The 115,343-nt window shown below is 43.4% G+C and carries 90 protein-coding genes (2 of these 90 running past the window's edge); 62 read left to right on the top strand and 28 right to left on the bottom strand.

Annotated features, from left to right (window positions below; translation table 11 throughout):
* The 13 genes from SNE26_RS17660 to SNE26_RS17600 all read left to right on the top strand — a co-directional run.
* Positions 1 to 959 carry the end of a TonB-dependent receptor gene (locus SNE26_RS17660; protein WP_321555241.1) on the top strand. 2,197 nt of this gene lie to the left of the window's left edge, so 959 of the gene's 3,156 nt are visible here — the last part of the coding sequence; the start codon falls outside the window, past its left edge; its stop codon occupies positions 957 to 959.
* Between the two features lie 38 nt (positions 960 to 997).
* A complete protein-coding gene (locus SNE26_RS17655; RefSeq protein WP_321555240.1) occupies positions 998 to 2,584 on the top strand; it encodes a RagB/SusD family nutrient uptake outer membrane protein in 1,587 nt (528 codons plus the stop codon).
* A 21-nt stretch (positions 2,585 to 2,605) separates the two neighbouring features.
* The gene (locus SNE26_RS17650) at positions 2,606 to 4,138 is read left to right on the top strand and encodes a glycan-binding surface protein (RefSeq protein WP_321555239.1); all 1,533 of its coding nucleotides are present in this window, start codon (positions 2,606 to 2,608) and stop codon (positions 4,136 to 4,138) included.
* 79 nt (positions 4,139 to 4,217) lie between these two features.
* Positions 4,218 to 5,747, top strand: a complete 1,530-nt coding sequence (locus SNE26_RS17645) for a cellulase family glycosylhydrolase (protein WP_321555238.1) — start codon at positions 4,218 to 4,220, stop codon at positions 5,745 to 5,747.
* 250 nt (positions 5,748 to 5,997) lie between these two features.
* On the top strand, positions 5,998 to 7,374 hold the full coding sequence (locus SNE26_RS17640) for a cellulase family glycosylhydrolase (RefSeq protein ID WP_321555237.1): 1,377 nt from the start codon (positions 5,998 to 6,000) through the stop codon (positions 7,372 to 7,374).
* Positions 7,375 to 7,565: 191 nt separating this feature from the next.
* Complete coding sequence (locus SNE26_RS17635; protein ID WP_321555236.1) at positions 7,566 to 9,653, top strand: beta-galactosidase; 2,088 nt, start codon at positions 7,566 to 7,568, stop codon at positions 9,651 to 9,653.
* Between the two features lie 21 nt (positions 9,654 to 9,674).
* On the top strand, positions 9,675 to 11,231 hold the full coding sequence (locus SNE26_RS17630) for a glycoside hydrolase (protein ID WP_321555235.1): 1,557 nt from the start codon (positions 9,675 to 9,677) through the stop codon (positions 11,229 to 11,231).
* 183 nt (positions 11,232 to 11,414) lie between these two features.
* The gene (locus tag SNE26_RS17625) at positions 11,415 to 13,457 is read left to right on the top strand and encodes a beta-galactosidase (protein ID WP_321555234.1); all 2,043 of its coding nucleotides are present in this window, start codon (positions 11,415 to 11,417) and stop codon (positions 13,455 to 13,457) included.
* 11 nt (positions 13,458 to 13,468) lie between these two features.
* Complete coding sequence (locus SNE26_RS17620; RefSeq protein ID WP_321555233.1) at positions 13,469 to 15,841, top strand: PDZ domain-containing protein; 2,373 nt, start codon at positions 13,469 to 13,471, stop codon at positions 15,839 to 15,841.
* Between the two features lies 1 nt (position 15,842).
* Positions 15,843 to 17,939: a discoidin domain-containing protein gene (locus SNE26_RS17615; RefSeq protein WP_321555232.1), complete on the top strand. Its 2,097-nt coding sequence runs from the start codon at positions 15,843 to 15,845 to the stop codon at positions 17,937 to 17,939.
* Positions 17,940 to 18,021: 82 nt separating this feature from the next.
* Positions 18,022 to 20,463: a beta-galactosidase GalA gene (gene galA, locus SNE26_RS17610; RefSeq protein ID WP_321555231.1), complete on the top strand. Its 2,442-nt coding sequence runs from the start codon at positions 18,022 to 18,024 to the stop codon at positions 20,461 to 20,463.
* A gap of 35 nt (positions 20,464 to 20,498) precedes the next feature.
* Positions 20,499 to 22,940: a glycoside hydrolase family 2 TIM barrel-domain containing protein gene (locus SNE26_RS17605; protein WP_321555230.1), complete on the top strand. Its 2,442-nt coding sequence runs from the start codon at positions 20,499 to 20,501 to the stop codon at positions 22,938 to 22,940.
* A 285-nt stretch (positions 22,941 to 23,225) separates the two neighbouring features.
* Positions 23,226 to 23,846, top strand: coding sequence for a TetR/AcrR family transcriptional regulator (locus tag SNE26_RS17600; protein ID WP_321555229.1), 621 nt, complete (start codon positions 23,226 to 23,228; stop codon positions 23,844 to 23,846).
* A 125-nt stretch (positions 23,847 to 23,971) separates the two neighbouring features.
* On the opposite strand, the gene SNE26_RS17595 is transcribed toward SNE26_RS17600, so the two are convergent.
* Positions 23,972 to 24,211, bottom strand: coding sequence for a helix-turn-helix transcriptional regulator (locus tag SNE26_RS17595; RefSeq protein ID WP_321555228.1), 240 nt, complete (start codon positions 24,209 to 24,211; stop codon positions 23,972 to 23,974).
* 385 nt (positions 24,212 to 24,596) lie between these two features.
* Between SNE26_RS17595 and SNE26_RS17590 the strand changes: the two genes are divergently transcribed.
* The 4 genes from SNE26_RS17590 (at position 24,597) to SNE26_RS17575 (ending at position 31,021) form a co-directional block, all read left to right on the top strand.
* Positions 24,597 to 24,869 carry a hypothetical protein gene (locus SNE26_RS17590; RefSeq protein WP_321555227.1) on the top strand — a complete coding sequence of 91 codons (273 nt, stop codon included), beginning with the start codon at positions 24,597 to 24,599 and terminating at the stop codon, positions 24,867 to 24,869.
* A 127-nt stretch (positions 24,870 to 24,996) separates the two neighbouring features.
* The gene (locus tag SNE26_RS17585; RefSeq protein ID WP_321555226.1) at positions 24,997 to 26,349 is read left to right on the top strand and encodes a TlpA disulfide reductase family protein; all 1,353 of its coding nucleotides are present in this window, start codon (positions 24,997 to 24,999) and stop codon (positions 26,347 to 26,349) included.
* Entirely contained in the window at positions 26,346 to 29,540 is a 3,195-nt protein-coding gene (locus SNE26_RS17580) for a SusC/RagA family TonB-linked outer membrane protein (RefSeq protein WP_321555225.1), read from the top strand. The genes SNE26_RS17585 and SNE26_RS17580 overlap by 4 nt, the downstream gene beginning before the upstream one ends.
* Positions 29,541 to 29,662: 122 nt before the next feature.
* Positions 29,663 to 31,021 (top strand): RagB/SusD family nutrient uptake outer membrane protein, encoded by a 1,359-nt coding sequence (locus SNE26_RS17575; RefSeq protein ID WP_321555224.1) that lies wholly within the window; start codon positions 29,663 to 29,665, stop codon positions 31,019 to 31,021.
* Positions 31,022 to 31,070: 49 nt separating this feature from the next.
* On the opposite strand, the gene SNE26_RS17570 is transcribed toward SNE26_RS17575, so the two are convergent.
* Together SNE26_RS17570 and SNE26_RS17565 are read right to left on the bottom strand one after the other, a co-directional pair.
* Entirely contained in the window at positions 31,071 to 31,391 is a 321-nt protein-coding gene (locus SNE26_RS17570; protein WP_321555223.1) for a hypothetical protein, read from the bottom strand.
* Between the two features lie 402 nt (positions 31,392 to 31,793).
* Positions 31,794 to 32,360: a Crp/Fnr family transcriptional regulator gene (locus tag SNE26_RS17565; RefSeq protein WP_321555222.1), complete on the bottom strand. Its 567-nt coding sequence runs from the start codon at positions 32,358 to 32,360 to the stop codon at positions 31,794 to 31,796.
* A 189-nt stretch (positions 32,361 to 32,549) separates the two neighbouring features.
* Here SNE26_RS17565 and SNE26_RS17560 point away from each other — a divergent pair, with 189 nt between their 5' ends.
* The 18 genes from SNE26_RS17560 (at position 32,550) to SNE26_RS17475 (ending at position 48,539) form a co-directional block, all read left to right on the top strand.
* Complete coding sequence (locus SNE26_RS17560; RefSeq protein ID WP_321555221.1) at positions 32,550 to 33,818, top strand: aminotransferase class I/II-fold pyridoxal phosphate-dependent enzyme; 1,269 nt, start codon at positions 32,550 to 32,552, stop codon at positions 33,816 to 33,818.
* Between the two features lie 41 nt (positions 33,819 to 33,859).
* Entirely contained in the window at positions 33,860 to 34,438 is a 579-nt protein-coding gene (locus SNE26_RS17555) for a GNAT family N-acetyltransferase (protein ID WP_321555220.1), read from the top strand.
* A 2-nt stretch (positions 34,439 to 34,440) separates the two neighbouring features.
* Positions 34,441 to 35,370 (top strand): helix-turn-helix transcriptional regulator, encoded by a 930-nt coding sequence (locus SNE26_RS17550; protein WP_321555219.1) that lies wholly within the window; start codon positions 34,441 to 34,443, stop codon positions 35,368 to 35,370.
* A gap of 218 nt (positions 35,371 to 35,588) precedes the next feature.
* A complete protein-coding gene (locus SNE26_RS17545; RefSeq protein WP_321555218.1) occupies positions 35,589 to 36,473 on the top strand; it encodes an RteC domain-containing protein in 885 nt (294 codons plus the stop codon).
* A gap of 111 nt (positions 36,474 to 36,584) precedes the next feature.
* On the top strand, positions 36,585 to 37,169 hold the full coding sequence (locus SNE26_RS17540) for a hypothetical protein (RefSeq protein ID WP_321555217.1): 585 nt from the start codon (positions 36,585 to 36,587) through the stop codon (positions 37,167 to 37,169).
* 147 nt (positions 37,170 to 37,316) lie between these two features.
* Positions 37,317 to 37,610 carry a DUF4134 domain-containing protein gene (locus tag SNE26_RS17535; RefSeq protein ID WP_321560040.1) on the top strand — a complete coding sequence of 98 codons (294 nt, stop codon included), beginning with the start codon at positions 37,317 to 37,319 and terminating at the stop codon, positions 37,608 to 37,610.
* Between the two features lie 11 nt (positions 37,611 to 37,621).
* Complete coding sequence (locus SNE26_RS17530; RefSeq protein ID WP_321555216.1) at positions 37,622 to 37,945, top strand: DUF4133 domain-containing protein; 324 nt, start codon at positions 37,622 to 37,624, stop codon at positions 37,943 to 37,945.
* Positions 37,942 to 40,404, top strand: a complete 2,463-nt coding sequence (locus SNE26_RS17525; RefSeq protein WP_321555215.1) for a TraG family conjugative transposon ATPase — start codon at positions 37,942 to 37,944, stop codon at positions 40,402 to 40,404. Before SNE26_RS17530 ends, SNE26_RS17525 begins: the two co-directional genes overlap by 4 nt.
* Before the next feature lie 8 nt (positions 40,405 to 40,412).
* On the top strand, positions 40,413 to 40,784 hold the full coding sequence (locus SNE26_RS17520; RefSeq protein WP_321555214.1) for a hypothetical protein: 372 nt from the start codon (positions 40,413 to 40,415) through the stop codon (positions 40,782 to 40,784).
* An 86-nt stretch (positions 40,785 to 40,870) separates the two neighbouring features.
* The gene (locus SNE26_RS17515; protein WP_321555213.1) at positions 40,871 to 41,551 is read left to right on the top strand and encodes a conjugal transfer protein TraI; all 681 of its coding nucleotides are present in this window, start codon (positions 40,871 to 40,873) and stop codon (positions 41,549 to 41,551) included.
* Positions 41,538 to 42,203, top strand: a complete 666-nt coding sequence (locus SNE26_RS17510; RefSeq protein WP_321555212.1) for a hypothetical protein — start codon at positions 41,538 to 41,540, stop codon at positions 42,201 to 42,203. The genes SNE26_RS17515 and SNE26_RS17510 overlap by 14 nt, the downstream gene beginning before the upstream one ends.
* Positions 42,190 to 42,825, top strand: coding sequence for a TerB family tellurite resistance protein (locus tag SNE26_RS17505; protein WP_321555211.1), 636 nt, complete (start codon positions 42,190 to 42,192; stop codon positions 42,823 to 42,825). Before SNE26_RS17510 ends, SNE26_RS17505 begins: the two co-directional genes overlap by 14 nt.
* Positions 42,822 to 44,003: a conjugative transposon protein TraJ gene (gene traJ / locus SNE26_RS17500; RefSeq protein WP_373695581.1), complete on the top strand. Its 1,182-nt coding sequence runs from the start codon at positions 42,822 to 42,824 to the stop codon at positions 44,001 to 44,003. Before SNE26_RS17505 ends, traJ begins: the two co-directional genes overlap by 4 nt.
* Positions 44,004 to 44,627 (top strand): conjugative transposon protein TraK, encoded by a 624-nt coding sequence (gene traK, locus SNE26_RS17495; RefSeq protein ID WP_321555210.1) that lies wholly within the window; start codon positions 44,004 to 44,006, stop codon positions 44,625 to 44,627.
* Positions 44,628 to 44,868: 241 nt separating this feature from the next.
* Complete coding sequence (locus SNE26_RS17490; protein WP_321555209.1) at positions 44,869 to 45,924, top strand: hypothetical protein; 1,056 nt, start codon at positions 44,869 to 44,871, stop codon at positions 45,922 to 45,924.
* A 43-nt stretch (positions 45,925 to 45,967) separates the two neighbouring features.
* Positions 45,968 to 47,026, top strand: coding sequence for a conjugative transposon protein TraM (locus SNE26_RS17485; protein WP_321555208.1), 1,059 nt, complete (start codon positions 45,968 to 45,970; stop codon positions 47,024 to 47,026).
* Between the two features lie 291 nt (positions 47,027 to 47,317).
* Positions 47,318 to 48,298: a hypothetical protein gene (locus tag SNE26_RS17480; RefSeq protein ID WP_321555207.1), complete on the top strand. Its 981-nt coding sequence runs from the start codon at positions 47,318 to 47,320 to the stop codon at positions 48,296 to 48,298.
* Between the two features lie 64 nt (positions 48,299 to 48,362).
* Positions 48,363 to 48,539 (top strand): histone H1, encoded by a 177-nt coding sequence (locus SNE26_RS17475; protein ID WP_321555206.1) that lies wholly within the window; start codon positions 48,363 to 48,365, stop codon positions 48,537 to 48,539.
* A gap of 245 nt (positions 48,540 to 48,784) precedes the next feature.
* On the opposite strand, the gene SNE26_RS17470 is transcribed toward SNE26_RS17475, so the two are convergent.
* Positions 48,785 to 49,918 carry an alpha/beta hydrolase gene (locus SNE26_RS17470; RefSeq protein WP_321555205.1) on the bottom strand — a complete coding sequence of 378 codons (1,134 nt, stop codon included), beginning with the start codon at positions 49,916 to 49,918 and terminating at the stop codon, positions 48,785 to 48,787.
* Between the two features lie 624 nt (positions 49,919 to 50,542).
* Here SNE26_RS17470 and SNE26_RS17465 point away from each other — a divergent pair.
* The 3 genes from SNE26_RS17465 to SNE26_RS17455 all read left to right on the top strand — a co-directional run bounded on the left by SNE26_RS17465 (position 50,543) and on the right by SNE26_RS17455 (position 53,008).
* Entirely contained in the window at positions 50,543 to 51,193 is a 651-nt protein-coding gene (locus SNE26_RS17465; protein ID WP_321555204.1) for a hypothetical protein, read from the top strand.
* Between the two features lie 214 nt (positions 51,194 to 51,407).
* Complete coding sequence (locus tag SNE26_RS17460; protein WP_321555203.1) at positions 51,408 to 52,415, top strand: DUF932 domain-containing protein; 1,008 nt, start codon at positions 51,408 to 51,410, stop codon at positions 52,413 to 52,415.
* Positions 52,416 to 52,708: 293 nt separating this feature from the next.
* Complete coding sequence (locus tag SNE26_RS17455) at positions 52,709 to 53,008, top strand: hypothetical protein (RefSeq protein ID WP_321555202.1); 300 nt, start codon at positions 52,709 to 52,711, stop codon at positions 53,006 to 53,008.
* Between the two features lie 786 nt (positions 53,009 to 53,794).
* Here the strand turns inward: SNE26_RS17455 and SNE26_RS17450 are convergent.
* The 3 genes from SNE26_RS17450 to SNE26_RS17440 form a co-directional block, all read right to left on the bottom strand.
* Positions 53,795 to 54,406, bottom strand: a complete 612-nt coding sequence (locus tag SNE26_RS17450; RefSeq protein WP_321555201.1) for a YdeI/OmpD-associated family protein — start codon at positions 54,404 to 54,406, stop codon at positions 53,795 to 53,797.
* Between the two features lie 13 nt (positions 54,407 to 54,419).
* Positions 54,420 to 54,827, bottom strand: a complete 408-nt coding sequence (locus SNE26_RS17445; RefSeq protein ID WP_321555200.1) for a VOC family protein — start codon at positions 54,825 to 54,827, stop codon at positions 54,420 to 54,422.
* Between the two features lie 73 nt (positions 54,828 to 54,900).
* On the bottom strand, positions 54,901 to 55,803 hold the full coding sequence (locus SNE26_RS17440) for an AraC family transcriptional regulator (RefSeq protein WP_321555199.1): 903 nt from the start codon (positions 55,801 to 55,803) through the stop codon (positions 54,901 to 54,903).
* Between the two features lie 401 nt (positions 55,804 to 56,204).
* On the opposite strand from SNE26_RS17440, the gene SNE26_RS17435 reads away from it, so the two are divergent.
* The 5 genes from SNE26_RS17435 to SNE26_RS17415 all read left to right on the top strand — a co-directional run bounded on the left by SNE26_RS17435 (position 56,205) and on the right by SNE26_RS17415 (position 59,482).
* A complete protein-coding gene (locus SNE26_RS17435; RefSeq protein ID WP_321555198.1) occupies positions 56,205 to 56,681 on the top strand; it encodes a hypothetical protein in 477 nt (158 codons plus the stop codon).
* Between the two features lie 39 nt (positions 56,682 to 56,720).
* Positions 56,721 to 57,110, top strand: coding sequence for a DoxX family protein (locus tag SNE26_RS17430; RefSeq protein WP_321555197.1), 390 nt, complete (start codon positions 56,721 to 56,723; stop codon positions 57,108 to 57,110).
* 41 nt (positions 57,111 to 57,151) lie between these two features.
* A complete protein-coding gene (locus SNE26_RS17425; protein ID WP_321555196.1) occupies positions 57,152 to 57,520 on the top strand; it encodes a cytochrome c in 369 nt (122 codons plus the stop codon).
* A 144-nt stretch (positions 57,521 to 57,664) separates the two neighbouring features.
* Positions 57,665 to 58,324: an SDR family oxidoreductase gene (locus SNE26_RS17420; protein WP_321555195.1), complete on the top strand. Its 660-nt coding sequence runs from the start codon at positions 57,665 to 57,667 to the stop codon at positions 58,322 to 58,324.
* A gap of 522 nt (positions 58,325 to 58,846) precedes the next feature.
* A complete protein-coding gene (locus tag SNE26_RS17415) occupies positions 58,847 to 59,482 on the top strand; it encodes a winged helix DNA-binding protein (RefSeq protein ID WP_321555194.1) in 636 nt (211 codons plus the stop codon).
* Between the two features lie 428 nt (positions 59,483 to 59,910).
* On the opposite strand, the gene SNE26_RS17410 is transcribed toward SNE26_RS17415, so the two are convergent.
* The 6 genes from SNE26_RS17410 to SNE26_RS17385 all read right to left on the bottom strand — a co-directional run bounded on the left by SNE26_RS17410 (position 59,911) and on the right by SNE26_RS17385 (position 68,286).
* Positions 59,911 to 61,392, bottom strand: a complete 1,482-nt coding sequence (locus SNE26_RS17410; RefSeq protein ID WP_321555193.1) for a haloalkane dehalogenase — start codon at positions 61,390 to 61,392, stop codon at positions 59,911 to 59,913.
* Between the two features lie 159 nt (positions 61,393 to 61,551).
* Positions 61,552 to 62,328 carry a helix-turn-helix domain-containing protein gene (locus SNE26_RS17405; RefSeq protein ID WP_321555192.1) on the bottom strand — a complete coding sequence of 259 codons (777 nt, stop codon included), beginning with the start codon at positions 62,326 to 62,328 and terminating at the stop codon, positions 61,552 to 61,554.
* Between the two features lie 934 nt (positions 62,329 to 63,262).
* Complete coding sequence (locus SNE26_RS17400) at positions 63,263 to 64,642, bottom strand: HAMP domain-containing protein (RefSeq protein ID WP_321555191.1); 1,380 nt, start codon at positions 64,640 to 64,642, stop codon at positions 63,263 to 63,265.
* Positions 64,639 to 65,313, bottom strand: coding sequence for a response regulator transcription factor (locus SNE26_RS17395; protein WP_321555190.1), 675 nt, complete (start codon positions 65,311 to 65,313; stop codon positions 64,639 to 64,641). The genes SNE26_RS17400 and SNE26_RS17395 overlap by 4 nt, the downstream gene beginning before the upstream one ends.
* Positions 65,314 to 65,458: 145 nt before the next feature.
* Positions 65,459 to 66,685: a Na+/H+ antiporter NhaA gene (nhaA, locus tag SNE26_RS17390; RefSeq protein WP_321555189.1), complete on the bottom strand. Its 1,227-nt coding sequence runs from the start codon at positions 66,683 to 66,685 to the stop codon at positions 65,459 to 65,461.
* Positions 66,686 to 66,756: 71 nt separating this feature from the next.
* Complete coding sequence (locus SNE26_RS17385; RefSeq protein ID WP_321555188.1) at positions 66,757 to 68,286, bottom strand: ammonium transporter; 1,530 nt, start codon at positions 68,284 to 68,286, stop codon at positions 66,757 to 66,759.
* A gap of 333 nt (positions 68,287 to 68,619) precedes the next feature.
* Here SNE26_RS17385 and SNE26_RS17380 point away from each other — a divergent pair, with 333 nt between their 5' ends.
* Positions 68,620 to 68,805: a hypothetical protein gene (locus tag SNE26_RS17380; RefSeq protein ID WP_321555187.1), complete on the top strand. Its 186-nt coding sequence runs from the start codon at positions 68,620 to 68,622 to the stop codon at positions 68,803 to 68,805.
* Between the two features lie 582 nt (positions 68,806 to 69,387).
* Here SNE26_RS17380 and SNE26_RS17375 read toward each other — a convergent pair.
* A complete protein-coding gene (locus tag SNE26_RS17375) occupies positions 69,388 to 69,654 on the bottom strand; it encodes a hypothetical protein (RefSeq protein ID WP_321555186.1) in 267 nt (88 codons plus the stop codon).
* Positions 69,655 to 70,005: 351 nt separating this feature from the next.
* Here SNE26_RS17375 and SNE26_RS17370 point away from each other — a divergent pair, with 351 nt between their 5' ends.
* Complete coding sequence (locus tag SNE26_RS17370; protein WP_321555185.1) at positions 70,006 to 70,401, top strand: DoxX family protein; 396 nt, start codon at positions 70,006 to 70,008, stop codon at positions 70,399 to 70,401.
* A gap of 130 nt (positions 70,402 to 70,531) precedes the next feature.
* Here the strand turns inward: SNE26_RS17370 and SNE26_RS17365 are convergent, their stop codons facing one another.
* On the bottom strand, positions 70,532 to 70,948 hold the full coding sequence (locus SNE26_RS17365; protein WP_321555184.1) for a thioesterase family protein: 417 nt from the start codon (positions 70,946 to 70,948) through the stop codon (positions 70,532 to 70,534).
* Between the two features lie 240 nt (positions 70,949 to 71,188).
* Here SNE26_RS17365 and SNE26_RS17360 point away from each other — a divergent pair, with 240 nt between their 5' ends.
* On the top strand, positions 71,189 to 72,487 hold the full coding sequence (locus SNE26_RS17360) for a membrane dipeptidase (RefSeq protein WP_321555183.1): 1,299 nt from the start codon (positions 71,189 to 71,191) through the stop codon (positions 72,485 to 72,487).
* Between the two features lie 151 nt (positions 72,488 to 72,638).
* Here SNE26_RS17360 and SNE26_RS17355 read toward each other — a convergent pair whose 3' ends face one another.
* Both SNE26_RS17355 and SNE26_RS17350 read right to left on the bottom strand, forming a co-directional pair.
* Positions 72,639 to 73,109 (bottom strand): organic hydroperoxide resistance protein, encoded by a 471-nt coding sequence (locus tag SNE26_RS17355; protein WP_321555182.1) that lies wholly within the window; start codon positions 73,107 to 73,109, stop codon positions 72,639 to 72,641.
* Between the two features lie 96 nt (positions 73,110 to 73,205).
* Positions 73,206 to 74,264: an alpha/beta hydrolase gene (locus SNE26_RS17350; protein ID WP_321555181.1), complete on the bottom strand. Its 1,059-nt coding sequence runs from the start codon at positions 74,262 to 74,264 to the stop codon at positions 73,206 to 73,208.
* Positions 74,265 to 74,590: 326 nt separating this feature from the next.
* On the opposite strand from SNE26_RS17350, the gene SNE26_RS17345 reads away from it, so the two are divergent.
* From SNE26_RS17345 to SNE26_RS17335, 3 genes are all read left to right on the top strand, one after another.
* Entirely contained in the window at positions 74,591 to 76,897 is a 2,307-nt protein-coding gene (locus tag SNE26_RS17345; protein WP_321555180.1) for a GH92 family glycosyl hydrolase, read from the top strand.
* A gap of 667 nt (positions 76,898 to 77,564) precedes the next feature.
* Positions 77,565 to 78,683: a Gfo/Idh/MocA family oxidoreductase gene (locus SNE26_RS17340; RefSeq protein ID WP_321555179.1), complete on the top strand. Its 1,119-nt coding sequence runs from the start codon at positions 77,565 to 77,567 to the stop codon at positions 78,681 to 78,683.
* 282 nt (positions 78,684 to 78,965) lie between these two features.
* Positions 78,966 to 79,232 carry a DUF4342 domain-containing protein gene (locus SNE26_RS17335; RefSeq protein WP_090534028.1) on the top strand — a complete coding sequence of 89 codons (267 nt, stop codon included), beginning with the start codon at positions 78,966 to 78,968 and terminating at the stop codon, positions 79,230 to 79,232.
* A gap of 55 nt (positions 79,233 to 79,287) precedes the next feature.
* Here the strand turns inward: SNE26_RS17335 and SNE26_RS17330 are convergent, their stop codons facing one another.
* Positions 79,288 to 80,175 (bottom strand): dienelactone hydrolase family protein, encoded by an 888-nt coding sequence (locus SNE26_RS17330; protein ID WP_321555178.1) that lies wholly within the window; start codon positions 80,173 to 80,175, stop codon positions 79,288 to 79,290.
* Positions 80,176 to 80,414: 239 nt separating this feature from the next.
* Here SNE26_RS17330 and SNE26_RS17325 point away from each other — a divergent pair, with 239 nt between their 5' ends.
* Positions 80,415 to 83,663 carry a VIT domain-containing protein gene (locus SNE26_RS17325; protein WP_321555177.1) on the top strand — a complete coding sequence of 1,083 codons (3,249 nt, stop codon included), beginning with the start codon at positions 80,415 to 80,417 and terminating at the stop codon, positions 83,661 to 83,663.
* Positions 83,664 to 83,872: 209 nt separating this feature from the next.
* Positions 83,873 to 84,910 carry a hypothetical protein gene (locus tag SNE26_RS17320; protein ID WP_321555176.1) on the top strand — a complete coding sequence of 346 codons (1,038 nt, stop codon included), beginning with the start codon at positions 83,873 to 83,875 and terminating at the stop codon, positions 84,908 to 84,910.
* 36 nt (positions 84,911 to 84,946) lie between these two features.
* On the opposite strand, the gene SNE26_RS17315 is transcribed toward SNE26_RS17320, so the two are convergent.
* The 3 genes from SNE26_RS17315 to SNE26_RS17305 all read right to left on the bottom strand — a co-directional run bounded on the left by SNE26_RS17315 (position 84,947) and on the right by SNE26_RS17305 (position 87,591).
* A complete protein-coding gene (locus SNE26_RS17315; protein ID WP_321555175.1) occupies positions 84,947 to 85,573 on the bottom strand; it encodes a DUF1684 domain-containing protein in 627 nt (208 codons plus the stop codon).
* Between the two features lie 336 nt (positions 85,574 to 85,909).
* Positions 85,910 to 87,118, bottom strand: a complete 1,209-nt coding sequence (locus SNE26_RS17310) for an aminotransferase class V-fold PLP-dependent enzyme (RefSeq protein ID WP_321555174.1) — start codon at positions 87,116 to 87,118, stop codon at positions 85,910 to 85,912.
* Between the two features lie 5 nt (positions 87,119 to 87,123).
* The gene (locus SNE26_RS17305) at positions 87,124 to 87,591 is read right to left on the bottom strand and encodes a GNAT family N-acetyltransferase (protein WP_321555173.1); all 468 of its coding nucleotides are present in this window, start codon (positions 87,589 to 87,591) and stop codon (positions 87,124 to 87,126) included.
* Positions 87,592 to 87,682: 91 nt separating this feature from the next.
* Here SNE26_RS17305 and SNE26_RS17300 point away from each other — a divergent pair, with 91 nt between their 5' ends.
* Together SNE26_RS17300 and SNE26_RS17295 are read left to right on the top strand one after the other, a co-directional pair.
* A complete protein-coding gene (locus SNE26_RS17300; RefSeq protein WP_321555172.1) occupies positions 87,683 to 89,128 on the top strand; it encodes a PLP-dependent aminotransferase family protein in 1,446 nt (481 codons plus the stop codon).
* A 102-nt stretch (positions 89,129 to 89,230) separates the two neighbouring features.
* On the top strand, positions 89,231 to 90,904 hold the full coding sequence (locus tag SNE26_RS17295) for a fibrobacter succinogenes major paralogous domain-containing protein (RefSeq protein ID WP_321555171.1): 1,674 nt from the start codon (positions 89,231 to 89,233) through the stop codon (positions 90,902 to 90,904).
* A gap of 30 nt (positions 90,905 to 90,934) precedes the next feature.
* Here the strand turns inward: SNE26_RS17295 and SNE26_RS17290 are convergent, their stop codons facing one another.
* Genes SNE26_RS17290 through SNE26_RS17280 form a run of 3 tightly spaced genes read right to left on the bottom strand, consistent with a single transcriptional unit; the run spans position 90,935 to position 93,269 of the window.
* Entirely contained in the window at positions 90,935 to 91,357 is a 423-nt protein-coding gene (locus SNE26_RS17290) for a DUF1801 domain-containing protein (protein ID WP_321555170.1), read from the bottom strand.
* Between the two features lie 41 nt (positions 91,358 to 91,398).
* Entirely contained in the window at positions 91,399 to 92,139 is a 741-nt protein-coding gene (locus tag SNE26_RS17285; protein WP_321555169.1) for a LytTR family DNA-binding domain-containing protein, read from the bottom strand.
* Positions 92,136 to 93,269, bottom strand: a complete 1,134-nt coding sequence (locus SNE26_RS17280) for a histidine kinase (protein ID WP_321555168.1) — start codon at positions 93,267 to 93,269, stop codon at positions 92,136 to 92,138. Before SNE26_RS17280 ends, SNE26_RS17285 begins: the two co-directional genes overlap by 4 nt.
* A 1,012-nt stretch (positions 93,270 to 94,281) precedes the next feature.
* Here SNE26_RS17280 and SNE26_RS17275 point away from each other — a divergent pair.
* The 5 genes from SNE26_RS17275 to SNE26_RS17255 all read left to right on the top strand — a co-directional run bounded on the left by SNE26_RS17275 (position 94,282) and on the right by SNE26_RS17255 (position 105,034).
* Entirely contained in the window at positions 94,282 to 96,747 is a 2,466-nt protein-coding gene (locus SNE26_RS17275; RefSeq protein ID WP_321555167.1) for a TonB-dependent receptor domain-containing protein, read from the top strand.
* 550 nt (positions 96,748 to 97,297) lie between these two features.
* Positions 97,298 to 100,585, top strand: coding sequence for a TonB-dependent receptor (locus SNE26_RS17270; RefSeq protein ID WP_321555166.1), 3,288 nt, complete (start codon positions 97,298 to 97,300; stop codon positions 100,583 to 100,585).
* Between the two features lie 20 nt (positions 100,586 to 100,605).
* Positions 100,606 to 102,525 carry a RagB/SusD family nutrient uptake outer membrane protein gene (locus SNE26_RS17265; RefSeq protein WP_321555165.1) on the top strand — a complete coding sequence of 640 codons (1,920 nt, stop codon included), beginning with the start codon at positions 100,606 to 100,608 and terminating at the stop codon, positions 102,523 to 102,525.
* 50 nt (positions 102,526 to 102,575) lie between these two features.
* Positions 102,576 to 103,802 (top strand): DUF4959 domain-containing protein, encoded by a 1,227-nt coding sequence (locus SNE26_RS17260; RefSeq protein WP_321555164.1) that lies wholly within the window; start codon positions 102,576 to 102,578, stop codon positions 103,800 to 103,802.
* 20 nt (positions 103,803 to 103,822) lie between these two features.
* Positions 103,823 to 105,034: a DUF5000 domain-containing lipoprotein gene (locus SNE26_RS17255; protein WP_321555163.1), complete on the top strand. Its 1,212-nt coding sequence runs from the start codon at positions 103,823 to 103,825 to the stop codon at positions 105,032 to 105,034.
* Between the two features lie 100 nt (positions 105,035 to 105,134).
* Here SNE26_RS17255 and SNE26_RS17250 read toward each other — a convergent pair whose 3' ends face one another.
* From SNE26_RS17250 to SNE26_RS17235, 4 genes are all read right to left on the bottom strand, one after another.
* Positions 105,135 to 105,734: a hypothetical protein gene (locus SNE26_RS17250; RefSeq protein WP_321555162.1), complete on the bottom strand. Its 600-nt coding sequence runs from the start codon at positions 105,732 to 105,734 to the stop codon at positions 105,135 to 105,137.
* Positions 105,735 to 105,950 carry a hypothetical protein gene (locus tag SNE26_RS17245; RefSeq protein WP_321555161.1) on the bottom strand — a complete coding sequence of 72 codons (216 nt, stop codon included), beginning with the start codon at positions 105,948 to 105,950 and terminating at the stop codon, positions 105,735 to 105,737. It lies immediately after the preceding gene.
* 83 nt (positions 105,951 to 106,033) lie between these two features.
* Positions 106,034 to 106,564: a DUF6886 family protein gene (locus SNE26_RS17240; RefSeq protein ID WP_321555160.1), complete on the bottom strand. Its 531-nt coding sequence runs from the start codon at positions 106,562 to 106,564 to the stop codon at positions 106,034 to 106,036.
* A 238-nt stretch (positions 106,565 to 106,802) separates the two neighbouring features.
* Entirely contained in the window at positions 106,803 to 107,699 is an 897-nt protein-coding gene (locus SNE26_RS17235; RefSeq protein WP_321555159.1) for an AraC family transcriptional regulator, read from the bottom strand.
* A gap of 229 nt (positions 107,700 to 107,928) precedes the next feature.
* Here SNE26_RS17235 and SNE26_RS17230 point away from each other — a divergent pair, with 229 nt between their 5' ends.
* The 4 genes from SNE26_RS17230 to SNE26_RS17215 form a co-directional block, all read left to right on the top strand.
* Positions 107,929 to 108,963 (top strand): aldose epimerase family protein, encoded by a 1,035-nt coding sequence (locus tag SNE26_RS17230; protein WP_321555158.1) that lies wholly within the window; start codon positions 107,929 to 107,931, stop codon positions 108,961 to 108,963.
* Complete coding sequence (locus tag SNE26_RS17225; RefSeq protein WP_321555157.1) at positions 108,960 to 110,921, top strand: glycoside hydrolase family 97 protein; 1,962 nt, start codon at positions 108,960 to 108,962, stop codon at positions 110,919 to 110,921. Before SNE26_RS17230 ends, SNE26_RS17225 begins: the two co-directional genes overlap by 4 nt.
* Positions 110,922 to 111,175: 254 nt before the next feature.
* Positions 111,176 to 112,534, top strand: a complete 1,359-nt coding sequence (locus SNE26_RS17220) for a sugar porter family MFS transporter (protein ID WP_321555156.1) — start codon at positions 111,176 to 111,178, stop codon at positions 112,532 to 112,534.
* A gap of 14 nt (positions 112,535 to 112,548) precedes the next feature.
* Positions 112,549 to 115,343: the 5' portion of a DUF5107 domain-containing protein gene (locus SNE26_RS17215; RefSeq protein WP_321555155.1), read on the top strand. The gene runs 544 nt beyond the window's last position; the window shows 2,795 of its 3,339 coding nt (coding positions 1-2,795); the start codon lies at positions 112,549 to 112,551; the stop codon falls past the right edge of the window.

Genomic DNA, 115,343 nt, shown 5'->3' with positions numbered 1-115,343 from the left:
ACGTAGGTTCTCTCCGTAATCGGGGATTTGATTTTGGCATTAACACCGTTAATATTAATAAAAAAAATTTTACGTGGAAAACTAATGTTACCTTCTCGCGCAATACCAACAAAGTACTCAGTTTAGGTGCGGGTGGTGATGACGCCAGCTTAACTGCGACATTCAATAACGATGTACTTGAAAAGACGGTGGTCGGCAAGCCGATCGGCGAATTTTACGGCTATGTATTTGATGGCATGTTTGCAAAGCCAAGTGATTTTAAGAACCACGCCTTGCCCGCCGATCAAAGCGGAAAAGCTTACCCTATTTCCCCGCAAGGCGGTGGTATCTGGTATGGCGACCGTATGTTTAAAGACCTTAACGGCGATGGTATCATTGATTCCCGGGACGCAACTTTTTTGGGTTCACCGATCCCTAAGTTTCAGTATGGTATAGGCAATACTTTTACCTACAAAAATTTCGACCTGAATTTCTTTTTTAGCGGCAGCTATGGGAACAAAAATTTCAATCAATTAGCTGTATCACAAACCAATTCGCAAAATAATACCGCCTATTTTACCAAAGTATTAGACTATGCGCGCTTGGCTATGGTAAATCCGCAAGGTTCTTCATCCGATATTAACAATGTGTATGTGGCTAACCCCAATACAACTGTTGTAGGTTTGCGAAACGATAATACCAACGGTAATAATCGTGCTTCTAATTTGTTTCTGGAAGATGCTTCGTTCCTGCGTTGTAAAAATATCACTTTAGGGTACCGCCTGTCAGATCACATTTTGTCGAAAATACATGTGCATTCAATTCGGGTATATGGTAATGTTTCCAACGCATTTATCATCACAAAATATACAGGGATGGACCCTGAAATTGGTTCGTGGAACCCGCTTCAAGCGGGTTGGGATGGCGGATATTATCCTCAACCCCGGGTATTTACTATTGGTGCTAACGTAACGCTTTAGCAGATAAAACAATTGCCAATTTTTTTTAAAAAAATATTATGAAACCGATTAATAAAATTGTAATCATTTTGCTATTTGGGGCAGCAATTGCCGGATGCAAAAAGAGTTTTCTGGACCGTCCGTCCACCTCGCAAATTAGTTCGAATAACTTTTATCAATCCACCGGTGATTTAAGGCTGGCTACGGCAAACTTATATGGCGGTGCGCCGTGGTGGCAATGGCATAATTCTGCTTGTTTACCATTGGGCGATATATTAAGCGGAACTGCATATTTTCAATGGTACGGCGATTTTGTTCAGCTTTTTACGCGTACAATTACCGCACAAAATACCGTTGTTGCAAGCGGTTGGACAGGGCTGTACAATGTTATTGCACAATGCAATACCGTTATAAATGCAGTACAGCAACAGGCGTCGCCGTCTATCGCGGCCAAAGACAAAAATGCCGCCATTGCTGAAGCAAGGTTTATTCGCGCGGTAGCGTATTATAATCTTGCTATTTACTGGGGTGCTGTACCTATTGTGGAAGACAACACCAAATTAATAAAAAACCCACTGCTTTATCGCAATACTGTTTCGGATGTATATAAATTTATCAGCCTCGATTTAAAATATGCAGCGCAAAATCTTCCATTAAAAGATGAAAAAGGCAGGCTAACTACCTGGTCGGCGCAGGGGATGCTGGGCAAGGTATATTTAACAATGGCTGGTTGGGGCAAAAACGGCTCACGGGACCAGGCCTTGCTGGACAGTGCTAAAAAATATGCAGGCAATGTGTGTAAAAATAGCGGGTTAGAACTGCTTCCCAGCTACTACGATCTTTTCAAAGCACAAAATAACGATAGCCCTGAATCTTTATTCGCGCTTCAATGGGCTGCCGGTGTGGGCTATGGATTTGGCAATAACTGGCTAACCTATTCGCCAAGCAATGATATTAATCCGCAAAAAACAGGCGCATGGACACCCTTAGCGCCAACCTGGGATTTATATAAGATGTACACTGCCAAAGACACGGTACGGCGCAAGGCCACAATTATGCTCAACGGAGATTTTTACCCCGAATTGAATGCTGCAGGTGGTGGTTACACGGCAACCGGGATATGTATGAAAAAACACATTATTGGCAACGAGAAAGATAACAGCTCGCCAACAATGGATATTTGGTCATCCATTGAACATAACGCGGTTCTCAGGCTGGCTGATGTGTATCTGGTGTATGCCGAAGCCATTTTGGGCAATAATTCCACTACTGCCGATCCCATCGCGCTACAATATTTTAATAAAGTGCGGACCAGGGCAGGTGTTGACCCAGCTACAATGTTAAACAGTGACATCATTCTTCGGGAAAGAAGGGTTGAATTTGCTTTTGAAGGACAATATTGGACGGACCTTGTGAGGCTTTCTTATTATCAGCCAGCAAAGGCTGTTGGTATTCTTAATGAGCAGGATGCCACCCATAGCCGGATTACGTTTACTTATGATCCTAAAACCCGTATCGCCACAAGGGATACTACGGCTTCTCCGTCTTCGCTTCCGGCAACTATCAGTGCATTTACATTGCAAATTCCGGCATCCGAGTTAGGTACAGATCCGAAGTTAGCCAATCCGCCGGTTCCATATTATTAATCAGAATATTAAAATATTGTTATGAAAAAGAAATCATATCTCAGCTTGTTTTTTTTGCCGCTTTTATTCATAATAGTGGCTTTACTACCAGCTTGTAAAAAGAACAACAACGATAGCAGCGCTCCTCCTGTTATTGCGTCCATTAAGAGTTATGTAGCCTCACCTAATGATACAGTTTTGCATAGCGCTGTGGCGAAGGGCCAGTGGGTTGTTATAACTGGGCAGAATTTGCAAAATGCAACTCAAATTTCTTTTGATGGTGTTCCTGCCAGTTTTAACATCGCGTTATTAGCGCCCAACAGCGCGGTAGTGCAGATACCTACCATACAGTTTTCAACAATTGATACTGCCAAATTGTATACGGTAAAATATGCTACAACAGCCGGTTCAACAACGTTCTCTTTTAAATTAGGCCCGGCAGCGCCTACTATTACGTCAATTTCTAATGTATTTGCTGCCCCGGGTGATTCTATTTTCCTTTATGGTGCAGATTTGGTGCTGGTTCAGCGACTGGTGTATGGCGGAACCCCAATTCCGTCATTTAAATCAAGCCTTGATGGAAGTTCCCTGGGGTTTCTGATGCCGGCAGCAACACCTACCAGCCAAATTTTGGTAACTACTAAGTCTGGTACTGTTAGGGATACAATAAATGCCACACCAACCATCACCCGCATTTCCAATGAAAATGCCAACCAGGGCGACTCTGTATTTGTCTACGGTACATATCTAAAAAACCTCCAGTCCCTATCTTTTGCTGGTGTCCCAATTACTTCTTTTAAAGAATCAAGTAATGCGGGTTCTGTTCGTTTTGTTATGCCTGCATCAACGAAAAGCGGGCCGGTATCTCTTACCACAAAGTTTGGTACTGTTACCACTTCTTACAATGTTTATACGCCGACATATCTGCAAGATGGTGTCATAGCAAATATGGATAATGGATGGAGTTTTAATGGTCTTAACGGATGGTGGGCGAAAGGTATGTGTGCTGTTAATAATCCTGCGAATGATTCATTTGGATGGCTGACACATACAACAGCGTTTGACGGTTTCTTCGGTAAAGACAACACCGTATTTGTATATCTTCAAACTGATGCTTTGGGGGCTGGCAAAGGAGGGTACTCAGATTACGGAACAAGTTTATCAAATAATCAATGGGTTCCAACAGCGAATCTTTCGGATCCCGTTGGTAACTGGGCAATAAAATTTGAAATGAGTGTTCCTAACGCCTGGAATGGCGGCACCCTTTGTTTCACAACAGGTTTCGCCGGTAGTAACTATGTGGCTCGCTATGAGCCATGGCAAGTATCTTCTTCAAGTACGGCAAATTACACTACCAAGGGTTGGCAAACGGTGACCATTCCTTTGTCATCATTCCGTGCAAGTGATCCATCTGAAGGTGCCGGAAAAGGCGCTTCAGTTGCCAGTTTAACCGCCTTGCTGGGCAGTACCGGTAATACCAGTTTGACAATTTATGTTTATAATTTCGATACAGCATCAACTAAAACAGGCTTTTACGGTGCTTTTGATAACATCCGTATTGTCAAAATTAAATAAACAGGTTAAAGGTCCGGGGCAGATTATCGTTGCGGACCTTAATGAATTTTAAAATACCTTCTATTAAAAAAAAACGAATATGAACATAATGAAAATTAAAGCGGCGTATACGATTGCCGTAATATTCATGGCAATTTTGGCTATCGTTTCATGCAAAAAAAACGGAAGCCCACCGGCTCAACTAACAATTGATAACATAACGCAAGCAATACCTGATGGTGGCGGTACTGTTGCCCTAAAGTTTAACACTAACGGTGCATGGAGTGTAGATACAAGCGGTGTTGGATGGTTCAAAGTAAGTCAAACTTCGGGTGGTAGTGGCGCAGTAACCATTAATTTAACAGGCGTGGCCAACAAATCAGGCGTGAGTAGGTCTGTGCTTTTAGTTATAAATGCAGCTAATGGCCAAAGCAGAAGAATTACCGTAGTTCAAGCACCGGTAATCTATGGATCTTTTAATACATCAGCTAAAGCTGGCGACGCTACTGGAATGGGCAGTACTTCCGCTCAACTATTGTCACATATTAAATTGGCATGGAATCTTTTCAATACTTTGGAAGCACATAATTCGGAAACTGCCTGGGGGCAGCCCTTAACTACGCAAGCCGAAATTGATATGGTGAAAAATGCTGGTTTTAATGCAATTCGTCTTCCTTGCGCCTGGCATCTTCATATGAACCCTGCTACCGGGGTAATAGATCCGGCCTGGCTTGCCAGGGTAAAGCAGGTTGTTCAATATTGTTTCAATGATAATATGTATGTATTGCTCAATTGTCATGCTGATGATGGATTTCTTGATTGTGGGGCAACTGGTGCCCTTAGGGATACCACAAATGCCATTCAAAAAGCTATATGGGAGCAGGTGGCTACCACCATGCGCGACTTTGATGAACATCTGATGTTTGCCAGCGCCAATGAACCAGGTGACGCTCAGTGGACTACTGGTCCAAAAGACGGTACACCTCATGGTGTTTCAACATTACAGGCAGAAACTACCTTAGCGCAATATCATCAAATTTTCATTGACGCTGTTAGGTCAACAGGTGGTAAAAATGCCTATCGTACCCTGGTTATTCAAGGATTGAGTTCCTCTGGCGATTTAATAAATGCTTACCTGCCGGGTGGTGTACCAGGAATGCCAAAAGACCCGGTTGCCAATAAATTGGCATTGGAGTTTCACTATTATTCGCCATCTAACTTCTGTATATTGAGCAGTGATGCCAGCTGGGGCCATGAATGGTGTTTTTGGGGAGCCAATTTTCATACAAAAAACCCGGCCTTACTGATAAGGAATGCACAACCCGGAACAGAAGAGGATTATATGAGTGCTAACCTGGAAAATATCAATAAGCTTTATGTGTCTAAGAATATACCTGTATTAATTGGAGAATATGATGCTGCAGGACACGATGCCACAATGACTGGGTTCCCGGCAGATTCCACGCTATCCAGAAGGTCGCAGGAACATTTTAGAGCTCAACTCGTGCGGACTGGCCTTAAAAATGGTATCCCCGCATTTTTATGGGCAAGTGGCGTATTTGATAGGGGAAACAATAAAATAGGCGATAAATCATGTTTAGATTCTTTGCGTAAAGCGGCAGGCATATAAAACATATCAGCGTTAAAGTTCAGGCGCAAAGTTTCATTAACCAAGCTGAGTTATAATGTAGCAAGCCACGTTCGATAAATCCACTTATCGGGCGTGGTATCTGCTGTAATATCGGCTGACGACATTTTGAACACCAAATTTGCCCATGAGAAATCACAGGAAGACAATGAAAAAAAAGTATTCTTTTAAGACATTAGCATTTATTATTACGCTTATAACTTGTTTTTTCTGTAAAAAGACAAGTAACGCAATGCCCCAGCTAACGGTTAGCCTGTCTGCAATAACATTTACCACCGAAGGCGGCACCCGGGATTTTTCGTTGAATTGTAATGCTGGTTGGAATATCACCAATCCAGCACCGTCCTGGCTTAAATTGAGCGCGACATCGGGAAGTAAAGGCAGCGCAGTTATTCATCTAACAACATTGTCAGAAAGCGGCACTGGGTCAGGTCGTTCAGCTTTTTTAATAATTAGATCTGCAAATGGCCAGGCCAAAATGGTGAAGATATCTCAGACTGCTGCCATATTTCCCAATTATAACACCTCGCCTCAGCCTCCTGATACAACCGGAATGAACAGCAATGCTCAACAGCTGGCCGCAAAAATCAGGTTAGGCTGGAACATCGGCAATACCTTTGAAGCCCCAGGCGGGGAAACAGGCTGGGGTAGCCCGGTCATCACAGAGGATTACATAAAATTTGTAAAACAGCAGGGCTTTAATGCCATACGCTTGCCATGCGCCTGGAATTTGACCCATTTGGTTGATAAGAGCAAAGCAACCAAAGATACAAATTGGCTTAACAGGGTTAAAGAAGTAATAGGATATTGTGTGAAAAATGATATGTATGTTTTACTTAATATACATTGGGATGAAGGGTGGCTCGAAAACAATTGTACTGCTCTTAAAAAAGAGTCTGTTAATGCGAAACAAAAAGCACTCTGGGAGCAAATTGCAACCACTATGCGCGATTTTGATGAACACCTGATGTTTGCCAGCGCCAACGAACCGAATGCAGACAATGCGGAAAAGATGGCCACGCTTGCCAGTTATCATCAGACCTTTGTTAATGCGGTGCGATCCACGGGCGGAAGAAACAGCTATAGGATATTGGTAGTACAGGGACCATCTACTGATATTGATAAAACCAATAATCTGATGACTGTTCTTCCGAAGGATCAGGTAGCTTCCCGGATGATGGTTGAGGTGCATTATTACACCCCATATCAATTCTGCCTGATGGACGGGGATGCCGACTGGGGCAAAATGTTTTATTACTGGGGGACAGGACACCACTCGGCGACTGAACCTGGACGCAATGCCAGTTGGGGCGAAGAAAAAGATGTGAACGCCGCTTTCAGCAAAATGAAGACAAAGTTCGCCGATAAAGGAATCCCCGTTTTGCTGGGCGAGTATGGCGCTTACAGGCGTAATGGCAGCACACATGTTCCGTTAGATCTGACAACACATGACGAAGCAGTAGATTATTGGTTAACTTATATTACAAAACAGGCAAAAGCAAACGGGATGCTGCCATTTTTTTGGGACACAGGAGGGGCATTGGACAGGCGAAATTATTCGGTGAAAGACCAACGTACTATTGTTGCCCTCAACGCTGGCGCCGAATGAAACGCGCATTTAAACAGCATGTTATTGTTGGCTAATAACCAGGAAAGCTGCCGTTATAATGGGGTAAACCATGTAATGTCAGTACTGCTGATAGCGTGTTGACATTAGCACTTGTATTTGTTATTAATAATGTTGCTTTAAAACTTAAAAAAAAACCAGAAACAGCTTCTATCAAAACGCGGAAACTTTAAATGAGAAAATTTATAAGCATAGTTATTATAACCTTTTTAATGCTCCCAATAGCCTTAAAAGCACAGGGCAATAATCACTTTTTTCCGGAAAAGGATTTGGTGACTACCGGAATCTATTATTATCCCGAACATTGGAATGAAGCTCAATGGGAAAGGGACATCAAAAAAATGTCCGAAATGGGTTTTGAGTTTGTTCACCTGGCTGAATTTGCCTGGTTCAAAATAGAGCCCTTGGAGGGACGCTTCGATTTTAATTGGCTTGACAGGGTGGTAGGCCTTTGCGCAAAATATCATCTCAAAGTGTTGCTGTGTACACCTTCAGCCACTACCCCAACATGGATGCGGATAAACTACCCCGAGATATTTGTGATGGATGGTCATTATATCCGTGCGGAGAATGGGACGCGGGGGTTAGAATCGATGGTTAATCCGAAATTTCGCGGTTATGTGAAGAGAATCGTGACAGAAATGGCCAAACGATACGGGCAAAACAAAAATGTGATGGGGTGGCAAATAGATAACGAACCAGGCGCTGTTCCCGATTATAGTCCCTCATCACAGGAAGCATTCAGGGCCTGGCTGAAAAATAAGTACCAAACCATTGATGCGTTAAATACGGCTTGGGGGGCCGCCTTCTGGAGCCAATGGTTTAATAGCTTTGACCAGGTAATTATCCCGAATACGAGTTTGGTGGGCTGGTGGGGCAATAACCCCCACGCCCTGTTGGATTTTAAAAGATATTCAGCAGATGCCCAGGCAGCATTTCTTGATTTTCAGGCGGGCATTTTGCGCAATTCCATTTCAAAAGGGCAATTTGTCACAACCAACTATACTGCTGTTTGTACAGGGTCAGATCCCAGACGTACAAAGAAACTCGATTTTGCAGCATACACTGCATACCCCAACGGTGGGACTGATAATATTGGTGAATCAGGCTTCCGATTAGGTAACAGCGATGTGATTCTTTTTGCTTCAGAATACTACAAATCTGTGGGCGGTGTGTCAGGGGTTATGGAGATCCAGCCCGGTCCGGTTAACTGGGGAAGCTACAACCCCTTGCTTTTACCTGGTACAGTTCGTCTATGGCTATATCATAGCTTTGCGGCAGGCGGGAAGATCGCCTGTTCCTATCGCTTTCGCCAGATCCTGTATGGTGCGGAACAATATCATGCCGGTGTGATACAAACGGATGGTGTAACACCTTCGCAGGGCGGTAAAGATTATATGCAGTTCATGAAAGAAGTGACTGAACTGAGGAAGCAATATAAACCAGAAACGAAAATGCCTGCGAAACTGGCCGCGCGCTCCACCGCAATTCTGTGGAATGTAGAAAATTACTGGAGCATTGACAGGCAAAAACAGACAGGACAATGGAATACATGGGATTATCCTGTAAAATTCCTTAAAACCGCAAAGTCATTAGGAGCCCCGGTTGATGTGATCCAGGAAACAGCAGATCTATCAAAGTATAAATTTGTAATTGTCCCGGCTTATGAAATGGTTGACTCGGCGTTGGTGAAAAAATGGAATGACTATGTAATAGAAGGCGGGCATTTGATTATCACCTGCCGTACCGGCACCAAAGACCGCCAGGGTCATTTTTGGGAGGGCGAAACTGCCGCGCCGATTTTAAAGTTGATAGGGGCACATATCAATGGAACAGATATGCTCTCATCTTATGGAAAAGGCGATTTGCTCTTGAACGCTAATCATTATCCATGGCATAGTTGGGCGGATTTACTCATGCCGGATAATGCCACTGAGGTGCTGGCTACATATAATAATCAATTTTATAAAGGGAAAGCCGCGGTTGTAAAACACCAAATTGGCAAGGGAACAGTAACCTATATCGGTGTAGATAACGATGATTCCAAATTAGAAAAGGATCTATTGAGACAGATCTATACAGATGCCGGTGCTACAACAGAAGATTATCCTCCCGGTGTGCTTGTTTACTGGCGTGATGGTTTTTATACGGCATTAAATTATTCATCAGAAAATTACACTGTAAGCCTGCCGGATAATGCAAAAGTTTTAATTGGGGAGAGGATACTAAAACCAGCGGGAGTGCTCGTCTGGACAGAATAAATTATGAAGAATACAGAACTAATGAAAAAAATAATTGGGGTAATGGCGTTTTTTCAGGTTGTTTTTTTGGCCAATGTAAATGGCCAAAGGGCAATCCATGTTGATTTTAACAAAAGCTCGGGTAAGCTAAACACCATGTTTACAACATGTGTAGGCGCCGGCCGGGCAAATGAAGGGTTGCGTGCCGACTGGCAGCAACAGTTGGCGTATGTTAAAAAGCAATGCGGGTTTGAATATATCCGGATGCATGGATTACTCACAGATGACATGGCCGTATATACCGAAGATGCTAAGGGAAATCCTCAGTATAACTATATGTATGTAGATGTGTTATTTGACTTTCTGCATAAAATAGGAATGAAGCCTTTCGTAGAACTGGGTTTTATGCCCAACGCGCTGGCAAGCGGCAATCAGACAATTTTTTGGTGGCGCGGCAATGTTACACCACCCAAAGATTATAACAAATGGCAAGCACTTATCCGCAACCTTGTTCAGCATTTTACAGAACGGTACGGAGCCGATGAAGTAAAGACCTGGTATTTTGAAGTATGGAATGAACCTAACTTATCTCCGGGTTTCTGGACGGGTACGCAGGACGATTATTTCAAGCTGTATGATTATTCAGTAAAGGCGGTTAAGGCTGTAAACCCAGGATATAAAGTAGGCGGTCCGGCTACGGCCGGTGCAGCCTGGGTTCCCGAGATGATAAACCATTGTAGCAAAAATAACATCCCGATAGACTTCGTTAGTACCCACTCTTATGGTGTAAAACAAGGCTTCCTGGATGAATACGGTAATTCGGGAACGGTATTAAGCAAAGATTCGCTGGCAGTTAGCGGTGACGTTTTGAATACACATAAACAAATTGCTCAATCAGCAATACCAGGCCTGGAACTGCATTATACAGAATGGAGCGCATCGTACACTCCTGCAGATCCTGTACATGATAGCTATCAGGAAGCAGCCTATATCCTGGAAAAACTGAAGCAGGTTGGTAATGCGGCCAACTCGATGTCGTACTGGGTTTTTACTGATGTGTTTGAAGAGCCGGGGCCACGATATACACCTTTTCACGGAGGTTTTGGTTTGCTCAATATCCAGGGCATAAATAAGCCGGCCTTTTACTCCTATAAATTCTTGAATAAACTGGGGGGAACCGAGTTAGCCAATACCGACAAACGTTCGTGGGTTTGCAAAAATGATAAAGGGGATATCCAGGTATTATTGTGGGATTACACCTACACACTGCCTGATTCTGTGAATAACCAATCTTATTATATTAAAGATTTGCCCGCCAAATCAAAAGGGAAAGTAAAGGTCAATCTATCGCATGTACCTACCGGAAAATATACCATGGAAATATATAAAGTAGGTTACAGGATGAACGATGCATACACAAGCTATGTGGATATGGGCAGGCCAAATCAGCTAAACAGGCAACAGGTTGAAAAGCTAAAAGTACAAAATGGCTCGCCTGTTGTCAAACGGCAAATTGAAATAAAACCAAATTCCATGTATTCCCAGGAGCTTGATATCCGGGAGAATGATGTAATAATGATGAACCTGATTAAACACTGAGCAATGAAAATATTAGGAATCAAAACTGAGTTGAATCTGCCTGATTTCCGTATTAGCCAGGTAACTCATTACGTAATATTTAACAGTTATATAAATTTCGATTAATTAAATAATATAAGGATTCATTGAAAGCCTCGGAGCGATTTCGCCCAGGTACGGAAATCCTTAGAACCGCTGTAAACTATGAAAATAAAAATAAAAAAGCTTTTAATATGCTCCACGCTCTTGCTGTCGGTATTGTCTGCTAAGGCTCAGGTACTGTACGTCGGCACAAACTATCATCCACATGATGATAAAAATCCGGACAAAATAAAAAAAGACATCATGTTAATGAAGGCTGCCGGATTCAAGGTAGTTAGGATGGGACACCTCGCCTGGGACAGTTATGAACCATCTGAAGGCAAGTTCGATTTTCAATGGTTTGATGGCGTAATGGACATGATGAATAAAGCAGGAATCAAGGTGATTCTTGATATCGCTATTCGTCCGGCACCTATTTGGCTGCACCATAAGTACTCCTCAATTGATGTTACCAGTCCGGGTGGCATCGCGCAATATCCAAACCATCGTTACATGGATGATGTAGGTGACCCGATGTATCAAAAATATGCTGTACGTTATGCGGATACACTTACCAAGCATTATGCTAAACACCCGGCGCTCTTAGCTTTTGGGGTTGATAATGAACCCGGCGACGGCCCTATTTCTTATTCAGAAACGGTAAGAAAAAGATTTGTTGTTTGGTTAACGAAGAAATATGGTACCATTGATAATTTTAACAAAGCCTGGGCTACACAACGCTGGTCACGACGGATAAACGAATTTGATGAAGTAGGGCTACCCGTAACCGGCGAAAAAAACGGCGCTCCGGAGAAAATTTTAGATTTCAGGCGTTTTATTTCAGACGAAGTTAACCAGATCTTATTCAAGGTAATCGACAGGGTTAATACCAATGCCCCTGGCGTACTTACCAACACCAATGCCTGGTACTTTAGCTGGATGAGGTATTTTGATTATTCTGAAATAGCTTATTCGGGGAAAATGGCCCGCGAAGGTTGCGGCTACTACCCGGGGAATTCATTAACGACCAATTGGGGAGTGATGAATGCCAATTTTGTAATTTCACGTAACCAGTTTGAAAGTACCAACCCATTCTGGTGTAGCGAGTTTACGACAATGACGGCTGTGCCGAATTCGATAAGAAAATCGGCTTATGCCACGCTGATGTATGGCAATCAAATGGTATGCGGCTGGACCTGGCAAAGTATGTGGTCTGGCGAAGAACAATACCTGGAAGGGATGCTTGATTGGGACGGAGTACCTAACCGTAAATATGAAGAATATAAAAAGATAGCCGCCGAATTTAAAAAGATCGAAAAATACTTTCCATATAAGCCCAGCCCGGAAGTTGGTTTGGCATTCTCCTTTCCAAGTCAGATAGCCAGCAGTTCCTTTCCCGAGGCACAGGACCAACAGCTACAGAGTTGCTGGAATTTATTTCATTACCGTAATATGGATTCCCGTATCCTGGAGATCAGTAAAAGTTTGTTAAAGTATAAATTATTGTTTGTTCCCGGCGTAACAGTGATGGATGAAATAACTGCCAATAAGATCCGGGACTTTGTAAAGAATGGCGGTACCGTTGTTATGACAAGTAATTCTGCCGTGGTTGACGAAACCGGGAAAGTATTTGCATCCACCCGCCCCGGGCGTTTAAACGATGTGTTTGGCATACGCGTAGCAAGTTACGAAGAGACAGAAACGATGAACGAAATATCCCGTAAATCGTTGAAAGGCAAAAAAATTGAATTAGATTATAAAGGGAAAACTATCGGAGCTGAATCGGCCAGATATGACGTTATCGAATCCAAAGGAGCTGAAATTCTCGGAAGCATAACCAGCCTGGATAAAGATTATCCGATTATCACTTCTAACAAATACGGCAAAGGCAGGGCAATTTATGTTGGTTTGCCTGCAAGCGATGGGGTGTTAGGTCCATTGCTCGACAACCTGATAGATGAACTGGGAATCAAAAAAGGACCACAGGTGCCTGCGGGCGTCATGGCAAGGCAAATTGACAAGAATCATTTTTTATACTTGAACGTGACCGGGGTAGCAAAAGAAATACCAATGAGCGTGAAATCGCAGAGTATTCTTTTTGATAAAAGTTATACCGGCAATTTTACCATTGCACCATACGAACCTGAGTTTATAGAAATAAAATAGATTTAGTATAAATGCAGAAAGTTAAAAACTTAATCAAAACAGCACTTTTATTTGCCGGCCTCCTGTGGTCAGCTAATGGTAATGCACAAACAAATTTATATGTTTCCGTCAACGGAAACGATGCTAACCCCGGTACCCAAAACAAACCCTTTGCTTCCATAGCCAACGCGGTGACCAGGGCTCGGAAAATTAGGGGAGCTGTTTTTATCAGGATTTACGGAGGTACATATTACTTAAACAACCCCGTGGCGTTTACTGCCGCCGACTCCAGGGAAGATAATGAACCGCTTACTTTAACCAGTGTCGACCATCAGCAGGTTATTGTAAGCGGCGGCACCCGCTTAGGCAAGTTAAACTGGACGATATATAAAAATGGCATCTGGCAGGCTAAGATTGATCATGACCTTGTTTTTGATGAACTGTTTGTGAATGGAAAATTGCAGCAGATGGCCCGTTACCCAAACTTTGATCCTTCGGCGCAGTTTCTTGGCGGTACGGCAGCAGATGCCATCGGTAAAGAGCGGGCTGCAAGGTGGAAATCCCCAGCGGGTGGATATGTGCATGCCTTGCACAGTGCAAAGTGGGGCGATTTTCACTATATCATCACCGGGAAAGACAGCAGCGGTCAACCCATATTGGAAGGAGGCTGGCAAAATAACCGGCGTTCGGGCATGCACGAAAAATATCGTTACACAGAGAATGTTTTTGAAGAGCTTGACACGGTTAACGAATGGTATTACGATAAAAAAGCTAAAATCCTATATTATTACCCGGCTAAAGGCCTTGATTTAAAGACTGCAAGGTTTGAAACTCCGCAGGTTGCCCATTTATTTGAATTTAGGGGCACGGCAGAAGCGCCGGTTAAAAACATTACCATCTCGGGCATTACATTAACCCAAACGGTACGTACTTTTATGCAAAACAAAGAGCCCTTGTTGCGCAGTGACTGGACCATTTACCGGGGCGGTGCGGTATTGTACGAAGGTGCGGTACATTGCCGCCTCCAAAACTGCGTTCTGCATAATTTGGGCAGCAACGCTGTGTTTTTCAGTAAATTCAACCGCGATTGCCAGGTTTCCGGGTGCTTTATTTCCGAAATTGGCGCAAGCGGCATTTGTTTTGTCGGCGATCCGGATGCGGTACGTTCACCCAGTTTTGAATATAACGAGTTCATACCGCCGGCTAAAATTGATCTTACACCCGGTCCTAAAACAGGCAATTACCCTAAAGACTGTAAAGTTTATGACAACCTGATGTTTAACCTCGGATATGTGGAAAAACAATCTGCAGGGGTGGAGCTATCTATGTGCCAGGATATCACAGTAAGTCATAATACCATTTACGATGTGCCCCGCGCAGGCATAAATGTAAGCGAAGGAACATGGGGAGGGCATATCATTGAATATAATGATGTGTTTAACACTGTAAAGGAAACCGGAGACCATGGTTCTTTTAATTCATGGGGCCGCGACCGTTACTGGCAGGCTGATAAAAAGAAGCTTGATTCAATTGTCGCCGAAAACCCGGGTTTAGCACTCCTTGATGTTACGAAACCCATCATTCTTCGTAATAACAGGTTTCGCTGCGATCACGGTTGGGATATTGATCTGGACGACGGATCAAGCAATTACTTTATTTACAATAACCTGTGTTTAAACGGAGGTATCAAGTTACGGGAAGGCGTAAACCGTATTGTTGAAAACAATATTATGGTTAATAATACTTTTCACCCGCATGTATGGTTTAAAAATAGCGGCGATGTGTTTCGTCATAACATTGTTGGCGCGGGGTACCTGCCTATAGGTATTGCTGCCTGGGGGAAAGAAGTTGATTATAACGCTTTTCCCGATTCGGTTTCACTGGCTGAAGCCCGGTCCCGCGGCACTGATGTACATTCTGTATCTGGCCCTTTGATTTTTGAAAATCCTGAAAAAGGAGATTATCGGGTAAAAAACGGGGCCGTCGCTATGTCAGCCGGCTTCAGAAATTTCGCGATGGATAGTTTCGGTGTGGTTTCTGTGCAGTTAAAAGCCATTGCAAAAAAAGTGCCTTTTCCGCAGGTTTTAGAAGTTAATAGGTCAAAGGAAGATAATACAACAAATTTCATGGGTGCGCGGGTAAAAGACCTGCAAACAGCCGGTGAGCAATCGGCAACCGGTATGGACAAGATAAGAGGCGTGTTGGTTATTTCGGTTGCCCGCAAATCGGCGGCATCGGGATTCCTTCAGGCCAACGATGTAATATTGGCTTTCAACGGCAGGCCGGTGGGCAACCTTAAAGATTTGCAGGAAGCCCTGAATACGGTTACAGGGAAAAATACCGAAATAGTAGTTTTTCGTAACCAACAGCAATTGAAGCAAAAGATTGAAGTAAAAATGCAATAATATGACTTTTATAAACAGAACTTTTTTTTGGGGTGTTGTTTTTTCTTTATGCCCTATAATATTTTGCAGCGCTCAAACCAGCGCGCCTAAGCCATTTGGTCCGGTACCAACCAGTAACCAACTGCGTGTACAACAAATGGAATCGTATGCATTTGTGCATTTTTCATTAAATACTTATACAGATCAATCCTGGGGATTTGGTAATGAAGATGTGAATTTGTTCAATCCAAAGGACCTGGATTGCCGTCAGTGGGCGCGGACTTGTAAAGAGGCGGGTATGAAAGGCATCATTATTACCGCTAAACATCATTGCGGCTTTTGCCTTTGGCCATCAAAATACACTGCGTATTCAGTAAAAAATTCGCCATGGAAAAATGGTAAAGGTGATGTGGTGAGGGAAATGGCCGCTGCCTGTAAAGAATATGGTTTAAAATTGGGCATTTATTTATCGCCCTGGGACAGAAATAATCCGGATTATGGTAAACCCGAATACATTACCTATTTCAGGAATCAGCTCACTGAACTGCTCACTAATTATGGGCCCATTTTTGAGGTATGGTTTGATGGTGCTAACGGAGGATCGGGCTATTACGGCGGCGCTAATGAAACCCGGACCATTGACCGGACTACTTACTATGACTGGAAAAATACTTATGCGCTTATCCATAAGCTGCAACCGCAATGTGTAATCTGGAATGATGGCGGCGACAGGGGCGATCTTCGATGGGTAGGAACCGAAGCGGGTTATGTAGGCGAGACTAATTGGAGTTTACTCAATGCTACCGGCGAAGTGACCTGGAATATGTTACATTATGGTTTAGAAAATGGTAATGCCTGGGTTCCGTCTGAAGTAAATACATCTATCAGGCCAGAGTGGTTTTATCATCCTGGTGAAGATACTAAGGTGAAAACATTACCTCAGCTAATGGATACTTACTATCACTCTGTTGGCCGTAATGCTACTTTCCTGCTTAACTTCCCTATTATGCCCAATGGTTTAATTAACCAACGAGACGAAAAAACAGCCCTGGAATTTGGCAAAGCAGTTAGGGATGCATTTGCTGTCGATCTGGCTAAAATGAAAAAAATAACAGCTTCCAACGTTCGCGGCAGTAGTAAAGAATTTGGCGCCGACAAAGCTGTTGATGGCGACAAAAATACTTATTGGGCGACAGACGACAATTTAAAAGCCGCTTCGCTGACCATCGATTTAGGTAAGCCCGTTACCTTCAACCGTTTTTTGGTACAGGAGTATATCCCGTTGGGCCAACGGGTGAAAGCATTCACGGTTGAAGCCCTTGTTGATAATAACTGGAAAGAAGTAGCTAATGCAACAACCATTGGGTACAAGCGCATTCTTACTTTTCCGAGCGTGAAAGCTACCAGGGTGCGATTAAATATCAAGGATTCAAAAAGTTGTATTGTTATTTCCAATATTGGTATTTATGATACACCGCAAATTCTGACCGCGCCTTCTATCATTAGGGATCAATCCGGCAAAATAATTATAACCCCGGCAGATAAAGAATCGGTAGTTTACTACACATTGGATGGGAGTGCGCCCACCACGGCTTCAAAAAAATATGACGGACCGTTTCAAACAGATGGGAAATTAGATGTGAAGGCGATTGCCGGCGACCCAACCACAGGCAAAAGCAGCCCCGAAGTTGAGGAGAAATTTGACTTGTCCCGCAAGGATTGGAGAATTTTAGGAATCAGCGATGAAAAGGCTAACGCAGTTTTAGATGGAGATCCTGCTACAGTATGGCACCAGGGCAAGGATGTAAAAATGCCGGTTGATTTGGTGATCGACCTGGGAAAAGAAGAAAGCTTGTCTGGTTTCAGGTATTTGCCCGACCCCGGTTTATGGGGCCCCGGCATTATTACCAACTATCAATTTCATGTATCAATCGACAATAAAGAATGGAAACTGGTTGATGAAGGAGAGTTTTCCAATATAAAAAACAATCCCTTGATGCAAATTAAAAACTTTGCGGCTGTAAAGGCACGCTACATTAAATTGAGGGCTTTGAAAAATACAGAAGGCAACGATAATACAGGATACGCCGAAGTTGATGTGATTACAAGCCAGCCCTAATATTATTATCCGGCATTTGAGGAGCCGGTTATCCATTTAAATGATGAATACACATAATCAAATTAATAATCAATTATTTAATATGCTACTGCGGGGAATAGCTCTCTTGTTTGCGGTTTTATTAGCCGTAAATGCAACCGGCCAGGGCAGATCAACGCCCGGCTCTAAAAGGCAAAGAGAAAATTTTGACTTTAACTGGCTGTTTCACAAAGGCGATATAGCCATAAAACGGGCTGTAAAAGCCGCTGGTTATGGAGGTTTAACAGATGTTAATGTTAAAGTTGAAACAAATAAAGAAGCTGTAATTGCTTATACCGATGTTGATAAAGCAGCTACGTTTAAACCTGCAGATTGGCGGGAAGTAAATCTTCCGCATGATTGGTGTGTAGAGGGAACTTTTGTTAACGATAATTCAATCGGGAGTTCGCCAGCTGTCAGCGGATATTTGCCCGGTGGCATTGGTTTTTATAGGAAAGAGTTTGAAATACCCGAAACCGATAAAGGAAAAAAAATAACTATCGAATTTGATGGTGTTTTCAGGAACAGTACCGTTTGGGTCAATGGTCAGCTTTTAGGCAATCACCAAAGCGGTTACACCCCATCAAACTATGATTTAACTGATGTTTTGCGTTACGGTAACGAAGGCAAAAATGTAATCCTGGTAAAGGTTGACGCTACGGAATATGAAGGCTGGTGGTATGAAGGCAGTGGAATTTACCGGCATGTTTGGCTCAATAAAACCGACAGGCTGCATGTCGACCGATTTGGTACTTATATTACTACACCTTCAGTTTCGGCGGATAAAGCAGCGGTAAACGTAAAAACCACTATTAAAAATGAATACGGCGTAGTTAAAAACATTACGCTCGTCTCTAAAATTGTCGATAATAAAGGAGTTGTACTTGACACAAAAACTTCGTCTCAGGTAGTTGAGCCATTGAGTACAGCCGAGGTTTCGCAAAATGGAGCTATTCAAAAGCCCTTGCTTTGGACACCCGAAACGCCCAATCTTTACAAGGTACTAACTGAAGTTTCTGAAAACGGTATTATCATTGACAATTACCAAACCACTTTTGGGGTTAGGACAGTTGAAATAAACCGTAATGGGGTATTTCTGAATGGCAAACTTTATCCTGTGAAGGGTACCTGTAACCATCAGGATTTTGCTGGTATTGGCGTAGCCCTTCCCGATAAAATAAACAAATACAAATTAAAGCTGCTTAAAGAAATGGGCAGTAACGCTTATAGGTGTTCCCATCATCCTCCCACTCCGGAGCTGCTGGATATGTGTGATAGCCTGGGAATGCTTGTGCTGGACGAAAACCGTATGTTGTCGAGTTCTGAAGAGGGGGTAAAGGATTTGACGGCCATGTTATACCGGGATCGCAACCATCCGTCGATATTTATGTGGAGTATGGAAAATGAGGAATGGATACAAGGGACGGTAACCGGGGCGAGAATACTTAAAACACTGGTTGATATTACCCATAAAATCGATCCTACCCGTCCGGTGACAGCCGCCATGAATCACGGGCGGAACGAAGGCGGGTATAGCGATGTTTTGGATGTTGTGGGATATAACTACGGAGATAAGGGAATGGCTTACGTGAAAGACCATGAAAAATACCCAAACCGGGTTGAGTTTTGTACAGAATCTACAAGTTTCATTTCAACCCGCGGAGAGTATCAGAACGATTGGGGAAAAGGTTATGTTTCAAATCTGGGATTATGGCAGCCAGGTTGGGGGCCATTGCCCGGCGAAGACTGGGCGGACATTGTTAAATATCCCTATCTCGGGGGCTTGTTTGTATGGACAGGATTTGACTACCGTGGTGAACCTACTCCATACCGATGGCCATGCGTTACATCTCATTTTGGATTTATGGATATATGCGGCTTTCCCAAAGATGGGTATTACGCTTATAAAGCGGCCTGGACAAAGGAGCCGGTAGTTCATATTTTCCCACATTGGAATTGGCCGGGCAAAGAAGGAGACAGCATACAGGTACATTGTTACACCAACTGCGACGAGGTAGAACTGTTCCTCAACGGGAAAAAAATAGGCAGGCAAACAGCTGTTCCTTATACCAAACTCATATGGAAGCTTTTATACAAGCCGGGCAAACTCGAAGCCAGGGGATATAAGAAGGGAAAGTTAGTAGCTCAAGATATTGTTGAGACAACAACAGAGCCCGCGCAACTGGCCTTGAAGAGCGATTGCAGCATACTTAAAGCCGACGGCACCGATGTGGCTGTTATTCAGGTAGCTATCAAAGATGCTAAAGGAAGGGTTGTTCCTACAGCCGCCAACCTGGTGAAGTTTTCAATCGAGGGCCCAGGAAGAATAATTGGTACAGGTAATGGTGACCCCAGTAGCCATGAACCGGATAAAGCCAGCCAGCGCATGGCTTTTAACGGGTATTGTTTGGTGCTGGTCCAATCAGATAAACGGGTTGGGGAAATCCGGTTAAAAGCTGTTTCTGATGCCACTAAAGAAGATGAGGTTGTTATCAAAGTTCAATAAGATCAAACCCTCTTGCTTCCAAATTAAAGATCATTATGAAAATAAATAATATTTACAGCAGCGGGCATGTTATTACCGTACTAACAGCTTTGCTGCTTTTAGCAGGCAATAGTGTATGTCGGGCTCAAAATCCCAGAAAAACGGAACGAAAACAACTATTCGACTATAAGTGGAAGTTTTTTTTGGGAGATACAGCCTCTGCAAAAGAAACACATTTTAATGATGCGGCCTGGCGGGGCCTTGATTTACCACACGACTGGAGTATTGAAGGGAAAATAAGTCCGAAAAACCCAACAGGGGGAGCCGGCGGATATTTCCCTGCCGGGATTGGCTGGTACCGGAAAACTTTTAAGGCTCCCGTTGAATGGAAGGGAAAAAAAGTTTCCGTTTATTTTGAAGGGGTTTATATGAATTCTGAAGTTTTCATTAATGGAAAATCACTGGGGATTTACCCTTATGGTTACTCATCGTTTAGTTATGACCTTTCACCTTATCTGGATTTAAATAACGAAAATGTGATAGCGGTACGGGTAGATAATTCGCAACAAATAAACAGCAGGTGGTACAGCGGTTCCGGGATCTATCGTCATGTTTGGATGATAGCTACCGATGTTGTACACATAGCCGAATGGGGCGTATCGATCACAACTCCCGAGGTGTCTCCAAAAAAAGCAACCGTTCAAATTAAAACATTAGTAAAAAACGAAAGTGGTTTGCCTCAAACTATTGTTCTCAGTACCTGGTTAAAAGACGCAAATTCTAAAAATGCAGGAAATGATCAAATAAAGGTTAACCTGGCTGCCAACAGTGAGAAAGAAATTGCTCAAACCATAATCGTAGCGGATCCTTTGCAATGGACGACGGAAACACCGCGTTTATATGATGCCCAAATATCTATCTTACGAAATAAAAATGTAGTTGACAAAACTGAAATGAGTTTTGGAATGCGTTCCATCAAATTTACGCCTGAAAATGGGTTTCAGCTTAACGGGAAAACAATAAAACTGAACGGCGGATGTGTACACCATGACAACGGTTGCCTGGGCGCTGCTGCTTTTGACCGGGCCGAGGAACGCAAGGTTGAGCTGTTAAAAGCAGCGGGGTTTAACGCCGTAAGAACTTCTCACAATCCCCCTTCTGAAGCTTTTTTAAATGCTTGCGACAGCTTGGGCCTGTTGGTTGTTGATGAATCGTTTGATTGTTGGAAAGTTGGGAAAAACAAACACGATTATGCTCAATATTTTAACCAATGGTGGAAACGCGATTTAGATGCGATGGTTTTGCGGGATCGCAACCACCCCTCAATTATGATGTGGAGTATTGGCAATGAAATTGTAGAAAGAGGTACACCAGAGGCTGTACAAACAGCCAAAATGCTTACAAATGCGATAAAGAAAATAGATACCGGCCGTCCGGTAACATCCGCGGTGGTGGAAAATGGGAAAGACTGGGCAATTATGGATTCGCTTATCGCAGCCCATGACGTAGCCGGTTATAATTATCATTTATGGAACGCGCCTGCCGATCATCAGCGGGTGCCTTCACGGATGATCGTTCAAACAGAATCGTATCCCAAGGATGCTTTTGCCAATTGGAAGCTGGTAACAAACAACAATTATGTTATTGGAGATTTTGTTTGGACGGCTATGGATTATCTTGGTGAATCAGGAATAGGCCGTTGGTATTATTCAGGCGATGTACCAGGTGAGCACTGGGAACATGATCTTTTTCCGTGGCACGGCGCTTATTGTGGTGATATTGACTTAACAGGCTGGAGGAAACCCATTTCGCACTACCGTAACCTGTTATACAATAATAACGAGAAGCTTTACCTGGCTGTTCGTGAACCCGAGTCGGATTCCCTAAAGATTAAAACAACATGGTGGGCAGTATGGCCCACCTGGGAAAGCTGGACCTGGCCTGATTATATTGGGAAGGACATCAATGTAGAAGTTTATTCAAAATATCCCAAGGTACGTCTTTACCTCAATGACAAACTCATCGGTGAAAAACCAACGACTGTAGAACAGGAACATAAAGCTGAATTTGCTGTGCCCTATTCACCGGGTCAGCTAAAAGCAGTTGGTGTGGATAATGGTAAGGAAATGGAAACTACCGTTTTGCAAACTGCCGGAGATGCTGCAAAAATCAAATTGGCTGCTGATCGAAAAGAAATAACAGCTGACGGACAGGATTTGTGCTACGTTACTATTGAGATAACAGACAAGGCGGGCATATTGCAACCGAATGCAGTGAACCACCTTGTTTTTAAAATTGAAGGCTCCGGTACGATTGCAGGAGTAGTCAACGCGGATATGAAAGATACAGACTCATATGTAGGGGATACCCACAAAACGTGGCACGGGCGTGCGATGGTTGTTATCAGAAGTATGCACAATGCAAGTGATATTAAACTTACTGTGAGTTCTCCCGATTTATCAGAGGCTGTATTAAATATTAAAACACTTAAACATTAGCGCTCGTGAAGATTTCTATGTTAATGTCGAATCTAAAGTTGCACGATAAGAAAGGGTAATGCACAAAAGGGTAAGATAGCGGGGGCTTCGTGGGCAGTTTGGTGTTACAAGAAGTGAAATGCTTCTTTTTTTAAAAAACAGAGTATGTAAAGTATGTAATGGACTGGTAGTTAGAAAATTGGAAATTAATAAGAACTTGTATTTTGCTGAAATCGCAACGATGATTTCTTTTTTCGGAATCGAAAAATTAGGAATCGCACACTATAAATTATTAATAGTAAGAAAATGAAAGATAAAGACGAAACCAAACAAAAAATAATCAATGCTGTAGGCGAAATCTTTAAAACGCAGGGTCGAAAAGGATTAAAGATTGCACATATTGCCAAAAAGGCGGGAGTTGACAGAAGCCTGATTTACCAATACTTCACCAAAAACATTGACAGGTTATTGGAGGATTACATTATCCAGCGGGATTATTGGATGAAGTTTGCCGAAAAGATAAAAGAAGAAGTAAGTAAAAGCAACCATGAAACCAGCAAAGGTCTGATTATCGATATTCTTCAAAAACAATGGCAATACTTTGCAACTGACACCGAAATGCAGCACTTGATCTTATGGGAGCTATCGGGCGATAGTGCGATGATGAGAAGTATACATAATGCACGGGAACTACAGGGCCAACCTATTCTGGAGCTGGCAGAAGAACATTTTAAAGGAACGGATGTGAAGTTTAAACCCATCAGCGCGCTACTTTTAGGCGGGATTTATTATGCCAATCTACATACGATATATAATGGCAATATTATGTGCGGTATGGATGTAAAGAGCACAGAAGGGCAAAAAGAGATTATGGATGCCATTCGGCAGTTGGTAGAATGGGCTTATCGAGCAGCGAGAAATGAGTAAACCAAATCTCAACTTATATACGTGAATTACAATATTACTCAAATTGAGATTGATCGAATAAATATAAATTCAACCTTAAGAATTATTATAGAAATTCTCCAATTTCTATAAGCCATTTACTAACCTTATTTGCTACCAGCTGGCAATTTCACATCCTTGCAAATAGTGGCTAACAATTCACCTGGATCAGCTTCAATGGCCAGGGCAATTAAATAGAGTTCATCGACTCTAAGATGAGACTTTGGATTGATAGAGAGTTGACTAAGTCTATAAGTACTTAATTTCGTTTTCCTTGCCACGTCAGCCTTATTTACAGACTTCTTTGCTAAATACAGCCCTAATTTTGTTAACGTTTCCTTCTCCAACCTCTTTTTTTTCTAAAAATATTAGAGTTTGCAGTTTGTAGATAAAAAATTTGCATATGAGTGTTTTTATTCTATATTTGTAGATAAAATCTCTATAATTATATTATTAAACTTGCCTGTTCTTTAAAAATACCGTTATAGAGAATCTAAAAGTTATTTTTGCGAATATTCAATAAGACATTGGCGTTCGCACTTTGAGTCTTGCTTGTGAAACCTGAGAAATTTCAATGGAACAAGGCGATGAGTGGACAGCGTCCACGCCGTAGGCGTGGCGCCCGCTTACTCGTTCCTTGGCTTCTCAGGGCCTCACAAGCGGTAAGTTGGGTGTTCACGCCTGCGGTGTTTTAGCCTACCTCACGACTCCATACTGTAATGAACTACATTTATGGCGGCACAACACATCATCGATCAACAAGAACTGATATTTTATAAAAATATCGTTGAAGCTTTCTTTGATCAGCATTATCCTGAACTGGAAAAAGAAAAATTCTGGGAATGGATCGTGTTTACTTTAACCGGAAAAGCTAAAACATTGGACGCATTGCAAGCCGAAGAAATTCAAGCTTTTTCAAGTCAATTGGAGAAACTCGGTAAGGTACTATATGATCCCCGGCATTTTATGGAGGGCTTTACAAACGGAAAGGCCAGTCATGGTTAATCTTGCAGTTCATACCTGGTTCCTGTTGATTTCTCCTCCCGAGTAAATATTGACTTCGCCATGAGAACGACTGTGTTTATCTATGCATAGTCGTTATTTCCTGTAATCTCAAAATTTAAAGATCAATATGAAAAAAACTATACTCTATATAGCAATGGCTGCGCTTTGCCTTTTTTTTACGGCACATGCACAGTCCCCAAACATAATCGTTAGGTCGCTGAACATAGGCGACACGATATCCCAAGCCGTATGGCACATGCAGCTGCAAGCTGTAAATCACCCACAAGGCAAGCGGCAAATTACAATTAATAATTACAGGGGCAAGCTGCTCATTCTCGACTTTTGGGCCACCTGGTGCAGTTCGTGTTTAAAGCATTTCCCTTTAGCGGATAGCCTGCAAAATGAATTTAAAGACTTGATACAAATCCTTTTGGTTAATGCCCAAAATACCAGGGATACCAAAGAAAAAATATTGACCACTTTGCAAAGGTTTAATAAACCGGGAAAACCTACATTCTCTTTGCCATGCGCTATTAACGACACTTTATTAGAAAAGCTGTTTCCCCATTTTTCATTACCTCATTATGTATGGATAGATCAAAATGGGATAGTAAGATCGATTACTTCCGCCGATGAATTAACGCGGGATCATATTATCCGGTTTTTAAACGGTGGCAAAGCCCCTGTTTATCAAAAAAGTGACTTTGATGCCAGGCGACCGCTATATACGATTAAAGAATTACCTACAGACCATCTTCAACAGTTCAGTATGCTGTTGAAAGGGAAAATAGATGGCATAAGTGGTGGGGGAATGCGTTTGATCAACGATACCACACGCGGTATTATTTTACATAACCGGAGTTTGTTGTCCATGTACCGAAGCGTTCTCAGTGCCAAAGTCGGGGGACTAAGCGAGAACAGAATACTGGTTGAGGTTAAAGACCCATCAAAACTCTCCTATGGTTCTTCCAATGAAAAGAAATCAGATTGGGAACGAGCGAACTTTTACAGTTACGAGCTTATTGTCCCTTTAAGTAGGATGAACCATTTATATGATGATGTTTTGGCCGATCTGAACAGGTACACGCCTTATAAAGCCGGATTTGAAAAGCGAAAAATCTTGTGCTGGATATTGGAAAGAATTGGAAATGCTGATCTGATCCATACAAAGGGGGGCCAATATAATGATGCATTAGGCGATAAAGATAGTTCCAGACTTAATAATGCCCCTCTGCTCAATCTGTGTATCTATCTCAATAAGATCAGCAGCAATGCGGTGATACTTGACCATACAGGTTATACCCAAAATATCGACCTGAAATTTAAAGAGGCCATTACAGATATGAATACCATGAAAAGGTATTTAAAGGCTTATGGGTTAAAGCTTTATTCGACTTATCAAAAAGTGGAGATGCTGATCGTCAAGGATAAAGAAGTGGCAGGAAATACAAACTCAAATTATTACCAGACTCATTTATGAAACTCAAATTATTCATCATAACAACCCTGTGCGCATTCAGTCTGAATCTTTTCGGGCAACAAAACATTAGCGGCAAAGTACTAAACCTTCAAACAGGAGAAATCATCCAGAATGCAACCATCAGATTAATTAAAAACAAAACAGCAGCTAATAGCGGCAATGATGGCTCCTTTACTATCCCGGCAAGCAGCTACCCGGATACATTGGTTATAAGTCATGTGAGCTACGAATCTGCACATTTATTTTTACTCAACCATGCGCAAACGCTTGATTTAATCATCAAACTTAAGCCTGTGACAACCACACTACAGGAAGTCGTTGTTTCTACAGGTTACCAAACGATACCTAAAGAAAGATCTACTGGTTCATTCACCGTATTAAGTAATCAAAAGCTAAGTGAACAGGTAAGCACCGATATCATATCTCGACTGGAGCCAGTCACCAGCGGGCTGACCTTTAACCGGACGACCAGCGCTACGCCTCAAATTCAAATCCGTGGATTAAGTACTATAAACGGACCGACAGCACCTTTGATCGTTTTAGACAACTTTCCCTATGAGGGCGATATCACCAACATTAATCCTAATGATGTAGAGAACATTACAGTGTTAAAAGATGCCGCCGCCGCGTCGATATGGGGAACAAGGGCAGGAAACGGCGTAATTGTCATCACTACAAAAAAGGCGAAATATAATCAGCCTTTAAGCATTGACTTTAATGCCAACCTAACTATTGGTAGAAAGCCAGATTTGAACTATATCAAACAGATGTCTTCTAACGACTATATCAATGTAGAACAAACGCTGTTCAATAATGGCTTTTATGATAGCAGGATAGCTGATCCCTCACATCCTAATCTGACACCGGTAATTGAATTGCTTTCCGCTGCGCAGAATGGCACCATTGCACAAACCAGTGCTAATGCGCAGATCGACGCTTTCCGGAACATCGATGTACGAAAAGATTTTAACCAATACTTTTATCAGCAAAGTACCAATCAGCAGTACGCGATTAGTCTTAAAGGTGGTTCATCAACACAATCGTGGCTGTTTTCAAGCGGCTATGACAAAAACATAAGCAATCTCGCCGCAGGCTACGACCGTTTAAACCTGCACTTCCAGGATGCATTTAAACCAACAGATAAATTACAGATCAATACGGGGATTTATTATACCCAAAGCAATACTAACGCAGGTAGACCGGGTTATGGAGATATTACTTCCTATAATGGCAGCCTGTATCCCTATGCGAAATTTGTAGATGCAAATGGCAATGCTTTACCAGTAGCGAAGGATTATAGCCTGTCTTATTTGGCAACAGCCGGAACCGGCCTGTTGGATTGGAAATATTACCCGCTTAATGATTATAAGCAGATCAGCAATAAAACAAATCTGCAAGACATCATGGCCAATGTAAACGCGACCTATCAGCTTTTCAGCTTCCTGAATTTCGACGCACAATATCAATATGAACGGCAGGATTCCCATGTAAATAATTTACAGGGTGCCGGGAGTTATGCTGCCCGAAACCTTATCAATGAATTTACCCAGATCGACCCATCCGGTAACGTGACCAATATTGTACCTGTTGGCGGTATATTAAATCAATCCAATCAGTTGATAGAGTCCCAAAATTTGCGGGGACAATTCAATGTCAATAAAAACTGGAATAAAAATGAGATCAGCGCGATTGCAGGAGCAGAAATACGGCAAATAAATACCAGCGGCAATACGAACAGTCTGTACGGCTATGATCCCAATACGCTAACGTTTGGCAATGTTGACCTGACCAATACCTATCCGACTTATGTAACCGGCACATCCATCTTCATACCGGATACTAAAAGCATAACCACTATCCGAAACCGCTTTGTCTCTGTCTTTACAAATGTCGCCTATACTTACGATAACAAATACACTTTTTCTTTAAGCGCGAGACGGGATGCTTCAAATCTTTTTGGCGTTAATACCAATAATAAATGGAATCCTTTAGGTTCTGTGGGTGCAGCCTGGGATATTTCAAAAGAAAACTTTTACAAGGTCGGCTTTTTACCGTATCTCAAATTGCGGGCAACCTATGGATTAAGCGGGAATGTAGACCTTTCAAGGACAGCAGTCACCACCATAAGTTATGCAGGAAGTTCATCCTATACCCAAACGCCGTACGCAGTGTATAATACTTACGCCAATCCTGAACTGAAATGGGAAACCGTGGCTATGCTGAATATGGCGGTTGATTTCCGCATGTTTAACAGTCGTTTGTCTGGGAGCATCGAGTATTATCATAAAAAAGCTAAAGACCTCTTTGGCAATGCACCTTTGGATTACACGACAGGTGTGGATTATACCATCGTGAAAAATGTTGCGGCTATGGAAGGTAATGGGGTAGATATTACATTAAACAGTATCAACACCACGGGCAAACTCAAATGGAGGACTACGGTGAACTTTAGTTATTACAAAGACAAGATCACCGCCTATTATTTGGATAACGTGATGGGTAATACTTATGTAAGCACCTCTCCATCCATATCAGGTATAGTAGGTAAACCTGTATACTCCATTCTTTCCTTTAAGTCTGCCGGGCTTGATCCATTGAACGGTAATCCACGCGGTTACGTTGGTGGTCAGGTTAGCGAAGACTATAATGTACTGTACAACAATACGCTATTATCAGACCTCAAGTACAGCGGGTCTGCGTTACCTACGAAGTTTGGATCGGTGGGCAATACATTTACTTACAAAAACCTGTCACTGACTGTCGTAGCCACTTACAAATTGGGCTATTATTTAAAAAAGACTTCCATTGATTACGGGCTACTTTTTAATAATGGGCAGGGAAATTCCGATTACGCGCTGCGATGGCAAAAGTCGGGGGACGAACTGCATACTTCCGTACCATCCATGATCTATCCGGACAATGTTCAAAAGGATGCCTTTTATAGCGGCTCGGAAAGCTTGGTTGACAAAGGCGACCATATCAGGCTCCAGTATATCACAGCAAGCTATGAATTTAACCGGGATAACTATCACTGGCTGCCATTCAGGACACTTCGGTTATACACGAATATCAGTAACCTGGGTATCATCTGGCGGGCCAATAAAGACCACATTGACCCGGATTATTACTATAGCGGCAGTACCCTGAAACCTCCGCTTACCATCGCATTTGGACTAAAAGCCTCATTTTAAAATTGTTCATTAATCACTGAGAATATTTAATCATGAAATCATCATGATCTACCGTTACCGCGGGAGCAAAAACATACAGATCATGATAGCTTCATCACCATTAAAAAACAAATTAAATACCGATGAAAAAATATATTTCCATTTTAACGATCATATATCTTGGTTTTGCAACTCCCGGATGCAAAAAATATCTGGACGAAAAACCAGACGTAAAACTGGCTGTACCCTCAACACTGGCAGATTTTCAAGCATTATTGGATAACTACCCAGTGATCAATAATGCCGACCCCGGTTCAGGAGAAATCTCTGCGGACAATTATTACCTGTTTGATGCAGATTACCAGGCCCTTTCAACTGATTATTTCAGAAATATGTACACCTGGCAAAAAAGCAATTTATTTATGCCGCAAAGCAATGACTGGTATTATTCCTACAGGCCGGTGTTTACCGCAAATACCATTTTAGAAGGTCTGTCCAAAATAGCACAGACAGGTAACAACCAAAATGATTATAATAATGTAAAGGGTGAAGCATTTTTTGTGAGAGGTAAAGCCTTTCTGCAAGTCGCGAGCTTATGGACATCAGCCTATGATCCCAATGCCGCGTCGGGTCAGCTTGGGATTCCAATACGGTTGAATTCTGATTTTAACCAGCAATCCGTCAGAAGTAATTTACAGGAAACGTATAACCAAGTCATTTCAGACCTCAGATCAGCAGCGGCTTTACTGCCTGTAACCCCATTACATGTAATGCGCTCCTCAAAACCGGCTGCTTTTGCATTGTTGGCTAGGACATACCTATATATGCAGCAATATGAAAAGGCAGGGCTGTATGCGGATTCATGCCTGCAATTAGCTCATACCTTGTTGGATTTCAATACGCTCAACGCAGGAGCAAATTATCCGGTAGCGCAATTCAATGCAGAAGTGATTCACGAAAACAAGATCCCGGTGCCAGCACCCTTAAGTAATACAAGGGCACGGATCGATACCATGCTGTATAATTCTTATGCTACCAATGATCTGCGGAAAACAATTTTCTTCAAGGCTGGCACCAACGGAACACACGTTTTTAAAGGGAGTTACGAGGGCGGCGGTAATTTATTTGGAGGAATAGCGACTGACGATGTTTATTTAATGAGAGCAGAATGTTTTGCAAGAGCCGGGAAAACCAATGAGGCGATGAGCGATTTGAACGTACTACTTATAAAGCGGTTCAAGTCCGGAACTTTTATACCTCTTATAGCTGCTAACTCCAATGATGCTTTGTTATTGATATTGACAGAAAGGCGAAAAGAGTTATTGATGCGGGGATTAAGGTGGATGGATTTAAAAAGGCTGAATAAAGCGGGGCAGAATATTACATTAACCCGAAACATTAATGGGCAGACTTATATTTTACAGCCCAATGGTCCGCGGTATGCATTACCCATCCCCGACGATATTATACAACTGACTGGGATGGAACAGAATCCAAGATAAAAGGAACGGCAGTGTTAACCCAACATTGCCGTTCCTTATTTCAGTTTGATTAATCCTTTGTAGAAATAGCCTGGTCACGTATCTGGGTATCAGTACGTGCATTTAACCAGGTTTGTAAATCACCTGATACACTTACCACACAAGGCAGGGCGGTTCCCTCACAATCAGGCCCCGATCCGCTCACAACGGAATAATTTGCGGCTGTTTTATCCTGTGCTAAAGTGGTACCGTTAAACTGGTATTGAACCGGTGGAAGAACTTTGATTTTTTTAGCCGGTGCTTTAAACGCGAATGCTACGCCTGCACCTAATAACATGACAAATAAGGCTACTATAGCCACATATTTATTTTTTAATGTGATTTTTTTCACAGGTTTGAACTTTTTATAATAGCAAAAAAGGGCTCCAAAAACTTTAATTTATAGAATGATATTGTGATTTGTCTTTTGGCAGACCTCGCCGGTAAATTTGCATTTCCTATGCAAGTTTTACTGTTACCCGAATAGCTATGTACAGCTATCCGGGCAACCCGGGAAAACGGCAAACTTTCGATTGCGTACAGTACGACTGATAATCTTCTTGCCCGCGTAAACACAAGTAAAGAGTGATTTTACTTTTTTCATGATGGTTAGATGTCGGGATAAAATTAGGGCATCTGGTTTGATGCTACCTGTGTCAGATGACAGAGTTTAGGCAGTCATTTCTAACTATTTTCCTGTTCAAATGGCTTGATTTGCTGTTCAAATGACCTGCTTAACTGGCGATCTGTGCAGTTAATGCCTGGCGATGAGCCTGTTTAAAGTTTCCCGGCTCATATGCAGGTAAGAGGCAATGATCCTGGATGGTGTTCTCTGAAAAAGCGCGTTATTGTTTTTGCGTAGTTGGAGGTATCGTTCTTCGTTTGGCAGGGCGATCAGGCTTTGCCTTTGATATTCTTCTTTCTGGAAACGGAGCAACAGGCTCTTGATCAGGACGGACACTTCAGTAAAGATGCTATCCAGTTCATGCAAATCATGATAGGTCAAACTAATCAATCTGGATTCTTCCATGATCTCAGTATAAAAATAAGATGGCACTTTGTAATAACCTTCATAAGAGAATAATATATCCCCTGGTTCACGAAATTTAACAGTATGTTCCTGGCCATCTTTATCATAAAAATAATTTCTGGCAAAGCCTGTTTCGATGAAGTAAAGTCGGTTTTCCATTTGACCGGCAGCATGTAGAATCTGATGGGGTTTGTACTGCTCCTGTTCAAGTCGATCCGATAAGGCCAGTTCAAATGCGGATGAAATAGTGGTAATACCGGTTAATAAGTTGATTAAAGGCCGTGTATTCATAAGTCAAAAGAATTAATTAATCCATGATAAAGCCTGCAAAATAAATTCACATTTATGCTTGAAAGCGTGAGTTGCTCATAAATATTTCTTTTGACTTCATGATTATTTAACTAAAATTTAACAACTCACACTTTCGCGTTTTTTTGTAGCTTATTTTTAATGCATTAATCACCTGTTACAGCTAAACATATGAATGCAATTGATTTTGAAAAGGCCAGTTTCCAGGATTTTGAGAATATGGAAGGCAGGGACATTTACGCAACGGCATCGGAATTTTTAAAATATCTTGACTTTTTGAAAGTAAGGGGCCATTTTAATTATCGGATTGAGTCGCTTTCCCATTGCGGGCCGGAAATGCATCTTGTTTTACCCGGAAATGATCAACCAACCTGGTCCGTTTGCCTGGTTTCCAATGATTATCTTGGATTTAGTCAACATCCGAAAGTTAAGCAAGCGGTGATAATGGGAACAGAGCTGTTTGGTACAGGGTCGGGCGCATCGCCTGCTATTGGTGGTCACTTTGTCTATCATCAGCAACTGGAAAACAAGATTGCGAAATTCTATATGAAAAAAGAGGCCATTTTATATACAACCGGTTATACTGCTAACAGTGCGACATTACAATGCCTTCTTCATAAACAGGATATAGCTATAGTAGACATGGCTGTTCATGCAAGTGTATACGAGGGCTGTTTAAATACTAACAGGAAGAAATTTTTGCATAATGACCTTAAGGCATTGGAGCAGATATTGCAAAACGCACAGCATAATTACCGTACTAAAATGGTAATCGTTGATGGGGTTTATAGTCAGGATGGTGATTTGGCGCCTTTGGATAAAATAGCGGAATTAACGCATCATTATGGAGGCTATTTAATGGTAGATGATGCGCATGGTATAGGCGTTGTCGGACAAACAGGTAGGGGGGGTATCGAAATGTACGATGCATTTGACAAGATTGATATCATTACCGGTACCTTCAGTAAGGCGCTTGGCAATATTGGAGGATATGTAATTGCCGATCCCGAAATTATTACTTATCTGAAATACCAATCTAAACAGCATTTGTTTTCTACGACTGCGACGCCTGCAATTATGGGCATTCTAAAGGCCATTGATCTTATTGACGAGGAACCTGAATGGCGGGCCAAACTTTGGAACAACATCAACTACCTTAAAAATGGGCTTAGGGATGCCGGGTTTGATGTCGGTGCGACTGCTTCAGCCGTTATCCCGGTTAAGGTGGGAGAAATTCCTAAAGCGCTTGAGGCGGGAAGGTTATTATTAGAATCAGGGATTTATACCAACCCAATCATGTACCCTGCCGTATCGAAAAAAGATGCAAGGATAAGAATGAATGTAATGGCCACACACACACGGGACCATTTGGATAAGGTATTGAATGCTTTTGAGGATATAGATAAGCGGCTTCACATTTCCAGCCGTCAGGTCAATTAGGATGCAAATATTTTTGTAAAATTAACAGTATCAAACAACCTATGAAAAAAGCCGCTGCCGCCGATAAGTCAATAGTACTGTATATCCTTTCCAGGGCCTTCTCAAAAAACCGGAGTGTCAATTACATTGTAAAGCAGGATAAGAATAGGTTACTGCGCATTGAAGCACTAATGGACTATTCCTATGAAGTGTGTTCACAATTTGGAGAGGTTTTGCTGTCTGATGACTCAAATGCATGCGTTTTGTTATTGTATCCGCAGTTCAAACGAACAACGTTAAAATCAATCTGGTTAGATATAAAACTTATTTTTCAGGCCATTGGCTTAAGTAACATCAACAAGACCATAAAGAGGGAAAATCAAATCAAAAAATTTCATCCCAAAATTGATATGATTTATTTGTGGTTTATTGGTGTTCAACCGGAACGTCAGAATTTGGGTACTGGTAGTACGCTGTTAACCGAAGTCTTAGCAGAAGCCGATTTGAAAGCGCTCCCTGTTTACCTTGAAACCTCAACCTTAATCAATATTCCCTGGTATGAACGTTTCGGGTTTAAAGTTTACAACCGGCTGGAATTAGACTACACTTTGTTTTTTCTGAAACGGGAACCGGACAAATAATTATGGCCATGCTTGTATTCGGTACTCAAATTCATATCGTCACTTTCATATTCATTTTACTGGAAATCTGTATGCTCATTTTCCAGCTCGCCTATTACTCATTTCGACCGCAGGATAAAAACAGAATAAGGTATCTGATCCTGCTATTTTTAATGCTTTTTTATAATATCACAGGCGGTCTTTTTCCCGATCCCGGAATCAATATTTCTATTCCCATACAAATAATGACCGCTTATGGAAGTGGGTTTTTGATGGCTTCCTACTTCCCTTTTTATTTTTATAAAGCATTTGATCTGAGCTCACTTCGCTGGCATGCGCTTTTCGGAGTTCCTTTATTTTTAATGCTACCCTATGCGGTTTTTTTCGTGATCGTTTACGCCATCAACGGTAATCTAAAAGCCGATATTAAGTTGGGAATGATAGTGCCTTTAATCTATGCCTTAGTGTTACTTTGGATAATGTTCAATTCTATCCGTGAAAAATATAAGAGGAACAGAAATAAAAATGAATATCTGGAAGAGCTAGCCATGTATAGTGCCATCACTCCCTGGGCATCATTGACTTTTTTTGGTTTGGTGGAAGAAAGTCAGCTTATAGAGGTATTATGTACCAATACGGGAATCATCGCGATTTCTATACTGTTTCTTGGAAAATCTATTAAGAGGGAGCGTGAAGAGTATGGGAAATTACAAGAATTAGGACGTATCGGATCTCAAAGGGAGGAATTTGAAGAACAGTGTAAATTTTACCGGCTAACTAACCGGGAAATTCAAATCGTATTGTTAGTTCGTGAGGGGTTGACCTATAAAGAAATATCAGAAAAACTATTTATTGCAGGAAAGACCGTAGATAACCATGTTCAGAATATTTATGAAAAGACAGAAGTCAACAATAAAGTTGCCCTTATTCAGAAATTACATATCTATCCTTAATTTTTTACTTGGAATCGAGTAGTACATTTTCCCTATATCAAAAAACAAGGTAATCTCCCTATTTACCGTATGCTATTGTTATGTCCACTTTTGTTCCATTATTATTTAAATGGTTTAACAAAGTATATACGCATGGATTAAAAATTACTTTTCTTCTGCTTTAGTGAAAAGTTGTTGCCAGTAAACAGGCACGGCAGAATTTATTTAACCTGTTTTTTATGTTACGAAAATTTAGTGATAAGCTATTAACGCAGCTTAGCGATGATATCTCGAAAATCATTGCAAATGAAACTGAGCCGTTTAAAATACTGTCGGCTGTTTTAGGGGCAGTTCGTTCCGCTTTGAAGAAATTGAAAGATTATATTGAAGAACATCCTTTTAAGGATAAGACCGAAGAAATTGAGTTTTTCAAATATATCAAGCCTGAATTTTATAGTCTCCGAATCTTCTACCTGGAAAAATACAACATAGATACCAGCCTCCCCTCAGGTGATACTGAAATACTCAAAAACTACTACCATGAGGAAATAAAAGCGGTAAACCGCTTTTTTAAGCAGATTTACTTCCATTACCAGTATTACCGCTTAAGGGCGACCGAACTGGATAACCTTTATTTTGTTAGGGGTGTTGACGTGCAAAGTGTACTGATCCCCGAAGTGCCGGAGCTTGATAGGGAGTTTGCAACCAGTTGCGATTATTTATTTTCCAAGATCAAAGCCTATGAACTGCTACAGGATTATTTACTGAAAATGTTAGGGAATTTAAATCCGACTGTAAGTCCGGTATTATTGAAAGAAAAAGAAACTGCTGAACTCAGGTGGACGGGGGATAAAGTCAACCTGGTTGAAGTCATCTATGGCTTTTATTTTACCGGGCAGCTCAATAACGGCAATGCGGATATCGCGGTAATTATCCGCTTTATGGAAAAACACTTACAAATTGATTTGTCCAGGGCTTACCGGGATTTTATCGATATCCGGAACCGTAAAGCAAGCAGTCCGACAAGATATATTGAACAGATGCGGGAGTCCATACATAAACGTGTAGATGACGATTTGGCTTTAAAGCCTGTACGCAAATATCGTTTTAAATCAATTACTTAAAATAAATCGTTCGCACCTACCGGATCGCTTGCGAGCCGAAATCTGATAGACTGACAACCTTTGCTTTTGTAATCCTGCCGCAATGGAGCGATAGGAAAAAGTAAAGAAATTATGTTACATCAATTCACCTGGCAACAGTTTTTAGTTGCCGCTGTAGTATTTAGTTGTATCTGGTATTTGGTCGTCGGGTTTAGTTACCGGAAACAGTTCGATGAATTTTTAAAACGCAGACGTAGGGATGGCAAACAGCCGGAGCCATTGCAACATGCCTGGAACGAAGATTACGAGGAATTTTCGGAAGACGAAGCAAGCGACCTGATGGGCAAAACGGTATTACCGAAGGGTGTAAGCCAATTGGGGATGAACATGTTCGGCTTTGCGCCAGACGTAAGCGAAAAGGATAAGGGACATAATTGGGATGAACAAGAGGATTTAAACAATGAAATAAAAGATGATGACCATCGGCAAGTTCAGCAAAGCCTGATACCCGATGTGATCGAGGAACTGAAAAGCATTTTTCATATCCTGGAAAAAGAACAGGGCAGCAAGCCGGACTTTATCTCCCTGTTTGGGCTGGTCAAGGCCAAGTACCCGGCTATTAAGGGAACCGCTAACCAGCAGGCACTGAACGACTATATCCGCGATAATGTGCTTTTTCCGATCTCGGACAAAGAACTGGACAGCCTCTGGGCCTGATCGGTGTAATCAATTTTTTCATTCATCTGTGTAACCCTAATTATCATGTTCAAATCAATCATATCCCATCTCAGGGACATCAAAGCTGTTTTTACAGAAAACCATATCCCTTATACCCCCAAACAACAGGCGCTTTTAAAGACCCTGATGTTCACCATTGCCATGCTCACCTGCAATGTGTTTTTTGACATAGCGGCTTACGGAGCGGACGGCAATGCCGGGATCAACGAGGCTACCACCCAGGTCAAAAGCTATTTTGATGCAGGCTGCAATTTAATGTATGCTATTGGTGCGGTCGTCGGCATTATAGGCGCAATTAAGGTTTTTAATAAGTGGAATGCGGGCGAACCGGATACCAATAAAGTGGCGGCAGCATGGTTCGGTTCCTGTGTGTTCTTAGTGGTTGTGGCAACCGTACTTAAATCATTCTTCGGATTGTAAAATCGAGAGTTATGAGTAGTGTATATCAGATCAATAAAGGGGTGTCAAAACCAATTGTTTTTAAGGGTCTAAAAGCGCAATATATCGCTTACCTGGCTGTCGGCTTAGTGGTTTTATTAATTGGGTTTGCAGTGCTATACATCATTGGCTTGACCCTTTGGGCGATCCTGCCGCTTATTATTGGTTTAGGTTCAGGTTTGTTTTTCGGCGTATCCAGGCTTAGTCACCGTTTCGGTGAGCATGGGCTATCCAAACACTTCGCCAAAAAACAGTTGCCTGAATATCTCAAATGTAATTCCAGGCAGGTACTTATTAATCTTAAAAGTAACTTATGAGTATTGACATCCATCAAATATTGCCGCTAACCAAAGTCGAGAACGGCGCGATCCTGTCGGCTCATGGTGATATCACCATAGGTTACTCGGTTACCTTACCGGAAATTTTCACGTTGGCCGACCGGGATTACGAAGCCTACCACCAGGCATGGGTGAAAGCGATCCGCCTGCTCTTACAGGGTTGTATCTTTCATAAGCAGGACTATTTTACTGAAAGTACCTATAAAGCCAATTTTGAAAAAGGCGGTAAAAGTTTCCTGTCACGCGCCAGTGAACAATTCTTTAATGAACGTGCGTTCCTGGAACATCGTTGCTATATTTTTCTGACTCAAAAACGCGTTGACAGGAAGTTAGGTTCATCCGCCTACAGCAATATCCTTCGTAAATCCATCGTACCGCAACAAACCGTCAACCCGGTCTTATATAAAGATTTTTTAGATAGTGCAGGCCAGTTTAAGCGGGTATTGATCGATAGCGGTTTTATTTCTTTAAGGCGCCTGAATGATGATGAATTGGCTGGAACCGCAGAACAAGCCGGGATCATCGAACAATACTTGTTTTTAAGAACCTCCGGACAGCAGCCACTTCTGCAGGATATTCATATCAAAGATGACATCAGGGTTGGTAAAAACCGTTGTGAATTGTATACGCTCGCAGATGTAGAGGATTTGCCGCCGCTTTGCGGTTCCAGGATCAATTATGACCGGTACTCGACCGACAGAACTAAGTTCAGCATCGGCTTTGCCAGCCCTTTAGGCAGTTTGCTGCCTTGCAACCACATCCTGAATCAATATATTTTTATTGAGGACGGGCAAAAAACTATCAAGCGGCTGGAAGCTAAAAAGCTTCGCCTGCAATCCTTATCCGGTTATTCCCGTGAAAACGCGATCAGCCGGGATGCCGTCAATGATTTTTTGAACGAGGCGATTGCTGAGCAACGGCTACCCATCAAAGCGCATTTCAATGTACTGGCCTGGTCGGACGATGAACATAAAGCCAAAGACCTAAAGAACCTGGTGGGTTCGGCCATGGCGCAAATGGATGCAACCGCCAAGCGGGAAACGGACGGGGCAGCGCAGGTCTGGTTTGCGGGAATGCCCGGTAATGAAGGCGATTTTCCGATGAATGATACGTTTGATACGTTCGTGGAACAGGCGGCGTGCTTCTTTAACCTGGAAACCGGTTATCAGGATAGCGTCAGTCCCTTCGGGATACGTTTGGGCGACCGTTTAACGGGCAAACCGGTTCATGTGGATATTTCGGACGAGCCCATGCGATTAGGCTGGATCACCAATCGCTCTAAATTTACAATCGGCCCGAGCGGTTCCGGCAAAAGTTTCTGGACAAACCACCTGCTGCGCTCTTATTATGAACAAGGGGCTCATGTTGTGATCGTGGATATCGGGCACAGTTATCAAGGGCTTTGTGAACTGGCAGGTGGTTATTATTTTACCTATTCTGAAAATGCCCCGATCAAGTTCAATCCCTTTTATCTCACCAATGGTGATGTGTTAGATACAGAGAAAAAGGAAAGCATTAAAACTTTATTATTAGCGCTTTGGAAAAAGGATGATGAACCTTACCGCAGGTCTGAGTATGTGGCGATCTCCAATGCCCTGACTGGCTATTACCAGCACCTGGCTCAATACCCGGATGTATTTCCATGCTTTAATACTTTCTATGACTACCTGATGGAACATTACCTGCAGGTTTTGGAAAATGGCAAGGTCAAAGAGCGGGATTTCGATGTAGCGAATTTCCTTTATGTGCTGAACCCGTATTACCGGGGCGGCGAATTTGATTACCTGTTAAACGCTACGGAAAACCTTGACTTATTGCACGAACGCTTTATTGTATTTGAGATAGATGCGGTAAAGGACCATGCACTTTTTCCGGTAGTTACGCTCATTATCATGGAAATGATCACCTCCAAAATGCGCAAGCTGCCTGGCATCCGAAAAGTAGTGCTGATAGAAGAATGCTGGAAGGCCATCGCCAAAGAAGGCATGGCTGAATATATCCGGTATTTATTTAAGACCATGCGTAAGTTCTACGGTGAACCGATCGTGGTAACCCAGGAAGTCGAGGATATCATCAGCAGTCCCATCGTCAAACAGGCGATCATTAATAACAGTGATTGTAAGATCCTTTTAGATCAAAGTAAATATCAAAACAAGTTTGACGCGATACAGGAATTGCTGGGCCTCACGGATAAAGAAAAAGCACAGGTACTTTCTATGAACCGGGCAAATGATCCCAAACGCAAATACAAAGAGGTATTTATCTCCCTGGGCCAGCATTCCAAAGTTTACCGGGTCGAAGTCAGTCCGGCGGAATATTACGCGTACACCACCGAAGAAAGCGAAAAAGTCAAAGTACAGCAATACGCAAAAAAATATGGTAGCATACAAAAAGGGATCGCTATGCTGGTAGCAGATCTACAAACCAAAAACAAATAAGTAAGCATATGAAAACAGCAGTAACTATGATGATCGGCATGTTATGCATAGCAGCCTGTCAAAGTAAGTCAAGTAAAAACCAAGTTTTTATTGACGGTATTTATGTGAACCATACCAAAGGTGAATATGCGGTAGCGGATGATACCCTGATATTCACCCATACCGATGTGAACCATTATAGTATTACCCGGAATACCGGCTACCAGGCTATCCGTGATGGCCGGCTTTTGCCTAAGAAGCATCAAGTTGAAAAACTGGAGGGCAACTACGATGAAAAAAGCGGGGTGCTCAATGAAACGACGACAGGCCGGGTGTTTCGTTTTGACCCTGACGAACACGTTTTATTGCTGAAACAGGCGGTTTACCGCAAGCTGAATTAATTAACAGAACTATTCATCACATAACGATTGATATACTGCATCCGGCAGTGTAAAAGGAGGCTATTGTGTCAAAAATTTTAAATATCATGAAAAAGTATATGGTCATTTTGCCTTTATCAGCAGTCACCGTATTTGTATCTCTGCCCGAGGGCGCGGATGCACAGATTGTGGTCAGCCAGGTATTGCAGGAAACGGTTGGCCGGGTGATCCGGGCCATCGACCTGGAAGTGCAGCGATTGCAGAACAAAACAATCTGGTTGCAAAACGCCCAGAAGGCACTGGAAAATCAACTGTCCAAACTCAAACTTACAGAGATATCGGACTGGTCAGAGAAACAGAAAAATCTGTATGATAACTACTACAATGAACTTTGGCAGGTCAAATCAGTGATCGCCTATTACGAGCACATCAAAGATATGACCGGAAAGCAGGCGACTTTGGTCGGTCAGTACAATCACGCCTGGGGCCTGCTCCAATCGGATAAGCATTTCTCTGCTGATGAATTGAAATATATGCAATCTGTTTATTCGGGTATCTTACAGGAAAGCGTCAAAAACCTTGATGAAATTTTAGTGGTCATCAATTCTTTTAAAACGCAAATGAGCGATGCCAAACGACTGGAACTGGTTAATAAAGCAGCAGACCGGGTAGATACCAACTGTAGCGACCTGAAGCAATTCAATAACCAGAATTATATGCTGAGTATCCAACGGGCAAAGGACGAAAACGAAGTACTCACTTTAAAAAAGTATTATGGAATTGATTAGGAGGTTAGCTAAGCCCTCCCTACTGGGGAGGGTTTGGGTGGGGCTGCTTTTTGCTTTCAGCTTTCAGCCTGTTCAGGCACAGACGTTCGCCGAATGGTTCAACCAAAAGAAAACGCTGATCAAATATTTAACACAACAGATCATCGCGTTGGAGCAATATGGCAGCTATGTCAAACAGGGGTACCAAATTTCGCAGCATGGATTAGGCAATATCGGCGGATGGGTCAAAGGTGAATACGGCCTGCACTCTTCTTATTACAATTCGCTGAAGACCATAAACCCAGAGATCAGGAATAAACCCAAAGCGGATAGCATTGCCAATTATGCTTTACAGATTTCGCCGCAATATGATCGTTTGAACGGCCTGAACGGTTTGGATCAGAGCACCCTGCAATACATCGGCGAAGTGAGGGATAAGGTGATCAGCGAGTGTAATAAAGACCTGGCCGAACTGGAACTGGTGATGACCGGCGACAAGGCGCAAATGACCGATGACGAGCGCTTAACCAGGCTTGACAATATTTATAGCCGGATGAAAGATAAATATGCGTTTACCCAATCCTTTTGCAATCAGGTCAGGGTATTGCTGGCGCAGCACAATAATGAACTGAATCAAATGAACAGTTTAAAACAAGTTTATGGGATCAATTAAAATTTGGTTGAGGTGTATCTGCGTTTTGCTTTGCACACTCAGCTTTCAACGCTCAAAAGCCCAGGATCAGGACATTCAGCAATTGATACTGGATATTGAAAAATTGACGCAATTCAAGGCCATTCTTTCGGATATGCAGCAAGGGTATTCCATCCTTACACAGGGCTACGGTCAGGTAAAAGATCTGGCGCAGGGCAATTTCAACCTGCATTCGGTTTTCCTGAATGGCTTGATGCAGGTTAATCCCGAAGTAGCTAAATATGCAAGAGTGGCTGATATTATCGCTGATGAGATCAGTATCCTTTCGGAATATAGGAAAGCTTACAGGCAATTTCAAAACAGCGGGAGTTTCAACGCTGATGAACTCGATTACCTCGCCAGAGTTTACGGGCAATTAACGAGCGCCGCTTTAAACGATGTCAATGACCTGGCCAACATCATTACCGCTTCAAAATTACGAATGTCAGATGACGAGCGCCTGTCGGCCATTGATCGCATATATGCTTCCAGCAACGACAAACTGTCCTTTCTACGAGACTTTAACCGACGTACTAATATCCTGTTGGTTCAACGCCAGCAGGAGCAGAACGAGGTCAATAACTTAAAAACACTGTATCCATGAAAAATAAAATATTAACCACCGGTACAGTTATGCTACTGCTTACCGCCACCGTTATGCAAGTCAATGCCCAGGACATTACTTCGAGTTTGAAAGGGATGCAACCGGTATTGGATAATGTGTATAACCAAATGATACCGATGTGTAGCAACCTGATCGGTGCCGCGCGGGGCATAGCAGGGTTTGCAGCCTTATGGTACATCGCGTCACGAGTATGGGGGCAGATCGCACGGGCAGAGCCGCTCGACTTTTATCCGCTGTTGCGTCCTTTCGCATTGGGGATATGCATTATGCTCTTCCCGGCGGTCATTGCACTGATGAATGGTGTGATGCAGCCGGTTGTGTCGGCTACCGGGGCGATGGTCAGTAATTCGGATAATTCGATAGCCTTACTGCTCAAACAAAAAGAGGACGCGATAAAGCATAGCAGCACCTATCAAATGTATGTAGGTGACGACGGTAACGGTGACCGGGCACAATGGTACAAATACACCCATCCGGATGACCCGAACGATCAGAATGAGGGCACCTTTTCCGGTTTGGGCAATGATGTGAAATTCTGGATGGACAAGATGCAGTACAATTTCAAGAACAATATCAAGCAGTGGATGTCGGAGATATTGCAAGTATTGTATGCAGCAGCTATCCTTTGTATCAATACTTTACGCACTTTCTACCTGGTCGTATTAGCCATCTTAGGGCCATTGGTATTCGGGTTTGCAGTTTTCGATGGCATGCACCATTCTTTGCAGCAATGGATCGCCCGTTACATCAATATCTTTTTATGGCTGCCTATCGCTAACATCTTTGGTAGTATCATCGGCCAGGTGCAGCAGCAAATGATTAAACTGGACATATCACAGATACAAAGTTCGGGCGATACGTTTTTTAGTCCCACCGATACCTGCTATCTCATATTTCTCTGCATCGGCATAGTTGGCTACTTCTCGGTGCCAAGCGTCGCCAACTATGTCATACACGCGCATGGTGGTAACGGATTATTAAGCCGTGTAACCAGTCTTACGGCTACCACGGTAAGCAACGTACCATCTGCCGCGGCGGCTATAGGTGATCGCGGCGAACAGGCACGAAGCAACATTCTGAATGCCCCATCAGATTTTATGGAGGGCTATCGTGGAACAGGCAATAATCATCAAAAAAACAAATTGGAGGGCAAGTAAATGTTTCAGCAATTCAAAAATATAGACAGTGCTTTTAAACATATCAAGCTGTTCAGCTACCTGCTGATTGCTGCTTGCGTGGGGATCAGTTGCTTCGCGATCTATAAAAGCTACCAGAGTTCGGACAATTTTAAAAACCACATTTATGTATTGGCTAATGGCAAGGCCCTGGAAGCTATCGCCGCTGACCGGAAAGACAATATACCGGTAGAGTTGCGCGATCATATCAAAGTTTTTCATACAGACTTTTTTAGTCTTGACCCGGATGACAAACAGATACAGGCGACTATCACCAAAGCATTATACCTGGCCGACGGTAGCGCGAAAACAGCTTACGATAACCTAAAGGAAGCAGGTTATTATAACAATATCGTCAGCGGCAATATCAGCCAGCAGATCGCGGTAGACAGCATCAAACTGGATATTAACCAATATCCATACGCTTTTACCTGCTATGCGAGCGAGAAACTGGTACGCAGTACCTCAACAACCACCCGAAGTTTAATTACGCAAGGATATGTTCGTAATGTGAGCCGGAGCGATAATAACCCGCATGGTTTTTTAATCGAACGATGGGAAACGGTAGAAAACAAGGACGAACAAACTAAAAACACGCAGCCATGAGGTTATTTAAAAAACATAGGGCAAGTGGCTTTACCGAAAATGCTTTTGCTGTCAGGGTTAGCCAATTTTTTGAATCCAGACAGCAAAGGGTTGCCGGTTATCTGTTTCGCAAGACACAGCACTGGAACCGGAGTTCCAGGATCATTGCTTTAGCGCTGTTTTGCTTGTTATTCGGCGGATACTGCTTGTGGCTGATCCTTAACGCGATGCTATAAAAATTAGAATCAAAAACCATCAGATCATGAACAGTCACAGGAACCGGGCAGAAGAGTTATGGCATAATTGGGCAACAAAAGAAAAGCAATTGCAGGAGCTTCCCGGATTAGGAGGTGAAGGTGCTTTGGTAATTAAACAGCAGAAATACGATTTCTTACGGCATGGCCTATACCGCTTATCGGTTAATCCGTCCGAGAAAGAGGTTTTGTTTGCCCACGTGATCCGGTCCGTAACAGACAAACTCCGGAAACAATTATATCCAAATCCGGTCATGCGCCTGTTACATCGCCTGAAGGAAGCGGTTTACGACAAGCCCCTGCACTTGCGCCGGTTTCAGCAGCAACGGGCTGAAAACCTGGATCAGCTTAAAGGGCAATTGAAAACTGCAGGCTTTGCCTCGATTGACGGTAAACTCGAAAAACACCTGGATTATGAAACAAGCAAGGTTGATATCCACCTGACACGCCAGTTGAATAGTCAAAACAGGCTGGATGTTACGCTGCTTATGGAGCGTGATCGGGTCGGACGTTATCAGTTCAGTAAATATGAGGCAAGCCTGTCTAAGAAAGGCGAAGACGCCCGTTCTTACGTATTCCGGGCTGATAGCAGGATTACCGCGATGGAAGCGGCCAACCTGTTAGATGGCAGGGCTGTCAAAAAAAGCTTTGAAACGGCAGATGGTACCTCGAACAAGGCATGGATACAGTTTGACTTTGCAAACAGGAATACTGAGGGCAGTCCTAAACTAAGGGAGTTTCACCAGGACTACGGATACGATCCCCAAAAAGAGCTGCTTAAATTAAGTATGGAAACAGGCGTCGCCGGTTTAGCAGAGGATAAAATCATTCAAAACCTCGAAGGCGGGAACATCCTCACTTTTCATATACGGGACAAAGGCCCTTATTATTTGTCCGCCAATCCGATGGAAAAGAACCTGCATCTGTATGACAAGAATAAAAGACCGCTTGAAATGACTGAGTTGCTCCAGGAACTCAGACAGCCGAATGTCGCACAAGTGAAAACGATCAGCCTGGTCAAAAACCAGGAAAGAGAACAAAATCAGTCGCTTGGGCTTGGCTGAAGCCATTCATTAGCAAATAATTATAAACGAAAAACAAAAAGATATGACGACACCAGAAAAAAGAAGACTCATCATGTTGCTGGTATTGCCGGTGTTTATCGTGCTATTCTCCGCTTTGGCATTTTATGCTTTCGTTGGCGGCAGAGGCGATACAGATAGGCAGACAGCACTTACCGGCAAAGGCATCAATACCCAATTGCCAGGCGCGCAACTAAAAAAAGACAAAGGCGGCGATAAAATGGCTGTCTACGACCAGGCGCAGCGGGATTCCGCCTCTGCCAAATCTAAATCGGCGGCGGGCGCATTCGCCGCTTTGGGTTGGGACACTACGAAGTTCAGCCACAAACCGTTGAACAACGCCGAAACCAACGAGGTGCAGATCAAAGAGCGCTTAACACAGATCAACCGGCAAATCAACCAACCGGTACCCATCAGTAAACAGCCACCGGATGGTTACCAGGCAACGCCGCAATCTGCCGAATTGGAGCATTTGGAAAAGCTATTACAGCAAAAGCAGGAAAGCCGGGCGCCTGATCCGCAAATGGAACAGTTAAGCGGCATGTTGGACAAGATCATGCAAATTCAAAATCCCTCATTGACCAAAGCACAGCCCAATGCAGTTAAACCGGTGGTAAAAGATAGTGCATTTAAAGCGATACCCGCTCTTATTGACGGTAACCAAAAAGTAAAGCCGGGCGGTGTGGTCAAATTGCGTTTGCTGGACTCTATTGTAATTAACGGCATCATCTATCCCAAAGGTCAGTCTTTGTCCGGTTTATGCGCGGTAACTAATCAAAGGCTGTTACTGGACATTAAGAATATCCGTATGGGCACAGCTATTATCCCCGTCAATCTAACCGTGTTTTCGATGGATGGCATGGCGGGCATCGCGGCGCCGGAAGCCGAATTGGGTGAGGCAGCCGGGGATGGCGCGAACGGGGCGTTCGAAAATATGCAGTTCCTGTCGGCGGATTACGGCATCGGCACACAGGCGGCGACAGCGGGCATCTCGGCGGCGAAAAGCCTGTTGGGTAAAAAAGTGCGAAAGATACGGGTCAGGTTAAAGGGGGGCGAAACGGTGCTGTTGCGTATTAATCGTTGACCCCATGTACCTGGAGACGAAACATGCGCAGGCGATAGTAAATATGCTGGAAGACGCACAGGATGTAGGTATGTCATATGTGGTGTTTGAACAGCGGCCATCGGAAAGATTCTTACATCCGGGCGACCTGAATTTTACGATACGCTCGGTGCCGCACTGGACCGCTGGGAACATCTGGCCGATCAGCGTTACCTACCGGGAGACGGCGATTACCTGGTGTATTACGTGCCTGTGGAGCAGTTGCTTGAAGAAATAAAACAACAGAATTCGTTAAACATAAATGAACTGGATATGAACAGAAACAATTTAGAAAATTTGCGTGATGAATTAAAGAAATTCGGCTTTAAAGATAAGATCGCAGCCGAGATGGAAAAACAAATGGAAAAGGGCGTGGCTGATTTTACGCTGCATGACCGGGTGCCGGGCAGCCGTGGACAGGTGGACTTCACGCTGCAATTCCGTCAGTCCAGCCAATCCGAGAATTATTATTTCAATAAGTTCGAGGTGGCTTTAAACACTGGTAAGCCATTGGAAGAAGGACAGAAATATATGGTTATTTCACCTAACCCCAACGAGCCGGGTAAGAACCTGGTCAAGTCGTTTGAAAATGTAAGTAACGCCATTTCTTTTTTTAAGGAACAGAAAGGCGATAGCGAACTGGCTGCCGGTAAAGATGCGGCACACAAGACCGAACTGGCTAAAATGGAAAACGGGAAGATCAACTACGTGGAAAAAGAGTTTCAGCGTACATTCCGTACACCGGCTCAAACGCAAACATTCTTTGTAGAGCGCAGCAAAGGGTTTACCGCTGAACAGGCCGCAAACCTGATACAAGGCCGGGCAGTTTTTCGTGATGATCTTTTGAATTTAGGTGGGCAGCCGTATGCAGCCTGGATTAAACTGGATATGGATAGCCCGAAAGATCGTTACCAAAACTATCAAACCAACCAGTACCACGTTCCTACTTATGGCTTCGACCTGGAAAAAGTATTGGATAAATTTCAGGTGAAGGAATTGGACGACCCGAAGAAACGCGAAGCTCTAATTCAATCCCTGGAAAATGGGAATCGTCCGCTCGTTACAACCATGAAGGAAGGACAGGACATTAAACTGTTTATGGAGGCTGCGCCGCGTTATAGCCAATTGAATTTCTTCCGCGAGGACGGGAAGCCTGAAAAGCGGGAGCAGTTCCTGAAAGAGCCGACCTTAGACCAAAACTTAAAGCTAAACAAAGGCAAGGAAAAAGAGCAGGAACAGGGAATGTCCGTATAAACCAATAAATCAGATTTTCAATAACAGATAACCCATTAAATCAATCATCATCAAAATTATTAACATGGAAAAGTTTGAAAAAGTAAAGGCATTAATAGAATCGGCGGGCGCCGATGCTGAAAAGTTTTATAACAAGGGTAATGCTGCGGCTGGAACAAGGCTTCGCAAGGCCATGCAAGATTTAAAAGTTGCTGCGCAGGATATTCGGGCAGAAGTGACTGAAAGAAAAAACAATATTTAAGTTTTCGTACGAATAGAAGAGAGAAGGGTATCTGCAAATACAGATATCCTTCTATTTCAACAAATCAACCATGAACGGAATATTACAATTCTATGTTTTTCCTAAATCTTATCGTATATCACATTTGCCTTTGAACCTTATCCGCGGGAACTTTTCATACGAATCGGAGTGATAAAATTGCAAAAACAGGATGCTTCCGGATCTTAAATTCATTCCTCTTAATAATTTTTAATCCAGTAAAAAAATTAAGGAAAGCTATAATAGTGGTAATTCCCGATCATTTCCATATGGATATTACGTTGCTGAGCATTCATTCGATATTTAAAAATGTTATCCATATCCTCAATGATAACCGGTGATCTGGCAAATCGATCATGCCCCAAAAAATCCAATTTCTGATTGACCGCATCGATGATGTCGATGTTTCTAAATTCCAACATCGGAGGTGGCTTTCCGATTTCGCCTAATCTCAGATCATTATGAAAACTCTTGGATAGCATCAATGCGAGATCATTTTTAGCGGTATAAATTGTAACATGACTTGCCTTTTTAGTTAATGCCTGAGCAAGGTTCAACTGAAAGAGACTTGCATATATATCTGGTGCCGCCATGATGACCTGATCGATTTTTAAATCTGTTTTATCGTTTTCTATTTGAAGCATAGCCAAGCTGATCAAACGATTCCCCATGCTGTGAGCAATCAAATGAAGCCTATTAAAATGTCCATTCTTGGCAACTCGCTTTAAAAAATCAATAAAAGCCGGAACCGCCAGTTGAACCCGATCCTCATCGTTTGCATATGCGGCAGGTTTAGCATTGGATGACCAACTGAACATAATCGGCGTGATAGGAAGGTGAATATCGAATGCTAATTGTGCTGTTCTTAAAGCTGCGTCTTTAAAGCTATTATTATAACCATGGACAAAGATAAAGGCGTCTTCTCCACTCTTGGAATTTCCAAGCATGCGATTAAAATCTTGGTCAGTAAGCAAGGTTATTTTTCGCTGAACGACATGTTTCAGTGTATCTTCTCTAAATTGAAGTTTCCATATACTTTTCGTTTCTATCTTACCAGCTTCATGATTCGGTGGAATTGATACAACGGTATATCCTACGTCATATCTAACAAGACCAGGTGCAGCCGGGATATTATCATATTCCTGGATGTTACCATTATTATCCAAGATCCGTCTCCGGTCGGTACCGTATAAGATAGTTATATTGGTGACTTTTTTTCGCCGATCTAACGTGTCTTTGGCGTTCTTGGATATTTCCGCGTCTGGCCTTGGGTTAATCGCTTGCGTTTCACGCATTGATTTACAAGAGCAAATAAATATTACTGTTACCAAAACGGGGAACAGGCAATAGATTTTTTTCATGTCATTGATGGGTTTGAGGTTACGTTAAATGTAGTGAATTATTCTGTTTTACAACAACTTACAATATGACAATAATTCTATGATGTATTTATCTTTTATAAATATTCGATACTGGATGTCATGAATCTAAAAGCTTTCGATATTGACGATAAAGGAACTAAATGGCTTCTGGGCATGACACATTTAAGTTACTTTCGGTTATGGAATTAGCCCAATATCGTAGTTCTTGATCGATGTAGGAAAGCATACTTTAAGTCGTTTAAGCCAGCAGCTCCAGCAGCTTCGTTTGCACTCAGCCGCTTCACTGCATTTTAAAATACCGGGTGTTTTGTGCTTCGCTGGCGCATCGCCCAAACCGCCCGGACTTTTTACGGCTTTTTAATACCTCTCTTTAACTCCTTCCATTTTCTCCACTGGCTTTTTCGCAAGCAAATTTCTGAACGACGGTCTGCATGCCAAGACCGGAGCCCTTCGGGTTTGCTGAAAAAAAATCTCCACCCTCGCTGCGCTCGGGTCGTATTTTTTTTCGCAAAGTCTTGTCCTTCAGTCCGCCGTGTTCAGGTGAGGGTGCTTACAAAAAGCCACCGGAGGCGTATGCCGACGGGGCTGATTAAAAACAGCACCATGAGAACAGCAGACAGCAGAGCCCCACCACTAAGCGGACAGTACAGCAACCGCAGACGAAGTAAAGAAATTGTAAATAATCAAAATTTAGAAACCATGAAAACTACAGAAGTAAAGGAAATAGCAAAAAACAATACAGCTATCGGCAATTCAGGCAACGAGCAAAAAGTAAATAATCTACCCATCAGCACTGCCTTTAATGATAAAAAGGATGAGGGTAAAGAGGGTGTGAAAAAGGATGAGCAAAAGCCCGAAACCGCTACAGCAGCGCCACAGGCTGAACATGCAAAAGCAGAGGAAATCAAACCACAGGCCGAGCCGAGCAAAAAAGAACTGAAAGAACAGCAGGCGCGCAAGTTGGAAGATACCGTAAAGATGGTGGAGGCATTGGGTAAAAAGATCGCCCAAAAGAACAAGCTGCAAACTACCATTGGCAACCTCGACAGCTTCACCGTTGCACAAAACGATGATAAGGACGATATGGCAAGTGATAGCCGTTTTGCCCGTTGCGAACTAGTGATTTCCGATGATGACGGCAACGAGTTTGTGACCAAAAACCCTTTTATTATCGCCTATGTCGCTCACGAAGTTAAAGAGCTATGTATTGAGAAATTGAAAGAGGTGGAAACCAGTATCGTAATTTCTTTTTAAAGATCATTAATGGAAACGCCCTATGTACTCCAAATACATAGGGCGTATTTCTAAGACTTCAAAATCTTAATAACTAATACAATGATAGAGATTTTTTTAGAACTGACCGACCAGATTTATTGGCCGGGTTATGCAAAGGAACTGGCAAAGTCCAACCCTGCATTATTCCAATTCGAGTTTTTAGAATTTCTTAATTCCTATAACACTTAAAGCCATGACAAATTATAATAATAACATCGTAAAGCCCAAAGTGTGGCAGGTGATCGGTACGACCATTGCCAAAAACGCCACCAGTTCGGAAGCCATCACACAGGCGGGATTAAATTTTGAGGTCATGAAACGCCCCAATTTACACGCCCTGCCAAGCGGTAACAATATCATTTCTGATAGCAGCTTTTATACATTCCGCACCGATAACGAAGCCATTTTAGGCGATAAGGTCGGTAAAGATTACCAAGTACTGCAAAACGTAGATGCCTTTTCATTTTTTGACAGTATCGTAGACGGTCAGGGAGGAATCAGGTATGAAACGGCCGGAGCGTTAGGTTACGGCTCAACTATTTTCATTACCGCCAAGCTGCCCGATTATATTAAGGTTGGGCGCAATGACCTGATAGATCAGTACTTGTTTTTAACCTCAACGCATGACGGAACAGGCAGTATTACTATCGCTTTTACGCCTGTACGTATTTGGTGTAGCAATACTTTAAATACTGCATTGAACAATTGCAGTAATTGTATCAAAATACGCCATACCGCCAGTGCTGCCGAGAAACTGAAGGGAGCGCATAAAATGTTAGGCATCAGTAACCAGCTATCGGTAGAACTGGAGGCCATTTTTAACCGTTGGGCAAGGGTGCGGATAACCGACCCTCAAGTCAAACGATTGATACAGTTAGCCATGATACCCAATAAAGAAACCTATGCAAAACTAAAAGAAGGTAAAGACGAAGAACTTTCCAGCCATTTTAACAACATGGTTAGCAGTGTATTTGATTATGCGATGACAGCCGACAGCCAGCAGGAAAATACGACCAAAGGAACTTTATTCGGCTCCTATAATGCCGTAACGGGGTATTATCAAAATGTCCGCAATTATCGTGATGACGAAAGCAAATTTAAATCCATCATGTACGGCACAGGACAAGATCGTTCGCAAACAACTTTTAACATTTGTGCAGACTTTGCTAAAAATGGCAACACTGCTTTATTGTTTAACTAATTCCGGCGGGGGGATATCCCCCTTCTTCATTCCATTAATGATAATACCATGAAAACGATTCAACAGCTTACTAATGTACAAAAAGCGAAAATCATATTTGACCTGTTCAAAAACGAAATGCCGACTTTTTTAGAATATACCCAAGCGATTGCCGATAAGTAGTTAAAGAGCAGGAAGAGTTAATAACCAATTGGACTAACCCTTTTTTGAGTTATCACCAATGGTTACAGTTATCCCAAGCGGTAAACGAAACGATTAACAGGAAAAGGAATGATCTTACAAACAGTGCCAATGTGTTTGCCGAACAGCTTTTTGAGGGGTATTTGGCCATATTCAGTAACCATTGCTTAGAACAATATGGGTTGAAAAAAGCGCTATCACCAAAATTCATCCACGCAATCAACCTGTTTTACTTGCCCATTCAATCGGCCAGTGATAATAGCGGTCAATACCTCGTATTGGAAATGCACGGCGGGCCGGAATATGCTGCCATTGTGACGGATAAGGACGGCAACACTCGCATATTTGACAATCGCCAAGATGCCGAGACAGAAGCTACTGATTGTCAGCAAGGTTTGATCGTTGAAATTTAATTAATAAAAAAGGATTAAAAATGGCCGCCCAAATCCTGGGCGGCCCCTTGCGGAGCGCAAAGTCCGTTTACTCATGTCACTCGCATTACGCCTCCTGGTTACATTAATGATTTATTTTTATCAATTTAAAATATTCATTGAATGGCGTGTGCCGAGCCATTTCGAGGTGCAAATTAAAGATTAATGTTGTGGCCGCGCCGGTTGAGGAATATTTGTTTTTATTATAACGGGTCTAATTAATGTTGAGGAGGTGAGAGAACCCATTTCCCATCTTCTTTGAGATAAACTTCAGTCACCATGAAGTACTTCGTTACCGCCTACCACGGCCACAAGGTCAATATCATTTAACAAAATGGCGGTATTTCCAAAAATATTTATCGAAGTCCTGTATAATTCAGCCTGTTTATACCAGATAAAGCCGCCTTAATCGTGTTCAATTCCTAGGTTTTACCCCAACTATCGCCCATGTGTGAACGTACTTACTCTGAAGTGTCATTAGTTTCTTAGTCTCCCTATAAATATTACTACCCATATCTATGTCGGCTGAAAGTATCTGAAAATAAAAATTAAGATTTTTTACACGAGATTGAAAATCTTGCTTTAAATATTTCGACAAAACATCGGGATAGTGACATGCTTCGGAATCGCTACCAATATGAATAATCAAATTCAAAAAAGACTCTACTTTAAAGGCAGCGTTGAGGACAAGGGTATCGGACGCTTTTCTCTGCGAAAGATTGTACGAGCTGAATGTAATCTGCTATCAACTTTCAACAATTCATGCTATTATTGATGTTTCCAAAACCTACTTTTGCCTTCAGCTATCCATTCTAAAGCTTCGTTGATTCTTTTTTGCCGCGTTTCGTCGGTCTTTGCATCGCTGATCCAAACGATGTATTCTTTGCGGAAAGAATTTGACTTACTTTCAAAAACCTCTTTTGCTTTGGAATTACCCGTTAAGGCCGCCAGGAGGTAGTCGGGCGTTTCCAGTATCTTTGGCTTGTCATTTGCCGGTTTTTCCCGCTTTACCTTGATGCCTTTTTCATTTAATAACATTGCGTCATCCAGCATAGATACGAATTCTTCATCCTGTGGCAAGTCTTCCCGTTTCCTGATCTTTCCCAAAAACTTCTGGATGGGTTTCAAATCTTTATTTGCCTTCAGACGCGGATCGGTCATCAGGCTCTCTTTCAGGAAGGAAAAAGAACAATGATTTGTATAGGATGCGAATACAAAAATGTTCTCATTCTTATATTCAAAATGTGGTATTCCCCATTTCATAACTTCGGTCACATCAGGGCAGCGTTCGTGTATAAGCATTCGCCAATGCGCCAGGATAGGCTTTGCAAAGTCCCCTGCATTTGCGATGTAGGTATCTATTTCAGAATTATGGTTCATGCTTTCTAAACTATTATGATTGCGTAAACTGACTCATGTCTACATAGGCGATTTCCCACTTATGACCATCCAGATCTGCAAAACTGTGCTGATACATAAAGCCATGATCTTTGGCAGGTGCATAGATCGTGCCGCCCAATGATTCGGCTTTGGTGACAAATTGCTTCACCTCGTCTGCTGATTCAGCGTCGAGTGCAATAAGCACTTCTGTCGAGAGCCTTGCATCGCAAATCTCCTTATCGATAAACGTTTTAAAATAATTTTCGGTGAGCAGCATAACAAAAATGCTTTCACTTACGACCATGCAGCCTGCCTTTTCATCGGTAAACAGGGGATTAAATGAGAATCCGAGATCCTGAAAGAACTGCTTGGAATTATCCAGGTTTTTCACCGGAAGATTGATAAATACTTTAGTTGCCATTGTAATAGTTGTTTTTACCACAAAGAAACATCGTTCTTTGCATTACAGTTGGTCAAAAACTTGGAAATACAGGTCAATATAATTGCTTACGCTGTTTTCGGAACTCCGAAGGGGACAACCCTATTTGTTTTTTGAAGAATTTGCCAAAATTAGCCGGGTCGGAAAAATTCAGCTTATACGCCACCTCTGTAATTTCAAAATCGGTATAGTGAATGAGTGACCTGGCTTCGGCCGCGAGGCGTCCGGCGATAAAACTTAGCGCATTCTTGCCTGAAAGCTGTTTTACAGACTGGGAGAGGTGATTAGCCGTAACGGATAACAGGTCTGCATATTCTTTAACCGTGCGTTTATCAATATAATGATTATCTATCAATTGTATAAATTTACGGAGCAGCATTTGCTGCTTATTGGTCGGCGTGATACTTATTTTAGGCGTAAAGTCCTGGAGATGGTAAAGTAAACCAAGCAATTTGACCTTAGCTTCCAGCGGCCGAGTTCTGGCTGATTTTTCATAAGCAGTAAATACCGCTTCAAAGTCTGGGGTGAGCCGATCAAATGTGGCATGATCGAATTTAAAAAGATTGGTGTGCAGCCAGTCAAACAAAGGGAATTCCTGATGGAAATCGGGTTTAAAGAAAGAAAAACATTCGGGCTTGAAGTAGATCACGTAGCCTTCAAGCGCATTGTTATGCGCGAAACTGTACACCAGGTCCGGCGAGTGAAAAACGAGGTAAGAATCCGGATCATTAACGGTCTTATCGCCATAGCTGACCTGAATTTTCCCTGAATTGATAAATAATGCGAAAAAATAAAATGACCTTTTAAAAGGCGGCCGGTATACTTGCAGGTCCTGGTCAAGCCGTTTTAACCGCAAACAATAAAAGTCGGGATCTTCCGTGCGGCCGGGCCAGGGGATCGAAGCCAGGAAATCATTAATTTCCGTATAGTAAGGAAGGTTGGTCTTAGTATTCTCCATACATGGGGGCAAAGTTTACTACGGGTAAAGTTTTCTGTTAACACACATCGGTTTTCAATGTAAGACGTGCATAAATTCACTAAGTTTTTCTAATCCGTCTGCAGCTATGGCTATTAAGGCCACAAAAAACCTAATGACGAATATAAACAACCTTTTGGTTAAATAAAAACTTTCTTAAGTAGCTATTTGGTTGGTTTATTTAAATGTAACAATTTTCGCTTCCCGGTTCCTATTGCGTAAATGAAGCGAACGAAAATTTACGAATTGTCGGCAATGTGCAATAAACGTACTCAAACCATTGATCCATAGAATAAAACGTCATAACATTTGGAATTAACAACCAATTGGTATAATATTGTAGCGAAGTTTACATCCAAATGGTTTAATTAAATTCTTTCCTAATGAACACATCATTTTTCTACCAGACATTTTTAACTATTCACCTATCGGCTCTTGCAGTGATGGCCGGATCAACACTTATCAACTATCTTGGCTTTCAAACATTATGGAAGCTGCTCCCGCAAGATGCCATCAGGGCAGAAGGCGTTTTACTCTTTTTGTCCAGGTTCGGCCGCGTGATCGGGATCGGCGCAGCTGTATTGATAATTTCAGGACTGGGAATGATGGTGCTGACAAAAGGTGTTTACGGCGAGCAACTATGGTTTCGGATAAAATTCGCCATTGTCGTCTTTATTGTTGCTAATGTTTTCGTTTACCGGCGTCGAATTGCCTTTAAATTACAGCGGCTGGTCGACATAGACCGTGCCGTGTTGACCGGGGATCTGTCTTACTATAGAACTCAAACCCGGAATTTTCATATTCTCCACTTCATCCTGTTTTTCGTCATTATTACGATAAGTGTATTCAAATTCAATTGATCTAATCGGTCTTTAATCCTTAATTATTAAAACTTTCTTATGAAAAATAAAAAACTTCAGTACGGATTTCTTAAAGGGTTCATCACCTTTTTTATGCTGTTCAGCGCTTATTACTCTTTTTCGCACCCTAAAGACCTTCAAATGCTCGGCTTTCCCGATTATTTCCGTATTGAACTGGTTATCGCGAAGGTTATAGGGGCATTTGTGTTGCTACTGTCTCAAACACCGCTGCGTGTGAAAGAATGGATCTACGCAGGCTTTATCATAACGATGGTTTCGGCCTTGATTGCTCATATTAGTACGCATGATGAAATCGGAAAAATAATTTTTGTTTCTGTGGATCTTGTTTTAGTTACACTTTCCATCAGATATGTTTCCGGAAAGGATTATGAGAAATCATCAAACGCAGAAGCGAAAGCTATTCAATAAGTATTTAAGTTCAATCCTAGATATCTTTTTTCAATCGAAACATGAAATTTAAAATAGCAACCATATTGGTCACCGCTGTATTGTTGTCAGGTTGTGATCAAACGAAGCCGAAAGACGAAGGCAGTATTAAAGCGGTAAGTCGCCTAACTAAAAGCAATCACCCTGGTAATAAAATTGAAGAGTTTCGCGACGCTGAGGCTGCTTTCCAGCAGAAATGTGCGGCATGCCACGGAGCGGACGGGACCGCAGGCATAGTTAATGCAGCCAATTTGCAAAAAAGCAACTTGGACCTGTTGGCCACGATAAAGGTCATTACAAACGGAAAGGTGGCAATGCCGTCATTCTCCGCTCAGCTCAGTGCAAAGCAGATCAAGGGAATTTCAGCATACGTCCTTTCCCTGCACAAATGATTTATATGGAAAGAATATTCGTTCGTCAAATCAAGCTCTTTTTGTTACACCGATTTCCGCGCATTGGAACATGTTGCTATTGATCATCCGACTTGACAGCCAAGTAAACAGACTCATATAAAAATAACGAAAAATACAAAACAGATGAAACTGCAAGATAATACAACCGCTCAAAGCATTGTCGTTTTAGGAGCCAACGGTGGAATTGGCAGAGAAGTTGTGAAGCAAGCATTGGCTGAAGGCCATTACGTGACCGCAATTTTGAGAACCCCAAAGAAGTTGACTATTACCCATGAAAATTTGAAAGTTATTCAAGGGAATATTTTGGACCCAAAATCTTTGCTGGAAGCTTTTGAGGGCAATGACATAGTTGTTTCGGCCATCGGTAATAATTCAATAAAAAAAACTACGCTTTTTTCTGAGGGGTCTAAGAATGTCATTGAGGCAATCGAATTTATTGGGATAAACCGGGCGTTTTTCATATCTGCCTCGGGAATTGATGTAAATCCTACGCATTCGTGGATAGTGCGGTTCGCCACCAAATATATTCTTCAGACCATATTGCGAAATGTGTATGCGGATCAGGTGCTTATGGAAAACCTCATCAAGAAAAGTCGGATAGACTGGACGATTGTCCGTCCTCCAAAGCTGCTTGACAAACCCAAAACAGGGCTTTACAGGGTATCAACCCAAGGGTTTTTAAACAACGGACTCTCGATCTCCAGAGCGGATGTTGCTCATTTTATTTTAAACAACTTAGACAACAGTAACACTGTACATAAGACTGTTGAGATCGCTTATTGAAGGAATTGGCCGGATCACGCAAGTTGAGTCAATGTAGTCGAAGCATGTGTTCCGGTTTCGCTAAATAGCAGAACAGAACCGGCAATAAATTAGCTGCTGTATTGCTGCGTTAGCATATGGAAACGGATCCCTGTTGTGCAGATGAGTTCCGATAGCCCGCATTTATATGCAAAAGTCAACTGTTGCCACGCCTCCTGGTTTCATCCCCTTATGGCCAAGTAACTTTAGTGAACACAAGATTTCAAATCACAACGAAGTAATGTGCCTTTGCCGGCATTCCGGAAGCGTCAAGAAAGCCCCCGTTCGGAATATCCTTCCTTTCCCAAATTGAAAATACAACTTCCGGAAATCAATATCGACATTCTATATCTAAAAAAGCAAACGCTTTTCAGAAATAAACCTCCCGCACATATAAGTTAGATAGCCATTTGGTTTGTTGCCCCCGCCTAATTTAAACCACATTGTTATGAATTAAGACTTTATTCCATTTTTTTATATTTGTTACCAAATGGATATTTGGAGATGAATAAAACGGTCGAATTAGTTAAAGTATGGGGTGCATTCGAAGAGCAAAACCCGGGAGCGACCTTGGAGGACTTTTACCGCTTCCAAATTGCACAAAGCCCCCGGGACGAACCATATTTCACGGAGGCTAACGGGAAACTTATTCCTGACCTCGCCGGGAGGTTTATTATACTTGTCCGACGGATCGGCAAGTTCCATATCTTTTTTTCGAATAAGGGGTTAGAAGGTACCGGCTTGGGACAGGTGGAAGAATTTGGCCTCCTGGTCACCATTTTTAACATGGGCAGCCCGATCAAATCTGAGACGATCCAAAGTAATATCATGGAACTTTCAAGCGGAAGCAATATGCTTATCAGATTGAAAAAGAAAGGATTTGTTAATGAGTTTTCCGACAAGGATGATAAAAGGGTGAGACGACTTAAACTAACTGCCAAAGGCGAAGACGTTTTAAAGAACGCGGTGGCAATTGTTCAACAAGCCGCCCACCTGTTGGCGGACGGGATGAGTGAAGAAGAGATGCAAAGCTGTATCGAGTTATTGAAACCCATAGATGCCCGTATTTCTGATATTTACCAAAAGCATAAAAACAAACCATTAGACGAGATCTTTCCAAAGAAGATATTAAAAAAGTAGCTATGTATATACCGGACTTTCGTTTGACTATCGCCCAAAAAGCCAGCCACCAGTGAAATTAATCTCCCGCAATATAGTGGGGCCTGATTGCTGCAAAAAAGTGACAACATTGGGGATATCCCCGCATTTCCTACCCTACGGGCTACCGGGTCAGGCAGCCTGCTTCTTTGCCCGGAAGAGACTTTGTAAACACAGCTTGTTTGATAGAACCAGGCGCTATTGAATAAAGTTTGGTTGCCGCGTAACTAACTCCCCTTGCATGGCCTAATGTAATAAGTTCGGGGCTGATTAGGCGGTCTAACCTAAAAGCCTGAATCGAATGACGGATCTGAGCACTACACAAAAAACGATTAGGTAGGTTTGTACGAAATAAATCAAAAACGGGCAGCTGTGAGCTGCCCGTTGAAATACCCGAAGGAGTTTAGACATTATTCTTTAACTTTTGCAGGCGGGCCCGGCACCAGGTTTTGCGGGATCGCACCAATCTGGATCAGTACACCCAAACGATCGCCCTGCATCCAGGCATTGATGATTTTACCGTTGCGCAGCTGATAAATAACGATAGCGTTGTCGGTTACCGTTTTATTACTCGCTGCGATACCGCGGAACGGCCCTGAGTTTGTCGCAGTCCACGTCCAGCGTAACGTTACTTTATCATCCTCAGCAATCATGTCCATGATCTTCCATTCGATATCAGGAAAGCCATCGATCACCGATTTTACGGCTACTAAAAATCCGGGTACACCCTTTTCGCCTTGGATACCTGTATAATCTTCGGAAATAACCGTTGACAGGTCCTCGAATCTCCGGTTTTTTAAAATGTTCTCGTAAAGGTTACGAACTATTTTTTTGTTTAATTCAGCATTTGTATTCATCGTTTTATTGTATTGTTGTTTATTTATTTTTGTTAGCCAGGTTGACAGGGCCATACCAATTTCGTCCGGCGAATCTTCCTGCACATAATGCCTGCCTTTTGCGGTAACCGTCACCTGGTTTTTCCAGGTTTTACAGAAAGCCCGTGCCGAGGGTGGCATAGTGCCGGGATCAGCTTCTATGTATAGCTTGGGAATATCACTGGTTGAGAGCCAATTGCCATAGGTTGTTACAATTTTTGCGATATTTTCAGGCTGCCCGTCAAGCGGCAGTTGTCTCGCCCAGCTTAGCATGGCACGTCTCGATTCACCCGGCTGCAAAAAGGGCTTCCGGTAATTTTCCATTTCTTCGGACGATAGCTTGCGAAGTACTGTACCCGGCAGATTGATCTCAATAAAAGAGTTCTGTTTAAGAACCATATCCTCCCCTGCAGGTGAGCGCAAGGCGGTAAATATGTTTTGCGCCTGCGGCGGCATATCTTTCATTGAATAGGGTGCTACGATCGCTTCCATATATGCGATGCCTTTCACGGCCTCAGGATGACGATACGCCCAGTCGAAAGCCAGTGCAGAACCCCAATCGTGCACAACGAAGGTAATCTTCTGGTTCACGCCTAATTGTGAAAGCAGTTCGTCAAGGTATTTGCGCTGCTCTTCAAAGGTATAGGAGTTGGGCCCGCTGTTGGGCAGTTTTTCAGAATCGCCCATTCCTACCAGGTCAGGTGCAATGCAGCGTCCCTGTCCCTGCAGGTAAGGGATGATGTTCCGCCACAAATACGATGAGGTTGGATTGCCGTGCAGAAATACGATCGGGTCGCCCGCACCGGTTTCGACATAGGCCATCTTTATATTCGATACGGTCTTATACTTCTTCTTGTAGGGGAAAGCTGCGCTGATAGCTTTCTTTGAAGCTCGATTTTCCTGTTCCATAGCTGGTGTGTTATTTTGTTGATTTGAATTTTGCCCGAAAGATGCCTTGCCAGCAAGGGAAAGCGATCCTGTGATGAATGCGGTTAAGATGAATTTTGCTGTTGCCATGTCGTGTGTTTTTGATAGAACTGTACAGCAAAATTATCCGGTCAGTACCAGTGGGAATTGTAAGAAATCATTGATTTTTAATAAGTCGATAAGACCATTCCAGGAAAGCGGCCAAGGCGGAGGGACCGGCAGGTTAGACCGGAATATACAATAAAGGAATCACCAGACTTTTTGGGCGCCGTTCCTAAAGAATTCACCAGGCGTTTTCCCGGTGAACCTTTTAAAGTCCTTGATGAAATGTGATTGGTCGAAGTAGTTCATTTCGTAAACCAAGTCCGTTAGTTTGTTAACTGTAGGGTACATCTGTATAGTTTCCCTGAGTTTGATGATGGCCGAGAAATGTTTAGGTGTGGTGCCGGTCAGTTTCCGAAACCGCTTTTCAAAGGGGTCTATGCTGATGTTCAGTAAACCCGCCAGTTTGCGGATATTAGTTTGCCCTTTATCTTTTTTGATCTGCTGAACGGCATAGGCGATCAATTTGTCGCTATCGGTATTGGACAGGATACCAAGCAGGAAGCTTTCAACGATCATGATCCTTTGCTGATCCGTCCTGGCCTCGTGCAGATTGGATTCAATTTCGTTTACTATATCATTAGGCAGCAAGTCTTCCAGAGATATCGAAGCCCCGAAAATTTCATAGAATGGCAACCTGAAAAAAGCGGCTGCGCCACCTTCCCGGAAAAGTATCAACAGCGTTTTCGCGCCTTTCGGATAGGCAATATTGCGTGCTGAAGGAGAGATGCCGGTAACCAGCGTTCCCGGCGGATTCCTTAGGAAACCGCCGATGTTGACCAATGGCATATTGAACCGGAAAGCGAGCACAATGGCGGTGTCCGGCAGCACATAATTGGTTGCGGCTTCCTGGCTTTCCACTATCTTATACTCCCGGATAAAGCGGCTCAAAATGGCAGATGGAAAATACGTTTCAATCTTCATGGCCGGAATTATTGTACGGCGCTTAAACGGTTTGAGAATTAAAGCGCTGTGTTGAAAAATATTTAAATTTAAAGATATTTAATAATCGTCTGAAATCGTAATATATGGCAGCTCTGTTCCTTTTTTCCGCATGAAGCAAAGTACCGATTAGACGAGCTTACAAAATTGTAAAAAATCATTAATCGTGTTTAAGTGCTAAGAGATTGATCTATTCTGCTGGCGGCTCACCCTGATCCGTGAAAGGCTCTTATCCTCCAAATACGCCGGGCAGCATGTAATTTTCGAAAGCTAAGTTAAAGCGTTAGAAGTTTGTTCGGATTAATAGCTTTCACATTATTTCCAGGTGGCCATAGATTGCGCGGTATATGTTATTAGGCACTACTTATCAGATATACACCGATGTCATGATAACGTGTAAAGACAACATAATTAGAAAACAATCCCCTAAATAATAGTATAATCAATTTTTAGAATAGCTTATTTGTCGCAAGGAAACTCAGAACAGTCATTTGAAGAAATAACAAGGAAATAGGAATAGAAATTAAAGATTAGTAAATTCTGCGTCTAAATTTCCTATTCTTCGTAAATTTTCAATGAAATGATTCGAAAAAAGCCCAGCCTCCGGAGCAAACGCTCGCAAGTTGCTAAACACTTGCGAGCGTTTTTCATTTATTTTAGTATAAAGCAATTATTTCAGTTCTTTTCTGCATTAGTGACAGAGTCAAGTAATGAGTATAATATAATGAATGCACATTTTATTATACTTGCATCGAAAAAGCATATCGGTTTATAAGAATAAAATCCGTGCCATAACAGCCCGGAGTAAGCCCTGCGCAATGAGAGAACGGATGATGCAAATTAAGATGCTCAACCAGGGTTGGGTTTGGGGGAGTTACTCTAAATTCAGTGAAGCCTGAAGTTGACACAGTTTATTTTACAGACTCTCCTGTAACGATGAAAACGATAGATATACCTGGTTGGTGTTCTGATCGATGATATTATAGATAACGCGGGCTTTATGATATTCGAGTACCCGCTTAACAATACTCAATCCAATCCCGCTTCCCGCAATGTTTCCAATGTTGCTCCCCCGGTAAAAGGCGGTAAAAAGAGTGGCTGTATCTTCTATTTTCGGAACTTCACCTGTATTGGTGATCAGGAGTTCTATCTCTTTGTCATTCTGCCTGATCAGGCACTCCAATAAATGATTATCAGAATAGATATATGCGTTTTTAAAAAGATTTAACAGCGCTATTTTTAACAAGGTTTCGTCACCCGAAATTTCCGGTTCTGTCGCACTCCCCGTATGGTTTTCAATTTCAAACTTTAATTTAAAATCCGGGAAAGCTTTTGACAGGTCGGCTACGGTATTAAATATCAGTTCATCCAGCCTGATCTTGGTGAAAGAGAATTGATGTTCACTGCTGTTGATGTCGGCCAATGCCACCAGTGAACTGATGATTTCGGAAAGTTGAAAGGTATCTTCAAAAATGCTGGTCAGATTTGCTCTCCAGATTTCGTTTATGCCTGGCTGGTGAATTAAATTCTCCAATTGTGCTGCTACCCGGGCCACAGGTGTACGCAATTCATGGGAAGCGTTACCCGTAAATTCCTTTTGCCTGTTATAGGCATTGTCAATCCTGTCCATCATCTGGTTAAAGGAATGGGCCAGCGCATTGATTTCGTCTTCCCGTTTGGCTTCTGATAGCCTGACTTTCAAATTACTATCCGTTATTTCCTGTATTCTTTTACGGAAGCTATCCAGGGGTTGCAATGCTTTCTTACTTAAACTGAAGGATAAGAGCCAAACAATGGTTGTTCCTATCATAAAAGCGCCTAACAGCAGGTATTTTAAATAATTAAGTTTATGGTTGTCATAGGTGTCTTCGGCCGAAACCACTACGTAATAATGCTTATGATCATAGGTGTAATATAGCCCAAGTACATCATACTGATCTGTCTTTTTAAATATCCGTTGTTTTTTCCTAATTCGATCAAGATCTGTTCTTTTTAAATTTACGGTTAGGGTATCATTGCTATTGTAAATGAGTTTATAATTTTCGTCATAGATCTGGGTGTTTTCCTTGTAGAGCTTATTGATACTGTTACTGTCGATGATCTTTTGCATCTTGTAATCGATCTCTTTCACCTCGATCAGCAGCTTTGCCGTTGTTTGGGCTTTCTCGGCCATTAATGCTGAAAATTCATCCTGCCTGAAATGGGCAAAAAGCAGGTAAACCGTTAGCGTAACCGTCGCTAAAAGCGCCGAAAAAAGGCAGCTGAAAATAAATGAAAAACGCTGTTTTAAATTCATTTGAGATAATAACCAAATCCTGCACGGGTATGGACCAGTGGTCTGTTAAAACCCTTATCTATCTTGTTTCTTAAATAATTGATATATACTTCTATGGTATTGGTTCCCGTTTCAAAGTTAATATCCCATACCCTGGTCGCTATGGTTTGCTTGGAAACCGGTTTGCCCTCTTCCATCGCAAGTAATTCAATCAATTTATATTCTTTAGGAGTCAGGGCGATTTCCTTCCCGGCCCTGGTTACCTTCATTTCACCAGTATAAATAATAAGGTCGTCAATTATAAAGCTTTGTTTGTTATCGGTACGATAACTTCTCCGCAGGAGGGCATTAACGCGTATAAATAATTCTTCCAGGTGAAAGGGCTTAACGAGATAATCGTCTGCACCGGACTCAAATGCAATGATTTTACTTTCCACATCGCTATAGGCCGTTAACATTATGATCGGTTTGGTTTTATCCGTTATGCGGATTTTTTTACATACCTCAATGCCGTTAAGGGAGGGGACATTTACATCTAATATAAACAATTCATAATTTTCAGTCTGGAGATGCTTGAAGAATAACTTACCATCGTAGACTACATCGCAAAGAAGGCTCTTGCTGTCCAAAAAAATCTTGATTTCATTGGACATTTTATAATCGTCTTCTAATAGCAAAATTTTGTAAATCATGTATAATGAAGAGATAAGTGTAAAACGTAATGGATAATAACCCAATATACAGATAAAGCTTCGGTTGATTAGTCCGAAGCTTTAAGTAGTTTCAATTATTACCCTAAAATAAAAGACCCAAAACAAGATATATCGTAAATATAACTTATCCTAATTCCAGTTCCAGCTTGCCTTCTGCTGTTGAAGGGACTTGCTCTGTTTCACCCGCGTGTTCAAATTTCATGTTGACGCTGATGATCAGAAAGTAAGCCATGCTGAATATTAACGATAGTAAAACGCTGACCAATATGGCAACTTTAGCGATATCCTGAAAAGATTCGGCTTTAAAAGCCAGCATCGTGGTGAATATCGACATCGTGAAACCAATGCCAGCTAAAGTTCCCATCCCAAAAACCTGTTTCCACTGTACGTTGCTTGGCAAACTGGCAACTTTGCAGGCAACGAGTATCCGGCTAAACAGGAAAATGCCGATGGGTTTGCCAATCACCAAACCGAATATGATACCCAGGCCAACAGTAGTGCCTAACGAGCCTATAATATGGTCTGGTAATAATATAGCTGTGTTCGCCAGGGCAAATAACGGAATGATCAGGAAGTTTACCCAGCGATGTATGGCCTTTTCAATTTTTGGCAGTTCCGCAACGGGTGTGGCGAAAGCCACCAAAACGCCGACAATGCTTGACTCTATTCCCGAGTTAAAAAAAGCATACCAAAGTGCAAGGGAAAGTACAATTTGCACCGGGCCAAATTTGATCTTTGCATAATTGACCGCGAACAATGCCGCATAAAGTAGACCGCCGATACCCAAAAATAACCAGTTGATATGCCCGCCATAAAATAGCGCGATAACAACGATGGCCCCCAGATCATCAATAATGGCCAGCGCCATCAGCAGTATTTTTAAACCTACAGGTATTCGTTTACCCAGTAAGGAGGCTATCCCAACAGAAAAGGCTATGTCGGTGGCGGTTGGTATTCCCCAGCCGTGCGTGTAGCTGGTGTGTAGGTTGAAGGCCACAAATATCAGTGCAGGTACGGTCATGCCGCCCAGGGCGGCCCCAAATGGAAGCACCGCCTTCTTGAAGGATGAAAGCTCTCCGCTTACCAGTTCGCGTTTGATTTCCATTCCGGCCATCAAAAAGAAAAAAGCCATCAGGAAATTGTTGATCCAGCTTAAAAAGTTTTCGGGCAAGGGTATAGATGAAAGGGTTACCAGGTCCCCATGCCAAAACTGTTTGTAAGCAGCTGCGAATCCCGAATTGGCCAGGCACATAGAAAGTATGGTGCAGGCAATTAACATCAGACCGGTAAAACGGCTGTCATTAATCAAGATCCTTAATGGATTGATGGCTTTTAATAATATCCTTTTCATGTAACGTTCCCTTTCCTTTAATAAAATTACCTGCCCCTCGCAGGCAGGTAATTTTCAACTTTCAAACTTAATTAATCGACGTAGCCCAAAACACCCATTTCTGGTATGTCCAATCCGGCAACTTCGTCTTCCGCTTTTACCCTTATTGGGGTAATTTTATTTGATATCTTGAAGAAGATATACATCACGATGAATACAAAAACACCGCAGGTGAGCGTACCTACGCATTGCGCGCCAAACTGGCTGGCATCACCATAAAATAAACCTTTTACCGGGCCTGCAACGCCATTCCAGCCATCGCCATAAGAGCCGTCGGCAAATAAGCCCAATGATAATACACCCCAGGCGCCATTTACACCATGTACCGCGAAAGCACCTACAGGATCGTCTATTCTTAATTTGTTATCCATTAAATGAATGGTTAAAACTACCAGGCAACCCGCTATAGCACCGATAATAACCGATGATATCGAGTTTACGAAAGCACAGGGAGCTGTAATAGCCACTAAGCCGGCCAGCATGCCGTTGGCCAGCATACCTGGATCCGGTTTCTTTTTCTGTATATAAAGAAGTGCCAATACTGCAAGCGTTCCAGCGGTGCCAGCCATCATGGTATTAACCGCAACAATGCTGATACGGAAATCGCCGCCGGCTAACGTTGAACCAGGGTTGAAACCAAACCAACCCAAAGCCAGAATGAATGTACCCAATAGAGCCATTGGTATATTGTGACCGGGAATGGTATTTGCAGTGCCATCGGCATTGAATTTGCCAATACGCGGCCCAATAATGATAGCACCTGCCAGAGCAGCTACTCCGCCCACCATGTGAACAACTGATGAGCCTGCAAAATCAACCATGCCATGGCCTAAATGAAAGTTAGCACCTAATTGAGACAACCATCCGCCGCCCCATACCCAGTTGCCATATAAAGGGTATACGAACATAGAGATGAACAGACCGAAGATGAGGAATGATTTAAATGACCATCTTTCAGCCATTGAGCCTGTAGGGATGGTAGCTGTAGTATCCATGAACACCATCTGAAACAGGAACAATGTAAATACACCTACATCATACACCTTGCTGTTCAGGAAAAAGCCTACAGAACCTGCAATGCCAAAGTCATAACCGAATAAGTGCACGACAACTTCATGGCTAACTACACCGGGAGCGCCACCTAAGGTAGCCGCATTTAAGGCACCGCCAAACATAAAGGCAAAACCACATATCCAGAAACCAAACATACCCAATGCGTAAACTAAAAAGTTCATGCCCATGGTATGTGCTACATTTTTCTTTTGCGTAAAGCCTGTTTCAACCAGCGCGAAGCCGGCCTGCATGAACATTACCAGGAAACCTGCGATCAGCGTCCACATGATGTTGATGGCGATTTTGTTATGACCAACAGCGTCGCCAAGTTCAGCGGCTGTTGGAGCGCCAGGCTTGGCAGCAGTAACATCAGTTATAGTTCCTGTTTTTGCACCAGAAGCATCCTGCGCAAAAGAGCGAACAGGTTCGATTAAAACAAAAGCAATGAGTAGGATCATACCTAAAACAAGGTATGCGGGGATTTTTTTTTGTAGAATTTTAATTTTCATGTGTTAAAAGGGTTAGTTTGGATTGACTTATATGTAGATTTTAAGCTTTCTTTAATATTTAATCGAAATAAAAGGCATTGGTGTTCATTTTTTACGATTTATAAATGACTAGCGCTAAAAATACACATTAATGAATTGTTAAAACATTAGAAAAACCTTAGAATTTTAATTTGTAACAATATAAATGTGCTATTGTGATAGATTTATAATATTAAATTAAATGTTTGTTGTTTTTTTACGTCTTTTTTCATTTAAAATAGCAAAAAAATAAATTATTCATAAAAAACCAACGCGGAAAATAAGTTTTTCATGATAAAATATTAAAAATTCACCATGATGGCCTTGACAATTATAAAAATCGCCCTGTTTCTTTGTTTTATCTCATTGCCGCTTATTCCATTGGAAAAACGCAAACGTGAAGAAACCACCGGAAAGCAGTCAATTGAAGTCCATTCTAAATACAGTGTCAATGAGGAGGGTTATATTGTTTCGAATGAGGAAGAGAAAAGAGAAATTTAGTAGTTATATACTATAAGCAATTAGCATTCTGATTGTCTTGGAATCCGGCAAAAAAGAACGACTTAAATTCACGGCCAAAAAGTTTTATTCATTCCCTATTCAACATTAATTGCTTTTTCTTTTTATTGAAGAATAAACAATATTTTGAAAGTATATTTTTTGTACCTTTTCGTTTCCAGTTGTCAATACCCCTTAATTATTGCCGAAAGGTGTTTGAAAATCAGAATAGAGTCCATTTGAGGAAATATCAATGAAATTAGAAGAAGTATTTAGAAATTGTCAGAATCTCCACCGATATGTCCAATTTTTTGCAATTTTTCAATAAATTGGTTCGAAAAAGGCCCAGCCTCAGGAGCCCACAATGGGCAAGCACGGTAAAACGGTTGCTTGCCCATTCTTTTATAGCATAACTTATCGTTAATAAAGTAAGCATACAAACCGCTTGTTTGAACAACTCGATATGCAGTTATTCAAAAGCGAACCTTTTGGGATTATTGGGTTAATTAATATTCTGTTTGTAAGTTATTGATTTTTAGTGCTTGTGGGGCGCTCAATAATCTGTCCAGGCAATGAATCCCGTTGTTATCCCTGGTGCTTAGGCACGCCGTTAGGGTCCATCCATATAAATTCCCAATGGTGGCCATCCAGGTCCTCAAAGCTGTGTTGGTACATAAAGCCATAATCGCTGGCCGGATTAGACATCGTGGCACCTGCCTCTGCTTTGTCAACCATTTCATTAATGGCATCTTTAATATCGGCAGATAGGGCGATAGAGCAATCTACCGCTTTATGGGCATTTACAATTTCTTTTTTAGTAAAAGTCCGAAAAAAAGTCTCTGTCGGCAGCATTACTTAAATGGTATCGCTCATGATCATGCAGGTTGCTTTCTCGTCGGTAAATTGCGGGTTAAAGGTATAACCGAGTTTGGTAAAAAACTCTACGGATCAGTTGAGCTCTTTAACCGGTAAGTTCACAAAAATAAGTTGCCATAAGTGTTTCTGATTTAGTGTATTCAAAGGTACAACGATGACATATACGTATAAATGTGCAGAAATGACAAGTTAAAGGTGATATAAGATAGTCGGGTTCCGGATTGTCCGGCCGGCGGGTTAGTTTGTCTGCTTCGTGCTGAAAGTACTTAAATATTGGTTGTTTTTGCCGCAATTTTGAGTCATCAAACAAATCAAAAACTACATATCATGACAACAAAAACAGTAAAAACAATCTATTGGATAGGAGCAGCATTAACTTCATTATGGTTTGCAGCAAGCGGGTTTGGCGAGCTTACTAAAAACCAGTTTGTATGGGACATAACCTTAAAATTGGGCTATCCTCCACACTTCATTTACATTCTTGGTGTTGCCAAACTTGCGGGCGTAGCTGTCCTTTTAACGCCAAACAGGTTGCTTAGATTAAAAGAATGGGTATTTGCAGGTATTTTCTTCGATATCATATTTGCTTTTTTATCCAAAATTGCCGTACTCAATTTTGCTGCCACCATAGATGCTATCGTTGCATTTATTATGGTAACAGTAACCTACGTTATGTTCCGCAAATTGTATTCTGCAACATACGTAGCACCGGCCGCTTTATAAAGCAATATGTTAAACTGCAGCCGTATAGCAGGTTCATAAAAGATATCGATCATTTCAGGCTTATAATAAAAAAGAGGCTTTTCATTAAGCCTCTTTTTTATCGCTTTCTTTTTTGCCGGAGATGCAGTTTTTAATCTTCAAGAACAGGCGCGTCTTTTATTTTCTCCAGCACGGATGCCGGTAAATATGGCCTGCCGCCGGTTGCAGGTACGCAGGTGCCTGTAAATACAGCTTTGGTCATTACCTTGTTATTGCATATGATAGATTGCTTAAAGTGCAGCTTGGGCAAGCCTCCTTTATCGGTATATAAGGTGCAGGTAACCTTAAACTCATCCCCCTTTTTTAATGACCTTAAGAAGCTGATGCTATAGTTTGACAATACCATATAAATGCCGTTTTTAGCTTCGGTTTCAAAATCGAAGCCCAATATTTCCCTGATATAATCATGCCTGCAGTATTCCATATAAAACGGATAATATAAACCATCCATAATTTCCTGCACATCTATATGTTCATCTTTTGCAACATAGGTTTTTGAGTATTCCATAGTAATTAATTCTTCTTTGTTATATCGCAAAGCTATTGAACTTTTCGTTTCAGGAAATAACCAAAATTTTCGATCTGAAATTTAGTACATAAGCCTGACAGTATCCGGTTACCGGCTTTACATCAGGTTAGTTTAGGGCTTAGTCGGTGAAAAGCCGGTGAACGCCGATTGCGTTGGTCTGTGATTGGGTTACCGGCTATATTTGAATAGTTTCACTTAATAAGTTCACAATTAAAAATCATGATAAGATCTCAATCAACATGGTCGCGCCGACAGTTTATTACTACCCTTGCCGGCACAGGGGCTGCAATGATGCTGAGCCCGCTGGCTACATGGGCTATCGATGAAATAGACCCGAGGGTGGCTGCAATTGTAGCCGCAACAATCGGCATTGATACACATAATCATATCGACGTTCCCCTCACCGCAGACGCATTGCCCGGCCCGGACATCGACCTTGCCGGCGAAATGAAACGCTCCGGCTTATCTGCCATCTGCATGACCTTCGCACTCGATTATCAAAAGTTGACTAATCCGGGTGAAGCTTATGACCGGTTCCTGAATGGCCTTGCTGCCATGGATCAGCAGCTGAAAAATAATGGTATAAAACGTTCCCTGAACCTGTCCGATCTGAAAGCCGCTCATGATAAACATCAGCCAACCGTGATCCAGTCAATAGAAGGAGGTCACTTTTTAGAAGGAAAACCGGACCGGCTCGCCGTAGCCTATGACCGGGGATTAAGGCACCTCGGATTGCTCCATGACAATGACGCTTCTGTACCATTAGGTGATGTATATACAAACCCCACACGCTGGGGCGGTTTAACCGCGTTTGGCGCCGATATCATTAAAGAATGTAACCGGCTGGGGGTTCTTATTGACCTGGCGCATGCCAATGGAGAAACCATTGCCGCCGCACTTAAACTGGCAGCCAGCCCGGTGATTATTTCTCATACCGGTCTTGATACGCAATTGGGGCAAAATCTTAATATGGCCGGTATGATGCGGCCAAGACTCATTAGCAAGGAACAGGCAAAAATTGTTGCCGATGCAGGTGGCGTTATTGGCGTGTGGACACATTTGGCTGACACCCCGTTAGCATATGCCCAAAATGTCAGGGCTTTGGTTGATGTTATCGGGGTTGATCATGTTTGCATCGGTACTGATACCAAATTGACGCCGGCTTTCAGAGTTGGTGGTGGTTTCGGCCCTAAACCTGGTAATCAAGGTCCGCCGCCGGGTGGTGGTCCCGATGATCATCGCGACAGAGGCCCTGGTGATAACGGCCCTAATGGCCCAGGTAATAACGGTAGCAATGGTCCTGGTGATGACAGGCGCAACGGCCCTGGCGGAGGAGGCCCGAACAGGGGCAGGGTTGGCGAGCGCACAAACGAGGCATGGCCGGATCTGAAAGCAGGGTTTTATTACGCTGTAGTTGATGCCATGTTAAAAACCGGGTTTACTGCCGAGGAAATTGGCAAGATAGGGGGAGGCAACTTCTGCCGGGTATTTGATGCGGCTACGTCAGCCCGTCGTTAATATTCAAACTACAGATTAGCTTTTACAGGCATTAGCAACTACAGTACACAAACAAACCGGCGGCAAATATCCCATAAGTTTTAAAAGGATATTGCAGCCGGTTTGCTGTTATCTGATGAATAAATCCGGGTCCTGTTATGTTTATCGGCTGTTAAACAGATACACCGATGTGAACATTAATATTGCCGCGTGTGGCTTTTGAATATGGACAGGTTTGATGTGCCGCTGCCACAACAGTTTTAGCTTGTTCGGTTGTGAGGCCGGGAAGATATACATGCAGGCGTGCCTGAAGGCTAAAGGCCAGGCTGCTGCCCTCGCCGGTTGTTGCCAGGTCAATCTCCGCTTCAACAGTAGTATCATTGGGAATCGGGATCTGTAAGCCTGCCGCGTTGCGCCTCATAGCACCAATAAAACAAGCCGACCACCCGGCTGCAAATAGTTGCTCGGGGTTAGTCCCGTTGCCTGGCCCTCCGGGGGTAGATAGGTTTACGTCCAAACGGCCGTCTGCACTTTTGGAGGCACCTTCGCGGCCACCGGTCGTTTTTACTTTTCCTGTATATAATACTTTGTCTACGTTAACCTGTGCGTTATTCGTAGTATCGATCACTGTTATTGTTTCCATGATATATAGTATTTCAATTTTGGGTACGATGTATAAAGTCTATTTTGTTCCATCAGGGTCTCTCGCAGAGGACCCTGATGTTCTGCGCCATTAGCGTTATTTGACGAAACTCTCAGCCTCCACTATCGCGTCGGCAAAAGCTTTAGGGGCTTCCTGCGGCAGGTTGTGGCCAATGCCCCCGGTAATAGTATGGTGAGCATATTTACCTTTAAACCGGGCAGCATAATCAACAGGTTTGGGGTGCGGGGCGCCGTTGGCATCGCCTTCAAGGGTTACGGAAGGTACAGTGATAGGAGGCGCGGTTGCTAATTTTCTTTCCATGTCATCATATTTTGCCTCGCCTTTTGCAAGGCCCAGGCGCCAGCGGTAATTGTGGATCACGATGGCAACATGGTCGGGGTTGTCAAAAGAGGGAGCGGTTTGTGCAAATGTAGCGTCGTCAAATTTCCAGTTGGGTGATGCTGTTTCCCAGATGAGCCTGTTAAAGTCACGCGTGTTTGCCTCATACCCCATCTGGCCGCGCTCGGTACTAAAATAAAACTGGTACCACCATGATAGTTCTGCTTTTGGCGGCAGTGGTTTTTTGTTTGCTTCCTGGCTGCCTATCAGGTAACCGCTTACCGAAACCATTGCTTTACAGCGCTCGGGCCATAACGCAGCCACGATATTGGCGGTGCGTGCACCCCAGTCAAACCCGCCAATAATGGCACTATTTATTTTTAACGCGTCCATCAGGGCGATAACATCGGTAGCTATTGCTGCCTGTTGCCCGTTCCTGAAAGTTTGTGCCGAAAGGAATTGTGTTGTGCCATGACCGCGCAAATGAGGTACAATAACCCTGTAGCCGGCCTTGGCAAGTATAGCTGATACTTCAGTATAGCTATGTATATCATATGGCCATCCGTGAAGCAGGATAACAGGCTGCCCGTTTGCCGGGCCGCTTTCTGCGTAGCCAATATTAAGCAGCCCTGCATTTACCTGTTTGATTGAGTCGAAAGAAGCGGTAGAGAAAAGAGTATTGTTTTGCCGTGCCGGTGAATCTGCGTGTCTGGTTTCAGCTTTAAGTAAACCGAGACCGCCTAACTCTGCTGCTGCAACTGTTAATGCGGAGATGCCAAGAAAGCGGCGACGGCTAAATGTTGTTTCGTTGTTCATGTTTTTCGGGATTAGTTTGATTAATAATTCGCCTTCGGATGCTTTCCTCATCCCCGGGCATAACAAAAGTACGCCGGCACCAGGATTATGAAAGCGGTTGATGTATGAACCGGACAAATGGTGACCTCAATTAGACATATCCCCCGCCAGATTTGCCATTATCTGAAATCAATTGAAAATTGCAGAACTGTTTGGAAGGATAGTAACAGCGATCCGGCGGCTTTTTCCCTTTTACCGTACTGTGGCAGGTTCTTTAACATCATTATTTTACTCATGCATGTAACAATTAGCAATGATTGCTGTATTTTGCTGAAATTTTTTTGTCAATGCCCCATCCGAAAATGAACTTCATCTCCAAAATTGCAAACCGGTTTATTTATATCATTTTCTTGTTGTTTCCATGGCCGGTTTTTGCTCAAAACCTGGTTAAATATGTACAACCCATGGCCGGTACGGCTATTGCCACTACTGCCTCGGCGCTGAAGCATGGCCAGGCAGCTGATACACGGTTTGCCAACACTATTCCCGCGGTTACAGCCCCCTTTGCCATGACACAATGGACACCCGAAACCGAGAGCGGCGAAACCAAGTGCGTACCCCCATATTATTATAAAGACAGTGTATTTAACGGTCTCCGTGGTTCGCATTGGTTAAGCGGTTCATGTACGCAGGATTATGGCAGCTTTACCATTATGCCTGTCACGGGCAAGCTAAAAACAGCTAATTACGGCGCAACATTTAAACATACCGATGAACTATCATCGCCGCACTTTTATAGCATAAACCTTAATCAATATAAGGTGAAGGCGGCGGTAACTTCCACGGAACGTTGCGGGATAATGCAGCTTACCATGGGGCAGGCCGACAGTCTTTATTTATTGATCAAAGCCAATAGCGATTATCATGAAGGCTTTGTAAAAGTGGATAAACAAAAGGGCGAAATATCAGGCTATAATCCTGCACACCGTATTTACCAGGGATGGGGGAAAAGCGCAGGTTTCAGCGGTTTCTTTGTGATCAGGTTTGAACGGAGCTTAGATAAAACCGGAACTTTTTCAGGCGATAAAATATTTAATGCAGATAGTATCAAAAACGATGCAGGTACGGGCATATATGCAGGGTTCAAGCTTAATAAAGGTGAAAAGCTAACCATAAGGATAGGCACTTCATTTACCAGCCTGGATGGTGCCCGCAAAAACCTGCAGGCCGAAATGCCGGGATTTGATTTTGACAAGATGGTAGAAAGCAGCAGGGTAAAATGGGAAAAGGCTTTAGGCCAAATCAACATTTCAACTAACAGCGAGCAGGATAAACGGATCTTTTATACATCGTTTTACCACGCCATGCAGCATCCGCGCCTTTTTAATGATGTTGATGGCCGATACCCGCGTTTTGCCGGCGATTATCAAATTGAGCAATTATCAGGCGGCAATTATTATGATGATTTTTCGATGTGGGATATTTACCGGGCACAGCTGCCGCTGTTTGAGATCCTGAACCCAACTTTGATCAATAACCTGGCAAAATCACTGATCCTGAAAGGGAAGCAAGGTGGCTGGATGCCAGTATTTCCTTGCTGGAACAGTTATACATCCGAAATGATCGGTGATCATACGGCTTCGGTAGTCAGTTCGGCATATTTAAAGGGGATCACTGATTTTGACGCTAAAGAAGCTTATCAAATTTTAAGACATAACGCTTTTGAATTACCTGCCAACCGGGCCGATTATGTAGAAGGCAAAGGCCGCAGGGCGCTGGATAGCTATTTAAAATACCAATACATCCCTTTGGAAGACAGCGTACGCGATGCCTTTCATAAAATGGAACAAGTGAGCCGCACGATGGAATATGCCTATGATGACTACGCGCTGGCACAGTTTGCGAAAGCGCTAAAAAAGCCTGCCGATTATACCGCACTCACCAAACGGGCAAAATATTATGCCAATGTATTTGATGCTACAAGTGGTTTTGTCCGCGGTAAACATGCTGATGGCACATGGATATCTCCCTTTGATCCGGATAAAAAGGCAACTTATATTACAGAAGGGACAGCACGTCAGTACACGTTTTATGTACCGCAGGATGTAACCGGTTTGGCAAAGCTGATGGGTGGAACTAAGAAACTGGAACAGTCGTTAGACAGCTTGTTTGAAAAAGGCGAATACTGGCACGGCAATGAGCCAGGGCACCAGATCCCGTTCATGTACAATTATTCTCCATCGCCATGGAAAACACAAGCCGCTGTACGCAAGATCCTGGCCACCGAATACAGCGACGGGCCAGGCGGTTTGGGAGGAAACGATGATGCCGGGCAAATGTCGGCCTGGTATCTGTTTGCTTCTATGGGTTTTTACCCGGTAAACCCGGTTTCCGGCGAGTACCTGCTATGCTCACCTTTGTTTGATAAAATTGCTATTACGCTTCAAAATGGCAAAAAGTTTGAGATCATCTGTCATAAATCAAGCCCCAAATCAATGTATATCCGCTCGGTGAAATTGAACGGTAAGATGATGCCTGATAATTTTATCCGTTACAACGATATCCGCAACGGCGGTAAACTCGATATATATCTGAATGATCAACCGGGAAATAACTGGGCAATTAAACCGGCAAATCAGCCTAAAGGGATGTGATATAAATGGCTCAGCGTCGGAAGTTATTTAAACAGATCGAAAAATGTATCGTATAAATAACGTCATTGCGAAGAATCTGAAGTAGGAACCTAAAAAAATGTGATGACGTATAAATTATGTTTTAGGGGTATTGCGCGGGGGCGCGTTAGGTTAGCAGCGTAAAGCCCACAGCGCGGGTTGGGTTTGCGGGCAGGGGCGAGGACTTGCATCCGCCAGCTGGCGGACCGGCCCGTTAGCTAAAGGGAACGCCCATATCATAAAACGCATCGAAAAAATATCTTAATAATCAACAATTTACGATCACGTTATTATAAGCATAGCGTGGCAATCTCGTAGGCAATGCATATCCGATTTGTATAGCTACGAGATTGCTTCGTCGTGCCTCCTCAATGACATGGCTTTTTTTAACCAACATTTAGCTTTTGGTTGGTGTTATCACCGCACCACTTACTTATTATCATTCTTCAATTAGTAATACGCCGTGCTAATCATGTGGTACGGTGATAACACCGGCCACAGGCTTCAGCCCGCATAGCGTATACGTCAGGCTCCTCTTCGAACGTCCTGATGGACGTTGATTATTTCCCCCCTTCCCTGTAAAAATCCAATGACTTACCTGCATTTTACCCGGAAATATGTAAATTGTCATAAACCAAAAAACATACCTATGAATTCTCGTCGTGATTTTTTACAAAAGTTGGGCTTATCGGCCCTGGCCCTGCAACTTGCACCATATGCCGGATGGGCGACAGGAACAGATAAAATTGAACAGGTTTATGATGGCCCGGTATTGCGCGTAGCCATTATGGGACTTGGAGGCTATGGAACTATAGTTGCAGAAGCCATGCGGAAATGTACCAAAGCTAAGCTTGTGGGCGTAATTAGCGGTACGCCATCAAAAGTTAAGGCATGGCAAAGCAAATACGGCATCCCCGAAAAAAATTGCTACAACTATGAGAATTTCGATAACATCAAAAATAACCCCGATATCGACGCGGTATACGTTATTACACCCAACGGCTTGCACCACGATTTTGTGATCAGGGTAGCTGCAGCCGGTAAACACGCCATATGCGAAAAGCCAATGGCCGTGAATGCCAAAGAGGGGCAGGAGATGGTTGATGCCTGTAAAAAGGCCAATGTAAAACTGCTGGTTGGCTACCGGATGCATTTTGAACCCAAAACACTGGAAGTGATCAGGATGAGGCAAAACGGTGAATTTGGGAAGATCAGGTTTTTTCAGGGGCAATGCGGGTTTACCATCGGCGATCCCACGCAATGGCGCTTGAATAAAAAACTGGCAGGCGGAGGCTCGATGATGGATATTGGGATCTATGCCATCAACGGATCACGCTACATGACAGGGGAAGAGCCGGTATGGGTTACCGCCCAGGAAACCAAAACCGATACGGTGAAATTTAAAGAAGGGGTTGATGAAACCATCCAGTTCCAGTTCGGCTTCCCAAGCGGGGCTGTGGCTTCCTGCCTGTCTACCTACAATATGAACAATCTCGACCGCTTTTTCCTCGATGGAGAAAAAGGATTTGCCGAAATGCAGCCTTCTACCGGCTACGGGCCAATTAAAGGCCGCACCCATTTGGGCGAGCTTAACCAGCCTGTTACCACACACCAAACCGTGCAGATGGATGAAATGTGCGAGATTATATTTAATAACAAAAAGCCGGTAGTACCCGTAAACGGCGAAGAGGGAGTGAAAGACCTTAAAATTATTGATGCCATTTACCTTGCTGTTAAAACCGGGAAAAAGGTGGAGATAAGTGTTTAATATCGTTTAAAGTTAAAAATATACGTCATGCCGAATTTATTTCGGCACCTCACTGGATATTCACGCTTGCTTGGTCTCACGATTAATTCTTGCGGACTTGTCCACTGTTTACTTTGAAAATGGGGTGCCGAAATAAATTCGGCATGACGGGTTTGCTTTTTTTAACCAATCGAGAACCCTTCGCAACATGGAAATTAATATTCCAGTTCCTATCGGCATATTTAGCAGAACCTGTAACAAGCTGCTGGTATGCTCATCTAAATATAAAAACTTAGAAAAAACATGAGCACCAAAGAAACATTTTCAATTAACGGCGAAGCGTTATTGGGAAAGATAAAAGAAATTATTAATGAAGGTAAAGCCAGCAGGATCACCATTTCGGATAAACACGGCAAAGAATTAATGACTTTTCCGTTATCTGTAGGCCTTTTCGGGATGATCCTGGCACCGGTTTTTGCTGCGGTAGGTACCCTGGCCGCACTGGTTACAGAATGTACCATAACGGTAGAACGGGAAGAGGAAGACAAAGAAGATACCCCAAAAGAATAAGGTATCTTCCCTTATACAATATTACTAAATAACAAAAAGGCCGGGTATCCGGCCTTTAGTTTAAATATTCCGTAAAAAAATCAATAGTTCTTTTCCAGGCTAATTCTGCCGCGGCCTTGTCATAACGGGGAGTGGTGTTGTTATGAAAACCGTGGTTGGCGTTTTCATAAATATAAGCCTGGTATTTTTTGCCATTTTCTTTAAGCGCTTTTTCGTATGCCGGCCAGCCCTCTGTAATCCGGGTATCCAGGGCTGCGTAATGCAGCAACAGCGGTGCTTTAATTTTAGGAACATCCTCAACAGCCGGCTGGCTTCCGTAAAAGGGAACAGCGGCAGACAAATCGGGAACACGTACAGCCATCATATTGGCAATTCCTCCGCCAAAACAAAAGCCTACAACACCCACCTTTCCATTGCAATCCTTATGGTTTTTCAGGTATTCATAGGCAGCTATAAAATCTTCCTCCATTTGGCCTTTATCTCTTTTAGCCTGCATGGCACGCCCGTCATCATCATTGCCCGGGTAACCACCCAGTGGACTTAGCGCGTCGGGTGCAAGGGTAATAAATCCTGCAAGGGCAGCTCTTCTTGCCACATCTTCAATATAGGGGTTCAAGCCCCGGTTTTCGTGAACTACCACAATGCCTCCCAGTTTCTTCTTTGTATCTGTAGGCTCCGATAATAACCCTTTAATTGTTCCGCCGCCTTTGGGCGAAGGGTAATTAATGTAGCCCGATTTTAAACGCGGATCATCGGATTTTACCTGTATGGCACCCTGGTAATCGGGCATCAGGAAACTCATTAACGCGGTTACGGTGAGGCCGCCCACTGCATACATGGAGAGCTTTTGCACAAATGAGCGCCTGTCGAGGCGGTTATGTGCATAATCATCATACAGGTCAAACACTTCCTGTTTGATATCTTCTTTGCTGATTTGGTTCATATTCCGGAGGCTTTGTTCAAATTTACCGGTTAGGTTTTGTTTAGGGTGTAACAGTCTCGTTACCGGTAATGTTTTGCATGTTGGATTTGTCAGACCGGTTACCACAAACTTTGAAAACTTATTGTAAAGCCAGGCTACTTGCCTGGCGGTTATCGGAAATAATTGAAGGAGGTTGCAATTTTTTTGAATTATTTTATGGAAACGCTTAAATCCCCGCATCCAATAGGAAATAAGTATCCATGAAAAAGATAATTTCCTTTCCTCTGTTAGTGATCATACTGCTTGTATTACATATAACAACAGTTTGTGCACAAAGTCCGCAGCTTACGGTTGATGGTAAAAGCAATAACGGCGTTAGGCTGCAGCAGTTAAAAGTTGATGTTGCTATTTACGGTAACATCAGCCGTACCACCTGGCAAATGACTTTCTTTAATTCAACTTCGCGCATTTTGGAAGGCACCTTGATATTTCCGTTAAAGGACGGCATAAGTGTTAGCCGTTACGCGCTGGACATCAATGGTAAAATGCGGGAAGCCGTACCTGTTGACAGGGGCAAGGGCACCGTAACCTTTGAAGCCATTGAACGCCGCAGGGTTGACCCGGGTTTGCTTGAAAAGGTAGAAGGTAATGCCTTCCGTACGCGCATTTATCCTATTAATCCCAATAGCACCCGTACGGTAATTATAGGTTATGAGGAAGAAATACCCTTAGCCGATAAAGGCAGCCTGAAGTTTACACTGCCGCTTAATGTTAAAGATACGGTCGAAAAATTTTCGCTCAATGCATCGGTCATTCAAAACGCCGAAGCGCCGGTTGCCGAAGACGGAGCAGATGTATTACATTTTGATAACCATCATCAAACCTATTCGGCATCTGTAGAAAAAAGCAATTACGTGCCCGATCATCCGCTGTCATTCCTAATCCCTAAACCTGCTGAAGCAAGCGAGGTGATGTTGCAGGCCCAGGGCAATAAATACTATTATTTTATTAATACTTCGCTACAGCCGCAGCCACTGGGCAAACCGCTCCCTCATCGTATCAGCTTGTTATGGGATGCTTCCCTAAGCGGCGCCAATCGCGACAGCAAAAAAGAACTGGCGCTGCTGGATGCTTATTTCAAAAAGGTAGATAATGCGCAGATCAGCCTCACTACGTTTAGCAATAAAGTGATCAGCACCAAAAACTACACCATTAATAACGGTGACTGGACTGCGCTTAAAAACGCGCTTGAGCATGTTGCCTATGATGGAGCCACCAATTTTGGCAATCTTAACCTGGCACAATACCCGGCAGATGAGTTTCTGCTGATGAGCGATGGTCATCAAACCTTCGGCGAGAAAAACTTAAAACTGATCAATAAGCCGGTTTACTGTATCAATTCATCGCCAACAGCCGATTATAGTAACCTGAAGCTCATAGCCCTTAAAACGCATGGCGAACTGATTGACCTTGCCGGGGGAGATGCCGATAAGGCGCTGAATAAACTAACCATCCGCTCGCTGCATTTCCTGGGGATTAAGGCCGGTGCTCTGGTAGAAGAAACTTATCCCTCTTTACCTGTTGCGGTTGGTAATTCATTTTCAATAGCAGGGGTCACCCGAAACCCCAACCAAACCATCACCCTGCAATATGGTTATGGCGACAAGGTGAGTTTTGAAAAAACAGTTACGCTTGATTTGGCAACCAATGCCGTTGAAGGCGTGGATGTAGCCAGGCTTTGGGCACAAAAAAAGATCAGCGAACTGGATATTAACTACGATGCCAACCGGCAGGAAATTGAATCGCTTGGTAAACGTTTCGGGATCATTACCCGCAATACATCGCTCATCGTGCTTGAAAATATAAGTGATTATATTCAATACGGCATTGAGCCACCGGCCGAATTGCGGGCCCAATACGATGCTATTATGAAACAGCGCGGTCCGGTTAACGAGCCGGAACGGGAAAACCTGACCGCCGCTTACAACATGAAAACAGAATTGGGACAATGGTGGGATAAGAAAGTTGAAACGGACGCAAAGCCTAAATCAAAAAGCAAAAACGCCGGCCTGTCAATTGCTGAGCCGGTTGCAGACGCACAATCTCCGGGTATCCCGGCCGCAGAAAGGTCATCGGCTACTGCAAGGGCTTCGGCAAATGCGGCCGCGCCAGGCAACAATCAACTTAATGAGGTTGTTGTGGCAGGATATGGGACGCAAAGAAAGACCTCAACTACAGGCTCTGTTACTACAGTAAGTGACCAGCAGCTCAATATGCAATTGGCTGGAAAAGTAGCCGGAGTCCAGGCAACCAGTTCGGGTTCGCCGGGATCAAATGCTGAGATGCGGATCCGCGGTAATGCCAGCATCGGAGGTAGCCAGCCGTTGTACATTGTTGATGGGGTAGCTATGACCAATAAACCCAATATTAACGCCAATGACATAGCATCGGTTAATGTTTTGAAAAGTGACAATGCCACAGTAATTTATGGTGCAAGGGCCGCAGGTGGTGTTGTGGTGATCCATACCCGAAATGGTCAGGGCGCCACCGTTCAGGCTGATTCTGTTGCCAGTCCTTTAAATACAAACGGCGGTATCAGCGTTATCTACAACCCCGCCGCTGCCGATTATTTAAAGATCATCCAAAAAACGGATAAGGCTGCACAGTATCAAAAATACCTGGAGTTAAGGGCTTCACTAAGCAGCAACCCGGTTTATTATTTTGATGTAGCCGATTATTTTATAAAAACAGGTAACCCGGAGCTGGGCGCACGGATCCTGAGCAATCTTGCCGAACTTGACCTTGGCAGTTATGAACTGTACAAAATGCTGGGTTATAAATTAAAACAGCTTGGCGATTTTGATGGCGAAGTATTTGCCTTTAAAAAAGTAACCGAACTGCGCCCCCTTGATCCACAAAGCTATCGTGATTACGGCCTGGCCCTTGATGATGCCGGCGAACATCAAACGGCGCTTGACGTGCTTTATGCCGCCATGACCAAAAGCTATACTGCCGATGCCGATAACTTGTACCATGGTATCCAGGAGATTTTTCTGCCCGAAATTAACAGGATCATAGCGCTGAATAAAGGCAGGCTCAATCTTTCCGCCATCGATAAAAAGCTGATCAAACCCTTGCCGGTTGATGTCCGCATTGTGATGGACTGGAACATGAACAATACCGACATTGATCTTTGGGTAACTGACCCCAATAATGAAAAATGTTATTACAGCCATAACCGCACAGTTATTGGCGGCAGGATTTCGCATGATATGACCCAGGGTTTTGGCCCGGAACAGTTTTTATTGAAGAAAGCTATTAAGGGTACTTATAAAATAGAGATTAACTATTATGGCGACAGGCAGGCTACCATTGCCGGGCCAACCACAGTTATGGCCGAAATGTTTACCCACTACGGAACGCCTGAAGAAAAGAAAGAAATTATTGTATTACAAATGAAGAAAGGCACTAACGGCACTGTTTATATTGGCGATCTGGATTTTAAATAGATGATCAGGGCGTAATCCAGCCCAACTTGTAACAGCCGGGCCCCGTTAACAGCGGGGCTCTTTTGTTTTTAGATGTCAATGTTTTTGATTGTACTTTTTTGATTGTCAGTATGATAAAACTTGAACAAACTTGAACCTGTTATGAATATGCAGGCTCCTTCTGCTCTTTTATATTTGTTTAGCAGGCAGCATGCCTTATAATTTAACTTATGAAAATCACTGCGTTAAAATTCTTAAGCTTTATAATATTACTGATTTGGAGCAGCCTCCTGAACGCACAAACACTATATGTAAATGTGGCCCAGGGTAAGGATGATGCCCCGGGAACACAAACTGAACCGTTGGCAAGCCTGGAAAAGGCGGTAATTAAGGCAAATACATTTAGCGGTAAAGAGCCCATTACCATTAAAATTGCGCCCGGCCTTTATACCATTATAAGTGCATTGGTAATTCGTGAGGAAAGTAACAGGCAGGTCGCTGAAAAATACACCTTCGAAGCGATGGTCATGCCCGGTGACCCGGACTGGACACCAGCCAAAATGCCGGTTATCCAATGCGTGGCCAATTCCAACAGGGTTGGTAAACTAAAGCATGCCAGTTCCGCTTTCCAGATCGCCCGGAACCATGTAGCGATTAAAGGATTAAAGTTCACCGGCAACCCAAACCCGGCATCAGAGTATTACTATGTTATAGAAAGGAGGGACAGCACATTGACCGGACTGGAAGTTTCCCAGTGTTATTTTATCGGGGAAAGGAATTCTGCACCTATACAGGGAGGGATTTTTGCCCAGGGTGCCGGTATCCGGGTAGCCCACTGTATATTTTATGGTGTAAAAAACGCCGTTATGGTATTTGTGGGGATCAGGGATTTTTCACTTACTCATTCCATCATTTACGGGGCCTATGAAGGTGCTGTTTGGTACGGCTACGGCCAGAGTTCTGATATGCCGTTTACGTTCAGTGATAATATCGTTACCAATTGCAATTATTTTTGGATAGGGTACCGTGGTGCCCATGCTAACTATAAGTTTGCCAATTCACTTATCTCCCAAAACGCTTTTTATTTGGGCTTTAACGAGGAGGAAGTAAAGCCCGACCTGCTAAATAAACCTATAGAACAAAATATCCAAAAATTTGGAAAAGTGACCCTGAGCGAAGTGAAAACCAAAGAGATACCAAAAGACTACCTGAACCTTTTATCTTCATCACCAGGAGCGGGCATCGACGCCGGTATCTTTATTAGGTAAAAAACAATTAATGTACTTGTTTAGTGCAGATTTAGATCAATGCCCTTTCCCAAAGTTTTTTTCACCTGCTTCAACAGCTATATCAACCCGGTTTTCGTCCGGAGGTTTAGGGCATGAATAGCCGCTGCTGAAAGCGCAGTATGGGTTGTAGGCTTTATTGAAATCTATAACAATCGAGCCGTTTTTAATGTCTTTTGTAGTAAGGTCGATATAGCGGCCTCCGCCATAGGTTTCAGAGCCGTTGGTAGCATCGGTAAAAGGCAGGAACAGGTAATTACTGAAAGCAGGATTTTGCGACAGGGCGATGCTTTTGTAAATGGTTAATTGCATAGGTTTACCTTTAAGCGTAAAGGAAAGCTCGGCGTAACGTACATATTGGCTGCCTGCGCCGCTGAAAGTAGGTATTATAAAAGTCGGTTGATTAGTCAGCAGTTCGGCTTTGGCGGTAACCCGGTAGGTACTGTCGGCATCGTAAAACCTTAAAAATTGCAGGTCATCCTGTTTGAGCGGCGATCGTGGATCTTTCAAAAAATCATCCTTGTAATTTTGCCTGAAGGCAGCGATCTGCTCTTTATGGTTTTGTGAAAAGCTGTGTTGGCTAATGAAGAGGATGAATAAAAGGGCGCTGAAATATTTCATGAATGATGCAGGGATTTGGCTCAAAGTTAACTTATAAAGGAGTTAAAAAAAAGCGTCATTGCTTTGTTCCTGTCCATGACAAGTTAAAAAACAAGTGTCACGCGGTGTTTTTGGAATCCGGCGGACTGTGAAGGGCCAATGACAAAGCCGGGGAAGACTTACGAAGTTTAAAAAACTCGTAAGTCTGCATTCTACAATATGTTATGGGGTAGCCTGTCGAGGCATGGTTGGCAGGGCCTCTGTGCGCGACCCTTCGATAAACTCAGGGTGACAGGCTAACACACGAAGATAAAAATGGGTGTCATGCTGAGCCTGTCGAAGCATAGTGGGTAGGCCTCTGCGCGCGACCCTTCGACTGGCTCAGAATAACAATCTTACCTTAACCAACTCCTCTAAAACCCTGCATAAGGTATCAATCTCTGCCTCGGTATTATAATAATGTACTGAAGCCCTTACAATATTGCCCAGCTTATTTTTGTTCATATAAATGAGGGTCGATACCGCCTTGCCAACTGATACATTGATATGTTTTTCGGCCAGCTTGTTTTTTACCGTTGCGGCTTCCATGCCATCTACCGAAAAAGTTACGATACCGCATAACTCGTCACCAAAATCATGGACCATTATACCGTTAATATTTTTTAGTTTTTCGCGTAGTAAACCGGCTAAATATTGCACCCGCTGCCAGGTACGCTCAACGCCTATGTTGAGTGCATATTCAACCGCTTTGCCGAGGCCAAGGGTAAGGGCGCGGCTTTTCTCATACACTTCAAAACGGCGGGCGTCGTCACGCGGTTTAAAATCAGTTTCGGTTACCCATTGCGTAGTAAAGCCATCCAGGAAAAACAGCTTCAGCTTATCCTGAATTTCTTTGCGCACATACAGAAAGCCTGTACCCCTCGGTGCCCGCAAATATTTCCTGCCGGTTACTGCAAGCATATCGCAGCCTATTTCCTGCACATCCAGCGGCACGTGGCCCGCGCTTTGGCAGGCGTCAAGCAAGTACAAAATATTGTGCCTGTGTGCTATTTTGCCAATTTCAGCAACAGGGATCATGCCCCCTGCGGTTGAGGGGATATGGGTTACGGCTATCAGCTTTGTACGATCGGAAATGGCATCTTCCAAAGCCTGCAGCCGGAAATTGCCCTGCTCATCATTAGGGATCACTTTAAACTCAACACCCAGTGTTTTTTGAGCGTGCAGCAAACCTATCAGGTTGGTTACATACTCCATTTCACAGGTAATGACCTCATCGCCGGGTTTAAAATCAATGCCGTTAAAGGCAAGCCACCAGCCAATACTGGCGTTCTCTACTACGGCAATTTCATCCTTACGGGCGTTAATGAGCCGGGCTATGAGGGTGTAGGTGTTTTCCAGCTCTTCGCGGTAAGTGTACTCGGTTTCATAGCCGCCTTTTTGCGCTTCTTCGTACAGATAGTCTATTACTGTATCAACCACCACATCGGGGTGCAGGGATGAGCCCGCATTGTTAAAGTGGATGGTTTTTGTTGTGCCCCGGGTTTCGGCCCTTAGTTGCTGTACTTCCTGTTCGCTTAGTATATTTTTCATTAGGCTTAGTTATTTGTAAAGTTTATTTCCATCATGATATCCGCACGTTTGTAGGTGCCGGGCTCAACAGGGATCTCGGTAAAGCCCAGCTTGCGGTAAATGTGGATGGCGTTTTCAAGTACTCTGTTTGAAAACAGTACGAGCTTTTTTACACCCAACTCACGCGCTTTGTTAATACCGGTTTGGCATAGAAACTGACCGGCGCCCGCCCCGCGACTGTCTTTATCCACCGCCATTTTGGTAAGCTCGTAAACGCCGTCTTTCATATATCGCAATGCTACCGTGCCGATAATTTTTTGGTTAGAGGTAATGAAGTAAATGCTGCCGCCTGTTTTAATGATGGCCTCGCCGGGGTTTTCCAGTACCCATTTATCAAAAGGCTCAACGGTAAAATACTCTTCAAGCCAGGCTTTGTTAAATTTTTCAAAGTAGGGGGCATGTTGCGGCTGATAATCGATAACCTGTAGTTCCATGTGCTTAATTATTTGATCAATACAAAATAAAAGTATCTGTCAATAGTAAAACAGATGCAGTTTTGTTAATTTTGAGCATAACAGATTTTGCATGGAAAGCATCGCTAACACTGAGGATTACGAATTTTTATACGCACAGATAGCTGCCCGGATTGAAAAGCAGATTAAACAGAACCTGCTGAAACCCGGCGACAAGCTGCCATCGGTAAGGGCGTTGAGCCAGGAGCAGGGCATCAGCATGAGCACGGCTTACAAGGCTTATGTTGAGCTGGAGAACCTGGGTTTGATAGAAGCCCGTACAAAATCGGGCTATTACGTAAAATACCTGCCTGCCCGTTTTACCAGCATGCCCGAAACCAAACCTCCGCTTAAAAAGGTTGAGCAGGCCAGCGTTGCCGAAATGATTGCGATGGTTTACCGTAACATGTCGGAAGACAGCGTTTTGCAGCTCTCGCGCTCATCGCCGCCGTTGAGCCTGATCCCGCTGGCCAAGCTCAGTAAATCCATGATGGAGTCTATCCGTCACAGCCCCACCGGAAATATCACTTACGAAAATCCGGAGGGTAATATGGCGTTGCGTAAACAGGTTGCTAAAAACGCGTTTAACTGGGGCGGCAATATTACCGAAGATGATGTTATAACCACGCAGGGCTGCCTTGAAGCTTTGATATTTTGCTTAAGGGCGCTTACCAAACCCGGCGATACCATTGCCATTGAAAGCCCCACCTATTTCGGGATCTTCAATGTGATGCTTAGCCTGGACCTGAAAGTATTGGAAATTCCGGTTAACCCCGATACCGGCCTGGACCTGGAATACCTGGAGCGGGCCATGAATGAAGTGCACGTAAAAGCATGCCTGTTTGTTACCAATTTTAGTAACCCGATAGGGGTATGCATGCCCGATGAACGTAAGCAGCAACTGGTACGCCTGCTTGCTGAAAAGCAGGTTCCTTTAATTGAGGATGACATTTATGGCGAGATCTATTTTGGAAAAAGCCGTCCGCACACCTGCAAAAGTTATGATAAGGATGGCTGGGTGATCCTTTGTTCATCGGTATCTAAATCCATAGCGCCCGGTTACAGGGTAGGCTGGTGTATCCCGGGCAGGTTTAAAGAACAGGTGCTGAATATTAAAATGATGCATTCCATAGCCTCGGCCACACCTACACAGGCAGCTATCGGTCATTTTTTTGAAACCGGGCGGTACGACCTGCACATGAGGCATTTGCGTAAAGCATTATATACCCAGTGCCTGCGGTATACACAGGCTATCGCAACACACTTCCCGCCAGGTACAAAGATTAGCAGACCGCAGGGTGGTTATGCGCTTTGGGTTGAACTGGACAAAAAAGTAAATGCCTTTGAACTGTATCAATTAGCAATTCAGCAAAATATCAGCATAGCTCCCGGCCAGATCTTTAGTGTGGACGGGCGGTTTACCAATTTTATCCGCATTAGTTTTGGGTTGGCTTTTGATGAGGTGGTTGAGGAGAGTTTTAAGGTGTTGGGGAAATTAGTGAGAAATTTGGCTCAGTAGTGGGACAGTTATTTAATATTAAATTAATAAAAATAACCCGTTGGTAATATTTATCTTCGCCGCAAAATATTGTTAATGAAAACCTTAAAAACCTGCCTTATCATGTTAATTGCATTTGCTATCGGTTGCAGTAAAAATGATAAAGTTACTCCGCCTGATGCTATTGCGCCAACACTTAGCGATTTCGATATCCCGTCAAAAGGATATGGTGAGGCTCCATTTAAAATAACTCCACCAAAAAGCAACAGCGATGGTGCGATAACCTACGTCAGTAGCAATTTAAAGGTAGCTGATATAAGTGGCGATATACTTACGGTGGTTGAACCCGGATCATGTACAATTACGGCATATCAGGCAGCGACCAGCAAGTTTAAAGCTGATTCTGTTAAAGCTAAGTTTACTGTATGGCTGGGCGAAAATCATTTAACTGATTTTAAGATCGCTGATCATCAGTTAGGTGATCCCCCATTCAAAATAACTCCACCCAACTCAAAGGCCGGTACGCAGATTTTTTATAAAAGTCTTAACCCGACTGTAGCAGATATTGAAAGGTATGATATGATAGTTATCAAAGGTGTCGGCGTATGTACTATTGTTGCAACTCAAAGTGACAGCCCGGGGTATATAGGAGGCTCCACAACGGCAACATTTAGAGTAACAGGTTTACCCGCGCCAACTATATCTGGTTTTACAGTTCCTGCAAAAAAGGTAGGAGATGCGCCATTTAGCTTATCGCACCCAACAAGTAATAGTAACGGGGCGTTTACTTATAAAAGCAGCAATACTTCGGTTGCTACAGTTAACGGGAACATGGTTGTTATCAAAGCCGCTGGTACCAGCGTTATAACTGCCATACAGGCATCCACAAGCACATATCGCACTGATTCGATAAAGGCGACACTTACGGTAGCCGGCTTAATTAGGCCATCGTTGGTTAACTTTAAAATACTTGCAAAGAAAACTACAGACGCACCCTTTTCTCTTACCCCGCCAACAAGTAACAGTAACGGCAGCTTTATTTACACGAGCGGAAACACGGCCGTAGCTACAATTCAGGGTAGTGTTGTTACTATAAAAGGAAAAGGGAAAACACTTATAACAGCAACGCAGCAGGCTTCAGGTAATTATTCGTCTGCTTCTATACGGGATACCTTGTTTGTAACAGAAAATCCCGACCCTGGTTATGTTACCGATGTTGAGGGAAATATGTACAGAACTGTAAGGATTGGTACGCAGGTTTGGATGGCAGAAAACCTGAGAGTAAAGAGTTACAATGATGGTACACCAATACGCGGCATCGAAATTGACAATACCTGGAAATCGGCCACCGTAGGCGCCGTATGTGATTATAATAATGATCCAGGCTTGGGTAGGGTATACGGTAAATTATATAACTGGTATGCAGTAACAGATCCAAGAAAACTTGCACCTAAAGGCTACCATATACCAACGCAAGCCGAATGGCAAACACTATATGACTATATCGGCGGCACTGAAACTGACGGTGGGGCGCTACAGGAAACCGGGGGGCAACACTGGACAAACGCTAATGCTGCTACAAACAGTACCTTATTTACAGCCTTAGCTGCCGGTGGGCGCGATTTCATTTATACTAATCAATCTTTTACCAGTTTACTCGGAGGGGCTTATTGGTGGAGCGTAACACCCGATGACGCTACTACAGCATGGTTTGTTGAGCTTTATTCAAACGCACATATTGGACTGAGAAAGGATCCTAAATATTACGGTTATTCTGTAAGGTGTATCAAGGATTAAAGGTATAGTAATGGTAAGCGAATGCTGCCATTATTTGCAATGCGTTGTTTCAGCGTGTTTAAATGATTCGTTGAGCAATTGCCTGAGCACAGCATTATCTACATCGGCCAGTTTAACAATATGTGTACAGCCGCCGCTTTGCTTGTGTTTTCCTAATTTTTGCAGTAATTGTTCCTTGCTCTCAAAGCCTGGAAGATAGAGTGTTAAAGAACTTTTACGGGGCGAAAAGGCTATAAGCGGCGCGTCACCTTCGCGGCCGCTTTCATATTTGTAATGATAGCTGCCAAAGCCCACAATGGCCGGGCCCCACATTTTTGCTTTATGACCGCTGGCTTCTTCCATTAGCATGGTCAGCTTAAAGCTGTCGGCCTGTTTGGTTTCATCGGCAATGGTGTTGATGAAATCGCTTACACTTGCTACGGTTTCCGTGGTTTTATTGGTGTTTTTGGCCATGGCTTAAGCGGATAGAGGTTAAAAACTGATATATAAATATATCACGAAAATTTTATTTTATCCCATAGTTTATTGGCAACAACCTGCCGGATCACCTGCTCGCGGTAATTGCGGCTTATCGGGATCCGGTGCTGCCCGATAAAAATATCATTCCCTTCAATGCCATCAATTTTGCCGGTTGATACAATGTATGATTTATGTACACGGATAAAGAGCTTACTATCTAAATTTTGCTCCAGGCTTTTAAGGTTTAGCAGCGTAATGTATTTGCCTTTGGCAGTAAATATGGTAACGTAATTTTGCATCCCCTCCACGTAAAGGATCTCATCAAAGTAAATCTTTTCGTATTTATTACCGCATTTGATGAAGAAGTAACCCTCATCCGCTTCCGTTTTTGGTGCGCCGGGCTGGGCCCAATTATTAAGCAGGCGATGATAATCTTTAGCCTTATTGGCCGATTTAAAAAAGCGGTCGAACGTGATAGGCTTCAGCAGGTAATCGAGCACATTGAGCTGGAAGCCTTCAAGCGCATAGCTCGGGTAGGCCGTGGTGATGATCACCATGGGCGGCTTCTGCATGATCTTTAAAAAATCGATGCCGTTCATCTTCGGCATCTGGATATCCAGGAATATCAGGTCGATAGCCTGCCGGTCCAGTAGCTTGATCAGTTCGAGCGGGTTTTCGCAGGTGCCGGTTAAATTCAAAAAATCAACCTCGCGTACGTAGCTGGCTAATCCCTCACGGGCCAGGGGCTCATCGTCAATTATTACGCAGTTTATCATAGGGAAGCCATTTGTAGGGTTGCGGCCGATTGTTCCAGTTCGGCCAATGTTAATTGCAGGTGTGCTTCAAAGCGGTTTGCAGTATTTTGGATTTCCAGTTTATGGAGCCCGGGGTAAATCAGGTCGAGCCTGCGTTTTACGTTTTTGAGACCGATGCCGCTGTAGTTCACTACTTCGGTTTCAGGTTGGTCCGAGGTGCTGTTGGCTACGTAAAAATCAAGCTGGTTGCCTGCCAGCCCCAGTTTAATACCTATCCAGTTAGGAGATTCCGCATCCTTGGATACGTGTTTAAAAGCATTTTCTACAAAGGTCATAAGGATAAAGGGGGCTATGCCCAAATGATCCGGCAGAGGTTCATCAGCCTCAAAAGTAACATGCACATTGTTATTTTGCCTGAGTTTTTCCAGTTCGATAAAGTTTTCGAGATAGGTGAGCTCTTTTCCTAACGGGATCTGGTGGTCATTACATTCATACAACTGATACCGCAGCAATTCTGAAAACTTAGCTAAGGAGGCTGATGCCATACCCGGATTTTTGTGAATGAGGAAAAATATGGAGTTGATGCTATTGAACAGGAAATGCGGATTAAACTGGTATTTCAGAAATTTAAGCTCCGTTTCCAGTTTCTCTTTTTCGAGCAGTTGCTGGCGGTGCTGGGTTTGCAGCCAGTTTTTAGTAAGCTTGATACTCATGCCTAAAGTCATGCTGGCCACGGTAGACGGGAACGACGTATTATAAAATGATGCAAAGTCGGAAGGATCAACCCCGAACATTTTTTTAACCGAGCAGCCCGCGAAAAAGGCGCTTAAGTAATAGCCACCATTAATAAGTGATGATGCGCAGATAACGGTTAGCGAAAGGTAAATTACATATTGCGTGAGACTGCCCTTTTTCATGTACCTCGGCATCAGGTAGTACAGGTTAAAATATACCGCCAGTGCCTGGAATGCCACATAAGCCAGGATCTTGACACTATAAGCCGAAAAGAACATGGATTTAGCCGCAGCTACCGGATTAGCCACCGCAATGGTGAACCAAAAATAATGGTACACACACCAAAACGGAATATGGTACAGCTTGTATTTAAATAGCCAGTTTTGGTTTAGTGTATCTACTGATAGCCTGTTCATATTAAATATGATAATGGTTAAAAATACAGGTTATTGTTCCCCTCTTGTCCTCGAAGAACCCCTGCGGTTTGTTGCGTTGCCTGGCGCAGACATCAGGGTCCTCTGCGAGAGACCCTGATGGGACATTAATCTAAAACGTTAATAATAAATGCGGTCATGTTGAACTTGTTTCAACACCTCACTTGCTAAGCAACCACGCTAAGCTAATCGGCCACTTGTCCTGTGGGGTGCCGAAACAAGTTCGGCATGACGGGAATAATAAATGCGGTCATGTTGAACTTGTTTCAACACCTCACTTGCTAAGCAATCACGCTGAGCAAATCGGCTACTTGTCCTGTGAGGTGCCGAAACAAGTTCGGCATGACGGAAATAATAAATGCTGTCATGTTGAACTTGTATCAACACCTCACTTGCTAAGCAACCACGCTGAGTAAATCGGCCACTTGTCCTGTGAGGTGCCGAAACAAGTTCGGCATGACGTTAATATAAATGCGGTCATGTTGAACTTGTTTCAACACCTCACTTGCTAAGCAATCACGCTGAGTAAATCGGCTACTTGTCCTGTGAGGTGCCGAAACAAGTTCGGCATGACGGGAATAATAAATGCGGTCATGTTGAACTTGTTTCAACACCTCACTTGCTAAGCAATCACGCTGAGCAAATCGGCTACTTGTCCTGTGAGGTGCCGAAACAAGTTCGGCATGACGCCCGGGGGATTCCCGTCCCCCCAGGGTCTCTCGCAGAGGACCCTGAGGTTCGCCCCATACCTAAAGATACAGCAATTGCATTGATTTATACTTCGTTATTGTATCAACCTGCACAAATAATTGACCAAATGCAGGCTTTAATTTATAAGTAGTAAAAAAGACAATATAGTTTTGGTTTTAAGCGGATTATCCTGCTTCTGTGTATCTCATCAATTATCTGATGCCACTCATCATTCACGTTTTTTAAAGTTTAAAGCACCGTTTTTATTTGCCGGCATAACCGCTAAAAAGGTTACAAACGCCACATGAAAACTTTATGCATCAGCGTGTTATTCATTTGCCTGTTACAAGGCTTAAAAGCGCAGGTATCAGGCAGGGTTACCACCGCCGGCAGCCAGCCTTTGCCATATGTTACCGTATCGCTTATCAGAATTACAGATTCATCATCAGTTAAAAGCATGCTTACCAATGAACAGGGAAGCTACAGTATTGAGGATGCCCCTTCCGGAAATTATCGACTACGGTTAAGCAGTATTGGTTATCAAACCTGGTTTTCATCACCTTTTGAAATCAGCGGGAGCAGGGAGTCAAAATACCTTGCCGTTATTGTGATGAAGGAGGACACCCGGCAATTGGGCGAGGTGGTGGTGCGGGCAAATAAACCACTGTATCAGCAGCGCAGCGATGGATTAGTAGTGAATGTTGAGAGTAGCGTACTTACCAAAGGCAGTACGGCTTTGCAGATATTGGAACGGTCGCCGGGGGTAACTATCGATCACCGGGATAACGGGATTGCCCTGAACGGTAAAAGCGGGGCTACAGTAATGATCAACGGCAAACTGGTGCGTATGCCGCTTGCCCAGGTCGTGAATTTGCTCAACGGTACCAGTGCCGATAATATTGAAAAAATAGAACTGCTGAGCACCCCGCCCGCCGGATATGATGCTGAAGGCAGTGCCGGCATCATCAACATAGTAATGAAGAAAAGTAAAAAGCAGGGAACAAACGGCTCATATTCCTTAACTGGCGGTTACGGTATGGGTGAGAAAGGCACGGCCGGCATCAACCTCAATCATAACACTAAAAACATCAACCTGTACGGCTCCTACACGTTCCAGCACGACAGGACTTATACCGATCTTTTTATCACCGGAAGCCAGTACATGCCTTTTATCGGGGGCAATGCCGAGACGGAATTTTACACAAAAACTAAAAGGATCAGTAATAACCACAATGCTACCCTGGGGGCTGATATTAAGCTGGATCCTAAAACTACCCTAAGCGGTAACCTGAGTTATAACAACAGTCTTTCGCCCGGTTATACCTATAGTAACGCGGGTTATAAGATACTGCCCGATTCATTGCTCAGGTATATTGGGCATATCAACGGAAACGGGCACTGGGATAACCTTACCAGTTCGCTCAATATTGAACATGTGCCGAAGGAAGGGGAGAAGGTAAGCATGGAAGCCGATTATATTCATTACGGCAATAGCAGTCCAAGTGAAGTTAATACTTCCTTTGTAAACAAATACGGTGAGCAGGTGTACGCCAACAATAGTGTAAGCGCGCAAAGGCAACGGGGATTTGCCAATACGGCCATCAACGTAGGTGTGTTTAAAGCCGATTACACCAACCAGCTATCATCCTTACTTAAACTGGAAACAGGTATTAAAGGAACGCATACCGGCAGTTCAAGCTCATCGGGCATCGAAAGCTTTAATAATGGGGTATGGGAGCGCAATATGCAGACTGCCGCTGATATTTACATGAAGGAAGATATTGGCGCCGCTTATCTGTCCCTTAACTGGCAGTTGGACAAAAGTATAAGCCTTAATACCGGGGCACGTTATGAGTATTCCTATACCAATATGGATAACCCGCAAACCGGCAGCAATATTGTGGACCGTAAACTGGGAAAGCTGTTCCCGACATTGCTGTTTACCAAAAAGCTGAATGACCGCTCGGAACTGCAGCTATCCTACACCAAAAGGATCAGCCGGCCATCCTACGACGACCTGGCCTCATATTTTGCCTACAGCGACCCTACAGCGGTTTACACCGGTAATCCTTTTCTTAAACCAACCATCACCAATAATATAAAACTGGGCTATAACTATGGCGACTATAGCTTTTCCCTGCTTTACAGCCGGGATGATAATGCCATAGCCCGCTATCAGCTCAGCGAAAGCCCTGCGCATGATATTTTGTTCATCTCGCCTCAAAATCTGCCGTATCAAAATTACCTTACTTTCCAGGTCAATGCGCCGTTTAAAGTAAGTAACTGGTGGGAAATGACCTACAGCTTTGTTGGCGGTTTAAGGCAGTTTAAGGAGGGTTATACTTTGCATCCGTTAACCAAATCATACTTCGGATATTCCTTTAATTTTAACCAGTTGTTTAAGTTGCCCGGCAGCTTTTCGGCAGAGGTATCGGGGCAGTACAATTCCCTGTCGTACAATGGCACAACGAGGGTTGATGGTTTTGGGGTGATCAATGCCGGGATCAAAAAAGAGCTGAAAAATAAGGGGGGTAGCCTGCAGTTATCAGTGGCCGATGTGTTCAGTGCTGCACAGATCCATGTGCGGTACGGCACACTTACACGTGAGGCTTTTGATATAAAGAGCAACGTACTTGTCAATACCGAAACCAGGCGTTTCCCGGTAATTAAGCTTACTTATTCAAAGTCGTTCGGTGGTATAGGAGCGGCAAAGCGCAACAAACAGGAAAGCGGCTCAAAAGAGGAGAGTGAAAGGATCAGGAGTAACTAAAGGGTTTCTGCAATCCAAAAAGCAGTATTGTTCATTTTCGTTAGGGGCCGTGCAGTGGCCTTTTTCTTTTACTGCCGTAACCTGTAATGCTTTCATTACCTATTGGTTCAGTTTGGCAAACCTGTTTTAAAAATTGGTTTAAATACGTGTTATTTACTTCAAAACAGGATAGGTACGGTGGTAATATTATCCATCTTTTTATATGTTTTATCCATTTTAAATTTTGCCGTACACGTATACATTTACAAAACCAATTAGTAACATTAAACGCAAAAATTATGGAAAAGAAGGTATACTCCCTTGACACGGCGAAACTGTCGTTACTACAATTAAAATTTCCGGAACCTAAATAGGCCGGGCAGTTTATTTAGCTATTTCGGCTAAATGATATTATTAGCTATTATTTAATTCTTCCGTTAGTGTTGGTTACTTAACGGTTTAGCCACATGTTAAGCTAAACCGGCGTGGAAATACTATGGACTTAAATCAACAATGCAATTGATTTTAAAAGATCCGGCTAACCCTAAATAATTTATATGAACCCAATTTTATGAAACCATTTTACAATTACGATCAATTTCCTGTGAAGAGGGGCGGGCAGCAGGGCCGCCTTTTCATTGGTCGGTTATTAATGCTTTTGATATTATCTTGTTTTGCCATTAATGTACACGCGCAAAACAGGATCACTGTTGTAGGGCAGGTAACCGATACCCTTGGCGTAAAAATTCCCGGCGCCAATATCATTGCCGAAAATGTTAAGAACATAGGTACAACATCCGATGTAAACGGCCGGTTTGTGCTTGAAGTAGCAGCCGGTGCCAGTCTTAAGATCTCGTTTGTTGGCTTTATCGACCAGCATATTGTAGTTACTGCCGATAATCAGCATGTTACAGTCAGGCTTAAAGAACAAAAGCTCCTTGCCGAAGAAGTGGTGGTAACCGCCTTTGGTAAAAAGGAACGCAAGGAAGCCCTTGTTGGTTCGGTTACCAGCATTAAGCCCGGCGAGTTAAAGATCCCGGCCAGTAACCTTACCAACGCATTGGCGGGCCAGGCGGCAGGTATCATAGCCTATCAGCGCAGCGGCCAGCCGGGGCAGGACAATGCCTCCTTCTTTATCAGGGGGGTAACCACGTTCGGTTACAAACGCGACCCGCTGATCTTGATTGATAACGTGGAGCTTTCAACCAATGACCTGGCCCGTTTAAATGTTGACGATATTGCCAGCTTTTCGATATTGAAGGATGCAAGTGCTACGGCACTTTACGGCGCACGTGGTGCCAATGGCGTAATTTTGGTTGCCACCAAAGAGGGTAAGCAAGGCCCGGCGAAGATCAATTTCCGGTCGGAGTTTTCTTCATCGCAATCCACGCAAACACCGCAATTGGTTGACCCAATCCAGTACATGAACCTGTATAATGAGGCATCGCTAACGCGTGATCCTACATTACCGCTTCCATTTCCTCAAACTAAAATTAACAATACTGTTAACACCATTAACCATACACCGGGCAGTAATCCCTACGTATACCCGGCGGTTGACTGGTTAGACTTGTTATTCAAAAAAAGAGCTACCACGCAGCGTAATGATTTAAGTGTTAGCGGCGGCGGCCCAACAGCACGTTACTATATAGCCGGTTCATATAACATTGATAATGGCGTTTTGCGCGAGGATATCCGCAACAACAATAACAACAACGTTAAGTTTAAAAACTACCAGTTACGCTCAAACGTAAATGTGAACCTTACTAAAACCACCGAGGTTATAGTACGCTTATCAGGCACGTTCAGCGAGTACAATGGCCCTATCACTTCTGATGGTTCTTTCGCCTCCGATCTTTACAATGTTGCTATCCACACCAGCCCGGTTTTATTCCCGGCCTATTTTGAGCCGGATGCAGCCAATGCCAATGCGCAGCACATCCTGTTTGGTAACGTTGGTTTAGCATCAGGTACTACCAGCAACAGCATCCAGTACAATAACCCATATGCTGCTTTATTAAGGGGGCATAAAAACTCGTCGGAGTCAAGGATGTCGGCACAGTTTGAGTTAAACCAGGACCTGAAATTTATTACCGATGGCTTAAAGTTCAGGAGTATCTTCAATACCAACAGGTACTCGTACTTTGATTCTCAGCTGGCCTATTCGCCTTTTTATTACAACATCGGCAGCTATGATAAGGACAGCAACAAGTACACTTTAACCTGGCTTAACCCGCAGCCAACCGGTAATAACGTAGCGACCGAATACCTGAATTACAGCCGTAATGAGCCTAATGCCAATACTTTCTTTTACCTGCAAACAGCGCTGGAGTATAACAAGCCTTTTGGTAAAGGTCACAACATCAGCTCAACCTTAATTGGTACCGCTCAGCAAACGCTTTACTCAAGCGCTAAAGATCCCAAAACAGGTACCACCACCTTGCCGTATTCATTGCCTTTCCGCAACTTAGGTTTGGCAGGCAGGTTAACTTACTCATACCTGAGCAGGTATTTTATTGAAACCAACTTTGGTTATAACGGTTCGGAACGTTTCTCTGCAAATCACCGTTACGGTTTTTTCCCAACCATTGGCGGTTCATGGGTGGTATCAAACGAAAAATTCTGGAACCCCAATATCCTTGATCGCTTAAAGATCCGCGCCAGCTATGGTTTGGTGGGTAATGATGCTATCGGTTCACAAAGGTTCTTCTACCAGTCGGATGTTACCCTTAACGCGGGGCCTAACTATGCCCAGTTCGGGATCAACAACCAGTATGAGCGTAAAGGTGTGTTCATTAACAACTATGCCAATCCCGATGTTACCTGGGAAACATCAAAACAAACCAATATCGCGGTTGAGGCTACCTTCCTGAAAAACTTCAACGTAGTGGCCGAGTTTTACCGCAACAACCGTTACAATATTTTACAGGAGCGTACCAATACCCCAACCAGCGAGGGCCTGGAATCAACTACCAGTGCCAACTTAGGTAAGGTGAATTCAAAAGGTGTCGATCTGTCGCTGGATTATAAACAAAGTTTCAGCAACGGGGCATGGGCTTCTATCCGCGGTAACTTCACTTACTCAACCAACAAGTATAAATACATTGAAGAGCCTGATTATAAAGAATCATGGAGGCATTTCATCGGTCAGCCGATAAGCCGTGGTTATGGTTACATAGCCGAGCGTTTGTTTGTTGATGACCAGGAAGCCCGCAACTCGCCAACACAGATCTTCAGTGCTAACGGTACAAACGGTATCCTGCCACAAGGCGGCGATATCAAATACCGCGACCTGAACGGCGACGGCAAAATTGATTACCTCGACCAAACCTTTTTAGGTTATCCGCAAACCCCAGAAATTGTTTACGGTTTCGGTTTCTCAACCGGGTTTAAAGGGTTCGATCTTTCGGCCTTTTTCCAGGGCCAGACAAGGGTGTCGTTCTTTATCGACCCGAACAAGGTTAGTCCTTTCATCCCAAGTAACGACGCCTACATCTACGGAAATACCCAGGTGCTGCAGGCTTTTGCCGATAGCCACTGGAGTGAAGAGCATCAGGACTTATACGCCTTATATCCGCGTTTGGGCACTACCTCAACTACCGTGCTTAACAACCTGCAGCCAAGCACCTGGTGGCTGCGCGATGGAAGCTTCATGAGGCTTAAATCGGTTGAGATTGGTTATACGCTGCCAAAGAATATATCGAAAGCAATGCACCTGACCAACTGCCGCATTTACTTTAACGGCCTTAACCTGCTTACCTGGAGCCCCTTCAAAATGTGGGACCCTGAGCAGGGCGGTAACGGCTTTGCTTATCCCATACAGAAGGTGTTTAACCTGGGCTTAAACGTGAATTTATAACCGTAAACGGATTTAGAGAGATGAAAAATATAAGATCATATTATAAAATTGTTATGCTGGCTGCCTTGGTTTCCATGGGCCAGTCGTGCAAAAAATACCTGGATATCACTCCTGATAATGTGGCCACGATAGACTATACCTTCCGTAACCGCAACGAAGCGGAAGATTACTTGTTTACCTGCTACTCAACCATGCAGCATTTAAACGATGTGGTGAACAATCCGGGTTTTGTATACTCGTCGGAGATCGTATACCCCAATACGCTGAACGATCATTACTTTAACGAAGCGGGATTTAACCTCATCCGCGGGTTGCAAAGCAACTCCAACGTGAGCCTTAACTATTGGGATGGCGCTAACGGCGGCCAGGCAATTTTCCAGGCTTTAAGAAGATGTAATATCATGCTGGAAAACATTGATAAGCCCATTGACCTAAGCGCGTCTGAAAAGAAGAGGTGGATTGCCGAAACCAAATTCCTGAAAGCATATTATCATTATTACCTGATCAGGATGTACGGCCCTATGCTGCTGATCAAGGAAAATTTCCCGATCAATGCATCGGCCGAGGAAGTGAAACGTAAACGCTCGTCGGTTGACGAAGGGTTTGAGTACGCGGTGTCGTTGCTTGATGAAGCTATTCCTGATCTGCCGCCGGTTATTGATAACCAGGCTACCGAGTTTGGCCGTATTACCAAATTCATCGCCTTATCTGTTAAGGCCGAGATATTGACAACAGCTGCAAGTCCGCTGTTTAATGGTAACCCGGATTATGCAGGTTTTAAAGACCATGATGGTAAAAGCCTGTTTTCAACTACTTATGATGCAGGTAAATGGCAAAAAGCTGCCGATGCCTGTAAAGCAGCGATAACCGAGTGCGAAGCGCAGGGGCTTAAATTATACACTACACCGCCAACTGTTGGCGTAGGTAACGTATCAGATAAACTGAAGAAAGTTTTAACCTTACAGAACGATATTACCGAAAAATGGGAGCAAAACCCCGAACTGATCTGGGCGCTGAACTATGGTTTTACTTATCAGAATTTCACCATCCCAAGGATGACATCGGCCGCTGTAGGCCTGGCCTCAACCAATCCCGGTACGTTCGCAGTGCCGATCCAAACTGCCGATCTGTTTTATACCGATAAAGGTGTGCCGATCAACGAAGACAAAACCTGGGATTATACCAATCGTAATTCAACCCAAACCGGCGATGACTCAAGCGCCCCGCTCATCATGAGCGGCTATGAAACCGCCAAAGCCCACTTTAATCGCGAGCTGAGGTTCTATGCCGATATCGGTTTTGATGGGGGCATCTGGTTTGGTAACGGTAAACGGGATGAAGGTACTGCTTACTATGTGCAGGCCCGTGGCCCCTATGCGTTGGCCGGCCCAAAAAGTATCAGCGCCACCAATATCACCGGTTACTGGCCTAAAAAGCTGGCCAATTACCTTTCGGTTTATGACAACATCTTCACTACCGAAAACTACCATTTACCGGTAATGCGCTTATCAGGTTTATACCTGTTATACGCCGAAGCATTGAACGAAGTGCAGGGCCCGACAGCCGAAGTGTACTCCTATATTGACAAGGTACGGGCAAGGGCTGGTTTAGATGGCGTGCAGGCATCATGGGCCAATTACTCAAAAAATCCATCCAAGCCCGGTTCAAAAGATGGTTTAAGGACTATTATTCACCAGGAACGCCGGATCGAGCTTTGTTTTGAAGCACAAAGCGGCTGGGACCTGCGTCGTTGGAAAGAGTTGCAGGGCGTTTTAAGTAAACCGATCCAGGGATGGAATATTTACGAGGGTACAGCGGTTAACTATTATCGCCCGCAAACCATCATACAGCCGGTATTTGGCATTAAAGATTATTTATGGCCTATCAGTACCAATGATTTGATAGTGAATAATAATCTTACCCAAAATCCATACTGGTAGGAGCATCTGTTTACTGAAAAGATTAGATAATTAATATAGAAATATAAATTATGAAAAAGATTAATAACTGCAGATGGCTTACCGGTTTAACGCTTATGCCGGTTTTACTCATCATGCTTATCGTTTCCTGTAAAAAGGGCGAATCAAACATCGAGGTGGTATCCAACGATACTACCAAGCCCGGCGTGGTCACTAATGTTAAGGTGGAGAATTTAAACGGCGCGGCAAGGCTTACCTATACGCTGCCCAATTCCAAAAACCTGCTGTACGTTTTGGCCAGCTATAACATCAATGATAAAACAACCAGGGAAACCAAGGCCAGCTATTACACCGATACCATTACGGTTGATGGTTTTGCAAGGGCAAAAGATTATGAAGTTACCCTGTATGCGGTAAGCCGCGCCAACGTTAAATCAGATCCGGTGGTGGTAAAGGTGAGTCCTAAAACGCCTAACTATTTGCTCATTAATGATAATCTGGATATTACCCCTGATTTCGGCGGTGCCAATTTCTTTGGCTTAAACCCTAATAAAGTGCCAATCGCGGTGCACGTGCTGTCCTTAAATGATAAAACCAATAAATATGACGAGCAGGACCCGCAATACATCAATACTGACTCGGTGAATTTTTCGGTACGCGGGTATGATGCTACGCCTAAAAAGTTTGGTGTGTACACTACTGACAGGTTTGGCAATGTTTCGGATACCGTGTATAAAACGCTTACGCCGCTGTTTGAAACCCTGTTGGACAAAAGTAAATTTTACACCTACCATTTGGATAGCGACAGTCCTATTGGCTATGGCTGGGAGTTCAAATACCTGTTTGACGGTAACACCGGCGAACCGGGCTGGCATACGCTGAGCGCGCCTACCAAACAAGGTACCTTTGCTTTGGGTGTAAATGCCAAGCTGAGCCGTTTTGTTTTATGGGAAAGGTTAAGCGGGATCTTCGGTTACCAGAACATCAGGCAGCTTACCTTATGGGGCACCAGCAGTGATTCGCCTAAGGATTCGGTGCTGCCTAAAAATTCGGCTCCCGGCACGGTGTCCGGCGATTGGGTGAATTTGGGCAACTTTACTTATCCTAATCCACCTTCCGGCTTACCGCCCAACCAGGCCAATGCTTCCGATCTGGCTTTTGTTGCGGCCGGTGTAAACTTCAAGATCAACATCAACGCGCCTGCAACCAAATTCATAAGGCTGGAGTGTACGCAAACCTGGGGCGGTTTGGATTATGTAAACGCGCTGGAGATCTCATTATATGGCAACCCATTGTAATACAATTAAAAATTAAAGACATGAAGATCAGATACAGTATAGCTGCTTTCTTTTTGGCGGGTATTGCAATATTTGCCTGTAAAAAGTACGATAAGGATTATAAGGCGTTTTTAGATAACCATGAGGTAACTTATCCAGGGTTGGCAAGTAAAGTAACTTTTCATCCCGGTAATTTGAGGGCGGTGCTGGTTTGGCACCCAAGCCCCGATCCGAGTATTAAAAACTATAAGATCACCTGGAACAATGCCACCGACTCGGTAATAGTTGATGCCACAAGCCATAGCCCGGCCGATTCCATCAGCGTATCCATCCCCAATTTAAAGGAGTATGTATACAGCTTCAGGTTGGTAGCAAGGGATAATGCGGGCAATTCATCCGTTGGACAGGATATTAATAATGTGCGTGTTTATGGCGCGGCTTATCAGTCGGCCTTGTTAAACCGCTCGTACAATACGGCTAACCCTTTCCAGGTAAATGACAATGGTTCGGTGAGGTTGTTTTTTATTAAGGCCGATACCGGAAACGTTTCAACCACTATCAAATACACCAACACAGCCGGGGCCGAGGCAACAAAAGAGCTTAGTGTGGATAGCAGTGGTATAACATTGACCGATCTTAAGCTGGGAACCGCTATCCAGTACCGTTCATCATACAAACCAACGGCCGATGCGGTTGATGTGTTCAATACAACATCTTTCGATGATTTTCCAAAGATCTACGGGATAGCAGAGTGCGATAAATCGCTGTTCAAGCCATATAATCTGCCTACCGATATTCCATCGGCTTATGGTTGGGAAACCTACTATTTATGGGATAAGAGCACCAATGAACCGGGCTTCCATACACCGGGAACAAGCATGCCGCAATGGTTTACGTTTGATATGGGACAGCAGGCATCGCTGGCTAAAATGAAGATCTGGCAACGTATGTCGGCGCTGTACAATGTAGGCAATCCGAAACGGTTCGAGATTTATGGCAGCAATAGCCCAAGTGCTGATGGCAGTTATGGCAGTTGGACAAAACTGGCAAGCTTTACCTCGGTTAAACCGTCAGGCTTACCTGCTGGACAAAACACCCAGGCTGATGCGGACTTTGCGGCAGCAGGCGAACCGTTCAACTTCCCTGCCGATCTGCCTGCATATCGCTACATCAGGTTCAAAGTACTGGAAACCTGGGGCGGAACAAATTATTTCCACCTCATAGAATTGACTATGTATAAAGTGGATAAGTAATAACTTAGTTTTGGTTTGATAATGGCAAGTTCCCGTTGCTTCAATTGAAGCAACGAGAACTTGTGGTTTTAGAGGAGGAGGCGGTCATCCTGAACTTGTTTCAGGAACCTATGATTCTGTTTTGAATAAATGGTTTGAGGTTGTTGGCAAACCACATGGCACTTTCTTTATGTACTGTGAGCTGATTATAAGATTTATCGTAGTAAGCCACTAATTCAAGTCTTGTTTCATTATTTGAATCCAATAAAATTAGCTCATCTAAATAGTCAAAATTGTCCTTTAATAGCGGAATTGTATTTGCATACATTTCTTTAATTATTTCAGGTTTAACGAGATGCCGCCCACGTTCATGCCTCTCTTTGGCACGAACTAAGCAAAGATCAACCTCATCAGTGAAGAATAAAATGACATGAAGTTTATTGTCGTGCCTGAAGTTTTTTGCTGAAAGGACATACTCGTATTGATGCTGATAGCCGAGATTTAGTTCGAGAGCAAAGTTTTCGTTATTGATTAATTTTTGCCGAATGGTGTTTCTTACACGATGTATAGAATATTCATTATAATCGGCATAGCCCTGCGCTTTATATTTGAAGCGCATTTCGTCTTCATTTAATATATCAAGATCAGGATCAATAAATTCATCGCCTCTTGTGCTTTTACCTATCCCCGGCGGCCCGGCGATGATGTAAATGTTTGACATTTACTTAAGCACTTTAGTGGTCCCATCTGCATATTCAGCCAGGAAGCGCCCGTCTTTTTTGTACACTAATGGTTGCCCTATTGAAAAAAGGTATTCTTTAGCCTCGTTCTGCATTTTAGCCAGCCAATCTGCCCGTTCTGCGGGCGTCATCAACCATGGTTTCCTGGTCATTTTGCCCTTTTTTAATATTGAATCTAAAGGAATATCCTGTGCCATGTTGAGTGTTTATTATCAAAAATAACAAAAAATAAAGAATATAAGAATTGGTACGGAAGGTTATACCTGTTGGAATAAAAAAATCATCCCTTCGCATTCCGCATCCTGATCAACGAAAACTGAAGGCTCGAATTGCGCACAGCATCAGCAATCTCAGTTAACGATGGCATAAACCGCAGTTCGATATCCCGGCTTAACAATGTGGCCATAATATCATCAATAACAGTTACCGCTATTGGCAAAGCCGGTTTATAGGATACATAATAACCCGCGCATTCATCTATCAGCATAAAATCATCCGGCATAAACTCATAACAATACAGGGTGGTTTTCTTTATCTGCTGATACCAGCCACTTTCCACAGCAACAATATGACTGGCCGTTGTATTGCCTATGAACTTTTGCTTATCTGTAGCTGTGGTATAAGGGCCAGTATAAAATGTAACCCTCGGGCAATCGCGGGGTAAGAGGTAGTTATGCAGCAACTGATCGCTGATGGCAAAAACAACGTCAGCGGTAATATTATCAAAATTCGATGGGGAAGGGCGGGGGGCAAATATGCTGATGCCGGGCTGTTCGCTGATATGGAAAAGTCGGGGTTTGGGCGGGTGCATAGCCAATATTTTTCGTAGAGACGCATAATTGCGTCTCCCGTATGCAAATTACGTTTGATTCACCGACATGCCAAACGATTTTCCAATTGTGGCCGATTCCGCTCTTGTTAAGCGGCTTGTCCTGCGGGGAGACGCAATTATGCGTCTCTACAAAAAAACAACTTCATTGCCGTCGGTTTTAACCGACGGACAAAGGATAAACAACCCAATTGGCTTTAGCCGAAATCTCCGCCCGGTATTACCGCTTATGTGTTTTCCTATACTTCGATGGCGACATGCCAATCAGCTTGGTAAACAACCGTGAAAAATAATAGGGATCGTCAAAACCCAGGTCTGAGCAGATCTCTTTAATGCTCCTGTCGGTAAAGTATAAATACTGACAGGAAGCCTGGATCTTGAGCAGGTTGAAATAGTTGATGGGTGATGAGCCGGTTTTTTGTTTAAACAGCCGCAAATAATGTGATGCCGAAATACCCTGCTGCTTAGCCAGGTGCATTACCTCAAATTTTTTGCTGATGTGTTTTTTCATATAAGCGATAGAGTTGCTCACAAAATCATTATCATAATCAACCGGGTTGGTTTGTTTGTAGTATACCAGGGAGGAGATGAAATTGAGCAGGTTGATGTTTACGATCTCCATTTCTTTTTCATGATAGCTGTGTTCGAGCACGGCGTAGATCTGCTCATACAGTTTGATCCGGCTGCTATCATACGGAACGGATTGTACCGCGGGCTGCCCGTTATCAAGCGAGCGCTCATAAATGAGCTGCGAATTTGAGCCACTGAAATGCACCCAGTAAATACTCCAGGGGGTGGTTTCGGAACTTTTGTAACGGTGTGCTGTGTTGCGCGGAATGATGAAAAAAGTATTGGGTTTAAGTACATGGTCCTGCCCGCCTAAATAAACATAGCCTTCTCCATCTATGCAATAAAGTAAAATATATTCGCTGCTGCCGGTGCGGCGCTCTCGGTCGTGGTATGCAGCTTTGGGGTAATAGCCTATTGCGGTAAGGTAAAAGCCTTTAATTAAAGCATTGTTGGTAATGGATTTTTTAATGTTTGGCGGCAAAACGATCATTTTTTGACCGATAAAGCCTTCTTTGATCCGCTTTTTGGGCTCAGCTATCGCGTTCATAACATTACAGCATAATTGGTATTTAAAGGTATTTATTTTTTTGATGATGACAAGTTTTTAATTGCTGTTGATGGATGATAGTATTATCCATCACTTTTTAAGAAATATCCATTTTTTTAACCGCTGTTTCATAGTAGGTTTACCAAAACCAATTAAGGACTAAACAGGTGGATCGCCTGTTTAATAACAGATAATTACATGAGGTACCAATTTAAATGTCAATACACACATGGCTGTTAAAACTTCATCCAGGTTATGGGGGCAGGTTAATGGCGCCGATGTTTTCCTTTTCAGGATCGGAAATGAAAGCGGGGCTTATGTTGAGCTTACTAATTACGGTGCAGCCATTGTATCAATTGTGGTGCCTGATAAGCAGCAACAGCTCGAAAACGTGGTTGTTGGCTTCCCCGATTTGGAAAGATATTTAAATGATACCTGTTATATAGGCTCAACTATAGGTCGTTATGCCAATCGTATCAGCAATGCCCGGTTCAGGTTGGATGGTAAGATCTATCAGCTGGATGCCAATGATGGTAAAAATTCCAACCATGCAGGTAAAAGCGGTTTTAACTATAGGGTGTTTACTGCCGAAACTATTGATAATGGTGTAGTGATGACCCTGACCAGTGCTGATGGCGATGGAGGCTACCCCGGAACCTTAGAACTTATGGTTATCTATACCTGGAGCGATGATAATGAGTTGATGGTCAGTTATAAAGCTACTACTGATAAAGCTACAATAGCTAATTTTACCAATCACGCTTACTTTAATTTATCGGCATTTAAAAGTAAGATCTATAACCACAAACTTACCGTTTTATCGGAACATATCGTGGATTCGTACGAGGATTATACGCCAAGTGGGGCAATTATACCTGCCAAACAAAAGGCCTTTAACAATGATAAGCTGGGCGATAAATTTAAGATAGATGAAAGCCAGGTTGAGGGGCTTAACCTTTTTTACGTTATCAACCGGGAAGCTGAAGATAATACCCTCGCCAATGCCGCTCTTTTAATTGATGAAACATCGGGCCGCAGCCTTGAAGTTTATACCGATTACCCGGGCATATTCCTGTACACCGGCGATTATTTAAGCAGCACGGCACCTACACATACAGGTAAACCGGCAAAACCTTTTGATGCGCTGTGCCTTGAGTGCCAGCATTATCCGGATAGCATCAATCACCCTAATTTTCCGCAGGCCATATTGCAGGCCGGCGATGTTTACGATCAAAGCATTTTATACAAGTTTGGTACTATATGAAAAAACATACCCTGATATTTTTTGTGCTGTCTGCTTTTGCCCTTCGCGTTTCGGCTCAAAGCTACACGGTTAAATCACCGGATAATAACCTGAAGCTGGAGCTTAAGGTAAATGATAGTATTAGCTATGCATTAAACTATAAAAACAACCGGTTGATCTCGCTATCGGCTATTGGCCTTAAGCTTGATAAAACTACCCTTGGTGCAAATGCCAGAGTATTAAGCGCCAAACCATCAACCGTAAATAAAATCATTCGCCCGCTGTATGGCAAAACCGCGGTGCTTACCGATAATTATAATGAATTAGCTATAAGCTTTGCGGGGAACTATAAACTGCTTGTCCGCGCTTATAATGAGGGCGTGGCTTATCGTTTTGTTACTGATTTGAAAGATTCGGTTAAAGTGATGAGCGAACAAGCTGATTTTAATTTAAAAGGGAATCCCGGTGCAATCATTGCCGAAACAGATAATTACACCGCCTGGGAACTGGCTTACAACCAATACAAATCCATCAGCGAAGTAAAGGAAGATAAACATGCCATAACCCCGGCGTTGTACAGTTACAATAACGGCGTAAAGCTGGTTATAGCCGAAGCCGACCTGTTTGATTACCCCGGCATGTACGTTAAAAAGAAAAACGGGAACATCATTGGTGAATGGGCTGGCTACCCGGCGACTACTAAAATGGGTAGCTGGGGAGATTTTGTATCGGTAGTTACCTCGCGCGAAAATTATATCGCCAAAGAACCCGGCAAAAAGGAATACCCATGGCGTGTGCTCATCGCTACCGATGATGATAAAACTTTACTGAACAACCAGCTCATTTATAAGCTCTCGAAACCTTCGGTATTGGAAAATACTGCATGGATAAAACCTGGCAAAGCGGCCTGGGAGTGGTGGCATGATGCCATTTTGCCCGGCGCACCAATTCCATCTGGTATGGAAAACCGCAGTACACAATTGTATAATTTTTATACCGATTTCGCCGCAAAAAATCATTTGGAGTACATGATGATAGATGCAGGCTGGAGCGATAATTATGATGTCAAAAAACGTCTTCAAAAAACAGATATCCGGGCGGTTATTCAGCATGCCAGCGAAAAGCATGTCGGCATCTTTGTTTGGTGCGTGGCTTCACCTTTATTGAAAGACCTGGATGCTAACCTTGATTACTTAAAGGACATTGGCGCGGTAGGTATTAAAGTCGATTTTTTCGACCGTGACGATCAGCAGGCCATTAAATGGCTGCAGGTAATTGCCGAAGGTGCTGCCAAACGTCACCTGATGGTTGATTTTCATGGCTGCTCAAAACCAACCGGTTTGCAGCGTACTTATCCCAATATTGTAAACTACGAGGCTGTGCGCGGTCAGGAATGTTCAAAATGGGATTTTACAACCAGCCCGGTACATCATACCACTTTCCCTTTCATCAGGATGCTGGGCGGTCCGTTGGATTATACGCCGGGCTCCATGCGCAACAAATCAAAAGACACTTTTAAGCCGATAGCTGAGGGGCTGCCATCAACACAAGGCACCCGTTGCCATGAACTGGCCATGTTTGTGGTATTCGATCAGCCGCTGGCCGTGTTTTGTGATTCGCCTACTGAGTATGAAAAATATCCGGATATCGAAGCCTATTTATCGGCCGTACCGACAGTTTTTGATGAAACTAAACCACTGGATGCCAAAGTAGGCGAATACATCGCGATAGCAAAAAAGAAAGGCAGCGACTGGTACGTTGGCGCCATGACCAACTGGGATGCAAGGGACATTAATGTTGATTTCTCCTTTCTGCCAGCTGGAGTTAATTATACTGCCGATCTGTACAGTGATGCCCCCGATGCAGATAAAAACGCTGAAAAATATGAGCATAAAACCATCACCGTAAACCGGTCAACCAAATTGAACCTGAAACTGGCACCGGGCGGCGGCGCGGTTGTACACCTGCACGGAAATTGAGGTGAAAGGATAAAGTAAAAAGCAGTTTTATATAAACAATAGATGTTAGAAGTTATTTAAAAACGATTGAAAAACAAGTTTTGTAGAAACGCATAATTGCGTCTCCCTGAGGACAAGCAGATTTTAAGGTGAATAGGCAAACTTAAATTGCACGCGAGAGACGCAATTATGCGTCTCTACATTAAAAACAATCAAACTTAAATAACTTCTTAATTAAAGTAGATTTATAAAGAGAAGAAGCTAACCAACATAAAATGACCATCGATTTAAAAAAAGAAGTTAAGTTTAACAGCAGCTACATTATAGGGATCTCCTTTATATCGGCGCTGGGCGGCTACCTGTTCGGCTTTGATTTTGCCGTAATATCGGGTGCGTTGCCGTTCCTCCGCAAGGAGTTTGCGCTTGACCCTGTTTGGGAGGGCTTCCTAACCGGCTCACTGGCCCTGGGCTGTATTGTTGGCTGTATCATTGCTGGTAGCATCGCCGAAAAATTTGGCCGCAAGCCGGGACTGATGATTGCCGCGTTCATTTTCGCGGTATCATCTTTGGCTATTTCGGTATCAACATGGCTTGCCTATTTTATTACCATGCGTTTTGCAGCGGGTGTTGGTGTAGGCATGGCCTCCATGCTTTGCCCTATGTACATAGCCGAGATTTCGCCTGCCAAGGTGCGCGGCCGTAACGTGGCCATTAACCAGCTTACGGTAGTGTTGGGTATCCTGATCACTAACCTGTGCAATTACTTTTTGGCAGATACCGGCGATAATGCCTGGCGATGGATGTTTGGCCTGGGTACCGTACCCGCAGTAGTTTTTATGCTGGGCGTATTGTTCCTGCCCGAAAGCCCGAGGTGGCTCATGAAAGTTGGCAGGAATGAAGATGCCGAAAAGGTACTTTACAAAATTGGCTCCGAGGCATTTGTTACCTCCACGCAGGAAGCCATTGAAAAATCATTGAAAGGCGGGGTAAGCAAGCAATCATACCGGGCGGTATTTGAAAAGGCTGTACGCCCTGCGGTGCTGATAGGCATTACGCTGGCAGTGTTTCAGCAGTTTTGCGGCATCAATGTGGTGTTCAATTATACCTCAACCATATTTGCATCGGTTGGGTCAAGCCTAAATCAGCAATTGTTTGAAACCGTTTCTATCGGTATCGTTAACCTGGTATTTACCCTGCTGGCTATGTGGCAGGTTGATAAGCTTGGCCGTAAGCCGTTGATGCTTATCGGTTCGTTGGGTTTATCCATATTTTATATTGTGTTGGCTTACCTGCTCCAAAATCAAATGTCGGCTAAACTGGTGTCAATATTTGTATTGCTGGCCATCAGTACCTATGCGCTTTCGCTTGCGCCCATCACCTGGGTGCTTATCTCGGAGATTTTTCCTAATAAGATCCGCGGCGCGGCATCAACCGTGGCCATTGTGTCCTTATGGGGAGCCTATTTTATACTGGTGTTCACCTTTCCGATACTGGCCAAGGTATTGGGCACTTACGGGCCATTTTATATGTACGCCGCGATCTGCTTTTTAGGCTTTTTGTTTGTGCTGAAGAAAGTGAAAGAAACTAAAGGCCAAACCCTTGAAGAGTTAGAAGAAAATTTAATAAGACATTAATAATTATAAGCTACATGAATAATTTAGCAGTAAATGTTTGGGAAGAAAAGGTAATTATCCCAACCTACGGTATAGGCAAGCCCGACAAAAACCCCATGTTTTTTGAGAAGCGGGTTTACCAGGGCAGCAGCGGTAAGGTGTACCCGAACCCGGTTATCGAAAAAATTTACGACGAAAAAGAAGATAAGGAATACACAGGTCTGTACCTGGAGAATAAATACCTTAAAGTGTTGATCCTGCCCGAGCTTGGCGGCCGGATCCAAATGGCTTATGACAAGATCAAAGACCGCCATTTTATTTACTACAACCAGGTAATTAAACCGGCGCTGGTAGGCTTAACCGGTCCCTGGATTTCGGGCGGTATTGAATTTAACTGGCCGCAGCACCACCGCCCAAGTACTTTTGAACCGGTTGACTATAAGATTGAAGAAAACGCCGACGGCAGCAAAACCATTTGGGTTAACGAGGTGGAGCGCATGTTTCATACCAAGGGCATGGCAGGCTTTACCCTGCATCCTGATAAGGCTTATATCGAAATAAAAGCAAAACTTTATAATCGCTCCGCACTGCCGCAAACCTTTTTATGGTGGGCAAACCCTGCTGTGAAAGTTAATGATGATTACCAGTCGGTTTTTCCGCCTGATGTTAATGCGGTTTTTGACCATGGCAAGCGTGATGTATCAACTTTCCCCATCGCTACTGGCACTTATTACAAGGTTGATTACTCGCCGGGTACGGATATCTCGAGGTATAAAAATATCCCGGTACCAACATCGTACATGGCCATCAACTCCAACTATGATTTTGTAGGCGGATATGAGCATGATTCACAAGCTGGCTTGCTGCACGTAGCCAATCACCATGTATCGCCCGGTAAAAAACAGTGGACCTGGGGCCACAGCGATTTCGGCGTGGCCTGGGACAGGAACCTGACCGATGAGGACGGCCCATACATTGAGCTGATGACCGGAATGTTTACCGATAACCAGCCCGATTTTACCTGGCTGATGCCGCATGAAGAAAAGCACTTTACCCAGTATTTTATGCCATACCGCGAGCTTGGCGTAATAAAAAATGCTACTAAAGATATCCTGTTGGCGCTTGACTATGCCGACGGTAAACTATTATTAAAAGTTTACGTAACCGGCGAGCAAAACAACCTGAACATCAAACTGCAGCACGATGGTAAGGTATTGCTAAGCGAAAAAGTTTGCATTGTACCGGAGCATGTTTATACCAGGGAGATAGCCGTTAAAAATATCGATGAAAGCCTTTTATTACTTGCCGTACATTCGGAGGCGGGTAAGGAGCTCATTAAATACGATGCGGCAAGCAATAAGTTGAACAATATCCCGGAGGCAGCTAAACCAGCGTTGTTACCTGCCGATGTTGAAAATAATGAGCAACTGTTTTTAACCGCGCAACATTTAGAGCAGTACCGTCATGCTACTTACAGCCCGGTACCTTATTATGAAGAGGCTTTACGTCGCGACCCGAAAGATCTCCGTAATAACAATGCTTTGGGTTTATGGTACCTGCGCCGCGGCCAGTTTGCTAAAAGCGAGCCTTATTTCCGCATGGCGGTTGAAACTATTACCCAGCGCAATCCTAACCCTTACGATAGCGAGTGCTATTACAATTTAGGTTTGGCGTTAAAATTCCTCGGCAAGAAAGAGGAGGCCTACAAAGCATTTTACAAAGCCACCTGGAGCAATGCCTGGAAAGACAGCGGCTATTTTTCGGTAGCACAGATCGACCTGGAAAACGGCGATTATGAACTGGCGCTTGACCATTCACTGTCATCTTTAGACAGGAACGCTAACAACAGTAAAGCTTATGTTTTACGTTCGGTGGCTTTCCGCAAACTGGAACGGTTTGAAGAGGCTGTTGAAGTAAGTGCTGCAGCTATCAAAAGGGATGCGTTTAACTTAGGTGCTTTGTTTGAGCTGGTATATGCTTACAAAGCTTTAGGCAATGAGGAAAGAGCCATGAGCGGCCTTAATGAACTTACTAAACTATCGCGCGGTTATTACCAAAACTACATTGAATACGCGCTTGATTATGCTAATGCGGGGCTATACAGGGAAGCTACCGATCTGCTAAATTATGCGGTGAATAGTGATGCTACCAGCCCTATGGTATACTATTACCTTGGCTACTTTGCCTGCCAGTTGGGTAATAATGAACAGGCAGCTGAATATTTTAAACTGGCTTCGGCGGCTGATTCGTATTTATGTTTCCCTGATAGGCTGGAAGATATCAGTGTGTTGAAATTGGCCGCTGCCCTGGTGCCAACCGATGCCAAAGCACCTTATTACTTAGGCAACCTGTTTTATGATAAGCTGCAATATGATGATGCCATAGCAGCCTGGGAAGCATCGGTACAGTTAGATGACGCTTTCCCAACCGTGTTCAGGAATTTGGGTATTGCATATTATAACAAGCGCAACGACCCGGCAAAAGCTTTAATATGTTTTGAAAAAGCCTTCGCGCTGGATACGACGGATGCCCGCATCCTGATGGAGCTTGACCAGCTTTACAAAAAACTGAACCACCCTGCTGATGCACGCCTGAAATTTGTTGAAGCTAACCTGGAAACCGCCAAACTGCGTGATGATGTTTACCTGGAGCGCGCAACATTGTATAACTTTTTGGGTGAGCACCAAACGGCTTTTCAACAGGTAACGCAAAGAACTTTTCACCCATGGGAGGGAGGTGAAGGCAAGGCGTCTGGACAGTACGTTTCATCATTGGTTGAAATGGCTAAGCAAAACATCCGCGAGGGCAAATACAATGAAGCCATTGAACA

The organism is Mucilaginibacter sp. cycad4, assembly GCF_034263275.1.
Lineage (GTDB): Bacteria > Bacteroidota > Bacteroidia > Sphingobacteriales > Sphingobacteriaceae > Mucilaginibacter.
The sequence above is the reverse complement of the archived record's forward strand: the minus strand, read 5'-3'. Positions and strand labels throughout refer to the sequence as shown.

Coding starts and splice junctions, on each gene's coding strand:
- SNE26_RS17655 (WP_321555240.1), top strand. CDS start 998: ATGAAACCGATTAATAAAATTGTAATCATTTTGCTATTTGGGGCAGCA.
- SNE26_RS17650 (WP_321555239.1), top strand. CDS start 2,606: ATGAAAAAGAAATCATATCTCAGCTTGTTTTTTTTGCCGCTTTTATTC.
- SNE26_RS17645 (WP_321555238.1), top strand. CDS start 4,218: ATGAACATAATGAAAATTAAAGCGGCGTATACGATTGCCGTAATATTC.
- SNE26_RS17640 (WP_321555237.1), top strand. CDS start 5,998: ATGCCCCAGCTAACGGTTAGCCTGTCTGCAATAACATTTACCACCGAA.
- SNE26_RS17635 (WP_321555236.1), top strand. CDS start 7,566: ATGAGAAAATTTATAAGCATAGTTATTATAACCTTTTTAATGCTCCCA.
- SNE26_RS17630 (WP_321555235.1), top strand. CDS start 9,675: ATGAAAAAAATAATTGGGGTAATGGCGTTTTTTCAGGTTGTTTTTTTG.
- SNE26_RS17625 (WP_321555234.1), top strand. CDS start 11,415: ATGAAAATAAAAATAAAAAAGCTTTTAATATGCTCCACGCTCTTGCTG.
- SNE26_RS17620 (WP_321555233.1), top strand. CDS start 13,469: ATGCAGAAAGTTAAAAACTTAATCAAAACAGCACTTTTATTTGCCGGC.
- SNE26_RS17615 (WP_321555232.1), top strand. CDS start 15,843: ATGACTTTTATAAACAGAACTTTTTTTTGGGGTGTTGTTTTTTCTTTA.
- galA (WP_321555231.1), top strand. CDS start 18,022: ATGCTACTGCGGGGAATAGCTCTCTTGTTTGCGGTTTTATTAGCCGTA.
- SNE26_RS17605 (WP_321555230.1), top strand. CDS start 20,499: ATGAAAATAAATAATATTTACAGCAGCGGGCATGTTATTACCGTACTA.
- SNE26_RS17600 (WP_321555229.1), top strand. CDS start 23,226: ATGAAAGATAAAGACGAAACCAAACAAAAAATAATCAATGCTGTAGGC.
- SNE26_RS17590 (WP_321555227.1), top strand. CDS start 24,597: ATGGCGGCACAACACATCATCGATCAACAAGAACTGATATTTTATAAA.
- SNE26_RS17585 (WP_321555226.1), top strand. CDS start 24,997: ATGAAAAAAACTATACTCTATATAGCAATGGCTGCGCTTTGCCTTTTT.
- SNE26_RS17580 (WP_321555225.1), top strand. CDS start 26,346: ATGAAACTCAAATTATTCATCATAACAACCCTGTGCGCATTCAGTCTG.
- SNE26_RS17575 (WP_321555224.1), top strand. CDS start 29,663: ATGAAAAAATATATTTCCATTTTAACGATCATATATCTTGGTTTTGCA.
- SNE26_RS17565 (WP_321555222.1), bottom strand. CDS start 32,360: ATGAATACACGGCCTTTAATCAACTTATTAACCGGTATTACCACTATT.
- SNE26_RS17560 (WP_321555221.1), top strand. CDS start 32,550: ATGAATGCAATTGATTTTGAAAAGGCCAGTTTCCAGGATTTTGAGAAT.
- SNE26_RS17555 (WP_321555220.1), top strand. CDS start 33,860: ATGAAAAAAGCCGCTGCCGCCGATAAGTCAATAGTACTGTATATCCTT.
- SNE26_RS17550 (WP_321555219.1), top strand. CDS start 34,441: ATGGCCATGCTTGTATTCGGTACTCAAATTCATATCGTCACTTTCATA.
- SNE26_RS17545 (WP_321555218.1), top strand. CDS start 35,589: ATGTTACGAAAATTTAGTGATAAGCTATTAACGCAGCTTAGCGATGAT.
- SNE26_RS17540 (WP_321555217.1), top strand. CDS start 36,585: ATGTTACATCAATTCACCTGGCAACAGTTTTTAGTTGCCGCTGTAGTA.
- SNE26_RS17535 (WP_321560040.1), top strand. CDS start 37,317: ATGTTCACCATTGCCATGCTCACCTGCAATGTGTTTTTTGACATAGCG.
- SNE26_RS17530 (WP_321555216.1), top strand. CDS start 37,622: ATGAGTAGTGTATATCAGATCAATAAAGGGGTGTCAAAACCAATTGTT.
- SNE26_RS17525 (WP_321555215.1), top strand. CDS start 37,942: ATGAGTATTGACATCCATCAAATATTGCCGCTAACCAAAGTCGAGAAC.
- SNE26_RS17520 (WP_321555214.1), top strand. CDS start 40,413: ATGAAAACAGCAGTAACTATGATGATCGGCATGTTATGCATAGCAGCC.
- SNE26_RS17515 (WP_321555213.1), top strand. CDS start 40,871: ATGAAAAAGTATATGGTCATTTTGCCTTTATCAGCAGTCACCGTATTT.
- SNE26_RS17510 (WP_321555212.1), top strand. CDS start 41,538: ATGGAATTGATTAGGAGGTTAGCTAAGCCCTCCCTACTGGGGAGGGTT.
- SNE26_RS17505 (WP_321555211.1), top strand. CDS start 42,190: ATGGGATCAATTAAAATTTGGTTGAGGTGTATCTGCGTTTTGCTTTGC.
- traJ (WP_373695581.1), top strand. CDS start 42,822: ATGAAAAATAAAATATTAACCACCGGTACAGTTATGCTACTGCTTACC.
- traK (WP_321555210.1), top strand. CDS start 44,004: ATGTTTCAGCAATTCAAAAATATAGACAGTGCTTTTAAACATATCAAG.
- SNE26_RS17490 (WP_321555209.1), top strand. CDS start 44,869: ATGAACAGTCACAGGAACCGGGCAGAAGAGTTATGGCATAATTGGGCA.
- SNE26_RS17485 (WP_321555208.1), top strand. CDS start 45,968: ATGACGACACCAGAAAAAAGAAGACTCATCATGTTGCTGGTATTGCCG.
- SNE26_RS17480 (WP_321555207.1), top strand. CDS start 47,318: ATGAACAGAAACAATTTAGAAAATTTGCGTGATGAATTAAAGAAATTC.
- SNE26_RS17475 (WP_321555206.1), top strand. CDS start 48,363: ATGGAAAAGTTTGAAAAAGTAAAGGCATTAATAGAATCGGCGGGCGCC.
- SNE26_RS17470 (WP_321555205.1), bottom strand. CDS start 49,918: ATGAAAAAAATCTATTGCCTGTTCCCCGTTTTGGTAACAGTAATATTT.
- SNE26_RS17465 (WP_321555204.1), top strand. CDS start 50,543: ATGAGAACAGCAGACAGCAGAGCCCCACCACTAAGCGGACAGTACAGC.
- SNE26_RS17460 (WP_321555203.1), top strand. CDS start 51,408: ATGACAAATTATAATAATAACATCGTAAAGCCCAAAGTGTGGCAGGTG.
- SNE26_RS17450 (WP_321555201.1), bottom strand. CDS start 54,406: ATGAACCATAATTCTGAAATAGATACCTACATCGCAAATGCAGGGGAC.
- SNE26_RS17445 (WP_321555200.1), bottom strand. CDS start 54,827: ATGGCAACTAAAGTATTTATCAATCTTCCGGTGAAAAACCTGGATAAT.
- SNE26_RS17440 (WP_321555199.1), bottom strand. CDS start 55,803: ATGGAGAATACTAAGACCAACCTTCCTTACTATACGGAAATTAATGAT.
- SNE26_RS17435 (WP_321555198.1), top strand. CDS start 56,205: ATGAACACATCATTTTTCTACCAGACATTTTTAACTATTCACCTATCG.
- SNE26_RS17430 (WP_321555197.1), top strand. CDS start 56,721: ATGAAAAATAAAAAACTTCAGTACGGATTTCTTAAAGGGTTCATCACC.
- SNE26_RS17425 (WP_321555196.1), top strand. CDS start 57,152: ATGAAATTTAAAATAGCAACCATATTGGTCACCGCTGTATTGTTGTCA.
- SNE26_RS17420 (WP_321555195.1), top strand. CDS start 57,665: ATGAAACTGCAAGATAATACAACCGCTCAAAGCATTGTCGTTTTAGGA.
- SNE26_RS17415 (WP_321555194.1), top strand. CDS start 58,847: ATGAATAAAACGGTCGAATTAGTTAAAGTATGGGGTGCATTCGAAGAG.
- SNE26_RS17410 (WP_321555193.1), bottom strand. CDS start 61,392: ATGGCAACAGCAAAATTCATCTTAACCGCATTCATCACAGGATCGCTT.
- SNE26_RS17405 (WP_321555192.1), bottom strand. CDS start 62,328: ATGAAGATTGAAACGTATTTTCCATCTGCCATTTTGAGCCGCTTTATC.
- SNE26_RS17400 (WP_321555191.1), bottom strand. CDS start 64,642: ATGAATTTAAAACAGCGTTTTTCATTTATTTTCAGCTGCCTTTTTTCG.
- SNE26_RS17395 (WP_321555190.1), bottom strand. CDS start 65,313: ATGATTTACAAAATTTTGCTATTAGAAGACGATTATAAAATGTCCAAT.
- nhaA (WP_321555189.1), bottom strand. CDS start 66,685: ATGAAAAGGATATTATTAAAAGCCATCAATCCATTAAGGATCTTGATT.
- SNE26_RS17385 (WP_321555188.1), bottom strand. CDS start 68,286: ATGAAAATTAAAATTCTACAAAAAAAAATCCCCGCATACCTTGTTTTA.
- SNE26_RS17380 (WP_321555187.1), top strand. CDS start 68,620: ATGATGGCCTTGACAATTATAAAAATCGCCCTGTTTCTTTGTTTTATC.
- SNE26_RS17375 (WP_321555186.1), bottom strand. CDS start 69,654: ATGCTGCCGACAGAGACTTTTTTTCGGACTTTTACTAAAAAAGAAATT.
- SNE26_RS17370 (WP_321555185.1), top strand. CDS start 70,006: ATGACAACAAAAACAGTAAAAACAATCTATTGGATAGGAGCAGCATTA.
- SNE26_RS17365 (WP_321555184.1), bottom strand. CDS start 70,948: ATGGAATACTCAAAAACCTATGTTGCAAAAGATGAACATATAGATGTG.
- SNE26_RS17360 (WP_321555183.1), top strand. CDS start 71,189: ATGATAAGATCTCAATCAACATGGTCGCGCCGACAGTTTATTACTACC.
- SNE26_RS17355 (WP_321555182.1), bottom strand. CDS start 73,109: ATGGAAACAATAACAGTGATCGATACTACGAATAACGCACAGGTTAAC.
- SNE26_RS17350 (WP_321555181.1), bottom strand. CDS start 74,264: ATGAACAACGAAACAACATTTAGCCGTCGCCGCTTTCTTGGCATCTCC.
- SNE26_RS17345 (WP_321555180.1), top strand. CDS start 74,591: ATGCCCCATCCGAAAATGAACTTCATCTCCAAAATTGCAAACCGGTTT.
- SNE26_RS17340 (WP_321555179.1), top strand. CDS start 77,565: ATGAATTCTCGTCGTGATTTTTTACAAAAGTTGGGCTTATCGGCCCTG.
- SNE26_RS17335 (WP_090534028.1), top strand. CDS start 78,966: ATGAGCACCAAAGAAACATTTTCAATTAACGGCGAAGCGTTATTGGGA.
- SNE26_RS17330 (WP_321555178.1), bottom strand. CDS start 80,175: ATGAACCAAATCAGCAAAGAAGATATCAAACAGGAAGTGTTTGACCTG.
- SNE26_RS17325 (WP_321555177.1), top strand. CDS start 80,415: ATGAAAAAGATAATTTCCTTTCCTCTGTTAGTGATCATACTGCTTGTA.
- SNE26_RS17320 (WP_321555176.1), top strand. CDS start 83,873: ATGAAAATCACTGCGTTAAAATTCTTAAGCTTTATAATATTACTGATT.
- SNE26_RS17310 (WP_321555174.1), bottom strand. CDS start 87,118: ATGAAAAATATACTAAGCGAACAGGAAGTACAGCAACTAAGGGCCGAA.
- SNE26_RS17305 (WP_321555173.1), bottom strand. CDS start 87,591: ATGGAACTACAGGTTATCGATTATCAGCCGCAACATGCCCCCTACTTT.
- SNE26_RS17300 (WP_321555172.1), top strand. CDS start 87,683: ATGGAAAGCATCGCTAACACTGAGGATTACGAATTTTTATACGCACAG.
- SNE26_RS17295 (WP_321555171.1), top strand. CDS start 89,231: ATGTTAATTGCATTTGCTATCGGTTGCAGTAAAAATGATAAAGTTACT.
- SNE26_RS17290 (WP_321555170.1), bottom strand. CDS start 91,357: ATGGCCAAAAACACCAATAAAACCACGGAAACCGTAGCAAGTGTAAGC.
- SNE26_RS17285 (WP_321555169.1), bottom strand. CDS start 92,139: ATGATAAACTGCGTAATAATTGACGATGAGCCCCTGGCCCGTGAGGGA.
- SNE26_RS17280 (WP_321555168.1), bottom strand. CDS start 93,269: ATGAACAGGCTATCAGTAGATACACTAAACCAAAACTGGCTATTTAAA.
- SNE26_RS17275 (WP_321555167.1), top strand. CDS start 94,282: ATGAAAACTTTATGCATCAGCGTGTTATTCATTTGCCTGTTACAAGGC.
- SNE26_RS17270 (WP_321555166.1), top strand. CDS start 97,298: ATGAAACCATTTTACAATTACGATCAATTTCCTGTGAAGAGGGGCGGG.
- SNE26_RS17265 (WP_321555165.1), top strand. CDS start 100,606: ATGAAAAATATAAGATCATATTATAAAATTGTTATGCTGGCTGCCTTG.
- SNE26_RS17260 (WP_321555164.1), top strand. CDS start 102,576: ATGAAAAAGATTAATAACTGCAGATGGCTTACCGGTTTAACGCTTATG.
- SNE26_RS17255 (WP_321555163.1), top strand. CDS start 103,823: ATGAAGATCAGATACAGTATAGCTGCTTTCTTTTTGGCGGGTATTGCA.
- SNE26_RS17250 (WP_321555162.1), bottom strand. CDS start 105,734: ATGTCAAACATTTACATCATCGCCGGGCCGCCGGGGATAGGTAAAAGC.
- SNE26_RS17245 (WP_321555161.1), bottom strand. CDS start 105,950: ATGGCACAGGATATTCCTTTAGATTCAATATTAAAAAAGGGCAAAATG.
- SNE26_RS17240 (WP_321555160.1), bottom strand. CDS start 106,564: ATGCACCCGCCCAAACCCCGACTTTTCCATATCAGCGAACAGCCCGGC.
- SNE26_RS17235 (WP_321555159.1), bottom strand. CDS start 107,699: ATGAACGCGATAGCTGAGCCCAAAAAGCGGATCAAAGAAGGCTTTATC.
- SNE26_RS17230 (WP_321555158.1), top strand. CDS start 107,929: ATGGCTGTTAAAACTTCATCCAGGTTATGGGGGCAGGTTAATGGCGCC.
- SNE26_RS17225 (WP_321555157.1), top strand. CDS start 108,960: ATGAAAAAACATACCCTGATATTTTTTGTGCTGTCTGCTTTTGCCCTT.
- SNE26_RS17220 (WP_321555156.1), top strand. CDS start 111,176: ATGACCATCGATTTAAAAAAAGAAGTTAAGTTTAACAGCAGCTACATT.